Source organism: Motilimonas thetidivivens, assembly GCF_046452435.1.
In the GTDB taxonomy this organism is placed as follows: Bacteria; Pseudomonadota; Gammaproteobacteria; order Enterobacterales; family CBDFNC01; genus Motilimonas.
Genome location: NZ_JBKFDK010000013.1, coordinates 1 through 115343, shown reverse-complemented (window position 1 = coordinate 115343; position 115343 = coordinate 1). Strand labels below are relative to the sequence as shown.

Below are 115343 nucleotides of genomic sequence, written 5' to 3'. Positions count from 1 at the left end.
CTTGGTCAATGCCATTTTGCATTAAAAGGTTAACCAACTGTGTTAACAATGGCGACGTTAAATTTTCGCCCATTAACACAAGTTGCTTACTCGCTGAAGCTAACTCACCTTTAACCGCGTTGATTTCTTTAGCTTGAAATAACACCCCATCAAATGAACCTACTTGTTCAACCAACAGTGCCTTCCATTGGTTTAGGCTCTCTGGCAACTGAGTCACTTTGACTTCATGTAACTTTTGCACAATACTTCCCTGATTTTCAATTTTTAAAATTGCGCTCAAGATAGCTATTGCGTTTTCGCATTGCAAGCCCAAATCTGAGTCTATTTTTTGGTCTGGAGACTTGATACATGACACTCACAGCAAAATCATCCCGGATATTTATTTGGCGAGCAATGCAACTACTTGTTGCGATAGGGTTAATTGGCTACCTTGCATATTTAACAACAAATCTACAATTACTGGCTGATAAAAATCGCATAGAGCAAACCCAGCGCTTTGGTTATACCTTAACCAATCGCGCCGCCAATGATGCAGCTCGTTATTTACAAAACGATGAACAAGAAGAGTTGGCTCGCTTAGTTAGCGAGCTAGCCAAAGATCCGTTAGTTCGGGATGTAACGATTTATGATGCATTTGGCATGATGTTGCATCAAACGGACAATGCAATGCCCCTGGATCTGGTATTAGGCATTACACCTAAAACGACTTCAGCAGATGCCAGAGAAATCGCCCAAAACCGTATTCCCTATATTGCAGAGCTGTTTCAAGAGTCAACCAAAATTGGTTACTTACGCGTGACCTTAGAGCAAGGCAAAATATTAGCTGAAATGAATCACTTTCAACAAAAAGCCAATGAACTGCTCAAAACCATGCTTTTTGTTGCCTTACTTATCGGTTTTTTACTTACCCGCTCGCTGTCGAAAAAGCGCCAATGGTGGCAGCAACTTATGTACAAAGCTAAGTTGCAAAATGAACAAGCATAAGATTAAGTAAGCGCCATTAGCATAACAGGCAAATATTGAAAGCTGAATTGCAATGAGATTTGCTGGATTAATGGCTCCCTCATCATCCTAATGAGGGAGCCTAACTATTTACTCACATTGAAATGAGCTTGTAGTCCCGATTAAAGACCCAAACGTTTTGCCAACGATTTATATTGGTCAGCAACCGAACGACCAAACAGTGGATCATCTTGTGGATCGTGATGCCAATTTTGCTCTAGTTGACGCCAATCATCCGCCGTTAAGCTGGCTTTAATCGCTGGAAGAATTTCACTTTCTTCATAGTTTAAATGGGCTTTCTGTAAACTCACAAACTGCCCAAGCTTCTCGATGATTTCATCGCGTGACACGATAGCATCGAGCAAAATGCTATCTATCATCTCTTTAAGTTCACTACTGATTTGCTCAAGGTTATGATGCTCTTGTGCCAAACGGTTAGCAACACTGTCGTCCACCACTCGGTATTTTAAATAATACTCGTAAATACTGTCTTCCAGTGGGTGATGAAACTTACCTGAATATGTTTGTAAATAATTAACAATGTCTCGAACCAACCGATAATCGACACCTTCCTCTAATTTGATTCTAGCTAGCTTGTCGGTTAAAACATTAAGCAATTTGGCAATATTTTTATGATCGTTATGAATGATACTTAACACGGCTGCTTCCTTATCCTTGTCTTTAAGTGCACACTCTAACAAGGCCAAAAATGAAATAAATTGATATAGAGCATTACAACTGTTTGTTACCTAACAATTACAATTAACCTTTTGATATTAGTTGGCAATCTGGTTTTAGCCAAGGTATAACCTAGAACAAATCAGATCAAATTTGTGGCTGCCAATTAATTTCTTCTTTACCTAAGCTCGCTAAGATTTGGTTGGTTTTAGAAAAATGTCGGCATCCCAAAAACCCCCGATGGGCCGACAAAGGGGATGGATGTGGCGCGGTGAGGACATGATGACGCTGACTATCTACCATGGCTCCTTTTTTCTGAGCATGGGCGCCCCAAAGTAGAAAAACAACACCATCACAATGTTGATTCACCTGCTCTATTACCTTATCGGTAAACGTTTCCCAACCACATTTCGCGTGGCTATGCGCTTTACCCGCCTCAACCGTCAAAACCGTATTGAGCAACAACACGCCTTGTTCCGCCCAGCTTTGTAAAAAACCATGGTCAGGAGTAACAAAACCCGGGATATCGGTTTGCAGTTCTTTGTATATATTGACCAAAGAAGGAGGGACTTTCACACCGGGGCGAACAGAAAAACACAGCCCATGAGCTTGATTAGGACCATGATAGGGATCTTGCCCCAAGATAACGACTTTCACATCAGCCAATTCAGTTAGCTTAAATGCATTAAAAACCTCATTCTGCGCAGGATAAATCACTTTTCCCTGCCCGCGTTCCCCTTGAACATATGAAAGAATATTCTGAAAGTAAGCCTGTTGTTTTTCTACACCTATTACATCGGTCCATGTCCTAGCCGTTGTCATCCTACACCTCAATTGCAGTTCACCTTGCTGTAACAAAGTAATTGATCCATATATTTACTCAATATCAGCTTACCACCCCTGATGTAACGAAAGAAAGAAAACAAAATAATGTTGTAAAATTACGAAACTTTATTACAAAACATAGGTCTATCTCCATTTGCAGATTGTGGGAATAGAAAACAGCTAAAATTAGAATTACATTGATTTAGATCAATAAATTAATTGAATAAATACCCCTTTAGAGGTAGCAAATTGATTTACATCAATGGATTCACTGCCTATAATGGTTCACAGATTAACCAAGAGACGAAAGTTTTTAAATTTCATTTATGTACTTTTGTTTCAATATTTTTACTGCAAATGGAGCTAGATTATGACTGTTGGTGTGCAAATTACTAAAGCTGAAAACGCCTCTCTACTAAACTCTTTCTGGTTACTTGATGAAGCCAAGCAAGAAGCGCGCTGTCTATGTGTTAAAGACAATGCATATCAAGAAGACCAAGTGGTTTCACTAAACGAGCTAGGCGACATTGAGTATAAAGAGGTCCCTGTACAAGTAGCGCCGCTACAAGAAGGTGGTCAGCACTTAAACGTAAACGTACTTAAGCGTGAAACATTAGAAGACGCGATTGCTCATCCAGAGAAATACCCACAATTGACTATCCGTGTTTCTGGCTACGCTGTACGTTTCAACTCGCTAACACCAGAACAACAACGCGACGTTATCACGCGTACTTTTACTGAAAGCTTATAATCGAAACGCCAATTGATCTGTGATTAATTGGTTAGCGATGCAGAAATCTAAGGGCGCTCAAGCGCCCTTTTTTATTACACCGATACAGTTCTGTATTTCTAAACTAGGCCTCGCAACATCAGAGTTATAAGACAACGCGACGTTATCAGTGATGCTTTTACTGAAAGCTTGTAATCGAAACGCCAATTGAACTGAGATTAATTGGTTAGTGATGCAGAAATCTAAGGGCGCTCAAGCGCCCTTTTTTATTACACCGATACAGTTCTGTATTTCTAAACTAGGCCTCGCAACATCAGAAATATAAGACAACGCGACGTTACCAGTGATGCTTTTACTGAAAGCTTGTAATCGAATAGCCAATTGATTGATGATTGACCTGTAATTAATAGGTAATCGGTTGGTAAGTAATTGGTGATGCAGAGAAAACTAAGGGCGCCCGAGCGCCCTTTTTTATACCTATTTGGATTGATGTTTTTTTCTAATTAGCCCTTCTTGAATACTCGAAGCCACTAATAGGCCATCACGGTTATATATTTTTCCGCGCACTAAACCTGTGCCGCCGGCCGCAACAGGACTGTCAATTTCATACAGTAACCACTCATCAAACCGAAATTCATGATGAAACCACATTGAGTGATCTATGGTCACAACCTGCATATGCGGTGCTAAAAATGACTCACCATGAGGATAAAGTGCCGTAGGCAAAAAGTTAAAATCCGACGCATAAGCCAATAAATATTGATGCACACGAAGATCGTCTGGCATGGCACCGCTGGCTTTCATCCACACTGCACGCTTGGGCTCAGCAATAGCAGGGTTAAGCGGGTTAACCATTTCTACTGGCCGCATTTCAATCGGTCGATCGCAAATAAATTTCTCGCGAATATGCTCAGGTAACATATCACGATGCTGCAGTGCGTAATCTTGCTCTGATTCTAATTCTTCCGGTGGTGGAACATCTGGCATCGTATCTTGATGTTCAAACCCAACTTCAGGCACCTTAAAGGAAGCCGTCATGTAAAAAATCGCTTTACCGTTTTGAATCGCCTTAATACGGCGAGTGGAAATGGATCCACCATCACGAATGGCTTCAACATCATATACGATAGGTTGACTGACATCGCCTGCGAGTAAAAAGTAACAATGCAGTGAATGAGCTTTACGAGTTTCTTCTACCGTCTCTTTTGCAGCAGATAATGCTTGCCCCATCACTTGACCACCAAACACAGCACCAAAGCCAAGATCTTGACTTTGACCGCGATACAAGGTGTTTTCTATTCGTTCAAGTTGCAGTTGCGAGAGTAAATCAGTTAATACTTTACTCATAATTTGCCCTACTTAATGAAAATCCGCCCATCATAGTCATAAATACAAATGATTCCGAGGCTAAGATCAAAAAAGGGGCAAAAACCTGATGACTGAACCACTAGGGTAGCCTTGGTTTGCCCCTTTGCTCACCGCATAACCCATGTATTATGCGCAAAGCTTGTTACTAGGGTCTGTTGATCTTTTGAGCTGGTTTTTGCAGCGATTTGTTGGGTATTTATACAAAACGTTCGTTGTGGCCAGCACCTTTGTGGCATAGTGAACTACGCGAAAAGGCGCTAACGCAGTAGAAATGACCAACAAACGCAGTCCTACGGATTCGGCTAAAAGCGTTTTGCCCGTCGTTGAGCAGTATTTACTTAGAATGCTAAGCTACACACTGCTCGCCTTGCTCAAAACGCTTTTAGACAGGGTGTCCCCTCTCGAACAAAAATCAACCACCAAAGATCAACTGACCCTAGTTGTTTATAAGCAACTCACGTAATTGTGCAAAGTCAGCAGGAAGCTGTTTTGATAACAGTTCGAGATCGGCGCGATCAGCCAACTCTTTTGGCAAACCAATATCTTTGCCTAAGATTGACTCCACACTTTCCTTAAACTTAGCAGGGTGAGCTGTACACAAGAAAATACCTGTTTCACCCTCAGCGAGCTGTTTGGTTAGCTGATCATAGGCGATTGCGCCATGTGGTTCGCACAAATAACCCAGCTCATCAAGCTGCTTCAATGCAACTTCTGTCTCGGCATCCGTTAGCATCCCCTTGCCAAGCTCAGAAAGTTGCTTACCTTTAACTTTAAATAGCTCTTCAATACGAGGCCAGTTGTTAGGCTGACTCACGTCCATTGCATTAGATAAAGTGGCAACGGTTTTCTTCGGTGCCCAGTTGCCATCCGCTAAATAGCGCGGCACGGTATCGTTTTCGTTAGTGGCAGCAATAAAACGTTTGATAGGTAAACCTAGCGCTTGCGCCAATAGACCTGCCGTTAAGTTACCAAAGTTACCACTTGGAACCGACACAACCACGTCATCGCGCTTGTCAGCAGGTAGCTGAGCGAACGCTTCAAAGTAATAACAAATTTGCGCTAATAAACGGCTGATGTTAATTGAGTTTGCCGAGTTTAGACCGATCGCTTGTTTTAGCTCTTGGTCATCAAATGCCGCTTTTACCATGGCTTGACAAGCGTCAAAGTCATCTTCAATCGCGACCGTGGTAATGTTGCCACCTAAGGTACAAAATAATTTTTCTTGCAGCGGGCTGATCTTGCCTTTTGGATACAAGATAACCACTTTAATATTCTCTAAGCCATAGAAAGCATGAGCGACCGCGGCACCGGTATCACCCGATGTAGCCGTCAGGATCGTAATCGGCTGGTCGCCACCAAACTTGGCTAAACACTGGGCCATAAAACGACCGCCAAAATCTTTAAACGCCAAAGTTGGACCATGGAATAATTCAAGCGCATAAACATTGTCAGTCACTTGCTTAATCGGCGCACCGAATTGAAATGCCTTGCTAACCATGTCATTAACATCTTGCTCGCTCAGCTCGTCACCAATTAAGTGATGCAAAATTGCACTGCTTCGAGTCACTAGATCTTGGTTGAGTAACGCGTTAACGTCAGCTAGGGGCTCAATGGTATCAGGAAAAAATAAACCTTGGTTTTTACCTAAACCTTGTTTAACAGCTTGTTGAAAGCTCACCTGCTCACTGTGTTCTTTGATATTGTATAAGTTCATAACTGCGTTCCTACAACTCTTGCACCTTCTTCATCGAGGTGACAAATATGACAAAATCCGTCTTCATTTTGAATGAAGTTCTGCTCTAACCAGCCTTTTAAACGCTGGGCTTGTTCTTTTTCTTTCATGACCACAAATACGGTTGGGCCTGAGCCCGAAATTCCCGTGGCTAATGCACCGCTTTGGCTGGCGTACTTTCTAACTTCTTTAAAGCCTGGGATCAACTGCTGACGGTAAGGCTCGGCAATAACGTCTTTTAACATCCCCGCAGCCAATTCTGGCTGATTGGTGTAACTGGCGTGAACAAATCCCGCCAAATGACGGCCATAAGCTAACACATCACTGCGACGATATTGCGCAGGAAGAATAGCTCTTGCAGCAGAAGTTGAAACCGTAATACCAGGATAAGCAACCACCCAATACCACTCTTTAAAACTTGGAATAGCTTGGCTGATTAACTCACCTTGCTCGAGCATTAATTGCATGCCACCTAAATAACAAGGCGCAACGTTATCGTAATGCACACTGCCGCTGATTTCACCTTCAAGCTTGCCCATTAACGCCAGCATTTCCATTTTGGCTAATGGGTATTCATGAAACGCGTTTAATGCTTCCAGCGCGGCAACAATAGAGCTTGCACTTGAGCCTAAGCCACTGCCCACGGGCAAATTTTTCTCAAGCTCCATGGCCACGTTTTGACATTGAATGCCTTTGTCAGCCAGCGCAGCTTTAAAGCTTAAGTAACATTGATAAACAATATTGCTCTTACCGTCTGCCGGTAATTTATGTGAAAAACGACCACTGCAGGTAAGACTGTAATCTTCACTGCCTGATTCGATAAAAACGCGATCGCCCAGCAAGCTGCCATCAATTGGCGCTAGCGCGCCGCCGAGCACATCAAAACCAACGCTTACGTTTGCCGTAGAAGCCGGTGCGTATGCAACTAAACCCATGAACCTACTCTCCCCAATAATTGTCCAACAACAGGTATAAAGATCATACTTCCTGCTTCCAATTTAATGTTCTTAACACGTCTGCAAACACACCTGCAGCGGTTACCTCGGTGCCCGCACCGTAGCCGCGTAATACCATCGGGATAGGTTGATAGTATTGGCTGTAAAGTGCGAGGGCATTTTCCCCATCTTTTACTTTGTTTAGTGGGTCTGATTCGTCACATGCGATGATAGCCACGCGACATTTACCATCTTCAATGGTACCCGCATAACGCAGTACTTGGCCCTTATCGGCCGCGTCTTTAGCTCGTTTAGCAAAATACTCGTCGGCTTGCGGTAAACGTGCCATAAATTCTTCAATTGAACCGCTATCATCAAAACCTGGTGGTAGTGCCGCCTCGATCTCAACATCATCAAGCGACAGTTCCATCCCCGCTTCACGAGCAAGGATCAGCAGTTTACGCGCTACGTCCACGCCACTTAGATCATCACGAGGGTCGGGTTCGGTAAAGCCATTTTCACGTGCAATTTTAGTCACTTCAGAAAAAGCTAAGCCCTCATCTAATTTACCGAAGATGAATGACAACGAGCCCGACAATATGCCATTAAACTTCATCAATTGGTCACCGGCATTGAGTAAGTTTTGCAAATTTTCAATAACAGGTAAGCCCGCGCCCACGTTGGTTTCGTATAAGTATTTGCGACGCGTTGACAGTGCCGTTAAACGCAGCTGGCGGTAGTAATCCATGCTGCTGGTGTTGGCTTTCTTGTTAGCTGCCACCACATGAAAACCAGCACCTAAGAAATTCACGTATTGATCGGCTATCTTGTCATCGCTGGTACAGTCTACTAGCACAGGGTTAATAATATGTGATGCTTCAACAAGCTGATTGACACGCTCGAGTGAAAACGGCTCGGTGGCATCTTTCAGCTGGTCACGCCAATTGGTTAAGTCAATGCCATCAGGGTTGGTGATCATGGCGCTGCGATTAGCAATACCACAAACGCGCATGGTGATATTTTTACTCACCAGTTGCTCACTTTGACGGTGTATTTGATCAACAAAAGCACCACCAACACCACCACAGCCGACTAAAAATACGTCAATAAATTGCTGACTACCAAAGAAGTTCTGATGGCAGGATTTGATGGCTTCATTAACTTTATTTTCAGGGATAACCGCCGAGATAGATCGCTCTGAGGAGCCCTGTGCGATCGCAACGATATTCACCGAAGGCTCAGCTAGTGCATTAAAGAAACGCGCCGCCACGCCTAACGATGTTTTCATACCATCACCCACTAATGAGATAATGGCCAAATGTTGTTTTTGATCGATTGGCTCAATTAGCTTATTAGCCAGCTCTAACTCGAATTCTTGTTCAATTGCACTGACCGCGATATCCGCTTCATAACCATGCACACAAAAGCTAACACTGTATTCAGAAGATGATTGAGTAATCAGTACAATCGACACGCCAGCGCGAGAGACCGCAGAGAAAATACGACCCGCAATCCCAACCATGCCTTTCATACCAGGACCAGAAACGCTTAACATGGTCATGCCTTTAAGATCTGAGATGGCTTTTACTTCCATCTTAGTATCACCCGGCTCACCGCTGATTAAGGTACCTCTCGCCTGAGGGTTATTGGTATTTTTGATTAAGCAAGGTATATGATGCTGAGAAATAGGCGCGATGGTTTTTGGATGTAACACCTTAGCACCAAAATATGATAGCTCCATCGCTTCGGCATAACTGAGCGAATCAAGTAGTGTGGCATCTTTAACTAACCGGGGATCACAACTGTAGACACCATCTACATCGGTCCAAATCTCACAACATTCAGCTTCTAAACACGCCGCTAATACCGCTGCAGAATAATCTGAGCCATTACGCCCTAATACCAAGGTCTCGCCCGCTTCATTGCCGGCGGTAAAGCCCGGCATCAAATATATTGCTTCTGGCTTAATCGGCGATTGTGCAAAACGCGCTTTTGACGCTTTAATATCCACCATGGCTTCAAGGTAACCACCACGATAGGAGATAAGCTTCTCCTGCGGCACAATAATCTCAACCATTTCACCCTTGGCCTTGAGTAATTCGGCCATACAAGCAATGCTGAGAACTTCACCTTGTGACAAAATGCGCGCTTCAATGTTATCCGGGCATTGTTCTAATAAACTCACACCTTGAAGTAGCTTACTGACTTTAGCTAACACTTCTTCAGTCTGACTCAACAATGCATTATGACGAAAGCTTGGGTAAAGCTTAGAAAGGCCGATGATAAGGTCGGTAAAAATATTCTTTATTGCGATGACATGACTGTCGGCATTCTCACCTTTACTGGTTAGTTCAACCACTTCTACTAAATTGTTCGTCACGCCAGCAGGGGCAGATAAAACCAATGCGACCTGAGATTGCTGCTGATTACTGATGACAATATCTGCAGCGCGATTAAATCGCTCCGCGTTTGCTAATGATGTTCCGCCAAACTTAAGTACGCGCATCGTACCTCCCCCAGTTAAAAATGAAAAAGCCCGCTTCAGTGAGCGGGCTTATTGAATTTGGTTATTGCTTATCCATTAGCCCGCTCCAGCAATTGTGCCGGTGGTAATAATGGTGGTGGTTGTGACTAAACCGTACATAAAGCAACCTTTATTAAGTAATGCGGTATTTAATACCGGACTTTAGGGTGGTTGTCAATTTTGCTATCCCTGCAAACACAAAGCCAAGAAAAAACACCACACCAAAAAAAACAACCACAAAAGAACAATAACCCAATTAAAACATCAAGAATAGAAACAATCACCACAGAAAAACCAAAAAACAGCCCAAAAACAACCCATTCAACAACACCAAAACACCTTGGTATCCTATCACTTTTCAATTTCGCCAACTCGCGCTAGATCAATCAACAAAAAACAGCGCATTTTTTTAAAATTAGCGCCATACTAAATGAACGGACTAAAAACCATAGGTAGCACCATGCCAAGGATGTTTATTTGCATACTGATGTTGATCTTTAAAGCACCTTCAGTCTTTGCTGCAGACATCAAGGCAGTTAGCTGGCAAAGCAATTCAGAGCTATCTAATCAATGGTATGTCAGTCAACTCTCGGACTCTTTTCATTTATTACTTAATGAGCAAAACGTATCGGCAAAGCCTGAGCCTGAACACATAGTATCTGGCGTGAATGGTGGCTATAACTTACCCATCTCAAAAAATGTTAATTGGTTTATGGAAGCGGGGTTAGTTACCCCTAGTCAACATGTCGGCGACGCTTTCCCGGCAGAAAACCAATACCATATGTCCACCGGGTTAAATTACGTGTTTGCAGATAGGTTGGTACTAGAGAGCAAGATAACGCAAATGCATTTAAGCCTATCACCCCAAACACTGGGTCCCCACAACACCAGTTTGGGCTTTGCGACCTCTTACAAAATCATCCAAAACCTCAATGTTAAAGCCGCAATTGACATGCAGCTCGAGCATCAAATTATGCATTTGGGTTTAGATTATCGCTTTTAATTCTTACGATTTAGATAAGCAACGCGCACTGAATGAGCCAAGCGGTTGTGGCGGCATATCAAATAGCACACCATGTAAAACTAATTTATCTTTAGTCACCCAATAAATCGCATTTTGTTGAAATTGCTTAGCGATGGCGCGCCCCTGTGCTAAGGAGCAAGCCAGTGCCACACTGAGCTCTTGATGCCCACCATCGTGAGATTGACCGATAAGCTCGCGATAGGGGTATCCCATCATTTTTATTTGTTGAATAAGGCGCCGATGAGCCAGCTGATTCGCATAATGACTAAGACGTCTCCCCTTGGGATTATGCGCGGTTACAATAGCAAAATCGGCTTGGCTTAAAGCTGTCGACAACCAAACAAAGTAGGTGTGCTGATAAAGCCGCCATTGAAAATGTTGTAATTTTGACAAAATTCCTCAACCTTTTAACAACGATGAAAAACAAATGTTAAATGATTCTACCCTTAGAACACTCTTGATTTAAGTCAATCAGAATTGAAAAAAAAACTTCTTCCTTAGGATATCGGTTGTTATACATCTGTTAACTAACTAGAATTGGCAATCAATAAAATTCGCCGCAAAGCCTTTAAATGCCAGCAGTTCAGACTTAAGAGTGAGCGGTTTGCAGGCAGTATATCTATCCATAAAAAAGCTTAAAACATGCGAATTAGACTGTTTAGATAGGTAAACCGGGAGCTCCAGCTTGGGCTGCCACCACTAGAAAATATGATAAATGTTGCGCTCATTTTAAATTTCATACTCGGTTTACAATTGAAAGAATGTTAGATTTGTAATTAAAAAACTTAGGGCCTAATAATATGAACACTACCAATATTCTTATCGTTGAAGATGAATTGGTCACTCGAAATACCTTAAAGAGTATTTTTGAAGCCGAGGGCTACCATGTGCTTGAAGCCAATGATGGCAACGAAATGTATCAGGTATTAAAGTCCAACACCGTGAACCTAGTGATCATGGACATTAACTTACCGGGTAAAAATGGCTTATTGCTAGCCAGAGAGCTTCGCGACAAGCATAACATTGCCTTAATGTTTTTAACTGGGCGCGACAACGAAGTGGACAAGATCCTCGGCTTGGAAATCGGAGCTGACGATTATATAACCAAACCATTCAACCCACGAGAACTCACTATCCGCGCCAGAAACCTGCTAAATCGTAGCCAAACAGCGGTCGCGGTAGAAGAGCAAGTTAACCAAGTTGAGAAATATGAATTTAATGGCTGGCAGCTACAAATTAACAGTCGCTCTTTGGTCAGTCCTGCAGGCGTTGTATTCAAATTACCACGCAGTGAATTTCGTGCCATGTTGCATTTCGTTGAACACCCAGGACAAATCCAAACCCGAGCTGAGCTGTTAAAGAAAATGACAGGCCGCGAGCTTAAAGCGCACGATCGCACCGTTGATGTAACGATTCGTCGGATTAGAAAACACTTTGAAAGCCACGGTGAAACACCAGAAATTATTGCGACCATACATGGTGAAGGTTACCGTTTTTGCGGTGATATAGAGCCACAATAATGGCTTGTTAATTGCCCGTTAGCGCAAGCCTCTACTTAAAGATAAAAAGCCCTGAACCAAGTTCGGGGCTTTTTCATATGCAATGCAAATATCATAAAAAATGAGCAATAAAAAACCCTGCTAAAAAGCAGGGCTGATTCCTCAAACTGGGTGGAGCTGAATTATAGCTCGATACCTAGTTCTTTTAGGTCTTTCATCACTACTGCAGAAGGTAGTGGAATGTAACCATCTTTAGCAACGATTTCTTGACCTTGCTTAGAAAGTACCATTTTTAGGAATTCACGCTCTAGCGGTGCTAGTGGCTTGTTTGGGTGCTTGTTTACATAAACGTATAGGAAGCGAGAAAGCGGGTATGAACCGTTTACTGCGTTATCCATAGTTGCGTCTACATATTCGCCATCTTTCTTAGATAGAGCTACTGCACGTACGCCAGACGTTTTGTAACCGATACCTGAGTAACCGATTGCATTTAGAGAAGAAGATACTGATTGAACTACAGAAGCTGAGCCTGGTTGCTCGTTTACGCTGCTTTTGAAGTCACCTTTACAAAGGCTCTTATCTTTAAAATAACCGTAAGTACCAGATACTGAGTTACGACCAAACAACTGGATATCTTTATCAGCCCAAGAGCCGTCTAGACCTAAATCACCCCAGCGCTCTGCTTGCTTGTCACCACCACACTTAAGTGTGCTAGAGAAAATCGCATCAACTTGCTTGATTGATAAACCTTCAATTGGGTTATCTTTGTTTACAAATACAGCCAGTGCATCGATAGCAACACGAACTTCAGTCGGCTTGTAACCGTAACGCTTTTCAAATGCTTCAATTTCTTTTGCCTTCATCGCACGGCTCATAGGACCGAACTGAGAAGTACCTTCAGTTAGTGCCGGTGGAGCAGTAGAAGAGCCAGCTGCTTGAATTTGAATATTAACATTTGGGTATTGACGCTTAAACTCTTCAGCCCAGAAAGTCATCATGTTAGCTAGGGTATCTGAACCAACAGAAGAAAGGTTACCTGAGATGCCGCTTACTTTAGTGTAAGTCGGTAGGTTTGCATCAACATTACCAGCAACAGCTGAGCCAGCGAAAACGGTAGCGACACTGAAACCAATCGCTGTTACCAGATTTTTTACTTTCATTATCTTTACTCCAAGTGAATGTATTTTTCGATTCCGCGCCAGTATGTCTAGCGATGATGACAAATATAAGTAGCTAAGATGACAGTTTGATGACCGGTGTCATTTTTTATTCATGGAGTATTGGTTGGCGATTCTAACAGACCTAACCTGTGGGAGCTGCAGTAATGCAGCGATAACAATCAGCCAAATCATAAGCTAATATCGCCCCATGACAGGGGCTCCCACAAATCACAGGCGCCTACTAAACCTTAAATGCCGAAATATGCTGAGTAACTTCATCGGCCAATTGTTTAACTTTAGCGCTGTTGGCTAACGTCTCTTGGCTACCTTCACCGGTCTGAGCTGAAATCACACTGATGTTCACCATAGAGCGAGCCACATCCTCAGCGACCGCAGCTTGCTCTGTGGTTGATGACGCAATTTGATGGTTCATATCATTGACCCGCTCAACTTGTTTCACCACTAAGTTCAAGTTATCACCGGTTTTGCCAGCCGCAGCAACGCTCTCTCGAGCCGTCTCGCGCCCTTGTTCCATCGCTAACGCAGCACTCTTGGCCAGAGATTGGAGCTTCTCAATCATCTTTTGAATTTCGATGGTTGAATTCTTCGTGCTATGAGCCAGGCTGCGAACCTCATCGGCTACCACAGCAAAACCTCTGCCGGCTTCACCTGCACGCGCCGCTTCGATGGCTGCATTAAGCGCTAATAAATTGGTTTGCTCAGAGATCCCTGAAATAACATTTAGCACTTCGCCAATCTCGCTTGAGCCCGCTTCTAGCTCGTTAACCACTTTAACAGCATGCTCAACTTGGCTGGAAACTTGGTTAATCGAGTCTAGGGTTTCATTGATCAAGTAGCTTGCTTCACGCACGACATTATTGGTTTCGCTTGTGGCTTCAGATGCTTGTGCCGTGCTGGCTTCCACTTCTTTAACCGCCAAGGTCATCTGCTCAACAGCGCTGACCACACTCTCAACATCACACATCTGTTTTTGCACGCCAGTGTTAGTTTGATTCGCAATCACAGCTAAGCCATCGGCAGATACATTCAATGTGGTTAAACTCTGGCTCACGGCTTTTAACAAGGATTGGAAAGCATCAAGCATGGTATTAATTTCTTTAGCAAGAATACCCATTTCATCTTTGCTATCCACATCCACTCGGATTGTCACATCGCCTTTTGCCACTTCTGTCATCGCGCTAACAATTTGCTTAAGTGGTTTCACGATTGACATAATAATCAACCAAGAGATCGCAATCAGAGAAAGTAAGATAACAATGAAGGTAGTGCCTTTGCTCCAAAGACGCGCTTGGAATAACTTCTCAACATCATCTAAATACACACCAGTGCCAAGAATCACTTGCCAAGGTCGGTATTCGGCAGCAAACGACAATTTAGCATCAGGATTCCCCCCCGCTACTTTTGGAAAGTGATACTCCAAATAACCCGAGCCACCACCAGATCGTACGGCTTGCAAAATATCGCGATAAACATACACGCCGAAGCTATCTTGCACCGCACCCACATTAGAGCCAATCTTATTAGAGCCTTTTAAGCTCGCTTTTAGGATGAAATCGTCATTGAAAACAAAGAAATAACCATCACTGCCATAAGTCATATCGGCCAGCTGATTGAACGCTAACTGCTGCGCTTGCTCTAATTCAAGCTCACCTTTATCAACCTTAGCTTGATAATATTTGAATACCCCTAGGGATGCTTCCACCTGATACTGCAATTGCTGCTTGCGCTCATCTAGCATGCTGTCTTTAAGCTCAAGCGCGCCGAACCAGGCCATCGCCAAAATAGCCAGTGAAGCAAACGAGACCAGAAAGGTTATTTTACTTTTAACCGAAAGGTTCTTGATATAGTCCATTAATTTCATCCCAGTATTAAGCCATCTATCATTGACGAGAATAGTTCTCATCTAGAGACAGCGGCAAAATATATCAGAGATGATTAACACTGCAAACTTAGTGACCAATGAACTAACTCGCAAAATGAACAAAGGTGAGTAATTGTTGATTTTAATGGTCAAACTTAGAACTATAAATAATAAAAATATTTAAAGCTAAACCTAACAATAGAAGATCTGCAGCATTTTATGCTGAATAAGGCGATAGATCAGAAATTATCCAATACTTGATATAGATATCATTGACAGATAAATTTTGTCGGAATTTTAAAGCTAAATTGGCTGCCTTTGCCCACTTCGCTCATTATCTGCAACACACTGTCGTGATGGCTCAAGGCATGTTTAACGATAGACAAACCCAAGCCAGAACCACCGGTTTCACGTGAACGGGCTTTATCAACACGGTAAAAACGCTCCGTTAAACGCGAGATATGCTCAGGCGCAATACCATTACCTTTATCAATGACGCAAAAGTAAGCACCATCTGGATCTTTGCGCCAAATCACTGTTATTTCACGGTTTGCAGGCGTGTAATATACGGCATTGTAAACCAAATTAGAGATTGCACTGCGCAGCTGCTCGGCGTCGCCAAATACTTTTAAATCTGTATCAATGGTGAAGTTAAATTGATGGGATTTATCGCCACTAAGGGCTATCGCCTCTTTTTCAACCAGCGATAACATAGACGGTATATCTACCTTTTGGCTTAAATCCACTTCAGGAGCCGCTTCAATCCGCGATAGCGTTAGCAGCTGCTCCACCAAGGAATCCATCCGCGCCGTTTGCTCTGCCATCACATGATGGGCTTTAACCCACATCGCCGAGCTGGCATCCGGCGCATCCTCCATCATCTCCAAATAACCTTTTAATACGGTTAGCGGCGTGCGTAATTCATGTGAGACACTGGAAATAAAATTGCGTCGCATGGCTTCAAGTTGGCGGATCAAGGTGACATCACGCGCCACCAACATGTTTTGGCCAGAGGTATAGGGCATGATCCTAAACTCCAGCAACTTATCGCTATTCACTGGCGAAACCAGCTCTAATGGCTCGTCAAAATCCCTTCCTTTAAGGTAATCGACAAACGCGGGGGTGCGAATCAAATTACCTATGTGTTGGCCGGCATCTTCAGGCCAGCGAAAGCCCAAAATACCTTCAGCTAATCGGTTACACCAAATGATACTGCCATCGGTCTTAAATACCACTGCGGCATCGGGTAAGGCTTCGGCGCCCTCACGAAAGCGGCGGATCACACTGGCTAATTCTTTGCGGCGCAAGCGGTGGCGTTTTTGCAATTTGTAAATGCCATTAAACACCCCCTCCCAACTTCCTTTGCCCTCAGGCGGAATTAGGCTGCGATCATGCCAAAGCCAATCGGCTAGTTTTTTTTGATTATTGTAATGCCAAGATAAGTGGATCACCGTTGCGACTAGTAGGCAAGCTGTTATTTCTTCGAGAAAAAAGCCAACAACGATGAATGGAATATAGAAAAACAGTACACGCGTTGAAAGCACCATCCATGATAAAGGTTGTAACATAGAACTACCGTTTTCCTTAACTATCTAATGGCTAATCGCAAAAAAAAGCCTGTACTACATTCGGGTTGAGAAACGATACCCTGCTCCACGCACCGTTTGGATCAAACGATCATGGCCTTCTTCGGCAACCGCTTTACGTAAGCGACGAATATGCACATCAACCGTGCGATCTTCTACGTATACATTGGTGCCCCAAACATTATTAAGTAACTGTTCACGGCTATATACGCGCTCTGGGTGGGTCATAAAGAAATGCAGTAGCTTAAATTCTGTCGGTCCCATCTCCAATTGATTATCATTGGCGCTGACACGATGAGAAACAGGATCTAACTTAAGGCCTTGCACTTCAATCACATCATCTAGTGATGTTGGTGAAACACGGCGCATAACGGCTTTTAAACGCGCCATTAGCTCTTTTGGTGAAAATGGTTTAGTGATGTAATCATCGGCTCCCACTTCCAAACCACGGATCTTATCTTCTTCTTCACCACGTGCGGTCAACATCACCACAGGAATTTGTCGAGTGATCTCATCTTGCTTCAACTGCTTAATCAATTGAATGCCAGTACCGCCCGGTAACATCCAGTCTAATAAAATCAGATCAGGAAAGGGTTCAACTAATTTTTCTAATGCCATCTCAAAGTCAGAAGCCTCAATCGCTTCGTACCCTTTTTGCTCTAATACAAAGCAAAGCATCTCTCGAATGGGCGCTTCGTCCTCAACTACCAGTATTCTTCTAGACATCTTGAAACTCTATGTTTATTACGATTGTCTGCATTATTAGCTGTTTGTATGACACTTATATGACACATTAGAATGTTCAAGCAGCAAAAGTGATATTTTTATGACGTTTGCTTTATTAATGGAATAAACCAAAACAAAAATGCTCAAATAACCACCAGTTTCCGCACAAAAAACAGGTGAATTCGGTAATACCGCTATCAATAGCTCGAATATTACGATGTAACACTAAGGTAAAACAAGTGCTAATCGACTTCCCAAAGAGCTTTTAATGACATCAATGCGCATTCCCAACTGTTCTTTCATCTCAGAAACGTGAGAAATCACTCCCACCATACGGCCGCTATGTTGCAAATCCATCAAGGTGCGAATGGCTAAATCCAACGATTCTTGATCTAAGCTGCCAAAGCCTTCATCAATAAATAGCGTATCTAACTTAATACCACCGGCATAAGCTTGCACCACTTCAGATAAGCCCAGCGCCATGGCCAACGCCGCCATAAAACTCTCGCCGCCACTTAAGGTTGCCACCGAGCGAACTTTCCCTGTGTAGGCATCTTCTACTTCTAATTCTAGACCAGATGCTTTATTGCCTTTGGCTCTTTCTTCTTTACGTAATAAGCGATAGCGCCCTTTACTCATTAATTGTAGACGCGTGCTGGCATCCAGTAATACATCATCAAGCAGCACGCTCAATACAAAGCGTTGCAAGCTGATTTTATTGCCCGTTTGGCCGTTGGCTACCGCTGCAAGCGTGCCCACCACTTCATAGTCTTGATCTAACTTGGCCAGTTTTTCATCCAACGTGGCCAATTGAGTGGCGGTTTTGGTTAATTGATCTTGGCGCTGCTGTAATTGCTGCCAGTCTTGCTCGGCTTTATTCTTAGTGGCTAAACAAAGCTCAGCGTGAGCATTCAGTTGGTCTAAATCAGGCTTAATCAGCTCGGCCAACTTGGCTTTTAATTGCTCTCTCTGGGCTTGATTGCGCTGACACTGAGTTTGATATTGAGTAAGGTTATCGATTAATTGCGCGAGGGCTTCAGGCGTTAAACAAGCCTGGTTAAATTGCTCTATCGTAGCAAAGCCTGCCGCCTCACATTGCTGCTCAAATTGGCTTTGCGCTTGTTGCCACTGTGCCTTGGCACTTTGTTGTTGCTGCTCGGCGGCGTGCGCTGCACTTTGCGCCTTGGCCAATTGGGTTTGCGCCTGTTGGTAAGCTTCTCGGATCTGGTTTATCTGCGCCTCTAACCCAGCTACTTTTGTTTTAGCTTGTGCTATCGCCTTAGTCAGTGCGCTTAACTCGCGGTATTGCTCCGGTATTTGTTCATTCAGGCTAGCAAATTGCCCTTGTAACTGCGCAAGCTGGGCATGGGTGTCTCGCTCTTGGCCTTGCTGCTGCTCGATTTGTTGGCGCAATTGGCTCTCTTGTTGTTGCCATTGTCCAAGCTGCTGATTGAGCTGTTTCACTTGTGCCTGTGCTTGTTCAGCCTGTTGCCACTGGCTTTTTACGGCTTGTAAACGCTGCGCTAAGGCATCACTGCTTTGCTCGGTTAATTCACCTAAGCTTTGCGCTAACTGGTTAACCTGCTGCTGCTTTTCACTGTGCTTGCCCTTAAGGGCGGCGTACTCTTCTCGCGCCTTGGTTAAAGTTTCATTCGCTTGATTAAACGCAGCCGTTAAGGCTTCGATTTGCTCCTCACTCGGCAATTCGTTGTCGAGCTTAGCGGGTGCCGGATGTGACGTGCTACCACACACCAAACAAGGCGTATTGGGCGCTAATTGTTGCGCTAAAATGGCCGCTTGACCTAAATGGCGCTGGTATTCGGCGGTTAATTTAGCTTGCTCGGCCGTGTTGGCATATTGGCTTAACCGCTTACCCTTGATCACGGATTGATTTAATTGCTCACTCAATTGATTCAAGGCTTGCAGCCCTTGCTGCCACTGCTGATGGCTTTGCATCTGGGTTTCAAGCTGAGACAACTGCTGCTGATGCTGTAATAAGGTTTCCGCTAACTGACTTTGCTGCGCCAATTGTTGCTGCCAAACTTGCAGCTGCGCCACGCCTTGCTGTAATTGTTGCTTGGTGGCTTCAACCGTAGCTTGTTGCTGCTGATGAGTTCGACTCAGTGCATTAATTTGCAGGCTTAACTCGCTCAACTGACTGACCGGCGTTTGCCAAGCCGTTAACTGCTGTACACCTTGCTGCTGCTGTTGCAATTGCTCGGTCAGCTCGCCTAGTTTATTGTGCTCTAAGGTTTGCTGGCCTTGGTGCTGCTCGGCTTGGCGTAACAAGTCTGTTTGCTGCTCACAGGCCTTAACGCTGGCTTGGTATTCTTTTTCTCGGGCCAAAAACTGGTTATAACTAGGCTCAATTTTTTGTGCTTGCTCGGCCTGCGCTTGGCGCTGCTGCTCGGCCTTTATTGTCGGTAGCTGGGCATCAAGTTGCTGTTGCTCGGCTTCTAATTTGGTCAATAACTCAAAATCAGCGGCGATGCCCTTAGCACTGGCAAGGGCTTGATTGGCTTCGTCATAGGCCTTATTTGCGGCGAGTTTTTGGCTTAAGGCCTGCTCTAAGCGCGGACTAAGTTCGGCTTGCTCTTGGCTTAAAGTATTATCCCCCGTCAATTCAAGGGCATCCATAATACCTTGGCGCTGATTGGCGAGGCCTTCGCGATTTTTACGCAGTTTAGCCGCTTGATTTTTTAGGTTATCTTCAATCTGGCGATAGATTTGGGTTTGAAATAACTGGCTAAAGATCTTCTCGCGATCTTTAGAATCGGCCATCAACAGCTGGCGAAACTTACCCTGTGGCAACACCATGACTTGACGAAATTGATCCACATCTAAGCCGGTCAGTTGCTCGATAAGCTGGTTGGCCTCACTAACCTTGCTGGCAACAAGCAAGGTTTCCGTCTCGCCATCAAGACGATATAACTCGGCCTGAGGCTTTTGCTCGGTGACGCCATCGCCGCTTTTTTTCGGCCTTTGCTGCTCTGGAATGCGCGTAATTCGATAACGCTGCTCACCTAATTCAAACACCAACTCCACTTGGGTCAAAGTTTGTTCATCGGCATAATCACAACGCATTTGCGCCGCTTCACGCTCATCCCCCGTGGTTTTACCGTATAAGGCAAAACAGATGGCATCTAAAATCGAGGTTTTACCCGCGCCCGTGGGGCCATTTAATAAAAACAGCGGATTACGGCCCAGCTTTTCAAAATCAACCACTTGTTTATCGGCAAACGGGCCAAAGGCAGCCATGGTTAAATAAATCGGTCTCATGGCTGTGGCTCCTGCTCAACATCTTGATGTAATTGTTCAATCGCGTCTGCTAATACGGCTTGCTGCGCGCTGGTTAAGGCTTCACCTTGCACTTGCTGGTAAAAGTCGCGGCACATGGCTAATTCTGACTTTTTAATATGATCTTGGCGCCGCTCTAAGGTGGTGCTTGCGGCCATCAAGCCGCTGCGCTCTATGTGTAACACATTGGGATACACTTGGCGTATTTTGCCTATCACATCCAAAATGGCGGTTTTATCCAATAACCGCACCATCACATAGTCATCGCGATTGGGATCGTCTTTACCCTCTGCCAGCACCGTTTCTAACAAGCCTTCAATCACGCGCACATCGCGCAAGGGGGTCAGCGGCAACAAATCAAACTTGGCCTCGCCATCATCACTTAGCTCCACTAAGGTGACCGACTTATTTTGGTGCTGCTCGCTAAAGGAATATTTCAGCAGCGACCCACTGTAGCGCACATGGGGCGCGCCTTTATATTGCGGCCCGTGCAAATGCCCCAACGCCACATAATCAAAATCAGCAAACAAGCTAGGGGCAATTTTATCCGCGCCGCCAATGCTTAATGGTCGCTCCGATTCGCTTTCTTCACCGCCATCAAGAAAGCAATGGCTGACCACCACGCTTTTATGCTGTGGATGTAATGCATGTTGCGACTTTACTTGCTCAAGCAAACAGGTCATGGCTTGTTGATGGCCGCTCACCTCGACATCAAACACATGGCGCACGGTAGCAGGCTCGGCATAAGGCAATAAATAAAACGCCGCCGACACGCCCGAGCGCCCCGTCACCACCACGGGTGATAGTGTATTGTTTAGCGGCCCAGCAATATGTAGCCCCGCCGCCCCCATGGCTTCACTGGCAAAGCCAAGGCGCTCAGCGCCATCGTGATTGCCCGCGATGATCAGCACGGGAATGGCTAACTGATTGACTAGCTCGGTTAACACCTCATTTAACAAGGTCACCGCTTGCGCGGGCGGCACCGAGCGATCGTAGATGTCCCCAGCCACCACCACGGCATCCACCTGATGGGCTTTGGCATAGTCAATCATCTGCACCAACACATGGCGCTGATCGTCTAATAAAGATTGGTTATGAAGTTGGCGGCCTAAGTGCCAATCCGAAGTGTGGAGAAATTTCATAAAGCCTAGGTCACCTGAAAACGCGTTCAATTAAAAAGTGAGGTATCACCAAAAAAGCCCAAAGCAGCAAGCATAATCAGCGCAAAATAGTTTATCATGCCTACCTACGTGAATTTTTCCAACCCTTCTGACACTTTCTAGCCAATGACAAGGACATATTGAATTTGGCTGGCTGAGCAAAACGTGCAGATATTTTTATAAGTGAATCAAGACTATGTGGTTTAAGAACCTACAAATTTATCGTTTTACCCGTCCTTTTGAGCACAATATTGAAGCCTTGGAAAAAACCTTAGCCGACTTTGAATTTACCCCTTGTGGCTCACAAGATGTATCAAAATTTGGTTGGGTTAAGCCGCTGGGCAAATTTGGCCAAACCTTAACCCACGGTGCCGACGGCAACATCTTGTTATGTGTTAAAAAAGAAGAAAAAATGCTGCCGGGCCCAGTGATCAAAGACATGGTAGAAGAAAAGGCCCTTGCCCTTGAAGATGCCCAAGGCCGCCCGCTAAAGAAAAAAGAAAAAGACGCGCTCAAAGAAGACATCATTATGGAGCTGCTGCCACGCGCCTTTAGCCGCACCAGCCAAACCTTTGCTTGGATCAGCCCAAAGTCAGATTTATTAGTGGTCGATGCTTCAAGCAGTAAAAAAGCCGAAGAGCTCATTTCTCTGCTGCGTAAATGTCTCGGCAGCTTACCCGTGGTGCCACTTGGGCTCACCACCCCGCCTGAGCTGACCATGACCGATTGGCTAAACGAAGGCAATATTCCAGCTGGCTTTAACATCGAAGACGAAGCCGAGCTGCGCAGTGCCCTCGAGCACGGCGGCATTATTCGTTGTAAACAGCAAGATTTAACCGCCGAAGAAATCAAAGCCCACCTCGACGCCGACAAGCTAGTGACTAAGCTTGCGCTAAACTGGCAAGAAAACGTGTCGTTCATTTTAGGTGAAGACATGGCCATTAAACGGGTGAAATTCTCTGACGTGCTACGTGAAGAAAACGAAGACATCTCAGGCGACGACTTCGCCGCCCGCTTCGACGCCGACTTTGCCCTAATGACAGGCGAGCTAGAAAACTTTATCCCCGCGCTGGTAGAAGCGCTGGGAGGGGAAGATAAGAAGGCGTAATGTTGAATAACACGGCAGATAAGTTACCTTTTCTTTTACGGATCGCCGTGAAATCATCCTTAATGGCTTAACTGTCGCATCCGTGCGGCAGTTAAGGTCTAAGAAAGTGTCATGTTACGTTCTAAAAACTTAAGCTTTACTCCCTATGTAGCAATTTTTATGAGCAAACGTTTTTATAAGGGATTACCGAAATGAGTAGACAGCTTTCACATCATACCCGATGCTGTAGAATGTCTACCGTTTAACCAATTTTCTCTGAATTTCCATCCATCTTTTCTTTCATCGCATACGCCTTGGTACATTTTTCTGGTTACTCCCAAAATGTATGCATTTGATAATTGGCAATATTCATTATTACCATCTTGATAACCTCGCCGATAATCTAATACTTGCGAATCCGTTAAAGTGGATACTTTTACTAATTCATTAGCTGTTTTTTCTAAGTGCCCTAGCTGGCCATCAATCACACCAACTTTGTACCAGTCTTGAGTTGTAACGGCTGTTTGCTGCTCAGTACTCATGCAGGCTGATAGTAAAAGCACAAAAAATAATAGGCATACTCTTTTCATAACATTCTCCATCATAAGCCTTGTTAAGATAGCACCTCAAATGAAGTGTTAGATACTTTAAATTAATGTGTTCAGCTCAATACTAAAAATAAATACTCACTTTCATAGGGTATTACGCTCCCAGTTATAGTTTGGTTTACATAGGAAATAAGACCGGCACCCATTAGTCAATCAACCCTCGCCCAACGGTCTTGCTCAATTGAATGGAGCTAGAAATAGGTTAGACAAGCAACTAATAAAGAGAGTACGTTAGCCTAGGCTTCTCTGCCCTATATGACAGAGATATGTGCTACAAACTGAGTTTTAGCCTGTGCTAAGTTAAAGGCAGCAAGTAGGAGCAGCAGTCATGCTGCGATAAACGCCATCGCCCATGACTGGGGCTCCTACCTGATGTAGTGAAAAGTAACGCCCCCACCAATTTGCTCAAATAAGCAATTACCACTCACCTATTTTTTCTATCGATAGCACGCTTAGGGTTTTGCTCGGCGTGATATAAGGGCGATTAACAAACTCGATAATGATGTTGTCGCATGATGCGCCCAATGAACCGTCTACACGTTCGCACACTTCGATATTAAATTGGTTTGGCTTGCCTTCACTGACAATTTTGTAGCTGATCTTGGCTTCATCACCACCGGGGAAAGGAAAATTGGCAGCGATACAGCCTCGCAGTGTATTTCGATTAATGTAAATGGTCGCAACTGTGTTATCACCGTTTAAATCTGTTTTTAGTTGACCAAAGCAACCAGCGGGGATCACCCCTTGTGAGGTAACAAACTGACTTTGCTCGATGCGATAGTCAAGGGCGTTTGCGGGCACCTTTTTGCCGGAGTCGCTAAAGTCGGTAATAAAAATCATCGACGCACCGCTGCCCTTAGTGCTGACGGGGTAGGTTTTAGACTGGTAAACAATAGCCATGTTTTGGGCGTTTTTAACCTTGAGGACTTCCGAGTCATCCAACTGATTATCCATCACCTCACCGTCAACAATCAGCTGTACATCCTCGCCATCAACCAAGGCCATAACCCCTTTGGTATTAGAGTTCGCATTAAAGTCTAGTTGCAGACGACTGCCTTGCAATGCCACACTGGCTTGCTTTTCTACTACGCCGTTTCGCTGCTCTATCGCTGTCGCGGAGTAATCACCAAATTGTTTAAAAACCTGAGCTTGCGCGTTAGTGGCAAAGCAAGCCACTGTAAATGCAAGAAGCTTTAGTTTGCTATTCATATTCGACATCCAATCATCAAGTTAGGTTTTAAGAATACACCAATAAATAAAGCCATTTATCAGCATATAGACCTAGAAAAATTGGCCGGCCATCTTTTGCAACCATTAACCAATGATTTCATGCAGCTAAACTCGCGAGGCTTCTTTGTCATCAAACTCAAAATAATAAACCTCATCACTGGGGTATTTTCAGTTATCTCGAAACGAACAAGGGCTTTAGTTAAGTACGCCCATGTCTTCTCTTGCTGAGTTTTCATCTCAACACCTCTGTTTTATACAACACTAATCGCAAGACATATTACGTCACAGCCTTTCTTTGCTTTTAATTGACAAAACATCAAGGCTAATCACAGATCACGTCTAAACTATGGTGCTATGTGATTGCTTTGTCTATTCAAAGATCCTTGACTAAGCTAATAAAAAATAAAAATTAATTATCATATTAAGGGAATGTAATGATCCTTGCTCGACACGCTCTATTTGCCTTCTTTTGCTTAGGTTTAATTAGTTGCTCCGAGCCTGAGCCTAAGGTGCTGCGCATCGGCCTCAATGCTTGGCCGGGTTATGAATACTTGGCTCTGGCCCATGAGTTAGGCTATTACCAAGATGAAGGGCTTAAGGTGAAGATGATCCCATTTCAAACCTTAGCCGATGGCAGACGCGCATTTGAAAAGGGTCAATTTGATGTGATGGCTGGCACCTTGATGGAGTTTTATACCGCACGTGAAGTTGAGGGACTAGATCCGGTTATTTTTATGGTAGCCGATTTTTCAAATGGCGGCGATATGCTGCTTGCACGTAAAGAGATTACAAGCGTTGCCGAGTTAAAAGGTAAAAAATTAGGTTTTGAAGCAGGCTCGGTAGATGTGTTGACCGCAGCGAATGCGTTGGCCTCGGCAGGGCTAAGTTTTAATGATGTGACCCTAGTGCCTCTCCCCCAGCCCAGCAATATTGAAGCATTGCTAAAAGGTGAGATAGCTGCGGCGCAAACCTATCCACCTTTTGCGACCACGGCCTTAGCCGATCCCAATATTGTGCGTTTATTCGACACTAGCCAAACACCCGGTAATATCGTCGATGTGTTATTTACCTCAAGCAAAGTCATGCAAACGCGCCCTCAAGATTTAACTAAAATAGTTAACGCCTTTAATCGAGCTGTAGAGTATCAAACAACCCATCCTGAGGATGCTTATCGTCGTATGGCTAAACGTGAAGGATTAACCACAGAGGAATTTATCGATGCCCTGAGTGGCTTGGTTATCGTTAAACACCATCAACAAGCCGAGTATTTACAACAAGGGAAAATGCTCCAACTTCTCCAAAACACCCACTTAGCCCTGACTGATATTAACGTCATACAAGGCCCGCCTTGCGATAAAAGTTGCTTTACCGATTTAGCGATCACAGTCGAGTAGCAAAGCCATGGTATTTCGCTCACTGCGCAGCCGCTTATTAGGCCCCTTAATCGGTTTTGCCATTGCGGCAACCTTATTAGGCGCGCTCGGTGTCTATCAATTTGCTAAAAAGACCTTAGCCGACAACCTTGCTACTCAAGGCGAACTCATGGCTGCGACACTTGTTGTGACCGCCGAAACCAGCTCTTCGTTAAGTGATTTCCAGCGCACCGTGTTGGCCCTAGCAGCGGAGCCAAGCATTGAACGAATTTGGCTGTTAGACCAAAACTATCAACCCGTCTTTAACACCGACATGACGCCTGCTGTAACGCGTGAAAAAATGCTGAATAATCTTAGCCACCTGATATCCAAGGCCAAAAGTATCGGCGTCAGTGTCAGCGCGGTCGACCCTGAAAATAGTGATTATTTCCATGTAGTTACATTAGTGCACATCTCGGCACTGGAGCAAAACAACACCCTAAACCCAATTCCATCACTGCAAATTATTACCCTGAAAACGCAGCAAAATACCTCACAAGCAATACGTAGTGCCCTACTTTTAATCATGCTGTTTAGCAGTATAGGTACGGTGGCGTTTATCGCGATTTACTTTTTGATTAACCGATTAGTACTCAAGCCAAGCCAACGAATTGTTGCCGTAATGCAAGCCCAGCAACAAAGTGAAGCAATAACCACGAATTTTAAACCCATTCATGAACTTGGCTTAATTGGTGAAACCTTTGACCAACTCAGTCAAACCCTCAGATCAAGAGAAGAATCTCTGCAACTGGCTCTGCAAGAAGCCCAGCAAGCCAACATAGCAAAGAGCGAATTTTTAGCCAATATGAGTCACGAAATTCGCACCCCAATGAACGGAGTAATCGGCATGACCAGCCTATTACTTGAAACCAATTTGGACTCGCAACAAAAAAGCTACGCCAACACGGTGAAAAACAGCGCAGAATCACTACTTGCCATTATTAACGATATTCTTGATTACTCTAAAGTTGAAGCTGGCATGCTGGAATTAGATCGGTTGGAATTTGATCTCGGTGAGTTACTCCATGAAACAGCTAAAACGCTGCATATTAGAGCGCAAGATAAACAGCTACAGCTAATTTGCCCTGCGAGCCCGGTGCTTGATTACTGGTTTGTCGGCGATCCAGGGCGGATTAGACAAATTCTCACCAACCTAATAGGTAATGCCATTAAGTTTACCGAGCATGGTGAAATTGCGGTCTATTTCTCCACGGTTGAAACAAGGTCTGCGCAGACCAAGATAAAGATTGAAGTTACTGACACCGGAATTGGACTCGCGCCGCATCAAATAGAAGGTTTGTTTGATCGCTTTACTCAAGCCGATCTCTCAACTACACGTCAATATGGTGGCACTGGCTTAGGGCTAGCCATTTGCAGGCAACTTGTCACCATGATGGGGGGAGAAATTGGCGTAACCAGTGAGTTAGGCCAAGGCTCTAAATTTTGGTTTACGCTCTGTTTAGAGCGTTGCCAACAGCCTAAAATGCCCCTCAATATGGCCGATATTCGCCGCCTTAATATTCTCGTCATCGATGATATGCCCACTCAACTCGCATTGTTCCAACAACTTATGGATGAGTGGCAAATCGCCTACACGCCAAAACTCTACCAAAAGGAACAGCAAGATGACGACCGGCTTCTGGATGAGATAGCGCATGCCAATCCGCCCTTTGATGTCGTGCTCATTGGCTTTCAGCATTTCGAACAAAGTAAGCTACGCTTATGTCAACAAATCCAGCAAACGCTCAGCAGCAGTAAGCTCATCATTATCTCCAATCGCAGAGCATTACAACAGCTCAACAAACAATCACCACAGCAGGGGGCATTTGTCCCAACGGCTCAACTCGAACAGCCCATCAATCAATCTTATTTGTTTGACGCCTTAGTTGATATCGCAACCCCAGCGCCTGCATTGGCGTCGACCCTTGATGAAGGCCAACCACAGGATTTTCCTCAATTTAAGGCTAACGTGTTAGTCGTTGAAGATAACATCACGAATCAAATGGTCGCGAAAGGCTTCTTGCAACAGTTTGGTATTGATGCAACCTTAGCCGCTCATGGTCAAGAAGCATTAGATCTTTTAGCCATGATGCCGTTTGATCTTGTCTTTATGGATTGTCAAATGCCTGTGATGGACGGCTATCAAGCAACCCAAGCTATTCGTTCATCAGAATCAAATGTGTTGGATCACCAAGTTCCCGTGGTGGCCATGACGGCGAATGCCATGGCCGGCGATCGGGAAAAATGCCTCGCGGTGGGAATGAATGACTTTATCTCTAAACCTATTGATATCAATAAGCTAGAGCAAGCCTTACGACAATGGCTCAGCATAAAACCAAGCCCAGCTAGTACCTAGGCGTGATCTTGTATTAATACCCTAATTGCCGTTTAACAAGGGCCATCTCGCTATCATCTAACTGACGCCACTGTCCTGGCAGTAAATATGCTAACGTCAGATCTAAGATAGCGACTCGCTGTAAATCCACCACACGATAACCCAATACCTGAGCCATCTTACGAATTTGCCGATTTAAGCCTTGGGTTAAGGTAATGGCAAATTGATCCTTAGCCAATCGCTTAACTTGGCAGGGCCGAGTTAGCCCTTCTTTTATTTCAACGCCCGCCGCCATCGCGGTGATAAAAGCGTCATCAAAAACAGGCACAACGCGCACATGGTAGGTTTTAGGGTGATAATAATCCGGATGAATTAAGCGCTGACAAAGCTCACCATCATCGGTGAGCAGTAACAAACCGTGCGAGTCTTTATCTAACCGCCCTACTGGGTAAATGCGCCCTGCATCAGGCGGTAACAAGTGCAATAAACTGGCGCTGTGATGCGCCCTTAAATTACAGTCAACGCCAACGGGTTTGTTAAACAGCCAGTAACTAAACTCCGTGGTTAACGTCAGAGTTTGCCCCGTCAATTGCACCACATCCCCCGCTTTTACATGATCGACATGCTGCGCAATCCGCCCATTGATACTCACGTCACCGGCATCAATATGACGCGAGGCTTGGCGACGCGAGCAATAGCCAGATAATGCAATATATCGAGCCAAACGCATATTTAGTGGGGCATCTGTGACCGTTTGCTTAAGGTTGCTCACTTGTCAATGTCATTCCAAGTGAAGTACTCGGGAGTCTGTGGCAAATCTAACAAGCCTTGCTTTAAAAAAGTGGGATATAGGTTCACCTTGGCTATTTCGCTGAGCTTACACCAACGAAAACGCAGTCTTCCTCCACGTTCAATGCAGACTAAATTGTCATTAATATCGAAAGGGATGTCTGGCTTAAGCTGGGTTAAAAAATAGTGACCTAATTCATGATATTTTAACTCACCGTCAACAAAAAAATTCTCAACTAACCACAAGGGTCGGATCACCTCGCTGACAATGCCAAGCTCTTCCATCAGCTCACGGGTAACTGTCTCTTGAGCAGATTCTAAAAATTCAACTCGACCACCGGGTAAGGTCCAAAAATCATCATTGATGCCTTGGTGAATTAACACATGACCTTGCTCAATAATGACAGCGGCACTGCGAAAATTAAAGCAATGACCATCACGAGTAAAATTTAGCATCTATTAAAATCTCAAGGTTGTTCTTAACATTTGTACGAGTGAGCCATGCTCATTTAACAAAGAGGCCACTGGCTAAAAAAGCACTAATGGCGGTTAACACGCGTCGATTAGTCATCAAAAAGGTATGGGTCACCGGCAGGGTTAAGTGATCTTTCATTCCCTTGATCTTAGTGCTGGTAACACTGACCTTACCATCGTTAGGTCTGGGCATTAACGTCGACAAGATCAAGTTGATGCTGCGCGTCCCCGCAATCACGCCCACTTCATAGTCCACTGCGCCAAGCCGCTTAGGCATGCTCATGTCATCTGTGCCTAATTGTAAACCCGCCTCGCCATTGATCCATTTAAATAGTCGTAAGTGGCCGAGCTTGTCGACAATTTCACTGCCTTGATTGGGCGGTGCTAACATCACCACTTTGCCTAATCGCTGGATTTTATGTTGGGATAAATACGCCCGCACTAAAATACCGCCCAATGAGTGGGTAACAAAGTGAATGGTGTGGCCCGCTTGGCACTGCGCTAGGGCTTGTGGGATCACCTGATTGGCTAAGGTCATCACATCATAATGACGTGACGGATAACCAAGGTTAACCACTTGATAGCCTTCGCGGCGTAAGTGCTTGGCGATGGTATTCATTGAACGCGGCGTTCTGACGAGGCCATGTAGCAAGATCACGGTTTCATTTTTAGCCACAGAGAGTTGGCTCATTGCTGCTCAATCCATTCATATAAGCGTTCAACATTAGCTGGGTATTCGCGTTTTAGCTTCTCAACCCAATCATCAATATTATCCCACCATGCGGGTAAATCCGGTGATTGCGCTTTTTGGGCTAACTCACGCAGCCGCTTTAAACCAACCGAGCCTGCGGCACCTTTGATTTTGTGGGCTTCACTGACGATGCCCGCTTGATCCCTTGCGATTAAATTGGATTCCAGCACGGATAAGTATTCTGGCATTAATTTTTCAAACAACTGAACGCTGCTGATCAAGGTTTCTTTATTCACCGCACCAAGAAAATCACTCAGCATTTCAATGTCCAGCAAAGCCTCGGTGGTGAAAGCCGGTTTTACCTCTCGGGGCGCCATTACAGGCAAAGGCTCGGTGGCAAATAGCTCACTCACCATGTTGACCACCGCTTCCACACTAAGCGGCTTACTGATGGCGTCATCCATGCCCCGCTCTATATATTCACTTGGATCGCTGATGACATTGGCGGTTAGCGCCACCACTGGGCACAAGTCATCTTGATAAGTATCGCGCAGCTTAGCTACCACATCAAAACCACTAAAGTCAGGCAGTTGAATATCTAATAAGATAAGTTGATAACGGTGGCTGGCAACCTTATCTAATGCCGCTTGTCCGGTCATGGCAACAGCGACGCTATGGCCCATTTTTTCCAGCAATGCTTTGGCGACGGTGACATTTAGCTCGACATCTTCCACCAGCAAAATATCTAACTTAGGCAAGGCTTTCACCCGCTCACTGAGTGCATTGACTTGTTTGGGTACGTCGACAATCAACTCAACGGTAAAGGTAGAGCCTTGACCGAGCTCACTTTCCACCTTGATCTCACCGCCCATGGCATGAATAAGCTTAGACGATACCGCTAAACCGATACCCGAGCCCGTTGCTTGCTTGGTTCCCTGTACTTGATAATACATGGAGAAGATTTTTTTCAGCTGATCGCTGGGGATCCCCATTCCGGTATCTTGCACCGCCATGACTAGCTTGGCTTTATCGCCTTCAAGAGGCTGCGCACTGACGCGAATATCCACCCGGCCGTGATCGGTGAACTTGACCGCGTTAGTGATCAAATTCCACATTACTTGGCGCAGACGTGTACCATCGGCTTCAATAAAGTCGGGTAATGTCGTGAGATTTTGACAACTCAAATAAAGGTTTTTTTGCTGCGCTTGAATGTGCGCCAAGCTTTCTAAATCGGACACAAAATCATGGAAATTTAACGGCTGCGGGGCGATTTCTAGCCGCTTCCGGTCAAGCTTATCTAAATCTATGATATCGTTAAATATATTACCTAATGTCGTGGCACTAACATGAATGGTTTTAAGGTATTTCTGCTGCTGTTTGGTCAAGTCACTGTCTAGCAGCATGCGACTTAATCCCACGATCCCATTTAGGGGAGTACGCAGTTCATGGCTAATGGTAGAGATAAAGGTGGTTTTATCTCGGCTCGCCTTTTCCAACTTCTCTTCGTATTTCTTGCGCTCGGTAATATCACGGCCAAATCCGAGTAAGCCTAATCGTTTCCCTTTTTGGTCAAAAAACGGCACCTTACTTAATTCAAAATAGGCTTTTCGACCGGACGGAAATTCCAACCACTGTTCGTAAGTTAATGGTTCGTTGGATTCAAACACGGCAGCATCGGTTTCGATGACGATATCAGCAATATCAGAGCGATATACATCACGTGGCGTTAAGCCAATGAGTTCAGACTCCTTTTTACCAATCAGAGCTTCCATCGCCTTGTTGCAGCCAGAAAAGCTGCCTTTTTCATTGCGGTAGTAAACCAAATCCGGGGAGCTATCGATAAATGAACGCAGTAACGCCGTTTTATCTTCTAGGGTTTGCTGCGCTTCTTCCCGTTGTTTTATTTCATTTTCTAACTCGGTCATGGCTGCACTGCGGGCGCGCTCAGCCTTTTGTCGCTGCTCAAATTCTTGGTGCATTTGCTCTATGGTGGCGGTGAGCTCTTGGGCTCGCTCTAGATCGCGCTCACGCATTTCTTGCAGTTTTTTGACCATCAGACTTGATTTTTTGCGAGCCAGCTCCAATTGATCCACTACGGCAGAAAAAAAGTAAATTGCCCAGGGAGTAATTAATAAGCCGAAAAAAACGGAACGAACTAGGTCTATCTGTTTAATCTCGCCTGACAAAAATAATGTCACCGCGATTTGCACAAATAGCGCCAACAGAATAACGCAGGTCGCCATTAAAAAGCTGAACTTGAAAATCCCCAAACGGGTTAGATAGGAAACATAGAACTGCGACCAAAGTTTCATTTTTTTCATATAATTGCCCTCGTTTATCGCCTCCATAATAAACGACATTGTTGGAAAAACCTTGGTTTTTTATGGTTTTTAATCTCTGCTAAGGGGGGTATAATGCGCCCCTTTAATAAAATTTGAGCTAATTATCCTCGCTCAAATGATAGAATTGCCTATCAATCAGGTAAGCCGCCCTTAGCAGTGCGTATTAGTAGTTATCAGGAGTATCGCCTTAATGTCATCATCTATGCCGGACATCGCAAATAGTGCCTTCGCCCAAAAAGAAGGGCTATTGGACTGGGTTGGCATGAGCCAAATCGAACTACCTTTGATGGTGTCGAGTGACAATCAAGCGGCTCGCCAAGTCAGCGCCAAGGCCGAAGCCTTTGTAAATCTCGCCGACGCCAAAGCCAAAGGCATTCATATGTCGCGGTTATACCTGTTATTAGATCAACTCTCCGTTGAAGGTGAAGTGACCCTAGCGAGCCTAAAGCAATTATTAAACGACTTTTTGGTTAGCCATGATGATTTAAGCAATCAAGCGCACTTAAAACTCAGCTTTGATTATCACTTACGCCGTAAATCACTGATCAGTGGTAAGCAAGGTTGGAAAGCGTATCCTGTGGTACTGACCGCGCGCCAAGAAGATGCAAATTTTAGCCTAGAGCTTGAGCTAAATGTGCCTTACTCTTCAACTTGTCCTTGTTCGGCGGCGCTAGCACGACAGCTGATCCAGCAAGCATTCAGTGACAATTTCAATGGCGATAGCATTAGCAAAGAAGAAGTACATGCTTGGCTAGGCACCACCCAAGGTATAGTGGCCACGCCGCACAGCCAGCGCAGTAATGCACAAGTTAAGATAAAATTAACCGAGCAAAGCCAATACTTACCTATCATTGAACTTATCGATTTAGTTGAGCAAGCACTGCAGACACCAGTTCAAGCGGCAGTTAAACGCGAAGATGAACAAGAATTTGCTCGCCTAAATGGCCAAAACCTGATGTTTTGTGAAGATGCAGCTCGTCGCTTGCAACATGCTCTGACCCCTCGTGACGATTTTGCCGATTTCTGGGTGCGGGTAAATCATTATGAAAGTTTGCATGCTCACGATGCGGTAGCGGTCACCACTAAGGGTGTACCAGGTGGCTTTAAGCCTTAGACTAATACTTAGCGTTACCCCAAAAGCAAATGCCATAAAAGCCCAACGCCATGTTGGGCTTTTATTTTTCCTGCGCTAAATATTGATAATGAAGCACTTGGTTACGGCCATTAGATTTAGCCTGATACAAGGCTAAATCAGCTTGCTCAATCAGGCTTTCACATTCTAATTGCGGCGCTGGGGTTAGCGTGGCGACGCCTAAACTGACGGTAATATGCTGAGCGACTTTTGAATATTGATGTGGAATGTTTTTGTCGGCGACCGCATTGCATATCACCTGCGCGATATAACATGCCCCTTGCGCATCGGTATCGGGTAATAGAATAGCGAATTCCTCACCGCCATAACGCGCCACTATATCTGTAGTGCGTTTAGATGTTTTCGCTAGAGTATCTGCAACCAAACGTAACGCATCATCGCCTTGTTGATGGCCATAGTTGTCGTTGTAAGGTTTAAAGTAATCTATGTCCAATAATATAAGCGACATATTTTGCTCTTGATTAATACAACTGCGCCAGTAGTAGCGCAGCCTTTCATCAAAACTTCGTCGGTTAGCGACTTGGGTTAAGCCATCAATAAAACTTAATTCCTCTAGCTTGCCAATAGCTGTCGCCAGTTGTTGTTCGGTGCCCTTTCGGTCAGTGATATCATGAGTCACCATAAGTATGGCTGGCGCGCTAGTAGACGAAAAACGAAATGGGCTTTTTACCACTTCTAACCATTTTTGCTGGCCATTGGCTAAAAAGACCAATTCTTCGTATTTCACGTGGTCATTTTGAGCAAAGATTTCTTGGTGTTGGCGTTTATTCCAATCAACTTTGTCTTTGGGCAACATGCTGGCTACGGGCTGGTTAATGATTTCTTCTAAGGGCTTTTGAACCAAGGATTGGGCAAACGCTGGATTGGCCATCAAGCAAATCCCCCCTTGATCCACCACGGCAACGGGATCGGGATGATTCACAAACATATTTTGTAAGCCTTGTTTGAGGTGTTGCTGCTTCTCTTGCTCACAATCAGCGCGACTGATGGTTTGTGATTGATTCAAGATAACTAACAAAGCATAGATCTGCTCTTGTTCGTTACGCATCGGGGAAACCATTACGTCTTCTTCTTGTTGCAGTTGCCCTTGCCAAGCAAGTGCTTCAAGAGGCCGCTGACGAGCCAGCTCAACTTTAGATAAAATATCCCTATCGCGTTTGCCTATTACGTCCTCAACCTTGAGCCCGACCAAATCAGACCAAAGGCTATTACAGCTCAACATCACCCCTTGCTTGTCTTTAATACATGCAGGGCTAGTGATCACAGATAACAAGTCTTTTAGTAAGGCTTGTTGCTCAGGTAGCGGTCTAAAGTCAGGTTGCGCGGTAAGCCGACATAACTGGCATAACCACACTTGCTGCTCCCCCCGTTTGATCACTTTGCCGTTAAGGGTAAATAAGTGCCATTGCTGAGTTTGATTATTGAGGCCAACTTGCTGATTAACAATCATTCCTTCAGACAAACTGGTGTTAACTAAGTTGACCAAGGGTTGTAGCCAGCTCGGCGTAGGGGTTTTAAATTGACTATCAGGGGCGCACAAGTCCAATTCATAGGCCATTTTATTGGCATTGAGCAAGTACTTACCATCTAAGCTAAGGAGCAAAGTAGCAAAGGGAATATCATTGATATAGTAGCTTTCTTTACGTCTCAAGCGCTTAACAGCGCGCCAGATAAACAGGATAAAAGCAATGCTGACGACCACAGGTAACAACAGCCACCACCATAACCCAGATAGGGATAGCCAAGTTAAATTAATTTTTTGCAGCTCAGAAGAGCTGATCAGATTGGCGCCCCAGCTGATCCAGTCAATCAACTCACCTTGTAAGGGAGCCACATGAGCCAGAATATCTAACTCAATCAAGGTGTATGAATGCATAAACAAGGTGAGTAGATCATCACTCTGGCCACCGCCCGTATCTAAGCTAAGTGAGGTGATGGCGTCGATTTCGCCCTTCAACAAGGCAAAACTAAGCGACCAAATGGATTGAAAGGGCTTGGCATCGTAATTTATCCGCTGCGCTATGTTCTCGGGTAAAAAGCCCTTATCTTGAATATACCCCAGCACTAATGTATGGCGTTTATCCTGCAAGGCAAGGCTGACTTTGCTTTGCTGCTCAGGAAAGTAATAAAGCTTAATTTTTAGACCAACCAAAGGAATGGCAAGCTGTTCAGGTGCTCTTAGCTCGCTAGATAGACCTACGTAAATATTGCGATTATCCGCCTCTGTTGCCTTAGACAAAGGCACCATATTGACCATAATGCCGGTATGGTGTTGCCATCGCAGCCAATAATCCGTCAACACTCCCATCACCAGATTATCTTGATAAAACCCTAAATATTGGTGCTTATCAGCCACAACCACATTAACCAATTGAGGCTTTTCGGTATCTAAAAGGAGGTTATTGGCAACAGCACATGGCACCAAAGAGGTTAATAACAACCAACAGAGAAATAGCTTGGATCTGATTAGTGACAAAAAACAACCTAAGCGGCGACGCAATAAGTTAACAAAGAAAAGCATTACCACTTGCTACACCAAGTTGGTAAAAATTCACAATTGAAACGCAAAGTAAACATGACATCAGGCCTTTTTAATTTGCTTTTATCTATTATGAATGACTCTCGTTAATTAACCAATGTTTCACCGTTATGAATCAAAAAGTTCCGTGATAGGTCACAAAAATTTTCTAAGAATTAAAGACATATGGATTAGTTGTTTGTGTCCCTTGAGCGCCATTGGCAGCTAAACCTTGCGCCACCCCTATGATGCCTTGCCAGCGATCTTCACACCAAAGCGGAGCAATTAAGGTGGGTTTTCGCGCCGTCGCTGACACACGATGGAAAACGACCTCAGCTGGAGTGCGTTGGATCATCATCACCGCAGCTTGTACATACTCTTCCTTGGTCAAGGCGGTTATTTTTCCCGCCTGATAAGCTTTAGCCATGGTAGAGCCCGCCACTATATGTAAGGGGTGCAGTTTGATCCCATCAACGCCTAAGGCAACCACCGCATCTATAGTGTTTTGATAATCTTGCCGAGTTTCTTCCGGCAGTCCAACGATTAAATGGGTACACACCTTAATGCCTAATGCTCTGGCTTTAAGGCACACCGCTTTATACTCAGCCCAACCATGGCCTCGGTTAACTCGCTTTAAGGTTCTATCATTGCTGGTTTGCAGCCCCAGCTCTAGCCAAATTTCAAAACCTCGTTGCTTATAGCCGGATAACAAATCAAGAACGGCATCAGACACACAATCAGGTCTAGTACCGACACACAAGCCGACAATATTGCGATAGGTTAACGCCTCTTGATAAAGCCGATCGAGAGTCATCACCTCACCATAAGTGCTGGTATAAGCCTGAAAATAAGCCAAATATTTATCACTTTTTCCAGCTAGCTCCTGCGCTTTGACATTCAGCTGTTCGGCAATGGGGGCGGCGGCGATTTGCTCATCAGCAAATGAAGCCACATTACAAAATGTACAGCCTCCTCTACCTAAGGTGCCATCGCGATTTGGACAGGTAAAGTTAGCGTGAATGGTTAATTTTCTTACTGTTTCGCCGTAACGTGACTTTAAATCTTGGCCTAGGGTGTTAACCCAATGGTGTAATTGCATAGCGCCCCCAATCATGAAGCCGACATGCTAAATCAAGCTGGAACAAGGCGATCGGAAGCTAAATCAAAATTAGTGATCTTAGGTAAAAAAAATTTTTTAACATTGATTTAAACTTTTTGCACAAAAAACGACCTAAACTTAAGCTGTAATCACCAAGCTAATTTCGGGTTATAGATTTAACCGCTAAAGATATCTTGATAGACAGCTGAAAGTTATGAAAAAATGCAAATGTTATCAAAGTTAGTTAAATGTAAACAGAATTTGACTCAGCTCATTTTTCTGGTTAGTTTCTCGCCAACGTTAAGTATAAATATCATTGCCAAGCACCCAAACAATTAAAAATAAATACTAAGCAATGATAATCATGGAGCAAACTGATGTCTCTTTATCATCCCTCATTCGAACGCGACAACTGTGGTTTTGGCCTTATCGCGCACACCCAAGGTGAAGCGAGCCATAAACTAGTACGAGTAGCTATATCGGCATTAGATCGCATGAAACATCGCGGCGGTATTTCGGCCGATGGCAAAACCGGTGATGGTTGTGGCCTATTAATGCAAAAGCCCGATAGCTTCTTTCGCGCCATCGCCAAGGAAAACGATTGGCATCTTGGCCGAAATTACGCGGTCGGGACGCTGTTTTTAAGCCAAGATGACAAACTCGCTGATCAAGCCAAGCAAATTATCAGTGAAGAGTTAGCGCGCGAAACCTTAACCTTAGTCGGTTGGCGCGAGGTGCCTGTCGATCAAACTGTGTTAGGCGATATTGCCAAAGCCAGTTTGCCTAATATTCAACAGCTGTTTATCAATGCACCGACCGGTTGGCGCGCGGCAGATTTACAGCGCCGCCTCTATTTAGTGCGCAGACGGATTGAAAAACGCATCGACAACGATGACGTCTGTTACATTGCCAGCTTGTCGAATCAGGTCGTGATCTACAAAGGCTTAGTGATGCCAGAAGATCTGCCCACCTTCTACCTTGATTTGGCCGACATTCGCATGGAAAGCAGTATTTGCTTATTCCACCAGCGCTTTTCCACCAATACCTCACCCCGTTGGCCGCTAGCACAACCGTTTCGTTTGCTGGCTCATAACGGGGAAATAAATACCATAGAAGGTAACCGCCAGTGGGCGAAGGCGCGCTCGTATAAATTTAGCTCGCCCTTATTACCCGATATGCAAGAAGCGGCGCCCTTTGTTAATACCTCGGGCTCGGACTCTTCATCCCTTGATAATATGGTTGAGCTGTTTCTTGCTGGTGGCATGGATCTGTTTCGCGCCTTTCGTTTGGTGGTGCCACCGGCGTGGCAAAAACACCCGTCGATGGATGATGACCTCAAAGCCTTTTACGATTTTAACTCCATGCACATGGAGCCATGGGATGGGCCGGCGGGCATAGTCATGACAGATGGACGCTTTGCCGGCTGTGGCCTGGATCGCAACGGCCTTCGCCCTGCTCGCTATGTGATCACCAAAGACAATTTCATTACCTTGGCTTCCGAGGTGGGTATTTGGGATTATCAACCCGATGAAGTGTTAGAGAAAGGCCGCGTGGGCCCGGGTGAACTTTTTGTTATTGATACCAAAACCGGCAAACTTTGGACCTCATTTGCCATCGACCAAGATCTCAAATGCCGCCACCCCTATCGTCAGTGGTTAAGTGAAAACAGCCAGCGTTTAGTTCCATTTAGTAAAATAGCCGATAACCAAATTGGCGCACGGCAAATGGACGAGCTGACCCTAAAGAGCTATCACAAAACCTTTGCCTATTCGGCCGAAGAAATCGAGCAAGTGATCCGAGTTCTCGGCGAAATCGGCCAAGAGGCCACCGGCTCCATGGGCGATGACACGCCAATGGCGGTATTGTCTCAACGCCCACGCAGCTTATACGATTATTTTCGCCAAAAATTTGCCCAAGTGACCAACCCCCCTATCGATCCTTTGAGGGAAAATCACGTGATGAGTTTGGCCACTTGCATCGGCCAAGAACAAAACGTGTTTAATGAAACCACGGGCCACGCTAATCGCGTGATGTTTGACTCGCCTATCCTGCTTTACAGTGATATTCAGCAGCTATTAGCGCTCGATCAGCAACATTATCAACACGGTGAAATAGACATCACCTTTAGTTCAGCCGAAGGCTTGAGTGCCGCCATCGATAGAGTCACTAAGCAAGCCGTGTCGCTAGCTCAAAGTGGCACTGTGCTGCTTATTTTGTCCGATAAAAATATCTCCCCAGAGCAACTGCCGATCCCAGCGGCGATGGCTCTTGGCGCGGTGCAGCAAGCGTTAGTGAATAATAACTTACGCTGTGACACTAACATCATAGTAAAAACCGCCAGCTGTCGTGACCCGCATCAGTTTGCAGTCTTACTTGGTTTTGGCGCGACCGCCATCTACCCTTATCTGGCCTACGAAACCTTGGCCAAGCTCGTTGATAATGGCACGTTGAATCTCAATCTACGCGATGCCCTTGAAAACTATCGCAACGGCATCAACAAGGGCTTATACAAGATCATGTCGAAAATGGGCATTTCGACCGTGGCCAGCTATCGTTGCTCACAGCTATTTGAAGCCATCGGCATAGACCAAGAGGTGATAGAGCGCTGCTTTAAAGGGGTTAGCTCGCGCATCGCAGGCGCTGGCTTTGTTGACTTTGAGCAAGATGCCTTAAGACTCAATAAACTCGCCTATATTCACCGCAAACCACTTGAGCAAGGCGGTTTGCTCAAATACGTCCATGACGGTGAATATCACGCCTATAACCCAGATGTCGTCAGCAGCTTACAGGTCGCGGTTAAATCGGGTAACTACAGCGATTATCAAGTGTTTGCTAAGCATGTGAATGATCGCCCCGTGTCGAGTTTACGCGATTTAATGACGCTTACGGGACAGCATCAACCCATTCCACTTGAGCAAGTTGAAGCGCCCGAGTCCTTGTATCAGCGCTTTGACTCGGCGGCCATGTCGATTGGTGCCTTGGGGCCAGAAGCGCACGAGGCGCTCGCCATAGCCATGAACACCTTGGGCGGTCGCTCAAACTCGGGGGAAGGCGGTGAAGATCCTGCGCGTTTCAGTGATTTGCGCTTATCGAAAATCAAGCAAGTTGCCTCGGGTCGCTTTGGGGTTACCCCGCACTATCTGATGCATGCAGAAGTGATCCAAATAAAAATAGCGCAAGGAGCAAAACCGGGCGAAGGCGGTCAATTACCCGGCCATAAGGTCACCACCCAAATTGCTAAACTGCGTTATTCAAATCCGGGCGTGGCACTGATTTCGCCGCCGCCTCATCACGATATTTACTCGATTGAGGATTTAGCTCAGCTCATTTTTGATATCAAAGAGGTTAACCCCACTTGTTTGGTGTCGGTTAAGTTGGTTTCCGAGCCGGGCGTAGGCACTATCGCCACCGGTGTGGCCAAGGCTTATGCCGACCTGATTACTATTTCGGGTTACGATGGTGGCACCGGTGCCAGCCCACTCACCTCGGTTAAATATGCGGGCAGCCCTTGGGAGCTAGGCCTAGCCGAAACCCATCAAGCCTTGGTGGCCAATAATCTGCGCCATAAGGTAAGACTGCAAGTGGATGGTGGCCTAAAAACCGGCATGGATGTGATCAAAGCGGCGATCTTAGGGGCAGAAAGCTTTGGCTTTGGTACTGGGCCTATGGTGGCATTAGGCTGTAAATACCTGCGCATTTGTCATCTTAATAACTGTGCAACGGGGGTCGCTACGCAAGATGAAAAACTGCGCCGCGACCATTATCACGGCCTGCCTGAAATGGCGATGAATTACTTTAAGTTCATCACCCAAGAGGCGCGTGAAATCATGGCCGAGTTAGGCATTAAACAGCTGACGGACTTGATTGGTCGCACGGATTTACTGAGCGTTAAACCAGGTGAGAGCCAAAAACAAGCTAAGCTCGACCTGTCGGCCATTCTTTATGCGCCAAAAAATGAGGCGGGTCATGCGCTCCATTGCACTCAAGACAATCCGCCTTTTGATAAGGGCGAGCTTAATCGCAAACTCGCGAAGCAACTTGGCGAAGCCATAGCAACGAAATCGGGCGGCATCTATCGCCACCCGATACGCAATACCGATCGCTCGGTGGGCGCACTGATTTCCGGCATGATCGCCAAACAGCATGGTAACCAAGGCATGGCGGGCGATCCGATTAAAGTCATGTTCAATGGCACCGCGGGACAAAGCTTTGGCGTTTGGAATGCTGGCGGCCTTGAACTTTATCTCACAGGGGATGCCAATGACTACGTCGGTAAAGGCATGGCGGGCGGTAAAATCGTGATCCACCCCCATTCAGGGGTTGCGTTTGCTTCTCATCAAGCATCCATCATAGGCAATACCTGTTTGTATGGTGCAACCGGTGGCCAGCTGTTTGCAGCAGGCTGCGCCGGTGAGCGTTTTGCGGTGCGAAACTCTGGCGCCCACGCCATTGTTGAAGGCATAGGCGATAACGGCTGTGAATACATGACAGGCGGTATCGTGACTGTATTAGGCGAAGTGGGTGTTAACTTTGCTGCGGGGATGACGGGCGGCTTTGCCTATGTACTCGATGAAGCCGGAGACTTTAGCGAGAAGCTTAACAGCGAATTGGTGGAAGCCATCGAGTTAGAGGATTTAATTATTCACCAAGAGCATTTGCGCGGTTTAATCAACCTACATCTTGATGAAACAGGCAGCAGCAGAGCCGAATACATTTTGGCGCATTTTAATGAGTTTTTACCTTTATTTAGACTCGTTAAACCTAAATCAGCTGAACTGTCTTCACTGCTAGGTCATCGCAGCCGTTCAACCGCAGAGCTTAGGGTTGATGCCCAGTAAGGAATTGTTATGAGTCAAAATGTGTTTCAATTTATCGATGTACAACGCATTGATCCGCCGAAAAAGCCAATTCAGGTGCGTAAAGAAGAGTTTGTCGAAATCTACAAACCCTTCAATGACAATCAAGCGCAAATGCAATCGGATCGCTGCTTAGAGTGCGGTAATCCTTATTGTCAGTGGAAATGTCCCGTTCATAACTACATTCCCAACTGGTTAAAGCTGGCCACCGAGGGCAAGATTTTAGAAGCGGTGGAATTATGTCATCAAACCAATAGCTTGCCTGAAGTATGCGGCCGAGTCTGCCCACAAGATAGACTGTGTGAAGGGGCATGTACCCTCAATGATGACTTTGGCGCGGTGACCATAGGTAATGTAGAAAAATACATTACCGAAAAAGCCTTTGAAATGGGCTGGCGCCCCGATATGTCGCAAGTGGTTGCCACCGATAAAAAAGTTGCCATAGTCGGTGCTGGCCCTGCGGGCTTAGCCTGCGCCGACATTCTTGCGCGTGGCGGCGTGAAAGCCGTGGTATTTGATCGCTACCCAGAAATTGGCGGTTTACTGACCTTTGGCATTCCACCGTTTAAGCTGGAAAAATCCGTGATGATCCGCCGCCGTGAAGTGTTCAGTGCCATGGGCATTGAATTTAAACTTAACACCGAAGTGGGTAAAGACGTGGCTTTTGAAGATTTACTCAACCAATACGACGCCGTGTTTGTCGCTACGGGTACTTATACTAACATGCGTGCGGGTTTGGCCAACGAAACCGCGCCGGGCGTTTATGATGCCCTGCCCTTTTTAATTTCCAATGTAAATCGCTTGATGGGCTTTGAAAACTCCCCTGCTGAATTTATCGATATGAAAGATAAAAAAGTGGTGGTACTCGGCGGTGGTGATACCGCCATGGACTGCGTTCGTACCTCGATTCGCCAGCAGGCTGCCAGTGTTGCCTGTGCCTATCGCCGCGATGAAGCCAATATGCCCGGCTCTAAACGTGAGGTGCAAAACGCGCGTGAAGAAGGCGTTGAGTTTATCTTTAACGTGCAGCCGACCGCCATTGAGCTAAACGAACAAGGCGCGGTATGCGGCGTCAAAATAATCAAAACCCAACTGGGTGAGCCTGATGAAAATGGCCGTCGTCGCCCCGAGCCCATTGTTGGCTCAGATGAAGTATTACCAGCCGATGCTATTATCATGGCCTTTGGTTTTCAGCCCAGTCCTGCCCCTTGGTTGGCCCAGCACGGGGTTGAATTGGATCAATGGCAACGCATAAAAGCGCCAGAAAAAGGTGCTTTCGCTTTTCAAACCAGCAACGAAAAAATCTTTGCCGGCGGGGATGCAGTGCGCGGCTCAGATCTGGTTGTCACGGCCATAGACGAAGGCCGTAGAGCCGCCGATGGAATAATGACTTACCTTGGCGTGTAGCTTTTTATCGCAACGACTTGGGCTTAACAACTTGATTTTACAAGTCGTTGCGATGATATTAAGAACACAATTAGCCAAAGTGAGAAAACTCATGCAACCCAATCAATCTATTTATTGCAAAGCCTTGGCCATTGCAGCCATCTCCCTTTCCGGCTTATTTCCAGTTCAGGTATTCGCCGTTGGCTCAAACCCGATCATAGAGTGTAACTTCACCCGCTCCAGTGATCAGTTTGGCATTAACCAAGAAACGTTAACGCTCAAATTTGAACTTGATCCGCTCGGGCCCACGGGCTATTTAATTGAGCCTTCAGGAGCCAGTAAGGAAGTCAAACTTATCTACAAAGGAAATGGCGCTGCTTTTGTTGATCAAAGTAGTACGGGCGAGGTATTTGTCACTTCAATCGACCGCCATTTAAATGCGGTGCATTCAAGTCACCGAGTGAGCTTACAGGGCTCGTTGTTTGCCAAGCAGTACTATGGTCGCTGCATCAGTAATAAACCTTGGTCGTAGCTTAACTGTTCACTTACGCACCTTGTGCTTCTGCTAAAGACTAGGGCTAGGGAGCTGCAAGGTGAAAGGCACACTAAAAAAGCTGTCTTAATCAACAAACTCAATAAAGCTCTGCTGACAATCCGACATGGCTCAAGGGTATTCGTTCCACAGTAGAGTAGCTTAGCGGCCCCGGCTCGGTTCACGCTAAATTTGCTTAAACCTCTACGAATGTTGCATCGGGGCAGGCACTCGCGAGCCGTCCTATAACAGCGCTTGCTAAGTATGCAGGCACACCAAAATCTAGTGCACCATCTGAGCTATTAAAGAGTGATAAACAAGTACCACTCATCGGATCGGTTGCAAGCTGAATACGGGCGATAGAAGAGGCTTTTATCACCGTCCCTCGTGTTCTAAACAAGCGCTCTACATAAAACTTGCGAATGGTTATTTCGTCTCCATCTATCTCGATAATTGCCTCGAGGCTTGAGCACCTTTGTTCGAAAAGTCCGTTCAACAAGGGAAAGACAAAGGCGATACATAGGACAAAAACAATAATAAAAATAATAATCATAGCATTAACACCTTTGAGTTAACTCCAGTCTGCCGCAGCTGTGCTTTTAGGGGCTATTATCTGCAGCCAGTAACCTAATTGTACTTATTGCCAATACAAAGTTGCTGTTATTTATGCCTATCCACCTTGACCATTTATATCCAATGCGCAACGAAACTTTTATCCCACAGCGAAATGATGGCCTTGTCAATCCAGAGAGGTGAAGAGCGAAAACACGAACAGCAACAAAAAATAACAAATACATCATCGACAGCCAACTATCCTCTGTGAATAATAGTGGCTTTTCTTAACATGGAACCACTATGAAAATACTTATCTTAATCATGGCCACGTTTTTATTTTTAAGTGGCTGTCGTGTTGGTGATGAGATAGAAACAGCTAGCAAAAATGTCAGCACCGAGCGCGTCTGGGTGTTTGCTCAATTTAATGTGCCCGAAGAAAATGACGGACTTGAAAGCTATTATTACTATGGTCACGTTGCCAAACCCATCTTTGATGCGATAAGCGAAAACCAGATCAGCGATGGTTTTATTATGCTAAGAAAGGTGCGTTATTGGGGTGATGATGATCGAGTGCATGAATATCAAGATAGTCAAGACAGCGGCAATTTGGTGTTTCGCATTGCCGATATCCGCCGCATTAAGCAAATCAATCAAGATCCCCTACTTGATCCTGAAAATAAACAAGAAGTCATTGAATTTCAGCAGTAGTTTGCTTCTTTAAACGATGGCCTGTTCATTCTGCAACAGGCCATTGCGCACTAGACCGCGACGCACGTTGCGACACAGCTTAATAAAGCGTTCAAGGTCGGCAAAATTGGGCTTTTGGCCTTGAGCGATACTTGTTTTCCAACCAATGATTTCCATTTCCACCAGCTCTAACAGCTTTTTAGTACAAACCTCGCAATGATCGCTGCAAATGCTCGACTCCGGCGCTTGAAACGGAAATTCGGCCTCAACCTTTGCCATTAAGGCCAACATCACTTGTTCGCAACTGGGTTTTGTCATGCGCTATCGCCGAAACGAAAAAGGGAAGCTCAGCTCCCCTTTTTGTTATGCATTTTTATATGTAGGCTTATTGCCAAACATATAGGTTAAATAGTTTTTTACCACGCTTGATCAGGGTAAATTTACCGAACAGGGCGTCGGCCTTACTGATAACAGCTTCGGTCTCTGCCACTTTTTCACCATTTACCGCAACCGCGCCGTTACCGATAAACTCACGCGCCATCTTGTTTGATTTGGCTAACTCAGATGCGGTTAACAGTTCAACTAATGCTTTCTCATCACCTTCCACTTGGGTGGTAGGCAAACCATCTAAGGCTAGCTGGGCTAAATCTGATTCACTTAAAGAAGTTAAATCACCCGAGAATAACGCATTGGTGATGCGCTCAGCCGAAGCCAAGCCTTCTTCGCCGCGTACTAAACGCGTCACTTCGCGCGCAAGTACTTGCTGACCTTCAGGGCGACCTTGAATGGTTTTGTCTTTTTCCTCGATTGCTTCAATCTCTTCAACAGATAAGAAAGTGAAGTAACGTAGGAACTTGTACACGTCAGCATCAGCAGTACCCAACCAGAACTGGTAAAAGGCGTAAGATGAGGTTTTGTTCTCATCCAACCAAATGGTACCCGACTCGGTTTTACCAAACTTAGTGCCGTCAGCCTTGGTTACGAGCGGCAGCGTTAAACCAAATACTTGATTTTTATTCATACGACGAGTTAACTCGGTACCACCGGTGATGTTACCCCATTGATCTGAGCCACCGATTTGTAAGGTACAGTTTTTATCGCGGTTAAGCGCCGCAAAGTCGTATGATTGTAATAACATGTAGCTGAATTCGGTGTAAGAAATACCTGAGCCTTCACGCTCGATACGTTGTTTCACCGATTCTTTTTGGATCATGGCATTAACGCTGAAGTATTTACCGACATCGCGTAAAAACGAAATGGCGTCAATTTGGCCAATCCAGTCTAAGTTATTCACCACTTCGGCGCCATTTTCAGCGTCATTGAAGTCAACAAACGCACTCACTTGCGCCTTAATCTTTTCAACCCAGCCTTCTACCACATCTGTGGTATTTAGCTGACGCTCAGCGGCTTTAAAGCTAGGGTCGCCGATTAAACCGGTAGCACCACCCACCAGCGCTAGGGGCTTATGGCCGTATTGTTGAAAACGCTTAAGCACCAATAGCGGCACTAGGCTACCAATGTGAAGACTGTCGGCGGTAGGGTCGAAGCCACAATACAGGGTGCGACAACCTGTTGAAAGGTGCTCAGCTAATTCTTCATCAGCGGTACACTGTGCAATCAGCCCACGGGCTTGTAAGTCTTTCAAAAGTTCATTTGTTGCTGTCATCGCGAAACCTGTTTCGTTATTAATATAAATCTAAAATGGGGCTCGATTTTACACATTTGCTATAGCAAAAAACAGGCTCATCCCAGTTTGTTTATGGTTTTTAGGCGCTTTTTTAGCGATAGAGGGTGTTTTAACCGTGCAACCAAGCACTCTAGGAATATGTCTATCAAATTCGATTGTGCTAAGATTCCACTAATCTTTTTTATAGAGTGAAATCATTAACATGAAAATTGGCATTATCGGTGCAATGGAGCAAGAAGTTGAACTACTTCGTGCTCAACTAGAGCAAGCTGAAACCAAGGTTATCGCAGGTTGTGAGTTTTATCATGGGCAACTCAATGGCGTTGAAGTCATTTTAACCAAATCGGGGATCGGCAAGGTCGCAGCGGCTGTGGCGACGACCCTACTGCTTGAGTTGTACCAACCTGATACGGTGATTAACACGGGCTCTGCGGGCGGTTACGACCAGAATTTAAAAGTGGGTGACGTGGTGATTTCTTCACAAGTGCGTTATCACGATGTTGATGTCACTGCTTTTGGTTATGAAATCGGCCAAGTGCCACAACTGCCAGCGGCATTTTTACCCGATGCAAATCTAGTGCAAGTGGCTAAAGATTCGGTAGCTGCGGTTGATCAAACGGTACAAGTTATCGAAGGCCTTATTTGCACTGGCGATACCTTTATGGCCGACCCAGTGAAAGTGGAATATGCCCGTAATAACTTCCCGACCATGGCGGCGGTTGAAATGGAAGCCGCTGCGATTGCGCAGGTCTGTCATCAATTCAAGGTGCCATTTGTGATTATTCGTTCTCTGTCTGATATCGCGGGCAAAGAATCGAGCCAGTCATTTGACGAGTACCTAGTGGTTGCGGCAAAACATTCAAGCCTGATGATAGCCGAAATGGTGAAGCGTCTTGGCTAGTTTAACGCCTTGGCGACAAGCTAATCGGTTAGCTCAAACGAATGCCTAGCCTGCTCGAGCTATATCACCTGATACCCAACCAGCTAATGTTATTATTAGCTGCGTTGGTATCATTTTATTTTCCACTTCCCTTGCAATATCACCCCGCTACGGCCCTTGGTCACTTACTGCAAATCATCGGCAACAAGGTCGCCAATCCCAGTAATAGTATTTCACAACAGCAGCTTGCTGGCGTATTGGGTTTAGCTGTGGTGTTACTGCCCAGTGTGGCCTTAGTGATCGCCCTTAAACAAGTGCTATTTTTTGAAGACGCATTTGATTTTCTGCTATTGCTTTTCTTGTTTGAATGGCGCGCCTATAGCAGCCACTTTCATGAATGCCGTCAAGCCTTGCTCGTCACGGATAAACAAAGTGCGCGTGATAGCCTAAGCCGCATTACCTTGCGCGATGTTGATAGTTTGTCGCTACTGGGACTGCAAAAAGCCGCCGGCGAAAGTCTGGCGTTACATTTAACCCACCGCTGGTTTGTGGTGTTTTTTTGGTTTGCTGTTGGCGGTATTTATGGCGCCGTGATATGTCGCCTATTGCAGTTGTGCAGTTTTTATTGGAATCGTAAAAAGGCCCGCTATCGTCACTTTGGTATTGCTGTGCAGCAAACCTATCAGTTGTTTGCCTTCATCCCCTGCTGGCTTTTATCTTGTACCTTAAGTTGTTATGGCAATACCCTTTACACCCTTAAAAACTGTTTTCGCCAAGGAGCAAGTTGGCCTGCACTCAGTTCGGGATTAGTATTAAGCGCATTGGCGAGCAGCTTAAAAATACAATTAGGTGGGCCGCGAATATATGACACCATCAAGATGCGCTTTGCCCTTTTAGGGACGGGCGATAGCCTAAATCAAGGCCATTTAGCCCCCTTATATTCCCGCCTAAATCAAGCAGCTTGGCTGTGGATAGTGACTTATATACTGATAAACGTGGTTATTTGGCTAATTCAAACATCTTAGGCAAGAACCAATAAACTTGGCTTAGCTTACTCGGAGTTATAATGGATCCAATGAAACTTATTCTCACTTTAGTTCTCTGCTTTTTTACCTCATTGGCCTTTGCCAACAACCCTGTGCCCATAGTGAGCCAGCAAGAATTAATCACTTGGCAGCAAGCGAACAAAGACATGCAAATTATTGATGTGCGCAGCCCCAGCGAATTTGCTCAAGGCCATGTCCAAGGTGCCATCAATATTCCCTATGATCAGATAGGTCAGCAGCTGTCGCGGTTAAGCCAAACAAAAGACATAGTGGTTTATTGTCGTTCAGGTCGCCGCGCGGCTATTGCAGAGCAAACCTTACTAAAGCAAGGCTTTAACCGCGTCTTTCATCTAGAGGGAGATATACTGGGTTGGCAAGCTAACGGTTTACCTTTAACGCAGCCTTAATTCAGCTTTAGCGCAGCTTTAGTTCAGATTTAGCACAGCTTTAGCTAAAAACACTCAAGGTTTACCTTTAATAGGGACTAGCGTGCACCACGCACGCTAAAACTTAATTAGCCAGCCGCAGCCACAAACGCCATTTCAACTAAGTAATCAGGGTCGGCCAGTTCCACTTTAACGCAAGCACGAGTAGGCGCAGTGCCCGGGGCAAACCAAGCGTCCCACACTTCATTCAACGCAGCTAAATTGGCAAAATCCGTGATGTAAATCGTTACCGATAAGATACGGGTTTTATCGCTGCCAACACTGGCTAACATGGCTTCGGCTTGACTAAACACTTGTTTTACTTGTTCGCTTATACCTAAAGATAGATCGCCTTCTGGCACCTCAACAAAGTGAGCAATACCGTTATATACGGTCACATCAGACCAACGCGTGGTTGGGTTAATACGTTGAATATCCATAAATTTCCTAGCTAACATTTACCATCAAAGCCAATATACTTTAATACTGGCTAACACTGCCCATGTTGAAGCAGAAAGGCGAGTTTAACATAATTGTTACGGTACTAGCCCTTTGCTTTACAAGCTAGATCATAGCTTTGTGTTTAAGTGAGCTAACTTCAGCTTTGATTAAAGGTATTTCAAATAGACACTGTATGAATAAGCAGCAAAACTTCGTTTTCAGGGATGAAAACGCAGAGCGTATAGGGACATATTCACCGCGTTTTTGCGGATTATTCATACGATATAGCTTATCCAAAGCTCAGGTTAGTTAAGCTCATTTAACTCTTGCTCTAGCTCTTGCGGCAAGATTTCATCAAATTCAACCAGCAGCACCTGCTCTGTGATCAGCTTACCATCAGCATGAACCTTAGCTTGTGCCTGTTTCAGCAATTCAGCTTGCGCTTGTTGCTGTAACTTGAGGGCTTGTGCCTCGGCCTGCTGTTTGAGGTACTCAGGATCGGTATATTGAACGAGCTCCGTAGGCCAAGTCGGCACCACTTGCTCCATTTGCTGATTTAATACTTGCTCGGCAAACACCGTGGGCGAGCCACCGGTTATCAACATGACCGCCATCTGATTCGTGTCAGCGTTCCAAACAAGACCGGCTTTGTCTGCTAACTCAGGTACGGGGGTGTAATTTGATATCAGGTAATACAAGGGGCCTTGCTGCTGGATCTCATTGGCCGTGTCCAACAAAGCAATTGCCGTATTGTAATGCTCACCCAATAGCGGCGCCATACGACTCTCGATAATAGGCTGTTTGAGTAAGTTGACCTCTTTAGGGTCTAAACCCACCAAAGGTTTGAGCAGAGCCCACATAAGTTGTCCCTGAGGAGACATTAACAGTAACGGCGCTGCACAGGCATTTAGAAATAAAACCCACCACAACAAGTGAATAGGTTTACAAGGTATGAGTATCCATTTACCCAAGATAGGTTTGCTCCAATCATCGCCGGCACGTCGCCGGCGGCGGATTATAGCGAGCAGATTTTAAACAAGCGAGAAAATTTAAGGCTGTTCAAGCATGGTGTTAGAGGCCACCACAAACAGCCAAAAAAGGTTTAAAAAGAATTAAAATCAATCACTTAAAAGCAAGCATTAAACGATTCTGTGAGTTTAATGCAGCCATCAATGGCGCTGAATATGCGATGAAGCTCGCCTTCTCGGCGCCAGCTAAGGATTCAGCTTGTGGCAATTTCACTGTTTTGGGATTGGTGTGGACACCATTGACTAAGAACTCATAATGCAAATGCGGCCCCGTAACGCGACCAGTCGCACCTACGGTACCGATTTTATCACCTTGCTTAACGCGTTGGTTTTGTTTAACAAAGCGCTTATTTAAGTGTAAGTATTTGGTGATATAGCTAGAGCTGTGTTTGATCACCACATAATTACCATTAAATTTGTTATAACCAGAGGTGATCACTTTACCATCACCCGCAGAGACCACTGGCGTGCCAGTTCTTGCTGCGTAATCAATACCGCGATGAGCTCGTACCTTACCTGTCACGGGGTGACGGCGTTTAGGATTAAAGTTTGAGCTGATATATTTAAAGTTAACCGGCGCGCGTAAAAATGCTTTGCGCATGGCCTTGCCTTCCGGCGTATAAAAGCTACCGTCTTCACTTCGCACTGCTTGAAAAACGTCACCTTGGTTAATAAATTCTGCTGCCAAGATTTTGCCAGTTTTAACAAACTCACCATGCGAATATAAGGTTTCATAAAGCACAGCAAAACTGTCACCTTGGCGAATATCCAAAGCAAAATCCACATCCCAGCCAAAAATATTGGCCAGCTCCATGATCACTCCCGCTTCTAAGCCACTGTTCATCCCCGCATTCCAGAAATTGGAAACGATATCGGCACGGGTAAAGGCCGTGCGGGTTTCTAGCTCAAGTGTTTCTACCTCAACGTTAAAGCCAGAAGCAGCCTTAGTGACAACGAGGGTTTCGGTACTATTATAGGGATAACGTAATTGTTGGAATTTGCCGCTTTCGGTCAAACTAAAATGCAGCGTGTCTCCGGGGTGGATACGTCTTAGCTTATGTGCATCTCCCCCTAAATTATCAATTCGGTGTAAGGTTTTAGCACTTAACCCAGCACGGGCAAAAATACGCGCTAAACTATCACCCGACTCCACAGTAATGTCTTTTTTTACTAGCTCGGGCAGGTTGTTTAAGGTGTTGTTTTTTGCGTTTTGACGACGTTCAAGCGATAAATCTAATGAATACTTCTCACCGACCTTGTATTTTTGCTGACCGGGCTCAAGCATTTCATCTAAGGGCTGCCGATTAATTAACGACGTTGTAGTGGTAGAAGCAAGGGTCACGGTTTCAGCCCCTGCGGCTGGCAAATCGCGACTGAATAACATGCTCAAACAAAGTAAAACACACAGGAGCACAACATTATATTTATTATAAATACTGGCAATAAATGACATTTAAACCACACCAATTTCAAACTTTCGACTGACAAAACCCTTGAAGTTTATCTATTGACGCTAGATTTAGCTACGCCAGCTCAGAAATTAACCTCGTTTGAGTTCTCAGTTTTACAACTTAATCAATTACTCTGGGCTTTAATTGTGCGTAATCGAATAAGTCTTGGTGAGCGGTGATGCGTTGCTCTTTGACATCGATAGTGAGGACAGTGATGGCGGGTAAACTAAACTCAATGGTTTGACCTGGAAAGCCGTAAAGAGTGCCTTCGCCGCGATAATGAAAGGTACCAATAAATACAGCGACTTTGTTGGACACAAAAAACTGTGCTTGCTCGAAACTGGCTTGCTGCATACCTTGGCTAGAGCGGCGCCAAAATTCTAAGATTTGACGTCGCCCTTTGTAGCTTTTACCCGCGGTGGTATCGCTCAGTGTGGAATTTTCAGTTAAGTAATTGCTCAGCTCGCCATATTTTCCCGCCATTAGCAGCTGCATATAATGCTGAGCAAGGGCTTGGCGTGACATAGCAGGCAATGCTTTTGCTTGCGAAGACACAACGCAGAGCAATAAAGCCATAGCACTAACACAACGCAACAAACCCGCAGACATGGGTTATCTTCTCAGGTTAAAGACAGGTAAAGACAGATGCCAACGCAACGCCGCTAAACGTAAACCTAAGGTACCTGTCATTGCGATACCTAATGCCCACCCATCATCAATGCCAAGGTACAAGCTGGTGGTATACAATACACCGCCGAGTATGGAAGCGGTTGCATAAATTTCTTTTTGCAGTACGAAAGGAATTTGTCCTGCTAATACATCGCGGATCATGCCGCCGGCAACCCCAGTAATCACCCCCATCACCACCGCAACCACGGCTGGTAATTCATAAGAAAGTGCTTTTTCCGCGCCGATGACGGTAAATAACGCCAAACCAAATGCGTCTAAAACCGGCAATAAAAAGCTAGGTAAATGATGCGCCTTGCGCGCGGTGAGCATACTAATCAAAGCCGTGGCAAAAATGACATATAAGTAAATCGTTTCGTTGATCCAAAATACCGGCGTTGCGCCTATTGCCATATCTCGAATGGTTCCGCCACCGATAGCGGTTACCGATGCAAGTACCACCACACCGATAGGATCCATTTTTAGCCGCCCAGCCACCAGTACCCCGGAAATGGCAAAGACAATACAACCTAAAAGATCAGAGAAAAAAACAAATTGAGCAAGCATGGATTTGGTGGCTATTAGTAAAATTTGGCGCGATTTTACCCTAACAAAATCTAAAATATTATCCTTCTGGCAAAAAAAAACGATGCTTAGGCTAATTACCTGAAATAGGGCCTAGGCATCGTCAGTTTGTTTGTCTTATTTATACTTGTTCGGCAGTCGACTCGGGATAAGCTTGGGCTTTTTTCGCTTTACGACGCTGGAAAAATTCTGACACATTTATACCGAGTTTAAGTAAACAAGGCGTAAGCACTAGGGTCAGTACGGTGGCAAATGCCAAGCCGCCAGCAATGGCAGTGGCCAGTTGCGACCACATTTGCGTACTCGGTGCGCCAAACTCAACCAAACGGTTAACTATATCCACATTGGTTTCTAGCACCATTGGCATTAAACCCAATACGGTCGTCACCGTCGTCATTAAAACGGGGCGTAGGCGCTGTGCTCCGGTACGTAAAATAGCCTCTACCGACGTCATTCCTTTGCTGCGTAAAAAATTAAACGTATCGATCAAGACGATATTGTTGTTAACCACAATCCCCGCCAGGGCAATGACGCCTATCCCCGACATCACAATACCAAAGGGTTTTTGCGTTAGATAAAGGGCAAAGAACACCCCCACGGTTGAGAACAGCACCGCACTCAAGATTAACCCAGCTTGGTAGAAGGAATTAAACTGAGTCACCAAAATAATCGCCATCACAAATAATGCCACGATAAAGGCTTGACTTAAAAAGGCTGATGATTCGGCTTCGTCCTCATTTTGACCGCGGATCTTAATGCTCAATCTCGGATCGATATCCATTTCCGCCAGCTCAGCTTCAACCCCAGCTAAGATATCATGAAGTTGATAACCCGGTGCTAAATCAGCACTGATGGTAATAGACTTGCGCCCATCTACCTTGTGAATTGTGGCCTGCTTATGGGCTGCCGATAACTCAACAAAGTTGGTGATCGGCACCTGACCATGACTGGTTTTGATGCGCAGCTCATCAAGGCGAGCTAAGCTGCGCTTATCTTCTGGAAAACGCACACGGATGTCTAACTCATCATCCACGTCATCAGGGCGATATTCGCCAAGCTTTACACCTGAGGTAATAAATTGCACCGTGCTGCCCACTAATGCGGCATCAGCACCGTAACGCGCAGCATCGGCGCGATTAACATTAAGCTGCCATTCAATCCCCGGCTTATCACCATTGTCTTCAATGTTGACAAAGTAACCCGAATTGACCATTTTCTCGCGCATCAGCTTGGCCGCTGGCTCAAGCAGCTCTGAAAAGCGTGAATTAAGCTCAATGGCCACATCTTTCTCTGATGGCGGCCCACCCTCGTCTTTTTTGATCACTATGGTGATACCAGCAAGATCTGCGGTGCGTTGATAGATATCCTCAATTACTTGATCAGCAGGGCGCCGGACCTGCCAATCAAACAAGTTAACGCGCATTGTGCCGATTAAGTCATCTTCGTTATTACCTGAACTGCCGGTTTTCACAACTAAGGTGTCGATGTCTTCCATGCCTAAGATTTTGTTTTCAACTTCGGCCATTAAGGCATCTTTTTCATATATTGAAAGATCGCCATAAGAGCGTACTTTGATGTTAAAGCCAGCTGGCTCCATATCTGGAAAAAAGGTCACACCAAGATTAGAGCTGCCGTATAAAAACATCACCAAAACCGCAGTAAGCAAGGCGGAAACTAATGCTAAGAAGGGATACTTAATGGCGCGATTTAACAAGCGTACATAAAAGCCTGTGAACCCTGGCAAGGTCAAAATATTACCGGTTTCAGCTTGTAACAAAGCTTGCTTATTCTTCTCTGATACCGGTCTGGCCTTGCCGAAAATACCTCCTAAGGCGGGGACAAACACTAACGCCATCAACAAAGAAGCCAACAAGGTACAGATCAAGGTCAAAGGCAGATACTGCATAAACTCGCCCATGATCCCCGGCCAAAAAAGTAATGGTGCAAAGGCGGCTAAGGTGGTGGCGGTTGAAGCTGTAATCGGCCAAGCCATGCGCTTAGCTGCAAGACGGTAAGCTTGCTTTTTCGGGACCCCCTCTGACATTTCTCGATCGGCATATTCGGTCACGACGATGGCTCCATCCACCAGCATCCCCACGGCCATGATCAAAGAGAACATCACCACGATATTGATGGTCATGCCAAAAATAGCCAAGATCAGAATACCGGTTAAAAACGACCCCGGAATTGAAATACCAACCAAGGCGGCACTGCGCACACCGAGAATGGCGACAATGACAATCACTACCAGAATAATGGCTGAGCTGACGTTAGCCTGTAGCTCACCCAACATGTTCTTCACGTCTTTGGACTGATCGCCTGCAAAGTCAACTTTAACATTACTCGGCCAAGCCTTGCTCTCTTCCGCCACAAGGGCGCGCACTTTTTCAACCGTTGAGATCATATTTTCGCCAGGGCGCTTAACCACCTCCAGTGCCAAGGTGGTTTTACCGTTAACACGGGCAAACGTTTCTGGATCTTTAAAGGTGCGGCGTATGGTTGCCACATCGGCGAAATAGACCACAGTATCACCATCTACCTTGATAGGCAGGCTCATGATGTCTTGTAGATTACTGAACACTGAGGGCACTTTTATGGGAAAGCGGCCCTGTCCCGTATCCATATTTCCCGCGGCCACGATTTGGTTATTGCGCGATATCAGTTGATAAATATCGGCGGTATCTAGGTTATAACTTTCAAGTAATAAGGGATCGACTAAGATCTCCATCATATCTTCTCGATCACCTTGCAACTTGACCTCGAGTACCTCGCGCATACCCTCAATTTCATCTTGCAGCTCACGGCTAATCGCGACCAAGGCTCGCTCGGGGGCTGAGCCCGAGATCAATACCGTTAATGCTGGATTCATGCTGGCGAAGGTGATCTCATGAATGGTTGGCTCATCTGTGCCATCGGGTAATTTGGCTTTAGCCAAACTGACCTTTTCACGCACATCGGCTAAGGCGTCTTTAACGTCTATGCCAACATTAAATTCCAAGGTCACCGAGCCATGGCTGGCCAAGGCGACCGAGGTCATTTCTTTGATGCCTTCAATGCCTTTGAGCTCTTGCTCTAGTGGCCTTAACAACAGTCGCTCGGCATCTTCGGGAGAAATACCTTCATGATGTACAGAGACATAAAGAAACGGGATCTGAATATCGGGATTGGATTCTTTAGGAATATTGCTATAGGTGACCGAGCCCGCAATCAACAGCAGCAATAACATCATGACGACGGTGCGCGCACGTCCGAGTGCGGCATCAATCATACTAACCATTATTCGCCTCCGCACTCACTGCAATAACTTTATCACCGGGATTAACAAATCCTTGACCAACAGTGATCACATCAACAGAGCCAGAAAAACCGGATAACCACACACCGTCATCTTCTGCTTTAACCACCTTAATCGGGGTAAACACAACATGCTCATCCACCACGGTTTTAATGCCAAGCGCACCATCATCATCTAGGGCTAAAACGGCCGGAGTCACCTTGATTGCAGTGGTCTCTTGCAGTGGAATACTTAACTCGGCGCTCAATCCAGCCAGATAAGTCAAATCCGGATTGTCGATAGCCACTTCAATGCGAAAGGTATTCGTAGCAGGATTTGAAACCGAGGAAACGTATTTAATTTTACCTTCAACATTGTCATAGTTAACCAACCTGGCACGAGCGGGCTGACCTAACTTAATTTGGTTTATGTCTTTTTCGGTAACATCACCAACGACAATAATTGGATTGATATCAGCAACTTGTGCTATGGGATCGCCAATACCCAAAAAGTCACCTTGCTCAACCATACGTTGATTCAAAATGCCGGTAAACGGCGCCTTGATTAAGGTTTTCTCTATTTGCAATGATAGGCTCGCGACAGACACACGAGCATCGACTAAGGCCGCTTCAGCTTCGGCTAACCTTGCCTTGCCTTGAAAGCCTTGGGTGCTTAACTTTTTAGCGCCGTTATATTCGATTTCTCTTTGTCTGAGTAACGCCTGAGCACGAGCAAGTTGCTCTTTTCTATCATTCATCTCTAACCGCACAATAGGCTCACCTTGCTTCACCATGGCTCCACGCTTAGCAAACACTTCAACCACTTTGCCACTGACCTCGGCACTTAGTGTGGCTTGACGGTTCGGCTCACTGCGCCCGTATAGGGTTAGATCTTTAACCACTGATTGGGCAACGAATTGTGCTACTCGTACCTTAGGTAAAACCTGCTCCGCTTCGGCTTGTTTGGTTTCGTGTAAACTCGATTGATCTTGAGCTTGGCCTGACAACATCCATAAAAATAACAGCACAGTAAGAAAAATGGCGATGATGTACGGTCGCGTTGCGAGCCAGTTAGAAACAACAGCTGGGCCAGACATGATTTCTCCTTAAATAAATGACGTTTCGTCACCATTGGCGAACTTTTTCACCGATTAGATTACAACACCTGATAGCAAAATGATATTTAGATGATATAAAATGCAGTTTGATTTTTCGTTATCCTAATAGATAACGCACACCGTTTTCTGACTGAAAGTGCGGTTTAGTCACTAGTACGACTAACTTATGATTGGCGATCACTCTAAATAAGCGATTGAATATTAGACAATATAATCTAATGGAGAGGTTTCTTGCTGGAACTAAAAAGCCACTTACCGACATCGACAAGTGGCTTTGAACAATACTCGTTTAGCTATGAATTAAATGCTAAAACTAGAGCCACAACCACAAGTCGATGTCGCGTTTGGATTGTTTACCAAAAAGCGTGAGCCTTCTAGTCCTTCGGTATAATCAACAGTTCCGCCAACGAGGTACTGTAAACTCATAGAGTCAACCACCATGGAAACGCCGTCATTACTGACTACGGTATCACCTTCATTTACTTTTTCATCAAAAGTAAAGCCATATGAAAAGCCAGAGCAGCCGCCACCTGTCACATAAACACGCAAATTTAAATTGGGATTTTCTTCCTCGGCAATAAGGTTTTTCACTTTATTTGCCGCGGCATCACTAAAATTAATAGGTAATGCTGTTTCTACACCTGTCGACATCTGTCACCTCTGAAGTCACTATCTACCCCGATTATCTAATACCTGACTAAACAGTTCAAGTATTCATCTTTGTAGGACGAAACTTGTTGCTTCAAATCTATTCAATTTGAGTTGAGCCATCATTTGCTTCAACCTCAGGTTCATCACTAGGCAAAGGTTCAACTTGCCCATCAGCAGTGCTATTGGTATTTTCTTGCCCCGCTAACACCTCGACCGCTGCCTCGGCACCAGAAACCTTATCCTCAGCAATAAGCTCTGCAGCTAAGTCTGGTGTTGTTTCCACAGAAGGCGCTAAGGTAGGTTCAAGTGTAGGTTCAGCCGAAGGCTCAGGAGTTGGAGCAGGCACATATACTTGCGACCAAGGATATTCAGCAGACCAAGATTGGGCTTGTTGATTCCCCACTTTTTCAAGTTCAATCGAGAGCTTCACATCCGCAGCAACCATGCCTTCAGGGAGACGGATATCACCCTCGAGTACTTGGAAATACGTAAAGTCCAATGCCATTTCCAGTTGATTGTTTAATGCCAGAGTCGCTAGGTCTGCCATGATGGTTTGCTGCTGTGAATCTTGACCAGTAATAGTAAAAGTCGCTTTACCTTTAATATGCTCACGCTCTTTAGCTAACTGCACAAGCACTAAACGATAACGAAGAAGACCGCTTTCGATCTCGCTAAAGGTTAAGGAGTCAATAGCAACGCCACCAATCATTAGTTCTGGCGCGAGTATTTTTTGATAAAACGCCAGCTCCTTACGTAAATCAAAAATTTCATTTTGCGCCTGACTCAAGGTTTGATTGATTGAAGCTAAGGCGGCTTGCTCGGTTTCGAGTTCGGTATTTTTTAAGGCTAACTGCTGGTCTAACTGACCATTTTTTTCATTTAGTTGCCCTATTGTCTGCTGTAACGGAGCTATCATGGCAATGGTATCTTGATAACCTTTTTGTCCAGTTAAATACCCTATGCTTAGCCCAGCGCCAATCAAGATGGCCCACCAAGTGATCCTAATTAACTTTTTCAACCTTTTAACCTCTTGTTATGGAGAGTGAGAGTGTGCTTTAGGTGCGATTGGTTTGACGGGTATTATACAATTTAGTCTATTTTTTCACCCGATGGCTGGCATGTTATCAAAACTCCCATAAGCGCGCTGTAAAAAAAACATCTGTTATTGATAGCAGAAAGGAAGAGGTGAATTGCTATATCGCTGCACTTAACGAGGGATTTTGCTATATTGCGTAAAAATATCTTTTACCTTGAATAGGACGACCATGAGTCAATCTTCACAACTCTTCGAACAAGCTAAACACGTTATACCTGGCGGGGTTAACTCACCCGTGCGCGCTTTCAATGGCGTTGGCGGCGCACCATTGTTTATCGAACGAGCCGATGGTGCTTACATTTATGATGTCGATAATAAAGCTTACATAGATTATGTGGGCTCTTGGGGACCTATGGTGCTTGGCCATAATGACGCTCGCATTAAATCAGCCGTATTAGCGGCGGTAGAAAATGGCTTAAGCTTTGGTGCACCAACCGCGATTGAAGTTGAAATGGCTGAAAAAGTGCGTGAGCTGGTCCCCTCAATGGAACAAGTTCGCATGGTAAGCTCTGGTACTGAAGCAACCATGAGCGCAATTCGATTAGCGCGAGGCTACACCAATCGCAATAAAATAGTTAAGTTTGAAGGCTGTTATCACGGCCATGCCGATTCATTACTGGTAAAAGCAGGCTCTGGCGCACTAACCTTAGGCCAGCCAAGTTCACCCGGCATTCCCGCTGACTTTGCAAAACACACATTGACCGCAGACTTCAACGATTTAGCTTCGGTTGAAGCGCTGTTTGATCAATATGGTGACGACATTGCTTGTATTATTGTAGAGCCCGTCGCTGGCAATATGAACTGTATTCCCCCCAACGCTGACTTTTTACCGGGTCTTCGCACCATATGTGATAACACTGGCGCTCTGTTAATTATCGATGAAGTAATGACAGGATTTCGTGTCGCCCTTGGCGGCGCGCAAGCACACTATGATGTCGTTCCTGATATCACTACCCTAGGCAAAGTTATTGGCGGCGGTATGCCGGTAGGCGCTTTTGGTGGTAAGAAAGAAATAATGGAATATATTGCGCCAACCGGCCCAGTCTATCAAGCTGGTACCTTATCAGGTAATCCGGTCGCCATGAGCGCTGGCTTAGCAGCACTCAATGCCCTTTGTGAGCCTGGGGTATATCAAACCTTGGCAGAGAAGACCGAGTATTTAGCCAAGGGATTAAAACAAGCTGCGGATGATGCTGGTATCCCTTTAGCGATTAACTATGTTGGCGGAATGTTTGGTTTCTTTTTCACCGAAGAACCACACATTACTCGCTATAGCCAAGTAACCCAATGTGATATTGAACGCTTCAAACGCTTCTATCATTTAATGCTTGAGCAAGGAGTTTATCTTGCACCATCTGCTTATGAAGCAGGTTTTCTTTCTCTGGCTCACAGTAAAGAAGATTTAGACAAAACCATCGCCGCTGCTGCGCTTTGCTTTAAAGCGCTTTAATTTGGTAACTAGCAGCTAGCAACTAGAGTTATAGTGACCACGTCGCTATAACTCTTTTAAAGCAACTAATCTCCTCTCAACCTACTCTTCACATCTATGAAAACCCCTATATCTAACCCTATTTACCTTACTTGATTAAATCTTCCTAATACCACACACTATTTCCATAAAAACGCTCTTATTATGCTAATTTTATATTTAGCAACATAAACTTATGCCTCGTTCGGCTAAGCATAATAAGATCAGATTTAAGCTCAAACTAACCGATACTCTCACCTCGTCGTCCATTAGCAGGGGAACGCAATGAATCAAACTCTCGACCTTTCTGGAATTTGGCAACTTAGTAGCAATTCTGAGCACAAGATTAACTGTGACATCCCGATTCCAGGAGATATTCATAGTGCGCTAATCACCGCTGAAGTCATACCCGATCCCTATGTAGGAATGAATGAAACTCAAGTGCAATGGGTAGCGCAAACTCAGTGGACAATTAGCCACCAGTTTAATTTAGATCCAGAACAGTTTTCAGTCGCGGCAATTGAATTATGGTTAGAAGAGCTCGACACAATGGCGAGCATCAGCATAAATGACCAGCTTGTTTATCAAGCAAGTAACCAATTTAAGCGTCATATTGTCGACATTAAGCCAGCAGCCAAAATTGGGGGCAATCACATTTCAATTACCTTTGATCCGGTCGCCCCGATAGCCGCAGAGCGTGCAGCTAAGCTCCCCTTCCCCGTACCTTGGGCCGTGGGTAATAACCAAGTTCCTCATATGAATACCATTCGTAAGGCGCAATGTCATGCCGGTTGGGACTGGGGTATTTGTTTGTTGGTTGCGGGGATTTATCAGGCGCCAAAGTTAAAACTGATTAAAGATGTCAGCTTACGCTACCTAGAGCATAAGCAAGCATTTAACGGCAACGGCTGTGAAGTTTCCGTCACCCTTGAACTCTTTTCTTACTTGAGTCAAAAGCAAAACTTCAAAGCCCAACTTGGCGAACAAGTCACCGAGCGAACCCAACACATTAACCCGGGTTTGAATCAGGTTGAGTTTAGTTTTCTGGTTGAGCAACCTCAGCTTTGGTGGCCAGCAGGTTATGGTGCACAACCTTTGTACGATCTTAGCGTAAAAGTACAGCAACAAAGCATTAAGCAACAGATCGGCTTACGTCAGTTAGAGTTAATCACCGAAGCGGATGATATTGGCTCAACCATGATGTTTCGAGTTAATGGCCGAAATATCGTATCTAAAGGCGCCAACTGGATCCCCGCTGATGCCTTACCAAGCCGCGCAACCCATGACAAGGTTGACAAATTGTTGTCTGACGCAGTAGCAGCAAACATGAATATGATCCGTGTTTGGGGTGGCGGCGTTTATGAATCCGATGCCTTTTATCAAATGTGTGACCAAAAAGGGCTATTAATATGGCAAGATCTCATGTTTGCCTGCGCTCAATATCCATCAACACCCGAGTTTATTGCTGATGTTGAAGGCGAGCTAAATCATCAACTAAAGCGTTTACAACATCACGCTTGTATTGCTCTTTGGTGCGGCGATAACGAAGTCATCGGCTCCATCGGTTGGTACCCCGAATCACGTGAAAATAAGCGCAAATATACGGTGAACTATGATCGACTAAACCGCGCTCTAGATCTTAATGTCGCCCAGCTCGATCCCAGCCGCCGCTTCTGGCCAAGCTCTCCTTGTAACGGCGAGTTAGATTTTGGTGATGCTTGGCACGATGATAACAAGGGCGACATGCATTATTGGGATGTTTGGCATAGCGGAAAATCTTTTAGTGCTTATCGCGACGTCAATCCACGTTTTTGCTCTGAGTTTGGCTATCAATCATTTCCATCATTTAATAGCGTAAAAGCTTATGCCGGTGAGCAAGATTGGAACATCACCTCGCCTGTGATGGAATGGCATCAACGCAATAATGGGGGTAATTCAAAAATAGTTGAGATGTTTACAAGGCTATTTAGATTCCCGGTTGGTTTTGAGAACTTCCTGTATTTAAGCCAGGTCCAACAAGCTCTTGCCATTAAAACTGCCACAGAATATTGGCGCTCTACTAAACCTATTTGTATGGGCATTCTTTATTGGCAACTTAATGATGTTTGGCCTGTTGCCTCTTGGTCTAGTATTGAATACAACGGTCAATGGAAACAATTGCACTACCATGCGAAGCGATTTTTTGCTCCTTCGCTCGTCACCTTCGTCCCTAATGAACAAGGTGTTGATATTAAGCTAATCAGTGATCATGACAGAGATATTCACTTTAACGGTGAACTGACCCAATACAACTTTAATGGTGAAGTGATCGCAAGCTTACCGTTAAATGTCATCAGCCCTGCCGATCAAAGCGTCACCATTCACAGCTTAAATATTGAGCATGATAGCCCTACCTTTTGGCATATCAAGCTCACCAGTGAAGACGGTCATATTGAAGTAGAAAACGACTACAACCCCAATGATTGGAAAAAGTCAGAGTTAGCTCAGCCAAATATAAAATGGGATATTAGCCAACAGCATGATGATTTCATCATTACCTTGAGTTCTGATGTGCCCGCTTTTTATGTGACGCTTAGCTTTGATAACTTAGGCACCTTTAGTGACAATAGCTTTATACTCTTGCCTGGCCAAGAGCGAACAATTCATTACCAACTACAGCAAAAAGTCAGTATTGACGAGCTAAAACAACAACTTAAAATCAATCACTTAAGATCAAGTTATTGATTCAGTGAGTTGAAATAGCAAAAAATTGGGCAAAAAAAAGGGAGCATTTATGCTCCCTACTCAAAAAAACCATTACAAAGGAAAGGAAATGGCTCTTTGTAAAATATCCACGTTTTAATTCCCTTGATAGGGCTACCACTGCGCTCCTTGCTGTGGGAATTTTTGTAAAGTGAGGTGCAGTCACCTTACATCCACTCAATACACAATAGTCAAAACTAATAACGCTTCAAAAGACTGCTTGTAGAAAATACCAAAAAATCGCCCAAAAAACCTACTCTTGTTTGCGTAAAAATCGTTAACTGCCCACCCATTTTCTGCAAAAACGTTAAAACACACACGTCAAAATCGTAATAAAAAATCACAAGCCACTGTTTTAAAATGATTTATTAAATAACCATGATAGCGCTATCTTAATAAGATTAAAAATGCTTTTTTTGTTGTTCTGTCATCATTACGTCTCGAAACATAGTTGTTTCCCAGCCAAATATCGCTAAATGACACCAACCAGCCATATACTTTGAATAAATAACAAAGCGGTGATACCTGACGCGGATGAAAACACGCTACGGAAACGCCAGGTGAGCTAGCTGAATTCCAGAGTTAGATTAGGCAGTGTGAACTGAGTGACTGGGGTTGATAATGCTCTAAGAGCAGGAAATGTACATTGTTGACAGCTGTTGGAAGAGGACAATATAAGCAGAAAACACAAGAGGTATAAAAACGCCCATTTGAGCGTTTTTATACCGAATATAGCAGAAGATTACTTCATTACGAAGTCAACGCGACGATTGTCAGCCATGCCTTCTGAAGTACTGTTACTTGAAGCAGGATTGCTTTCACCTAAACTGACCGTCGATAGAGCAGAGGCATCAACACCGATTGATGTCATGTAGTTGTATGCTGACTCAGCACGCTTACCACCTAACCACATGTTGTATTTTTCAGTACCCGAGCTATCTGTATTCCCTTGTAACTCAACAGTTAACCCGTTTAATTTAATTGCATCAGCGACACAGCTCATGTGATGCTTCATACCACGGCTTAATTCATAGTTGTCAAACGCAAACTTCATTGGCGTTAAACCCACTACACGTCCGTCGATAGCTTGCACGTAGTTTTTACATTGTGACGGTACAAAGAAGGCAACTTCTTCAACCACTTCAATTTCAACTTCTTCTTTTATGCTACAACCAGCTTCATCAACCACATCACCTGCGGGTGTATCTGGACACTGATCTTTGCTGTTAGGAACACCATCTAAATCAGTATCAGGGTCGTAACAAAGGCCAGCAGCAATAGCACCAGTTAAAACTGTTGCCATCCCCATCGCTCCAGCGGCATCGGCACCAGAAGCAAAAACAGCAGCAATACCACCGCCAACTAAAGCACAAATAGCGGGATGAAATGCTTCACTATTTTCGCTATGTCGCTCATTTGGACTGGTTGAACATCCAGAAACGATTAACGCCGAGCTAACAGCGGTAGCCAAAATCAAATTCTTATTCATTGTATATCCTTTTATTATTTTATTTTGTCCAGTAGCCGACCATAAATTATAAAGGTATTAGCCAAAAATTCTACTCAACCAACTTTCATTTTTATTTATAATTTTTTTAGCACAGCTTTTTTGTGACCCTAGTTGCGTTTTTTTAACGGGTAAGACTATGGCATCACTACACGATTTATCAACTAATGCTCCTGTACTAGGCACAAACCGCCCCATCACAACCTCTTCAGGCATGCTCAGTTGATTGCTTTTCGCTTGACGTCGCTTCATATATTCTGCAAATACAGGTACTGCACCACCCGATCCTGTTAGTCCTGCAGGTTGATTGTCATCACGTCCAACCCAAACCGAAACCAGATCGCGCTGATCCCAACCAACAAACCAGCTATCACGGAGTTCATCGGTTGTACCTGTTTTCCCGCCAAGCGCAACGCCAGGTAAGCGCCAAGAAAGGCTCTTAGCAGTTCCTGTCTTAGTCACCTCTTCGAGGTTATATAAGGTTAGATAACTCGCCGCTTTATCCAGTACCCTAGTGGCTCGTTCCGCTTTTTCATAAATCAATCGCCCTTGAGCATCGGTCACCGCACGAACCGTGGCTAAAGGTTGATATAAACCTTGGCTTACTAAAGTTTGATAAATTTGGTTAACCCCCATCGGAGACATAGAAACACTGCCTAATACTAATGAAGGATATGGCTTAATGGGTTTTTCAACGCCCATATCATTGAGGGTTTTAACTACCTTATCTAACCCGATGTCGATACCTAAATTAACTGTAGGTATATTTAATGAGTCACTTAGAGAAGTATGAAGTGCCACGCTACCCCGATATTTTTTATCGTAGTTTTTCGGTGTCCAAGTTTTGCCCGATTTATTCTTTAATTTAATCGGTTTATCTTGTAGTAGTGATGCTAGCTGATAGTCGCCTTCTAGCGCAGTCACATACACAGCAGGCTTGACTAATGAGCCAATAGGTCGAACTGCATCTAGCGCTCGATTAAAGCCTGCGTATTTAACATCGCGTCCTCCCACTACAGCGATCAACTCGGCTTTGCGCTTGTCTGAAACGACGATAGCCCCCTCAAGCCCCCTAAGTTTGCGTTCTTTCTCTATATTGGCAAGCCCCTCAGCTAAAGCGGCTTCGGCGCTTTGCTGAGCAACCGGATCCAAAGAAGTAAACACGCGTACACCAGCTTGGATCACATCTGCCCCACCGACTTTTTCTTCTAATTCACGCCGGACTAAAGACAAAAATGCTGGCGCAGTTTGTTTACCCATTGCACCTCGAGTAATCACTCCAATATCCAATGTAGAAGCAACGTCATAAGTGTGGCGCTCTATCAGCTCATGCTCCATCATCATCTTCAACACCAGATTACGTCTTGCAATGGAACGCTCTACAGAGCGCCAAGGATCGTAATATGAAGGCCCTTTGACAAGGGCAACAAGGTGGGCGATTTGGCTAACCGACAGCTCAGCAACAGGACGACCAAAATAAAAATGGCTGGCTAAGCCAAAGCCATAAATACCATCAGCACCATTTTGACCTAGATAAACCTCATTCAGATACGCTTCCAATATCTGCTCTTTGGAATATCTAAAATCAAGAATCATAGCCATATAAGCTTCTTGCGCTTTACGCAACAAGGTTCTCTGACGGGTTAAGAAAATATTTTTGGCCAATTGCTGTGTTAATGTACTACCACCTTGAACTGTTTGACCGGCTTGTAAATTGGTAATAATTGCACGCAATATAGCAGTAGGTGACACTCCGTTATGCTGGTAAAAATCTCGGTCTTCCACTAACAACAAGGTATCTATCAATAACTGAGGCATTTGATTTAATGTAACCATCATACGGTCTTCAGCATTGGTGGTGCCAATCCGATCGATGAGCAGAGGTTCAAGGCGGGCATACCCCAGCTTTTGCCCTGTATCAACCAAGGTTATGCTGTTCACCACCTTGTCGCCAAAATCAATCAGGATACGCTTTTCAGGCTCAACACCATCATGAAATGCAAATCCCCTTCGAACCACCTCAATGCGTGTCTTAGATTGAGCAAATTCACCCGCTCTTCTTGGCGCAGGATCATAACGATAATTGAGCATTTTAAGCTCGCTAATGACCTCGCTTTTTTCGATCGGCATGCCAGGGTATAACGTCAAGGGTCTGGCAAACACTTGCGCTGGAAGTTGCCAAATAGGCCCATCCATCTTGCTGCGAATTTTGCTATCAAGATAGATCCCATAGAGCAACACTCCCGCAACAAGAACCAAGCCCAGTTTTAATGATGTAGATAGCAGCCATAGACCGGTTTTTTTCGTGCTGAAACGACGCGTTTTTTTAGTCGTCTTACGCCTTGGCTTGGCACGAGAGGTACGAGAAGGGGTTTTCTTGCTAGTAGTCATCTTAACTTAAATACTCAAACCGCAGTTAGCCCAATAAAAGAGGCAACATAGCATTAGGCCAGTATGAATGGAACCAAGTTTATCAACCTAATTCAAAATGATGGCTAATCGGTATTAACAATTAGCCATCGAAGGGAAACAAATTTGCGGTTATTGGTATTGATATTTACCTTGAATGGTCTCAGCAACCATAGTCACAACTCTAAAAATAAGTAAGAAGAAGAACAAGCACAACAACATCATCAATGTCGACGTAAAGTCATAAACGGGGGTCAAATTGGTTGCATTAGTCGTCATAAGAATCAACATAAAGGAACCAAAAAGTCGATGAACGGCATGCTCAGGCTTAGCAAATACGGACCAAATAACATACAAGTTTATAAAGTAGAAGCACCATAGCTGCCAGCCCTGCGATAACTGCGGCAATAAAAATAAGTATTGCAGTATCGGTAAGACACACCAAATAGCCATGCCAAACATCACCTTACTGATCATCTGACTAGGATAACTTGCCACACTGACTACCATAGATGCGGCTAACAGCGGGAAAACAAACCCCATAGGAATAGGCAAGTAATGCCACAAACCAAAACAAATAATAAGCGTCACGGCCGTGATAGCACAGGCTGGGTAAGCTTGTTTATAATCCTGCTTCGGTGCATATGCTTGCCACTGGGGAAGCGGCTTCAGTTTACGCGACATCCTACCAGAAAAGTTATGCTTTAGTTCATCATAGGATTTAACGAAACGAGACTGTAAATCATAAATCGATGTTAATAACGCAGAGGTCTTATCAGGTTTTGCATTAGCACCTTCACACAAGGATTGAAAAGCATCTAAATCAGAATCAACCAGGCCTTGTTTTAACGCAGATAAACGAGTTGCGATATCTGTTAAAGCATTAACCGCATGCTCTCTCTCCGCCATCGATAGCTCTGTAGTGGAATACTGCTGCAGTATTTTGTTGTATTGGTTACTCGTTTCAATCAACTCATAAATAAAAGCCTGCCAATAGGTTACCTTAAACCTCAAGCGGTAACTTTCAACCAGAGGCAAGGTAAGCAGTCCCATTAATTCTTCAAGTCGTTTAACATCTAACTGGAAGTCTTCCCAGCCATGTTTCACCTCGGTTTGCTCATCACGGCTTAGCTGCTTACACAAAAGTTGAATTCGTTCTATGCTGTCGTCTAGGCTGTTTTCAAAACGATTGAAAAAATCGGACTCCGTTGTTACCGGATAGATAAACGTATATACCGCACTGTAGCACGCCACACCGAGCAACGTTTCCTGCAACCGCAAAATAGAAAATTGGAAAGATGCATCTACATCCAAACCCCCACTAAAACAAATGACAGCACTAACAGATGTGGCCACATTAAAGATGTATCCGTAGCGAAGACTAAAAGATAAAAAACAGCAAATCGTTGTTAGGACGATAAAACAGGCCATGAAAATAAATGGCGCTTGGGCAAACATAGCGATTAGAAACCAAGCTGCACCTACGCCAAGAATTGTTCCAAACACTCGGTGTTGGGCTTTTCTTATTGAATGACCAAAGGTTTCATTGCCACACAAAACAATAACGGTGATACCTGCCCAATATGGTTTATCCCAGCCAAACCAAAGAGCCAAAAAGATGGAGGAAGCGATGGCAATCGCAACTTTAGCAGCCTCAATATGAACTCGCCCACTCATGGCTTACTTATCCGACGCTTGATGAATTAAAATTGAAGCAGTGGTGCCCACTCGCAAGGTTACATCTTGTGGCAGATTGTCCACCTTAATTTTTACAGGTAAGCGTTGAGCAAGGCGGATCCACTGAAAGTTAGGGCTCACGTTTGGTAATTGATAGTTACCTATACTGCCGTCACTTTGAGCAATACCATAACCGACATTAAGCACTTCTCCAGGAAATGACTGATCCGGATACGCCATCAATGTCACCCAAGCGGCATCGCCTTTATTTATGTGCTTGATATCTGTTTCTTTGAAATAACCTTCTATCCAAAAGCTATTCTGATCGATCAAGGCAAAAACGGGTTGATTGGCTACAACTTGAGAACCAAGTGCGAGGCGCAAGTTTGTTATATAGCCAGAAACCGGAGCATAAACTTGAGTAAAACTGACATTCAACTCAGCATTCTTAACTGCGGCTTGTGCCGCTTTCACGTTAGCTCTAGCAGATTCAACGGCGTTACTTAGATTATTCAAATTAAGCTTAGATACACTACCAGGCGTACGTTTTTCTAAACCTAAACTACGGTTATTTTCGTTGATGGCTCTAGCTAACACTGTTTCCATCTGAGCTAAATTAGCTTGAGCCCGCTCTAAATCAGCTTGATAGGTTTGAGGGTCAATTTCAAACAATAAGTCCCCCTCATTAACCACCTGATTATCTTGAATATGTACCTTGATGATAGGGCCTGTTACCCGCGGCGTCACTTCAACAATATTCGCTCGCACGTAGCCATCTCTGGTCCAAGGGTTATTCATGTAATGTTCAAATTTAATCACCACTAGCACAACGGCAATGGCAATGATGGCAAATGTTAATATTTTACGTTTCATCAAGTTAACCCACTCTAACTAGGAATAACAAAAAAGCTAAGTAAGACGGTATAAATAACGGCAAAACTAAGTTCCACAATCGCTGGCCAAGCCAAGTATCTCAGTAAATTAAACTTTGATATTAAGCTCATCGTCATCGACGCTAATATAAACGCTAGCACTACCGAGATAAGTAATGGAGGTAAATATATTTCACCTAGCAAAAATTCTTTAGGGATAAAGTCGTTCAACATATCTGTTCACATTGTGTTATTTCACATACTGATTTCAGCAAATATCGCATAAACCAACACCCACCTTCATTCGTGTTAGAACATTGTATCATCTTGACTACATTATTATTACTAACCAGTTCAAATTAAATATTATTTGGCTCTGGTGACGACTCAGTCGTCATTCATTGCAAAGGATAAATCCGGCAAGTCAGTCGCTAAGGTTTTGCTGGCTGACTGACAAATGCAACAAGCATCGCGGATTCACGCCGAGTTACACGAACCATTTCACTCTGAGCAAGATGTTATAGTAACTCAAGGGCAAATCAATATTGGGCTTATACCTAATAATTTATTGGTTTACCCTTAGGTTTACTCCTAGGTTTACTCTTAGGTTGACCCTTTTATCCGCTCTTAGAAAAGTGGCAAAGAAACTATATTGCACAAATTATTCTGGCAGTTCCCAGTTGTGTTTGGGATATCGCCCTTTCATCTCTTTTTTTACTTGTTGATAGCTGCCTTGCCAAAAACCGGCAAGATCTCGGGTCATTTGCAGCGGCCTTGCGGCGGGAGACAATAAGACAACGGTGATCGGCACTCGGCCATTTGCGATAGTTGGAGTTTGTTTTACACCAAACATATGCTGAAGTTTGACTTCAAAAAATGGCGCATGCTCGCCGTGATAGTGGATCTTCACTTTGCGCCCGTGCGGTGGCTGATAATACTTAGGGAAATGTTGTTCTATGGCTTGCTGCATCGGCCAGCTAAGAATTTGCTTCACCAGAGTTAAAGTATCTAACTTTAAAACCTCATCTAAACGCCTGCAATTTATGATATAAGGCGCCAACCAATCAGAAATAGTTGCGCGTAAATTTTCTTGAGATAAATCGGGTAATGCCAACTCAGGCATTAATCCTCGCGCATATTCAACCAAAGCTATGTATTCAAGTGCTGCTGGGGATAGTGGTAACGCAGGTAGCGCTAAAATCCCATCGATAAGGGCTTGTGATATTAAGTCTGAGTCAATTTTTTGCATCGGTTGACTTGATAACACAATCTCCCCTAAACAAACTTGCTCCCTCCCTTTCACTTTTTTGCTGCTGGCATCCCAATAGACTTTCGCCTGTCGCACGATCAAATGCGGCAAATACGCTTCGACATGTTCCAGATCTAGCGGGGCACCATTAAAGGCCATGACATCTTTTTGTTCACTTTGACCGCCCAGCTCCGCGGCCACCAGCATGTTGCAATGATAAAGAGCATGTTCAGGATAAAGCATCATGCCCACGCCACAAGAAAGTAACCAACTGTCTCCCTGTTGCCGCTTCATGGCGATACGATCGGGGTAAGCAAGTGCTAACACTAATCCGGTGAAATGAGACGGTAAGGCGTTTGGTGCCTTCAGGCCTATTTTTTTTAGGGTTTGCAAATAGAGCTGTTGCCCCTCTTTATTAAGTGCCCTCTCTACTAGATAAGACAGATCCGCTTGCTGCCCGTTTGCCCCTCCGGATAAGGAAGCGGTTTGACTCAATAACACCATAAGCTTAGCGGCTAAAGCAGTGACTCCCGTTAAACCATGAACTTGCTCAAGCCATTTAGCTTTGAGTAGCATATGAGAGCCGCGCACCCCACTTGAAAACTGCAACATGGCTTGGCCATGAGCCGTCAACTTACCTTGTTCATTAACGGCTTCAAGTCTTTGTAACAAGTGTACCGCCTGACGCCAGCTCACCGCAGGTGGCGCAGTAACCCAAGTAAGTTGATTGGGCTCTTGGATCCCCCACCCCGCAAGCTCTAACACTAAATCAGTTAAATCAACTTCATTAATCTGTGGCTGACTATGTGACTCTAAGCCACTGTAACCTTCTTGATTTATCAAGCGATAACAACGTCCTGCTTGAACTCGACCAGCGCGTCCCATGCGCTGCATGGCTGATGCTTGGCTTATCAACTTGGTGGTTAAACGGGTACTGCCTGTGCGACTGTCTAATTTAACCCGCCGCTCGCGCATAGAGTCAATCACCACACTGATCCCCGCGATGGTCAAACTGGTTTCTGCAATATTAGTGGCAAGTACAATTTTACGCTCATTCGCCCTAGGTGCTGCGATGGCTTTGCGCTGCTCGGCTAATGGCAAGCCACCAAATAAGGGACAAACGATAATATCGCGCCAAGCTTGCTCTTGCAGACGTTGGTACAGTTGCACTATTTCCTTTTTACCCGGCAAAAACACCAAAATATTACCATCATCCGCCATCACGGCTTGTTTAACTTGTTCGGCTAAGGCATCAATCAAATACCGTGTTTGAATAGCCCCACAATAAACCACGTCGACGGCAAACATACGCCCTTCACAGCTTAACACCTTGGCATCGGGCATCACTTTTTGCAGCGACAAATTATCTAAGGTGGCTGACATGACCATAAGTTTAAGATCATCACGCAGAGCAGTTTGGACATCCAAGCAAAGCGCAAGCCCCAGATCGGCATGTAAATTCCGCTCATGAAATTCATCAAATATAATTAAATCTATGCCCGTTAATTCAGGATCCGATTGCAACATTCGGGTTAAAACCCCTTCAGTGACAATTTCGAGCCGAGTTTGATGAGATACCTGTGTCTCCCCGCGCATACGATAGCCAACAGACTCGCCAACCGATTCCCCAAGTTGCTCAGCAAGATAATAAGCGATGTTTTTTGCCGCTAATCGCCTTGGCTCAAGCAGAATAATTTTGCCTGTGATTAGCTCCCTCTGCTGCAATAAAAACAAAGGCAAGGCCGTTGATTTACCCGCTCCGGTAGGCGCTTGCAAAATAATCTGGTTATATTGGCTAATACTGGCCGTTATGGCTGAAAATAACGATTCGATGGGCAGCACGACGTTTTACCTTATCTACTAAATCCGGCGCCATCTTAACCTAAGGCCAAAGCCTTAACCAACAGCGGGCCCACATTAAAGCGAGATTTGACTCACTGCTTTTTGCCAAATAAGGTAACCCATTTTCCTCACAATAGAAGAGGCTCAAGTGCAATTTGATTCCGCGCTGCAAGCGGCTACCTTAGTTCGCCGATACAAACGTTTTTTGGCCGATGTCATTTTAGCCGATGGCAGCGAGATCACCGTCCATGTCGCCAATACCGGAGCCATGACTCACTGCGGAGAGCCGGGTGATACCGTCTGGTTAAGCGACTCCAACAACAGCAAACGTAAGTACCGATACAGCTGGGAATACACCCAAAACGCGGCAGGCGATTTAATCTGTGTTAACACCCAAAGAGCAAATCAAGTTGTTAAAGAAGGACTCATAAAGCAACAAATTGCCCCACTATCGAGCTATCAGCAAATCACCAGTGAAGTCAAATATGGTAGCGAAAATAGCCGTATCGACTTTCTCTTACGCCAACCCGCACTGCCTGATTGCTATGTCGAGGTAAAAAGTGTCACTTTACTTGAGCAGGGGTTGGGATGGTTTCCCGACACCCAAACCGTGCGCGGGCAAAAACATTTACGCGAGCTAATAGAAGTAAAACAAACAGGGGCAAGAGCCGTGTTGTTATTTGCGGTTATGCACAGCGGAATAAAGCAGGTGAGAGCGGCAAAACACCTTGATCCCATCTATACTGAATTGATAGGTCAGGCGGTTGCCAGTGGGGTTGAAATATATGCCTATGGTGCTGCCATGGATATTGAACAAATCAGCTTAGAATATGTACTAAGTTGGATAAATAATCCTTAACCCAAATTATTACGTACTGGTTAAGATAGAAGCAAAAACATCGGATTAATTGTAGCTTGAGCAAAAAAAGATAAATTGCAATTGATCCACGTCAGCTATTTTGCTATAGATAGCCGCCTTATTTTTGCTTCCATCACTAGTTAAGTGTGTAAAAGGAGAAACGTCATGCCAGAAGGCAAGGCTAAAAAGACACTGGGCGTATTGTCAATTGCTGGACTTGACCCATACCAAGAGAAGCCTGGTGAAGAGTTCATGAATGACGCTCAACTTGAGCACTTTAAAACCATTCTAGAAGCTTGGCGCAACCAGTTACGACAAGAAGTTGACCGTACCGTCGGCCATATGAAAGACGAAGCGGCTAACTTTCCAGATCCCGTTGACCGTGCAGCACAAGAAGAAGAGTTCAGCCTTGAGTTACGCGCCCGAGATCGTGAACGTAAATTGATCAAAAAGATCGAGAAAACGTTACAAAAAATTGAAGATGGCGACTTCGGCTACTGTGATAGCTGTGGTATCGAAATCGGCATTCGACGTTTAGAAGCAAGACCAACCGCCGATTTATGTATCGATTGTAAAACCCTTGCTGAAATAAAAGAGCGTCAGTTAGCCGGTTAATCCGCATTCAATACAGACACTTTACTAAAGGGGCATTAGCCCCTTTTTGCTTTAACTAGATAAACATAACCATGACCCTTGTCCCTGCATCCCCTATCGCTCGCTCAGATACAGACGCATTATTAAGCAAGCCTTATATAGGCCGATTTGCCCCCAGCCCTTCTGGGCCGTTGCATTTTGGCTCACTGATTGCAGCTTTGGGCAGTTACTTACAAGCCAAAGCCAATCAAGGCAAATGGCTAGTGCGCATTGAAGACATAGATCCGCCCAGAGAAGTAGCAGGAGCTGATAAAGCCATTTTGGCCTCCTTGGAGCAATATGGCCTAACTTGGGATGGCCCAGTTCGCTACCAAAGCCAGCAAACAGAGCACTACGAATATGTGCTGACACAACTCAGGCAGCAAGCGTTAACTTATGCATGTCAATGCACTCGCGCCATGATCAAGCAGCAAGGTGGGTTATACTTAGGCACTTGCCGTCATCTGGGTTTAACCGACAAAAATAACGCTATTCGTTTGCATGTTAAGCAAGGCATCACCGAGTTTACGGACAAGTTACAAGGTAGGGTCAAAATCAACCCCGCGATGGCAAATGAAGATTTCATTATAAAGCGTAAAGATGGGTTGTACGCCTATAATCTAGCCGTCACCTTGGACGACATAGATCAAGGGATCACCGAAGTCGTTAGAGGCGCGGATTTACTTGAGCCTACCGCGCGTCAAATTGGCTTAATGCAATTGCTCAATGCCCCAGTGCCTGATTATGTGCATTTACCTTTAGCGGTCACCAAGCCCGGCTTTAAACTATCAAAGCAAAACCATGCCCCAGCAATATCAGACCAAGATATCCGCCAAACCACGTGGCGCGCGCTCGCTTTTTTAGGTCAACAACCACCCAAAGCTCTGATGGAAGAGCCACAGGAAAACATACTTAATTGGGCTATTTCAAACTGGCAATTGGATAAAGTCGCTCATCAAACCGAGCAATTACTTACAACAGAGCCGACAACCTAGGGTATGAATAAACGCAAAATTGCAAACTAACACCTTTAACCTGAACTTAAGGTAACTAAACCCTATATCTGGATATGCTTGATTTTTTGCAAGTATTTACAGGCAGTGATAGAGGAAATGGCTTTCACCTTATCATAATCAATAACGCAGCATTAGCGTGCCTAAGATTGAAAACGCGGCGGCGCTTTGAAACAGGCCTTAGCAAATTGATTAGGTAAAAGTACACAGAGTCGCGAGGGAACAATAGCATAGCAAACACAGCAATTAAGGGTATCAGTTGTGTTTAGCGCCACCCTTGCATATTATATGCGCCTAAAATATCGGCGCGTTTCAGAGGATATAGACCATTAAGCGTATAAAAGAATTTTGCAAAAAAGTGTTGGGGAAAAAGTCTCAGCCGCGAACGGCTCCCGTTGCCGCGCCTGCAAACACAGCAACCGCAAAGCCTACTCGAAGAAAAAAGGCAAAGCCTGCTACATCAACCAAAACACCACAAACAGCTGACAGCGGCACCAGCATCAGCCGCAGCGAGCACAGCATTTCTCGAAATGACATTAGTGAAAATGCACTTAAAGTACTATACCGATTACATAAGTCAGGCCATAAAGCCTATTTAGTTGGCGGTGGTGTACGCGATTTATTACTTGGCCTAAAACCCAAAGACTTTGACATCGCTACCGATGCAACCCCAGAGCAAGTTAAAAAACTGTTTCGTAATTGTCGTTTGGTTGGCCGCCGCTTTCGTCTGGCTCATATTCTATTCGGCCGTGACATTATTGAAGTTGCGACCTTACGAGGCCATCACAGCGAAGGTGACGACGAAAAACACGTTTCCGCTCAATCACAGCAAGGCATGCTGCTGCGTGATAATGTCTACGGCTCAATAGAAGAAGACGCCGAGCGCCGCGATTTCACCGTCAATGCCTTATATTATGATATTGCAGACTTTTCTTTGCGTGATTTTTGTAATGGCTTATCGGATTTAGAGCGTCGCAAAATTGAACTGATTGGCGATCCCGAAACCCGTTATCGCGAAGATCCGGTGAGAATGCTGCGTGCGGTCAGGTTTGCCGTTAAACTGGATATGGACATCAGTGAGCGAACCCGCGCCCCCATTCGAGAACTGGCGCCGCTGTTAAAAGAGATCCCACCAGCTCGTTTATTTGAAGAGAGCCTTAAGTTATTACTTTCAGGCCAAGGCTTAGCGACATATAAACTGCTACAGCAATATAATTTACTGCAACAGCTTTATCCTGTGTCCTTTGTTAACGGTGAAGATCCTAAATCTGAAGCCTTGATCCACGCCGCATTAGCGAGCACCGACGAGCGTATCAAGGCTGATTTACGCGTGACGCCTGCGTTTCTCTATGCTGCCATCTTATGGTATCCGGTAGAGCAAAAAACCCAAGAGATCATTGCCGAAAGTGGGTTACCTTTTAACGACGCCTTTTTAATGGCGATGAACGAAATACTTGACTTTCAAGTTAAAAGCATTGCTATCCCGAAACGCTTTAGCACCACCATGCGCGATATTTGGGTATTACAAACTCGCATGCCTAAGCGATACGGTAAACATGCTTATCGCATCTTCCATCATCCAAAATTTCGTGCTGCTTATGATTTTCTACAGTTACGTGCGGATATTGAGGGCGGTGAGCTGATTGAACTTTGTGAATGGTGGACCGACTTCCAAGAGCAAGACGAAGACGGTAAACGTGCCATGGTAGCTAAACTCAATAAACCTGCGAGTAAAAAACGTCGCTATTCGAAAAAGAAACCGAGACCGGCCACCTCATGATCCCCACTTTATGTTATATCGCCTTAGGCAGTAACCAAGGCGATCCCGTGGCAAAAGCTAATTCTGCGATCTCGGTGCTATCGGCTCATCCCGATTTAACCGTCACATCAGTATCAAGTTTGTATCGCAGTGCCCCTATGGGGCCGCAAGATCAGCCCGATTACATCAACGCAGTGTTAGCTATCGAAACTCACCTCGATGCCATTGAATTGCTCGACGCGCTTCAGCAAATTGAACTAGAGCATGGCCGCGAGCGTAAAGATGAACGTTGGGGCCCGCGCACACTAGACTTAGATATTTTGTTGTTTGGTCAAGAAACCATTAACAATCCACGTTTAACTGTGCCCCACTATGGCATGAAAGTGCGAGAGTTTGTAATATACCCCCTTTTAGAGATAGCACCGCAGCTTGTCCTGCCTTGTGGTACAAGTTTAATCAGCCTTGCTGATAATTGCGATAGAAATGGCTTAGAAGTCTATAACCTATAACGATTTCTCAACGCCACATTGGAGAACAAATGAGTAAAATATCCGCATCCCGCTTATTAAAAATGAAGCAAGAGCAGCAAAAAATCACTTGTATTACTGCTTATGATGCCAGTTTTGCTAGCTTATTCGACCAAGCTGGTATTCAAGTATTATTAGTCGGCGATTCACTCGGTATGGTACTCCAAGGCCACGACTCAACTCTCCCTGTTACCTTAGATGATATCAGCTATCACACCCGTGCTGTAAAAGCAGGCAGTGACAAAGCACTGATCATAGCTGACTTACCATTTATGACCTATTCCAGCCCAGAGCAGACCTATGAAAGTGCCGCGCAGTTAATGCGTGCTGGTGCGCATATGGTGAAACTGGAAGGCGGCTTGTGGTTAGCGGATACCATTACCGGATTAACACAACGCGGCGTGCCTGTGTGTGGTCATTTAGGACTAACGCCCCAATCGGTTAACGTATTTGGCGGCTATAAAGTACAAGGCCGCGGCGATGAGCAAGCGCAGCAGCTCAAACAAGATGCGCTAGCGCTTGAAGCCGCCGGAATACAACTATTGGTATTGGAATGTGTTCCCGTACCTGTTGCCGAGGCCATCACTCAAGCCCTAACCATTCCGGTTATCGGCATTGGTGCAGGTAATGTCACCGATGGCCAAATTTTGGTCATGCATGATGCTTTTGGTATTTCTGCTGGTTTTTGCCCTAAGTTTTCTAAAAACTTTCTGACCGAGACAGGTGATATCAGAAAAGCCGTCGCGCTTTACAAAAGCCAAGTTGAAAGCGGCGAATTCCCCGCACCTGAGCACAGTTTTTACTAGGTAGATCATGGATATAACTCAAAACATTGATGAGATCCGCGCCACCGTTAAAGGCTGGCGCCAACAAGGCTTGCGGGTGGCTTTTGTCCCCACTATGGGTAACTTACATCAAGGTCACCTGACCTTAGTAGAGGTAGCCAAACAACATGCTGACAAAGTGGTGGTGAGCATTTTTGTCAATCCGATGCAGTTTGATCGCGCCGAAGATTTACAAGCCTATCCGCGCACCTTAGATCAAGACGCACAATTGTTGATAGCCCATGACGCCGATCTGCTGTTTACACCCACGCCAGAGATCATTTACCCCCAAGGTGTTGCTAGCCATACCTATGTTGATGTGCCGGGAATTTCAGAAGTGCTAGAAGGCGCGCTGCGCCCAGGCCATTTTAAAGGCGTTAGCACGGTTGTCACTAAGCTGTTCAACATTGTTCAACCTGATGTCGCTTGCTTTGGTGAAAAAGACTTTCAGCAACTTGCTTTGATCCGCAAAATGACTACCGATCTTGCTCTACCGATAGAAATAATTGGCGTTCCCACGGTCAGAGCTGAATCCGGATTAGCCTTAAGCTCCCGCAATGGCTATCTGACCCAGACCGAACTAGAGCTGGCACCCAAACTGAACCAAGTAATGAGAGAGTTAGCAGGGCAAATTGCTCAAGGCGAACGAGATATCCAAGCCTTGATACAGCAAGCCACGACACAGCTCAACAGCAATGGATTTAATACCGACCAGATTGATATAGTCGACGCTGTGACTCTGTCTCCTTTAACCGAACAAAGCCAAGATGCAGTGATCTTAATGGCCGCTTACTTAGGCAAAGCCAGACTGATTGATAACTGCACAGTAAATTTGCACCCTTAATCAATTTAATTTATATTGCACCGCTCAAATAGCCCTAACCATTTGAGTGAAACTCGGAGAAAACATTGCCATGCAAAAGGTACTCTTAACAGGCAAACTGCACCAAGCGCGTGTAACTCACGCAGAGCTTAACTATGAGGGCTCATGTGCGATCGACCAAGACTTTATGGACGCAGCTGGTATTTTAGAATACGAGCAAATCGAAATTTATAACATCGACAACGGCGAGCGTTTCTCAACTTACGCTATCGTTGGCGAGCGTGGCTCAAAGATCATTTCTGTTAATGGTGCTGCGGCACGTAAAGCAGCGGTAGGTGATCGTGTGATTATTTGTACCTACGCATCAATGAACGAAGCAGAAATTAAAAGCCACAAGCCAAGCTTGGTTTACCTTGATGCGAATAACAATATTGTTCGCACCAGCAAGGATGTACCAGTACAAGTAGCCTAATTACTGTATTGCGATACAAAAAAAGGACGAATTATCGTCCTTTTTTTGTCTCTGCTTGTCAAACCATCATGCTAAAGCGCAACCGCTAAACGCCATGAATCTTGACCACTTGCCCAATATTTTCGTTCAAACGGGGTGATGGCGATATCACTTTGATACTGCTCAACTTGAGTCTCAATCCCAGCTATCGCTAATGCAGCTGCAAACTCATCAACATAGGTTTTCCAGTTACTGCGCACTTCTAACTTACCACCCAGTTGTAAGATAAATGGAAAAACCGCGCTACCGTGCCAACGACGTTGGAAATGCTTTGCCTTTGGCCAAGGGTTGGGATAAAGCAAATAATGATGGCTAAGCTGCCAACCCGCATCCACAGCTAAGCGCCAAAAGTCGTTTAAATCCACCTGTAATAAGACCGCATTATCGGGTAATTCCAATGGGGTTTTAGCCAAGCGGTGAGCAGATTTATCTAATCCAATCACCATCGCCTCAGGATGCATTTGCGCAATTTTAACCGTACTTTCACCCACACCGCAGCAAGAATCAAAGATCAAAGGGCGGCTATCCCCCTTAAGTTGCTCCGCCAATTGGTTAAAAGCAGACAAAGTATGCGCTTGGTACGGCTTTTTAAAGTCGGTACTTAAGTGCTTACGTACCACCTCGTCTAATTGCTCATTTAACCCATCTTGATTAGACTCAACTCGACGAGAATTTCCTAATTCATTCAACTTCTTAACCCTATTCCTTTATTCACTAAATAGTAGGCAACGCTGTAAAAAGCAGCAATAAACGTGATAATAACCAATAATGACACCCACACCGAAACATCGGACACACCTAAAAAGCCATAGCGAAAGGCATTGATCATGTACACCACTGGATTAAGCTGCGATACCCCTTGCCAAAAGTCAGGTAACATACTGATGGAGTAAAATACACCGCCAAGGTAGGTTAACGGCGTTAACACAAAGGTCGGAATAATACTGATATCATCAAAGCTTTTGGCAAAGATGGCATTAATAAAACCCGCCAGCGCAAAGGTGATAGAGGTCAGCAGCACAGTGAGCGCTAAAATAAATAAGTGGTGGATGGCCAGCGGAACAAACAACAACGAGATACAAGTAACAATGAATCCTACCAATAAACCGCGTGCGACCCCACCGCCAACATAACCTAAGATCATAATATGGTTAGGTACCGGCGCCACCAGCAGCTCTTCAACATTGCGCTGAAATTTAGCACTGTAAAATGAAGAGGCAACATTTGAGTAAGAGTTGGTGATAACCGACATCATGATAAGGCCAGGTACAATAAACTCCATGTAGCTAACCCCGCCCATCTCACCGATGCGCGAGCCGATTAAATTGCCAAAAATAACAAAATACAAACTCATGGTGATCGCTGGCGGTACTAAAGTTTGCACCCAAATACGGGTAAAACGGTGTATTTCTTTAATTAGAATGCTTTTAAAAGCTGTAAAGTAGAGTTGAGCGTGCATTATTTCGCTCCTTGTTGAACTAACTGAACGAAAAGCTCTTCTAAGCGGTTGCTTTTATTACGCATGCTTAACACCTGCACTCCCAGCTCGCTTAACACATTAAACGCGTGATTAAGCCCTTCCCCCTTAGATACTTCTAACTCAAGCGTATGATCATCAAGTAGCGTAAAAGGGGGAGAAATGGTCACTTTTGAAGATATCGGCGTCGTATCTAAAATAAAGGTTTCACGTGCAATGCGTGCCAATAGCGACTTCATGCTGGTGTTTTCAATCAACTCACCCTTATTGATGATGCCAATGTTGCGGCATAAGGTTTCAGCCTCTTCAAGGTAATGCGTGGTCAATACGATAGTGATACCTTGCTGGTTTAATTGGCGTAAAAAAGTCCACATCGAGCGACGTAACTCAATATCAACCCCAGCCGTCGGCTCATCCAAAATCAACAATTTAGGTTGATGCATTAACGCTCTCGCTATCATCAAACGCCGTTTCATGCCGCCCGATAAGGTGCGACTTTGTTGTTTTCGCTTATCCCATAAATCCAATTGCTTTAAGCAAATTTCAGCCCGTTGCCAAGCTTGTTTACGTGGCATTCCGTAATAGCCTGCTTGATTAACTAGAATTTGCTCTACGGGTTCGAACTGATTGAAATTAAATTCTTGAGGTACCAAACCAATATGGCGTTTTGCCGCTTCAAGATCCGTGTCTATATCATCACCAAATATTTTTACTTGGCCTGAAGTTTTATTCACGAGTGAACTTAAGATCCCGATTGTAGTTGATTTACCCGCCCCGTTTGGCCCTAATAAAGCATAAAAATCGCCTTGCTTAACTGATAAGCTAATTCCCTTTAGGGCAGTATTACCGCCTTTGTATACTTTTGTTAAATTATTAATTTCAATCGCGTTCAAACAAGCCACCTTAATATATTGACCAGCAAAAACAAAACTCGTTTTAATCGGTTTTGTTTTTGCTAAGTTTTATTCTGGTACGACTTTACCTATGTAAGGTAAATTTCTATATTTTTGTGCGTAGTCAATACCATAGCCTACCACAAATTCATCCGGAATAGAGAAGCCCACCCAATCAACAGGCACATTTACTTCACGACGTGAAGGCTTGTCCAGTAAGGTACAGATGGTTAAGGAAGCGGGATCACGCATCAACAGCATTTCTCGGATTTTGTTCAGGGTAAAGCCGGTGTCTATGATGTCTTCTACTATCAACACGTCCTTGCCGCGGATTTCATCATCTAGGTCCTTTTTGATTTTTACTTCACGTGAACTTTCCATTTTATCGCCATAGCTCGACGCGGTCATGAAATCGAGTTGCACCGGAAGATCTACTTTTCGGCTTAAATCAGCCAGCAAAATACATGAACCGCGCAATAAGCCAATCATGACTAAGCATTCAGTATTTTTAAATTTTAATTCTATTTCTTTTGCTATTTCACTAATACGTTGCTGTACTTCTTGTTCAGAGATTAAAACCTCTACTGAATGTTTCATAATGTATTCCTAGTGTGGGTTAATTCGTGGTTATTAAATAATGTCACTAATAATAAAGCACTAGCTAACAAAATTCGATAAATCCGGACTCATAAAGCGAATAATTCTGAGTTATGCCATTTTAATATACATAAAATGTAATTTGACAGTCTATTGATTGTACTAATATGAGCGTAAATGATAATCTGCCACGGTATAATTTAATATTATATTTTCATAATTATAACAGCAGTAGACAGTAGACAATATCATGGAACCACGCGCAGAATTTAGACGCCGAACAAGATTGGCACCGGAAGCCCGCCGCAAACAACTGATGGAATGTGCACTGGAAGTTTTCTCTAAACGAGGAATCGGCCGTGCCGGACATGCAGAAATTGCTGAGTTAGCTCAAGTGTCTGTCGCCACGGTTTTTAATTACTTTAACACCCGAGAAGACTTGGTTAATGCCGTTCTTACCGAAGTAGAACTTTACTTCCGCGGTATCGCCTCAGCCGCTTTTGTACAAAGCAAAGATCCTATGGAAACTATCCATGATTACATTGCTTTTGTCGTTGAAGCCGCTTACACCAAACCAGATTACACTCACATTTGGTTAGAGTGGAGCTCTTCGGTTCGAGAAGAAATTTGGCCTCGTTACCTAAAATTACTCGCCCATAACACCGACCTAATGAAGAAAGTTATCAAGCCGGGCTTTGATGACAAAACCTTCGAATGTACGTTAACAGTGGATGAGTTTTGCCGAGCGCTAACCGGTTGCGGCTATATGATTATTCAAATGATCAATCAGCCAAGCAATCCTTCGCAAGATAAAGTAATTGAATTTGTTTATAACTATATTACGGCTATCCTAAGACCAGCCAGTAAGTAGTTTGAATGCAAGTATCGACTAAAGCTGCCATGCATTCGCTGGCAGCTTTTTTAATGGTTTTTTACCAACAATACTGGCTCAATCATCGATTCCCCAGCGCTGACTGGCCTTGTTCTCTATACCAAGATGGTCCAAGATCCGCGCGACCATAAAATCATACAGTTCTTCTATCGTGGTCGGTTGATGATAAAAGCCCGGCGCGGCAGGCATGATGGTTACGCCCATTTGCGATAAGCTCAGCATGTTTTGTAGATGCAAGGTAGACAGTGGGGTTTCTCTGGGCACCAAGATCAAACGCCCTCTTTCTTTCAAAATTACATCCGCAGCTCGCTCAACCAAATTGTCAGATAGGCCATGAGCAATTGCCGCTAAGGTACCGCCGCTGCAAGGACAAATTACCATGGTTTTCGGCGCACCAGAGCCCGATGCAACAGGAGAAAACCAGTCCTTTCCTGCCCATACCTTAATTTGCTCGGGCTGAGCTTGGTACTCCTTGGTTAAATGCTCAGCTAATTGTGCTGGCAGCTCTGGCCAATCTAGATCTAACTCGGTTTTGACCACAATTTTAGCCGCATCAGACATTAGAAAATGCACCTGATATTGGGCTTGAACTAAAGCGTTAAGCAAACGCAGGCCGTAGGCTGCGCCAGAAGCGCCAGTTAACGCTAGGGTCAAACTGCCTTTAAAGGGTTGTTTCACAAGTTACCTCATTGCTACCAAGACGAGCCAATAGCTTTTGGTGAATACCACCAAAACCGCCATTACTCATCACTAAAATACTATCACCGGATTGGGCTCGCGAGATAATATGGTCAATTAAACGGTTTAGATCAGATTCGATAATGGCAGGGGTATCACTATTACTAAAACAAGCCGGTAATGACCAAGTTAATCCCTCGGGCTCAAGGCAATATATAAAATCGGCGGCTTGCAATGAGGTCACCAATTGATCTTGGTGGGTACCCATTTTCATGGTGTTCGAACGAGGCTCTAATACCGCTAAAATGCGCCCATTGCCGACCTTAGCCCGTAGCCCCGCTAAGGTTGTCTGGATCGCGGTTGGATGGTGGGCAAAATCATCATAGAGTGCAATTTGATTCACCGTGCCTTTTAACTCCATACGCCGCTTGGCATTTTTAAAACTAGCCAGCGCCTCAATACTGTGCTCAGCTAGCACCCCAACGTGTTTAGCCGCTGCAATGGTTGCCAGCGCATTGGCCATATTATGCTCGCCCAATAATGACCAACTCACTCGCCCTTGTAATTTTTGCTGATAATAGACATCAAATACGCTGCCATCGGCTTCAATAGCAGTAGCCGACCAATCGTCGTTTAAGGTTTGTTGCTCGCTCCAACACCCCATCGCTAATACTTGCTCAATGCTTGCCGTTTGCGCTGGATATATAATCTGTCCCTGTTGTGGCACTAATCGAACCAAGTGATGGAACTGCTTTTGAATCGCAGCCAGATCAGTAAAAATATCGGCGTGATCGAACTCTAAGTTATTAATGATCAGTGTGCGGGGTTTGTAATGTACGAATTTTGACCGTTTATCAAAAAAGGCGCTATCGTATTCATCCGCTTCAATAACGAAAAAAGGGGTTCCTCCCAAGCGGGCCGACACGCCAAAGCTCTCAGGCACTCCGCCAATCAAAAAGCCAGGCGACATACCCGCATGCTCTAATACCCAAGCCAACATACTTGAAGTCGAGGTTTTACCGTGAGTCCCTGACGCTGCCAGTACCCATTTGTCTTGTAGCACAAAATCATGTAGCCACTGGGGACCAGATATATAAGGTAAATTACGGTTTAGCATGGCTTCCACACATGGATTACCACGACTCATGGCATTACCTACAACAATCAAATCAGGAGCAGGCTCAAGTTGCGCAGGATCATAGCCTTGAATTAGCTCAATACCTTGCTCTTCAAGCTGAGTGCTCATGGGCGGATAAACATTCGCATCAGAGCCCGTCACGCGATGCCCAAGTTGTTTGGCTAAAATGGCAAGGCCACCCATGAAGGTACCGCAAATACCTAAAATATGAATATGCATTATTTTTCTCTTAATTCTGTGCTTATTTGGCTATCGCTATGTTAACTGATGCCATCAACTAAGGCTACAACCCCTATTGAAGCGCTAACAACCGCGCCAATCCAATCAATTAAGGTTTGTTGCTGCCTTTTTCCCTGTTTTGTGAAGCTTCTTTATCGGGCATAACATAGGGGGAGGCTTCAGATTGTGACGTCTCAGGAGGGGTAACTTCGACAAAAACGTCTTGGTTTCGCCATGAGTATGGTCGATAGAAACGGCCAAAACAGTTGTAAACAGGGAAGCTAAAATGTCGGGGTTGAGGCCCATTTAATACTGCGCAGCCAATCGGTAGCTGATAAAGCAAGTTAATGCCTTGCTCGGTTTTAATCCATTCACGCCACTGATTTTCGAGTAAAATTTGCTGCTTAATTTGCCAAGGATCTGGGCTATCCGGTGAAACTTCGCTGCTTTTAACTATGGTTATTGAGCCGGCCAAGCTGGCAAATATCCAGCCACTGCAACAACAGGCGATGATTTTCGCTAGGTATCTGTGCTTCATTATATTTCTCACTTTAAAGCCATCATGTTTGAGGCAACTCGAAGGTAAGTAGCCCAAGCTCGGCAATGGTTTAGGTATAACAAACCCGTTGCAGCATCTATACCGGGATGAGAAATAAATCAAAAAAAATTTGATCTAGATCGAGTTTTTAGCCTATTTGTTAAGTAAGGCACAATGATTCGGGTGGCTAATATGAAACAGATCATTTCACTATTTTTGCTTTTGGCATCCATGGACGTCTTTGCGGTATTGCCCCAAGAGGATAGCGAACCAAGCATCAAGTTGGATTGGTTCTGGCAAGATGAATATGGCCAAGAGCAGGTTGTCAATGCTCAGTTCACCCGTACTCAGCTTAAACTCGGTTTGCAACAGCAGCATCGGATTAATTTCACCTTGAATTCTCCCGTACGCGCATTACACGGCTACATTGGGCCGCGCCTAATGCATGTGCTTGACAGCATTAACGCCGTTTCTCCCGATGATGCAACCAAATTTGTTAGCATTGAACATGCTTTTTCCGTTCGTGACGCTAGCCCCGAATCCACTTTATTTTGGCAAGCTTATTACCAGTACCAAGATGATGCTTTTAATTTCTTAGCTGTCAGCCCTTGTTATGCTCAAGCTGCTGAGCAAGGCCCATGTATTAGGCCAAACTACTCACAAGTGTTTTACCATTCCAGAAGCACCTTTAACGCCCTCGCCGAGCAATTAAAATCCCGAGAAAGCGAAGCCACCTCGATTCAAAATGCGCAAAACTGGGTATTAAATATTCCTGACAGTCAGGAGCGACTCGACACATTTTCACCTCCTCTGGCTGTGTTACTTGAAAATGCCGCAGACAGTGATGAGCGAGCTATTTTGTTAGCCACCTTAATCAGTCAAATAGCACCAAATTACCATATGTTCTTAGTCTATCCGGCGGGTAGCAAAGGTAGCGTGTCACCAGCTTGGTTAACGATAGAAGCGCGCAGTGGCGCAAATGGCGTCCCTGTGGTCATCGATAATCATCAACATACCTTATTAAGTGGCTCTTCAGCCCTACTCAAAGAAATGATGATATCGAATACCCCGATGATCAGTGAGCCACTCTATTAAGGCAAGTACATGATCGTATTAAAAGATAAGTGTCGTTTGGGTTAATAAAATACATTTTCACAGTAAAATGTGTTGGCCTTGGCTGCGCATAAACAATCTTTCATTTAATTGGTCGAAAAAACACTAAACAGATAAAACGAGTTGATATAACATAACACTTGTCTTTAACTAACCTTATACTTGACCAAGTGCAGTATCTACGACACCGATTTAGTATCCTTGTCTTACTTTGTTGGCTTTTTAGCCAAGGCATCCTAGTGCTTCATTGGCATCATGTGCAACAAGAGCCATTTAATCACTCCGACTGCATTTATTGCGTACACTTCAAGCAACCCCTAACACTCGCTACGCCAGCAATCATCCTCGTAGGGATTTTCGTTAGCTGGCTTATTGGTCCTGTATTAAGTCAAACTGCTGTAGAGATTAACATCCCCTATGGCTACCAAACTCGCGCCCCCCCTCATTCATTTGCACCGAGATAAACCATATTTTTAGCCAATTTTGAATGAAGGATTAACATGAAATTTCAACCACAACTACTCAGCGCGAGTCTCATTGCTTTAAGCACCTTATCAACCAACGCACTTAGCCAAGAGCATGAGCATCGCGCCCATGGTAGCCACGAGCATGGTGCAGCTAAACTGGACATCATTTTAGCGGGTAATGAACTTGCTTTTGAATGGGTTACACCCGCTGCAAATTTATTGGGTTTCGAGCACCAAGCAAAAACGGATGAACAAAAACAGAAAGTGAATGAAGTGGCGGCGTTATTGACCGACCCTAGCAATATCGTTGATTTGCCTGAAAGTGCAGGTTGCAGCCTCGGATCTAGCCAGATTAATAGCGATTTATTAATGGCCGAAAAAGAGCATCACGATGAGCATGAGCACGAAGACGAGCATGACCATGAGCATGCCGACGAACATGAGCATGAACATGAAAATGAGCACGAACATGAGGAAAATCATGCCGGTGAACATGAGCACGAAGAAAACCATAGCGCTCATGCCGATATTGCAGTGAGTTATCTCTTTAACTGCAGTAACCCTAGCGCAATCACTCAGTTACCTGTTACTCTATTTGAGCATTTTCCATTAACGGAAAAGGTTCAAGTACAGGGAATTATCAATGATAAACAACTGGCAACGAGCCTTTCCCCAGACAATAACAGCATTACTTGGTGAGGTAACCGGCGCGGATTATTATGAATACGTCATCCATATTAACCATAAAGGATCTCAAGTTTGGTTGGCTGAAAAGCCAACCTCTCACAATTGAGATAGAAGCGCTCAACATCAATAAAGGTGATCGGGTATTTCTAAAAGGACCAAGTGGCAGTGGCAAATCCACTCTGCTTGGTTTAATTACTGGGATCAATCAACCCAGCAGTGGCTCCATCAATATCCTTGGCAAGGAGCTCACCTCACTCAAAGGCAGCGCTAGAGATCATTTTCGCGCCGATCACTTAGGCTACATCTTTCAACAATTTAATTTGCTTCCGTATCTTAGTGTTACGGAGAATGTCACGCTTCCTTGTTTTTTTTCAGCGCAACGAAAACAAAAAGCCCTAGCCAGTAGTGCTTCATTAGAACAAGAAGCCAAACGATTATTAGACCACTTAGAAATTCCCTCTCGCTTAGTTAACCGAAAAGTAACTGAATTGAGTATTGGACAGCAACAGCGAGTAGCCGCGGCAAGAGCATTGATCGGTAAGCCTGAATTTATCATTGCTGATGAGCCAACATCCTCATTGGATAGCGATGCGCGCGAGTCATTTATTAAATTGCTGTTCAATGAATGTGTCGAGACGGATATCAGCTTACTCTTTGTCAGTCACGATGCAGGCCTACAGCGTTTGTTTGATCATCACTTGGATTTACCAAGCATCAACCTTGCCAGTCAGGGAGGTGACTAATGGCCATTGCTAAACTTGCCTTAAAGAGCCTATATAATCGCCGCGCAACAGCCTTACTGACCGTATTTGCCATTGCGCTTAGCGTCACCTTGTTGCTTGGAGTTGAACGGGTTAGAACTCAGACCAAAGAGAATTTTGCCAATACACTTTCGGGCACAGATCTCATTGTGGGCGCTCGAACCGGACAAGTTCAATTACTCCTTTATTCCGTGTTTCGAATTGGTAATGCCACCAACAATGTCTCGTGGCAAACTTACCAAGAATTCGCCAATGATAAAGCGGTAAAATGGACAGTTCCCTTTTCCTTAGGGGATTCTCATCGTGGCTTTCGTGTCTTAGGTACAACCCAAGATTATTTTAAGTATTATCAATTTGGCCAAAAACAGTCACTATCCTTCGCTCAAGGGGACGTTTTTAATAGCCCGATTGAAGCCGTCATTGGCGCAGACGTCGCAAAAAAACTCAATTACGCGCTGGGCCAAGAAATAGTCATAGCCCATGGCAGTAGCGATGTTTCTTTTACCAAGCATGATAACTTGCCGTTTAAGATTGTCGGTATCTTAGCTCCAACGGGGACGCCAGTAGACAGAACCGTCCATGTATCCCTTGCTGGCATAGAAGCGATTCATTATGGCTGGCAAGATGGGGCGCCTCGAGCTGGAAAACTGCAACAAAGTCAGCTTGATCTCGTTGAGCTAGAGCCCCAAGTCATTACCGCATTTTTAGTTGGCCTCAATTCAAAAATGCATACCTTTGCCCTACAACGCAAAATCAATGAATATCGCTCCGAAGCGATAATGGCAGTGTTACCTGGCGTGGCCCTGCAAGAGCTTTGGAGCACCATGAACATGGCGGAGCAAGCTCTGCTAGTTGTTTCAGGGTTTGTTGTTATTTCTGGCTTGCTCGGCATGTTAACCACCTTGTTAACCAGCCTGAATGAACGACGCCGAGAAATGGCTATTTTACGTTCAGTTGGTGCTCGTCCTGCTCATATATTCACTTTGTTGATTTCAGAAGCAGGGTTACTTGCCTTATCGGGAGCCTTATTAGGGGTTGTATTGCTCTATAGTTTGATTCTTATTATCAAGCCATGGGCGATGGATCTTTATGGCATCTACATACGCTTCTCTGCTTTAACAGCTTATGAGCTTACTTTATTGGCAATCGTGGTATTATCGGGCTTTATTATTGGATTAATACCTGCGTGGCGGGCATACCGTCTTTCGCTTGCTGATGGCATGACAATTAGGATTTAACGATGAAGATGATCAAGTACCTCTGGGTGGTGCTATTTACCCTCCCCTGTTTAGTTAATGCTAACGTACTCACCCTAGAATGGGAGGAGCTGCTTCCTGAAGCAGAGCGATTAGCGCAAGCGCAAGCTCCCGAATTAAACCATGATCTTAGTATGGCTAATCAACCACAAAACACCGATGTTAAAGTCCGCGAAGATCTTAACGGTAAAACGGTACGTTTACCTGGTTTTGTGGTGCCATTGGAAGGGGATGAAAATACCATTACCGAGTTCTTTCTCGTGCCTTACTTTGGTGCCTGTATCCATGTTCCACCGCCGCCACCTAACCAAATTATCTATGTGAAATACCCTAAAGGCGCACCAATAGATGATGTATGGGGAGCGGTTTGGATAGAAGGAAAAATTAAAGCGGAAACCATGAGTAATGATCTAGCAACCGTTGGCTATGTCATGGAAGGTATTAAAGTCGAAGTTTATCAAGAATAGCTTTATCTAGCTGGCTTTTATATTGTGTAAAAGCCAGCTGGAATCTCAGCACATATCAATGAATATCAGTAAATATAGATTGCTAAGGCAACTAAGCCCACGAAGTAGCCAACACCCAGCAGAATATTCCATACTTTATTTTTTAAAATAATCATGCCATTCTCCAATTAGCTGCCGCCGTTGATGACATTAACATTTTAGCAACATTGAATACTCAATGTCCATCATTCAGCATTAACATTGGATTAACAAGCCAAGGAGCGGTTATGGACGAGTCAAAACCACCGATTGAGATAAATCAGGTTAAAAAAGACAATCATTTATTTAGCAGCAAGCAAAAGACATTAAGTTTGGCTCGTCAATATGCCATCGAGCATGAAATCCAAGCGAGCCAAGACACTAATGTTCTCAGTCGCGCTAAAAAAAGAATGGCCATTGAGTTAGGCCAAAAGCAGCATAACCTAGAGAAAATTTTGGGGCAGGCTTACGCTAATTGCGGGGAAGATGATGCCGCCAGCGAAATAGATCCCGATTGGATGAATGCTTATCTTAGCCTAGCTGAGACAATCAGCAGTAAAAACATGCAATCCTTGTGGGGTAAAATTCTGGCTCAAGAGATTTCAAATCCCGCTAGTTACTCGGTCAAAGCCCTTAACACCTTAAAAAAAATGACTCAGCGCGAAGCGATTATTTTTCAACGCTTGTGCCAACTCAGCTCCACCTTTAGCGGTGATTCATCTCATAAAATTATTACCGGGTATTCTCGAGTTGCCAATTCATTTCAGATTTTTAGTCAAACTCAGAGCCAAAAAATTTCCCTGGGTCAATTTAGATTTCCCTACTCAAACATTTTATTAATGGTGGATTTGGGCTTACTTTATCAAGGCGAGCTAGAATCCGGAGAAATGGCGGCCGGGCAGCCCTTAGCTATCGATTACCACGGCCACACCATTACCTTGGTCCCCAATGGAAAGCGCATTAAACTCTACTATTACAAGTTCACCCAAGCGGGTGATGAGCTAAGTAAACTCATTAGTTGCGACGCCCTAAATGATTATATTCAGGTCTTAACCAATTTGTTAGAAAGTGATTTTCAAGTAAATCAGAATATAAAAACAAAAGCCTAGCCACTCATCATGAGCGACTAGGCTAGTTAGTAATTATTTGCTGCTTGCAAGTAACTTATTCTATTGCTACTGACGGCTTATGCTGAAAGGTAAAACTCACCACGCGATTTCGCCCTTTAGACTTAGCCTTGTACAAGGCTTCATCTGCCCTTGCAATAAATTCACCCGTGCTTTCTTGGCCCATCTGGGTAACACCAAAACTCGATGTTACTTTCATTCCTTCAGGCCAGTTGTGCTGCTCCATGGCAACCCGAATATTCTCTGCTAATATTGAGGCATTATCGATTTCAGTATTCGGACAAACCAGCAGGAATTCTTCTCCCCCCCAACGAACTAAACTGTCGCCTTGTCGGGTTTTACTTGTGACTAAACCGGCAAACTCTTTAAGCACCTCGTCACCCACATCATGGCCGAAGGTATCATTAATTTGTTTAAAGTGGTCAATATCCATAAAGATGATAGACAGCGGTGTTTTCTGTAAATAAACCAGTTGGACTTGTTCAAAAAGCGAGTCTCTTATCCCCGCTCGGTTACGCGCTCCAGTTAAAGGATCACGTTTAGCCATGGTTTCAAACTTTTTACTTTCTAGTTTGAGCGCTTCGGTTAAGGACTCAAGCTCCAATGCTTTTTGTTTAGTCTGTGACAAATCACCTTTTAATCGTCTTAAGTCAAAGACTAAATAAACCACAGCACACACCACCCAAACAGCAATGATGATTGTTAGAAAAACGTTTTCAGGGATCAATTTACCGTCGAAGCGGATCTCTTCGATGATGATCTTTATTGGCCCTTCGCTGACTAAGCCGCCCGTAGCAACTTCAATAACAGAGACATTGCTAAAATCAGGGGCGAAATGCTCTAGAGGAATATTGTTTTCTGAGATCCACCATGACGCAACGCTAAAGTTTTTCAAAGGAATGACGACTTCAGAGGCATACTTATTAGGCTCATACTCCACTTCATTCACTTTCATGGTCGCATCATTATGAACATCTGTATAGGAAGGGTGATAATTTCGAATATAAAAACGGATGCGCTGAGAGCCTTCACCTTCAAACCGCGCATTGACCGCCACTGTATTGTATTTGGCGATATCCACCCCTTCGCCAATATCTGCCAATTTTATTGCTAACTCACAAAATGGCCATTGATAGGCTTTGACAATATTACATTCCAGCTCTAAGGCTTGAGGTGTGCGAGAAAGCGTTGCTGTCGTTTGACCGCCTTGAGATTGGTCAGTAATTGCCTTAACTTGAAAGTCGGTAGTTGAATCTATCACTAGACTTTTATTAAAGCTGTGTTGGTAAGCTAAGAGTGCACTCACCGTTAGTAACACTAAGCATAATAATCCTGTACTGATGGATTTTGACTGCATCAAGCTCTCCTAAAGGGGTAAAAAGCATCACTTCATTTATCTACACCTAGCATAATCCTTCTTTTGTTGCACTAGAGTCAAATAAATAAAAAAACACCTAACTAACAAAAACATCTATAGCAATTCAAATAGAAAGCGAATAGAGGCGATAATCCAGGGGTAAGCTCAAGGCGGGCTCTCACTTGTTCACATAATAATCAAGTTTGCCTTAGACAAAAAGGAGCCAAACCGGCCCCTTTATGAATGACAAGACAAATACCACTAACCCAAGGAAATGAGATTATTATTCTTCTTCCTCTTCAATCATTTCTTGGTAATCATCTACATCCATTAGATCATCTAACTCACTGATATCGTCTGGGCGAAGTTGAACAATCCAGCCATCATCATAAGGATCGGCATTGATTAAGGTCGGTGAATCAACTAAATCCTCATTAATTTCAACAATTTCACCTGAGATGGGGGAAAACATTTCAAGGTTGGTTTGCTCTGCTTCAACCGCAATACACTCTTCACCCACATCTAAATGCTCGCCAACCGTAGGCGCTTCGACGCTGTAAATAGTCCCTAATTGCAGCTGAACATGATCAGTCAATCCTATTGTCACCGTCCCATCATCTTCTGCTCGAACCCATAAATGGGCGTCTGTGTATTTCAAATCACTCGGCAAGTAACTCATTTATCTCTCCAGATAAGCAAAACAATCTCAGCTCTGTTTCTAAAGAGAGTAGCCAAACAAGCATTATCTGCAAGAATAAATTCTGCTGCTTAGATCTCAATCTAAGCAGCTATTTGCCATGACGTTAAAACCGGCACCATAACCTCAATTCTGGTTAATGGAGACAGCCAGTGAATATCGTATGAATAAGTAGCAAAACTTCGTTTTCAGGGATGAAAACGCAGCGCGTATAGAGACATATTCACCGCGTTTTGCGGATGATTCAGGCGATATAGCTCAGGTTACATAGGAATCAATCGAGACTGAGCCGAGTATTACCTCGCCAGTTGCGGCAGCTCGCCAACCAAGCCGGTCGCATGAGCCAGCAAACGCTGCTTAAGTGGAGGGGTGTTATCGACCAACTTAAGGCCGATATCACGCACTAATTTTTGCAACGGATGTTTGCCGTTAAAGCCTTGTTTAAGCGCTTCCATTGCCACAATCATTTCCACGGCTTGGGTTTTACGCCAACGTTCATAAGCCCTTAAGTGCGGATATAAACCAATATCTATTCCCAACTCGATATTTTCATTGATCGTTTGCGCCAATGCCGCCGCGTCCATCAAGCCAAGGTTAACGCCCTGCCCCGCCAATGGATGTATGGTATGGGCCGCATCTCCCACTAAGGCGACGCGGTGTTTAGCAAAGTCACGCGCAAAACGCATACATAAAGGCACGCAGGCTCTTTTTCCCAATACCTGGGTTAACCCTAATTTATTATCAAATGCCATGGTTAACTGACGATTAAACTGCTCATCATTAAGAGCCATCAGTAACTTAGCTTGCTCAGGCGAAGTTGACCAAACAATGGAGCTATGATGGCGATTAAACAAGGGCAAAAAAGCAAGAGGACCATCGGGTTTGAAAATTTGCCAAGCCGTGTCTTGGTGAGACTCTTGGGTTTCGACCGTTGCGACAATGGCATGATGTTGATAATCCCGAGAAGTTAATGGGATCCCAACCTGAGAGCGTAACCATGATTGGGCACCATCAGCCCCAACCACCAACTTAGCCGTAATAGCCTGACCATTATCTAAGGTTAACCAGGCTTCCCCTTCTCCCATGGCAAGCTGAGCAACCTGTCGTGGGCACAATAAAGTCAGATTTGCTTGCTGCTCAACGGCATGATGCAAGGCCAGTTGAATATTACGATTCTCAATAATATGACCCAGTTCAGCAAGTTGACTTTGCTGAGCACTGAACTGTAATTGACCAAAACTGTCCTGATCCCATACCTGCATGTGCTGGTAAGGCTGGACGCGCGATAATGCTAAATGTGGCCAAACGCCGATATTGGTTAAAAAGTTTTGGCTGGCTCGGTTTATTGCACTGACACGATTATCGGCGAGCTCGTTTAACTGAGGATCTAGTTCGCGACTTTCAATAACGGCAATACTAATAGGGGCATTATACAGCGCTCGCGCTAACGCTAGCCCAACCATGCCGCCACCTAAAATAACTAAATCAAAAGAACGCATCATTTTGTTTTCACCGAAAAAAGTTCGAAATTGCCTAAAGCTTGCTCAGATAAAGGCTGTTTGAAGAGGCGACAAGTATCCATCATATGCAGTATGCCATTGCGGGCCCATACTAAGGGCTCATACTGATTGGCAAAAGTACGGGCTAATAAATCCGTCATGGTTATTGTACGTTGGTGATCTTGCTCTCGATTTTGCCAATATTCATCTAAGCAAGCAAAGCTACCTATATCATGGTGACTTGCGATGACCTTGGCGAGGACAAACAGATCTCTTAATCCTAAGTTATATCCTTGACCCGCCACCGGATGTAAGGTGTGGGCGGCATTGCCAATCAATACGGCTCTGTGGCTGACGGGCTCGGGGGATTGAGTCAAGGTAAGAGGATATGCCATTCGTTGACCCACCCGCACTATCGCCCCTAAACGAAAACCAAAGGCCTGCTGTAACGCATGGCTAAAAGCATCATCGTCTAAGGCCATATAGCCTGCTAAATCAGCATTTGCGACCGACCAAACCATGGCGCAGCGATTATCAGACATGGGCAATAACGCCAATGGTCCGGTCTCGGTAAAACGCTCAAATGCTCGCCCTTGATGCAATTCGCTTGTCACCACATTGGCAATAATGGCACTGGTGCCATAATCATCACTTTGCTGGCGTAAATTTAATAGCTGTCGACAAGGGCTAAAGCCACCATCGGCGGCGACCAAGAGTTGCGCGCTAAGACACTGACCAGAAGTTAACTCTAGGGTCACCTTGGTGGCCTGCTGAGTAATACTTTTTACGCTATCGGGTTGATAAATCTTTAATTGTGTTAAATTTTGTAACTGTTGTTGTAACTCTCTACCGGCATGCTCTAACTCAATCACATAGCCTAGGGCTGCAATCTTTTCTTCGGCAGCACTTAAATGAGTGAGACCACTATGGCCACGATCAGACACATGAATATGTTCTATTGCGGTTGTGTAAGGAGACAGTGTCGACCATAAGCCTATCTGCTTTAACAGCTGCGCTGAGCCATAAGATAACGCAATAGCGCGACTGTCAAAACTGGGGTGAGCAACAAGGGGATTGGCAGCATCAATGAGCACCATGTTTAGGTGCGGTGCAAACTTAGCCACCGCACAGGCAAAGGTGGCTCCCACCATACCGCCGCCAACAATGATTAAGTCTACATCTTCGGTTGCGGTTGTGTTTGCCATGCTTTTCTTCACTTAGTTGTTAGTTTTAGCCATCAAAGCTTCAATATCGGCGATGGTTTTAGGGACCGCGGCAGTTAGATTTTCGATTCCTTCAGTGGTGATCACCACATCGTCTTCGATACGCACACCGATACCCTGCCATTTGGCGTCCACCTCGGCCGATTTACTAATGTATAGACCTGGTTCAACCGTGATCGCCATCCCCGGCTCAAGTGTTCTTGAACGATCGCTTGATTTGTAATCGCCTACATCATGCACATCCAAACCAATCCAATGAGAAAGACCATGCATGTAAAAAGCTTTATAAGCTTGTTGCTCTATCAGCTCAGCGACGTCGCCTTGCATTATACCTAACTTAACTAAACCCGAAACCATGATTTGTAAAACAATATCATTGGCTTGCTTAATTGATTTGCCCGGCCCTAATGCAGCTAATGCGGCATCGTGAGCATCCAGTACCAGTTGATAGATAGCCGCTTGCTCGGGTGTAAACTTACCATTCACCGGAAAGGTTCGGGTAATATCGCCAGCATAGCCAGCAAACTCAGCGCCCGCATCAATTAACACCAGCTCACCATCACGTAATGGGCTCTCATTTTCGGTGTAGTGCAAAATACAAGCATTGTCACCACCGCCGACGATAGTGCTGTACGCTGCGTCGCGCGCGCCTTGCATTGCAAACTCGTGCAAGATCTCCGCTTCCAATTGGTATTCCCACATACCAGGGCGACATTGTTGCATCGCACGGATATGGCCATCCACGGAAATTTGAGCTGCTTTGCGCATTAACTCAATTTCTTGGCTTGATTTAAATAAGCGCATTTCATGTAGCATCGGACGCCAATCGATGATTTGATTGGGCGCTTGCCAACCGTGTCTGCTGCCTTGGCGTAAAGTTGCTAACGCTTGATGAAGCTGTTGTTCGGCTTGCGGGTCTTGTTGCAATACAAAGTAAACTGCAGCGCCGTGATTTAACAGTTTAGGTAATTCTTCATCTAACTCGGATAATTCAAATGCTTGATCTATCGCCAAACGCTCAACCGCCGCTGTTGCCCCTAAACGACGGCCATGCCAAATTTCTGCCAGTTCATCTTTAGGACGACAAAACAAGGTAGAACTGACTTGGTTCTCGTGTTTTTTAATCACTAACCACGCATCTGGCTCGGTAAAGCCAGTAAGGTAAAAGAAGTCACTGTCTTGGCGAAAACGGTATTCGGTATCGCGACTACGTGTTTGCTCATGAGCGGCAGTAAAGATGGCAACGCTATTATCTAGCATCAAATCACCGAATGCTAACTGGCGTTGATGAAATTCAGATTGCATTTAAATAACCTTAAAAATGAGTAGAAAACGTCACGTAACACTTAACATCAGTGCAAAGTGGGCTTGTCTTTAATAGGAGTTAGAGGCTGACCAAACTCGTTAAAACAAAGTAGTGCGCCGATTCTTAAATACTCACTCACTTCGCTAAAGGCAATTTCACTTTCTTCATCTTCTTGTTCAAAGTCTAAAGAAACCTGTGAAATGTCACGAATGTCGGTGATCAACTCTTGAATGTTCTCTGGGGCTTGATTGAGCTTTGACTGCATCATACCAAATCCCACCAAAAAGCTCTGCGCCCACTGAGCCATCGCTTCTGCTCTTTCATCAAGAGGCTGTTCATCATCGGGCAGCAATAGCGTAAACGCCATATTGCCGTCGGTTAGCTGTACACAAATCGTTGAGTAAAGCTCAGTAGCCAGCTTTTTTACTTCAGCAGGTAAGCCAAAGCCTTCATTCACTAAGTCGTTAAACGGGGCTTCCCAGCTGGTTGCATCTAGCTTAACACCAGCACAAATCAGTCCAGCTAACACCCCATGAAATTCAGCGGCGCCAACCATTAATGAAGCTGATTCAAGCACTCGGGTTACTTCATTAAAATCCGGCATTGTATTTTTCGTCATGGCTTACCTAAACTCACTATTAACAAGAATATATTACCTTAAATCCTAACATTGCCTTAGTGTTGGCGCTAGCTAGTACTTGAAAGTTCACCCATTGGCCTTTATAGTCGCAGCAAAAGACACCTACTTTGGTGTTGGGTACTTCTCATGTTTGGAGTTCAGTCATGAGCCAATCGGCTGTCGAAATCAATATTCTAGGAAAAGCTTATAAAATGGCCTGTCCGCAAGGGCAAGAAAGCGCATTGCTTGAGGCTGCAGAAATATTGAATGAGAAAATTTCCGAGCTGAAACAACGCACCAAGATAGCCAAAAGTGAACAACTTGCGGTGATGGCTGCCCTAAATTTTTGCCATGAGTTAAAACTCGAACAAGCAAAAAATAATGAATACGCAGACACCATGGCACAGCGCATTCAGTTGCTGCAAAGTACCATTGAAAATGCTTTAGTTGAAAAAGGCATTGAAAAAAAAGAGCTATAGCTCGACAATAAGTTTGAAATTCCTGGGGTGTTTGTCAATATGGTGACGTCCCTGAGCCGATAATTACAACACCGGGGATTTTGCTGACTACTATTGCGCAGGCTCAGCATGTACTGAGAAGCCTACGGTAGTGACAAAATCACCACCTTGAGCCGTCGGGTTCAAGGGCTAAAACCGTGTAACGGCACCCTGGGTTCCCTGCTTTCACCAAGCGCTAATGGCACAGACATGCATAACAATCGTCATAAAATACGCCAACAAGTTCGCGCCCGAAGACAACAGTTGCCGCCGCAGCAACAACTCGACTACAGCCGTAAGCTTCCTAAATTAGCCGAGCAACACCCAACAATTAACCAAGCAAAAAAAGTCGCGCTCTATTTGGCCAATGATGGCGAGCTATGCACTCAACCTTTAATAGAATGGTGTTGGCAACAAGGCATCAAAACCTACCTGCCCGTGTTAGATCCCGTCAATGAAGGCCACTTGCTGTTTTTGCATTATCACGCGCAAAGCCCCATGCAAACCAATAAGTTTGGTATCGCCGAACCTTGTATTCATCAAAACCCTATCGAGCCAGCCGATAATCTCGACATTATTTTCACCCCACTGGTAGCTTTTGATCAGTTAGGTAATCGCTTGGGCATGGGAGGCGGCTTTTACGACCGTACCTTAGCTCACCTAGAAAACCAGAAAAAAAAGCCCTATACCATAGGCTTAGCACACGATATTCAATGTGTTCCTAAGTTGCCTATTGAAGCATGGGATGTCCCCCTGCCAGAAGTGATTACGCCGACTAAAATCTGGTCATGGGGTAGTGCTTTTAAGCCCAAGGATACGCTATAATCCGCGCTTCTTTTATCGTACTCTCGGAGCATAAGCATGACACAGGATGAAATGAAAAAAGCCGCTGGATGGGCAGCGCTTAAATACGTTGAAGAAGGCAGTATCGTAGGCGTAGGCACGGGCTCAACAGTAAATCATTTTATCGATGCCTTAGGCACGATGAAGTACGACATCAAAGGCGCGGTATCTAGTTCAGTTGCATCGACCGAGCGTTTAAAAGCGCTTGGCATTGAAGTGTTTGACTTAAACAATGTCAGCGAATTGAGTGTTTATGTCGATGGCGCGGATGAAATCAATGGCCACAATCATATGATTAAAGGCGGTGGCGCCGCGTTAACACGTGAGAAAATTGTTGCTGCGGTTGCAGATAAGTTCATTTGTATCGTTGATGACACTAAGCATGTAGACATTTTAGGGGACTTTCCACTGCCGGTAGAAGTGATCCCAATGGCGCGCAGCTATGTGGCAAGAGAACTCGTTAAACTGGGCGGCGATCCAGTATATCGAGAAGGCGTTATCACAGACAACGGCAATGTCATTTTGGATGTGCATAACCTAAAAATCATGGATCCTGTCAAGTTAGAAAAACAAATCAACAACATCGTTGGTGTTGTCACTAACGGCTTATTTGCCGACCGTGGCGCCGATGTTGTGCTTGTAGGAACGCCAGAAGGCGTAAAAACGTTATAACTTGATCAAAAAATAACGCCAAAAAACGCTTGAAACCGCTTTTTTGTAGTAAATTTTCTAAATTAATTGTATCTTGTCAACTGACATTATTTGAGCAATTGACACATTTGGGTTCGAGGGAAGTAGCATGACCACCTTTTCACTAGGTAAGGAAAAAATCAAAATCCTTCTTTTAGAAGGCCTTCATAGCAGCGCTGAAGAAACATTTCGTGCCGCTGGTTACACCAACATTGAGTCGTTAAAAACTTCATTAGGCGAAGAAGAGCTTAAAGAGAAGATCAAAGACGTTCATTTTGTTGGTATTCGTTCTCGCTCTAACTTAACCGCAGAAGTTATCGAAGCGGCTGACAAGTTAGTGGCTATCGGTTGTTTCTGTATTGGTACCAACCAAGTTGACCTTAAAGCGGCGCAAATTAAAGGTATCCCAGTATTTAATGCTCCTTTCTCTAACACCCGCAGTGTTGCTGAAATGGTATTGGGTCAAATTCTGATGTTACTACGTGGCATTCCGGAAAAGAATGCCAAGGCACATCGTGGTGTTTGGCTCAAATCAGCTGATAACTCTTACGAAGCGCGTGGTAAGAAACTCGGTATCATAGGCTACGGCCACATAGGTACACAATTAAGCATTCTTGCTGAAAACTTAGGCTTTAAAGTGTACTACTACGACATCGAGAACAAGCTTTCTCTGGGTAATGCCACTCAAGTTGCTAGCTTACCTGAGCTACTAGCTATGTCGGACATCGTTAGCCTACACGTACCAGAAACGCCATCGACTAAGCTGATGTTTGGCGCTAATGAACTGGCTCAAATGAAACAAGGCTCTATCTTAATCAACGCGTCACGCGGCACTGTGGTAGATATCGATGCGCTAGTTGAAACCTTGAAAACAGACAAGCTATACGGCGCAGCCATTGACGTATTCCCTGTTGAACCAAAATCAAATAGCGATGAGTTCGTTTCACCATTGCGTGGTATCGACAATGTGATCCTAACACCACACATTGGTGGCAGTACTCAAGAAGCACAAGAAAACATTGGCTACGAAGTAGCAGGTAAACTGGTGAAATATTCAGATAACGGTTCAACCCTCTCTGCAGTTAACTTCCCTGAAGTATCACTGCCTGAACATGTGAATACTAGCCGTCTACTGCACATTCATGAAAACATCCCAGGTATCATGATCCAAATTAACCAAGCGTTCTCTGATGAAGGCATTAATATCGTTGGTCAGTACTTACAAACTAACGAAAACATTGGTTATGTGGTGATTGACGTAGCAAGTGATGATCGTGAAGGCGCACTGGCTAAGTTGAAAAACATTAAAGGTACGTTACGCGCACGTGTACTTCACTAAGCGTAACCCTATCTAGTAAAAAAGCGGCTGATCAAGCCGCTTTTTTTATTGCACAAAAATGGACTCATTAAACAGTCCGATTAACCTACTGCTTTACTTTCAGTGTAAACACCACTTCAATTTCATCACGAACCGTTAACTCATCTCTTAAATAACCACCGTTTGGCGCACTTTCCATCATCATGGCGGATTTAGCTCTAAGCACAGGTACGGCATTGCGTTGTTGATAATTGATTTTATAGATAGAGCCCAGCTCCGCATCAAACGATTTCGCTAACATCTCTGCTTTTGCTTTAGCATCTTCAATCGCAAGCTTTCGCGCTTTCAGTTGTAAATCTGCACTGTCTTGAATTTCAAAACGTATGTTATTTACCTGCTGTAATTGATTAGCCAAAATTAAATCGAGTAACTGGCTTAATTTATCTAAATCAAGCAATGAGATGGTTAACTGGCGAGACGCTTTATAGCCAACCAACAATGGCTTATCGTCTTTACGGTATTCATATTCAGGATGAGTATAAAGGGTTTGAGCCACGATTTGAGGCTGCTTGATTTGCAGCTCATCAATGGCCACTTTAATAAAGTCATTAACCCGTTTATCTAGCTCTTGCTTGGCTTTTAATACATCTTTATCAACAACTTCAGCACTGACCTCAATAACGGCCATGTCGGGTTTTACCTTCACTTCAGCAAAACCAGAGGTGATCACATGAGGGGCATCTGGCGTGGCAGCGGCAAACACGGAGTAAGTAAACAACAAACAAGATAAAATAACTAAACGCATTTTGTTAATCCTACAAAACTAAACAAGTAAGCTTGTAAACCGCAAAGCACGTCAAAAGGGTTAGGTTATTTTCCTCGTTTTGGCAATATTTTTCGGAGGCGAAATAAAGCCTTGATAAGCATCGATATGCAAACGAGCTAAACGCTCAAGCTGAACTTGGCTCTCAACGCGTGTCGCCACGGTCGTAATGCCTAACTTAAGCGCCGCTTGGCACACCGCATCTAAAAACTCGCTGTCACCCGTGATTTCTTCAACTTGATTAGTGTAACTATAATCGACTTTTACATAAGCAGGGCAAAGCTGCTCTAAGTAAGTTAATGATTGAAAATGGCGGCCAAACTGGTCTATGCCAAAACTTAACCCCGCTTGTTTAATGATTTGTATCAGAGGCATTATTTGCTGCTGATGAGCAAAACAAGCGGTTTCGGGTAACTCGATAACTAACTGATTTGATAACTCGGGATGCTGCTGTAAAAACCGTGCTAGCCACAAATGGAAATCTTCGTCTAAACACGAGGTCATGGTTAAGTTTACCGCCACACTGGTAAAATTATCTAAAGCGAGCTGCTGGGGGATCTTTTTCAATACATACTGGTCAAATAAACAGCCGAGTTTAAATTGCTCTACCGCCGCCATAAACTGACTAGCAAAGTAATTATGACCGTCTTTTTGAATGTAACTAAATAGCTCACCATGAAGCATTTGCTGAGAATCGCGCATCAACACAGGCTGCGCTTTAAAGGCAAACAAATCTTGATGTATCGCGTCTTGAACTAAATGCTTCCAACCTGCTCGACCTAAATTAAAGCGATCGCTGCATTTGATTAAGTGGATCGGATTTAAACGTTGGGTTCGAGAAATTTGCAGGGCATTATCAGCGCGGCACAGTAACTCGGTAATGCTTTCTTCTTGCTGGCGTAATACTAAGCCGATATAGGAGATAGGTGATGCTTCTTCAAGTGGACTAACCACCAACTCAGCAAGGGCATCTTGGATCCGCTCAGCAAAATTAAGCAGCTGATCAGCTTCAAGTCCGGGCAAGATCACCACAAATTCATTAATCGAAAGTCTTGCTAATAACACCTGATCATAGTGCATTACCGCTGATTTAAGTGTCGAAGCGGATGCTTGAGCCAAATGATCTCGAGCCGCTTCCCCTTGCTCAAGGTAGACCTCTTCCAACATATCTAAGGCAATCAGTGCAAGGCCGCCAGTGCCTGACTCAGCAATCCACGTTTTTGCCTGACCCATGAAATAGGCTCGATTGCCAAGGCCGGTTACTTCATCGCGATAAATTTTATCGCGTAACGATTCGGCCACCTCGGCTTGATGCTTAAATTGCTGATTAATGGTGGAGTGCATTTCATTTAAGGTTTTAACCACTTCTTGTAACTCTTGGGTCTGTGGCAACTCCAGTTGCTTATCTGAGCCAGTCCCGCGTAAGGCTTGCGCATCATGACTGACTTTCATCAAGGGCAGTAATAAACGCTTGATAAGCACTAAAGCCAACACGACGGCAACAATGTAAATCAGCAATAAGCCACTAAATAGTTTCGTTGCTTGTTGCCATAACGCGGCTAACTGCCCTTCTACATCGGCTTGGAATAAAACTTGATAAGCGGCTTGCTCTTGCTGTGGTAAAGGCTCAGTAACCTGCAAAGGAATAACAGCCATAAGCTGGGTAAACCAAGCTGGGGCGTTGACAGGGGTTGACGCTCCTGCAAGTTCAATCATCACTTCACCTTGACCATTTTTAATCAGGATCTGACTAAAATTATGCTGCTGTTCGGCCAGTAACGATGTGGCTGCATCCCAATTGGACTCAAATGCCAAGGGACGAATTTCACTACTCAGTTTGTCTGCCACTTGCAAAAATCGCTCGGATTGAGCGTTGAGATATTGCTCTTTAGCTGCTGAAAAAACCGTATAAAACGCGACACCAAACACCATAGTAAAAATGACAAAAACGGTTGTGCCTAACTGTTTGTAAAGCGTCATAGCGGCCCTCAATCAAAACTCATTTTCGGCTTATTCATGCGGTTATTTTTAAAGCCACCGCGTAGCTCATTCCAACTTTGTAAGCGTGATGCCTTGCCCGCGATTTGACCTCGGCCCTTCGCTTTCATTAACCAAAGGTTAGTACCGTTAAAGCTATAAACGGGCGCTAAATCTTTACGTTGGCTGGCAGGTTTAATATCCGCATCTAAGTTATCTAAAATCAATGGCATCGCATCTGGTGTAGGGTAATAAGCCACGACCATATGAAACTGATCTAAGGTTAATGCCTTAACATAAACCAAACGCAATTTTTCTTCTGCCACACCTAACTCGATTAAAGAAAAGTATTTCGCGATACTAAAATCTTCACAATCCCCTGCAGCCACGGCTAAAAACTCAACCGGCGTCGCCCAATAGTCATTTTGGCCCCACAGCTTAGCGTCATTAACAAATGCCATTTGATTAAAGAAGGCATTGACTTCAGCGAGCTTTCGCTGTTCACTGCTGCCTTGCTCTTGAGCAATAAGCTTACGCCAAGCCGTGACTCTTTTTACCGCACGCTCACTGTTATAGACCCGCATGACTTTGCTATATAGCGCCTGCTCATCGATGCTTTGGCCAGCAAAGACAACAACCCCTGACCATATCAGAAGCCAAAAAACCAACAAAAAAGGCGTATTTACCCTAATGAATTTAGGTGTAAAAACGCCTTTAAGCCAATTCATGTGCGGCTTTACTGAATGTCGCGTAATTGCTGACGCCAATCTTCTGGTGGCGCAACACGTAAAGAGCCGAGTAAGCTACCCATCGAGTTTAGAATACGGAAATTAGCTTCCATTACTTCATAACGTGTTGAAACCAGATCTTTCTTAGCTTCAAACAATTCCGTTTCTGTGTTTAGTACATCTAATAAGGTGCGCTTACCCAAATTAAATTGCTTGCCGTAGGCATTACGAGTCTGCTCACTGGCCTCAACATGGCGCTCAAGGAAAGCTTGCTGCTGCTCTAAATAACGTTTCGCATCCCAAGAAAGACGAGCGCCTTGGTGAATATCCCTTAACGTGCCTTCGCTGATAAACTTAGCTTCGTTAACTTGAAAGGCAGTTTCTTCGACATAAGCTTGATCGCGCCCACCGTTAAACAAGTTATAACGCATTCTTACCATGCCCAGTAACTCATCATTATTTCCTTTGGTGCCATCAGCGTCGTCTAAAAAGTTATTTTCAACTTCAATGGCCACTTCAGGGTAATAACGCGATTTAGCGACTTCATGTTGTGCATTTGCGGCATAGATATCCTGACGAGAAGACTTTAGGCGAGGATGGTTATCCATGGCTCGTTGCACGACATCAGCAAAAGTACTAGGTACACCTGAAAAGTCAGGCTGAGGCACTTCTAAGTTCTCAGGGTATTCATTTACTAAGCGTAAATATTGCGTTTCTGCATCGGACAGGTTGTTTTCCGCATTGACCACGTTCGCGCTTGAGCGAGCTAAACGCGCCTCAATTTGTGATAAATCAGAGGTAGAGCCGATACCTGAGTCAGTGCGTTTTTTGATATCACGATAAATCTTTTCGTGGATTTCAAGGTTTTGCTCTGCTAACGCGAGGGTTTCGCTACTTTTAAGTACATTTAAGTAAGCCGAGATGGTTTTAAGGGAGACATCTTCAGCATCAGCAAGCAAAGCATATTGTTCTGCATTCGCCTCGAACGCGGTACGGTCATATTCAGCACCTGTCGCGAAACCATTAAATAGAATTTGACGCAAACTAAACCCAAGCTCTTTACGGGTATAAGTAGTCGTTTCAAAGTTATCTCTGTCGGTTCTTTCTCTACCGATACCGGCATTAATATCTATGGTTGGTAAATAACCGGCAAACGCCCCATCATTGGCTTTTTGAAATGCGCCAACTCGGCTCAGCACCCGATTAATCTCTGGGTTTGAAACCAATGTTTTTGCCACACTACTCTCAAGGGTCTCAGCATAACTAGAGGTTGAGAAGATGAACCCAGCAGCCAATACAGAGCTGATAATCTTTTTTTTCATCGTAAAATTTATCCCTTAACTTATGATTATTGTTATCTTTCTCTTAGTGCTGTTTGCTGTGCTCTAAGAATTGGTTTAAGTAAATAATCTAGTACACTTTTCTTACCCGTCATCACATCCACGCTGGCTAGCATACCCGGAATGATAGGCAATTGACGTTCGCCGCTACCGATTGAGCTTTGCTCTGTTCTTACCCTAATTAAATAAAAACTATTACCTTCTTCATCCATGATGGTATCAGCACTGATGTGTTCAAGAGTACCTGACAAACCACCATAAATCGCAAAGTCATAAGCGGTTAATTTAACTACAGCACTCAGGCCGGGCCTCAAAAAAGCGATATCTTTAGGTAATATCTTCGCTTCAACTAATAATGTATCTTCCACTGGCACGATCTCAACGAGATCCATCCCCGGCTTAATAACACCCCCTAAGGTGTTAATATTGATGGTTTTAACGTTACCCTTGACCGGGGAAACGACATTAGTTCGAGAAACCCTGTCTTTCAACCCTACCTGAACTTCATTTAGGGAGGCCATTTTACCTTCGGCTTCATCTAATTGCTCTAAGACTTTACGCCGAAACTCAAGCGCCGTCTCACGCCGCTTACTAATGGTCTCTTTAATCGATGCTTCAATTTTAGGTATACTTAAACGCGCACTTTCTAGCTCAGAAGCGGTGCCATTCAAGTCGCGCTCCAATTTTATCAGCTCAACCTCAGACACGACGCCTTCTTTGGCCAACGGGCGGGTTAAGCTTAATTCCTTGCGTACTAACCCATAAGCGCGTTGCAGGTGCTTCACCTTAGACTGAATTTCAACCAGCTCTTGCTCTTTTTGCTGGATCTGTTGCGCCATGATCAATAGTTGGTTGTTAATACCAGCTATCGCTTGGCGATAACGCGCCTTCTCGGCAGAAATTTGCAATGCGTGTTGCTTCTCAAATTCTTCACTATATTCTAGCTCAACCATATTAATGATTATCTGGTCTTGCCAAGGCACCGTGTTGTCCTTGTTTACCTGGACACTACGTTGTTCAGCATTGAGGCGTATTATATCGCTGGTTAAGGTAAACGCATTTTGCTCTTTTTCTCGAAAGTCACTGCGAAACTTAGTGTCATCAATGCGCATCAGCGGTTGGCCTTTTTCAACCAAATCACCTTCTTTGATATAAATTTCACGTAAGATACCGCCTTCCAAGTTTTGTACTATTTGTACTTGTGAAGAAGGTATGATCTTACCGGTGCCAACCGTGACTTCATCTAACTCAGCAAAATAAGCCCAAATAAGTGCACAGACAAAAAACAGAAACATGCACCACAATAACAAACGAGCGCGAAATGCAGTGTTAAGTAGGCTGGCAGCGCTGGTCTCATTGATGTACTCAAGCTCATCTTTGCTCGGCAACTTACCGGTATTATGAAGATTATCCATTACTCGCCTCTCGTACCGCTCGTCCAGCAATGGTCACGCGCCCTTCTTTGAGCGCCGTTAGTACGGCATCTTTGGGTCCATCTGCCACTATTTTTCCCGAATCCATCACGATCAAACGATCAACAATATCCAGCATACTGGTTTTATGCGTTATCAGGATCAAGGTTTGATGCTTATCCAGGCTAGCCAGTTGCTTCTTGATATGCAACTCAGAACGGTTATCCATGGCGCTGGTTGGCTCATCCATGATCAGTACATTTGGATTAAGCAGTAGCGAGCGCGCGATAACAACCGACTGGCGCTGTCCGCCGGATAAAAGCCTGCCCCCTTCACCCACTTGGCGATCTAATCCATTGGGATCTCGGTCGGTAAATGATGAGACCCCAGCACGATGAGCCGCTTTTAGCACCATATCATCCGATGTAAAAGGCACCCCTAAACAAATGTTTTCTCTAATTGAGCCGTAATAAAGCGGTGAGTCTTGTAACACACAACCTATGGTACGCCTTAAATCCGCCGGATGGATCTGGTTTTGTTCAATTCCATCTAGGTGAATACTGCCTTCACTTGGCCGATATAGGCCCATCAGCAGTTTTTGCAATGTTGTCTTACCTGAGCCAATACGGCCAATAATGGCGACCTTTTCACCTGGGCGAATACGTAAATTAAGATCCGTGATGACATTATTTTCTTGCTCAGGGTATTTAAAGCTTACCGACTGAAATTCAATGTCGCCAACCATACTTGCGCGGTGAATATAGCGCTTACCATCTTCGGTTTCGTCAGGCATGGCCATGATGTTTTCCAAAATTGCCAAGCCCGATTTGGTTTGAGTATAACGCGTAATCAAGAGTGAAAGCTGGCTCAAAGGCCCTAAAGCGCGGCTGCTTAACATCACAGCCGCGATTAAGCCCCCCATGCTTAGCTCGCCATCTTTAATCAAATAAACGCCATAAACAATTAAACAGACACTCAGCATCTGTTGTAAGAACGAAGATAAGCTAGAAACAGAGTTACTTAATTTGCGAGTTTTAATGCTCCAGTTGGACATATGAGCAACGGCTTCTTCCCAGCGGTGTTGATAAATACCTTCCGCTCCCGTTACCTTGATGCCTTCAATACCATTAAGCCCTTCAACCAAGTTGGCGTATTTTTGTGCGGCTAAACGAGAGCCTTCATCGATACTGCGACGCAGTGGCAATTGAATAGCAAAGCTGTAAGCCAATAATAAAAACAAACATAAAGCCGGAATAAACACCATAGGGCCAGCCACTAACCAAATCACGGTCAGCGTTAATAGCGCAAAAGGCACATCTACCAATGCCGCGACGGTTGCGCTAGTAAAAAAATCCCGGACGGATTCAAACTCTTGTAAATGGCGAGCAAAAGCACCCGTGGATGCGGGACGCGCTTCTAAACGCATCCCCATTACTTTGGAAAAAATTTTGGAGGACAATAGAATGTCTGATTTTTTTCCTGCAACATCAATAAAATAACTTCGCATTTGCCGCATGATAAAATCAAACACAAAGACAATAGAGACCCCTATCGCTAACACCCACAACGAATCAAACGCTAAGTTGGGCACAATGCGGTCATACACATTCATCACAAATAAGGGACTGACAACGGCAAAAATATTGATCAGTAAGGAAGCTATCAGTACATCACGATAAATCGGTAAAGAGCCCCGTATGGTGCTCCAAAACCAATGGCCATGACCAGAGTCAATTAACTGCGGGGTGCGTTTATCAAAACGGTGCTGTGGCTTAACAAAAAAGACTTTGTTTTGGTACAAAGCTTTAAGCTCGGCTAACTCAATTTGAGTTTCACCTTCTCCGGCTAAAGGAAAAATCACCTTAGCGCTGCTGGTTTCTTTGTCGACCGACAATAAAACACATGCTTGGTTTTCGTCTAAAACCAAAATACAAGGTAACAACAAGGCGGATATGTCTTTTAAAGGCATATTGCTAAGGCGTGCTTGCAAGCCTCCCTTTTCCGCCGCTCGACCAACTAAGCGTAGTGACAAACGACCGTCAATCATAGGTAAACCAGCCGTCAGCACCTGTGATGAGTGCGGCTCACCATAATGCTTAGTTAAAAAAACTAAACACTCCAACAGCGGGTCAACAAGCGGATCTCCACCTACTTTGTCACCATCATTCAACACGAAATATGTATCCTTACTTAGGCAAAATAACACAATATGCCTCAAAGCGAGGCATATTGAAATTATAACTCAACTTTTCAATTACTTATCTATGATTAGATTACCATCTTGAATAAGCTTTTGAATAAAGTCTTCACCGGTTGCAGCTCCGGCATCACTATAACGAACGCCATCTAGGGTGATCGTCATGGTGTCACCGCCCGCGATGCCATCAGCATCGACAATAATGTCTATGCCACCATTGGCATTTTCTGTTGCTTGTAAGAATTGATCTATGCTGTTTTCTGATTCGCCTTGCAGCAAATCACGTAAATCCAACTTATCCTCTGCAAGATTAAAGTCGATGATGGTATCTCTGTTACCTACATCTTGTTGCTTGACGTTGTCAGTTTCAAGCACAATATCTTCAGCGAAGAAGCGGAACGTATCACGGCCCTCACCACCGATTAAAATGTCATTACCTGAGTTACCCGCAAGATCATCATCACCTAGGCCACCTATGATGGTGTCATTACCTGAGCCACCGCGTAACACGTCATAACCCAAGCCACCATCAATCATGTCATTACCTTCGTCGCCGTAGATAAAGTCATAATGTGATACCTCTCGGTTCAAGCCATCTCTGACCACATTCGGATCATCTTCAGCTTGTGAGCCGCCATAAATAACATCATCACCTGCCCCACCACTGGCAATATCAACAATAGGATCAGACACGGAGCCAACATGGAAAGCATCCAATTCGTCCTGATCTTTAAGGGCATAGCTAGCCATCGACTCTAATGTTCTAGATTCACTGCCTTCCTCCAAATAGCCATCACCCAAATAAATCGTATCGCTACCTAAAGAGCCCTTAACATAGTCATTACCACCTGAGGAGTCGATCAATTGATCTTCAGATACCGTCACCGCATCAATGAATTTAGAACCAACATTGACATATTCATCGGTTACAACTCCGTCAACAACGCGATAACCGTTATAGGCACCTAATTGTAAAGTGAATACTTTAGAGTCAGTATCCGTTCCTGATTTAGTCGTTATTTGGTCATTACCACTATCACCATTAACAATTGAACCGGTGAAGTCTCGCTGTGAAACGTTAATCGTGACCACTGCGGTATCTGTTTCACCTTTACTGTTAGTGATTGAATACTCAATCTCTGCAGTCTCTTGATTCTTTCCAGGGATATAAACCAACTCTCCATTAACGATGTACGCTTCACCACTACCGGCAACCACATTAATACCCGTGATAGTTATTTCAGAATCAGAGTCATTTGGGTTGGAGTCCGAAGGATTAACATCATTCTTCAGTACATCAATGTAAACGGGCTGTCCGACAAATGTATCTGCCGAGTCATCAACGGCATCCAGCATAGGATCTGTTAATCCTCGAACGGTAATAATAAGACTCGCCGACGATAAATCGCCATTATCATCGCTGATGGTATAGGTAAATTTATCTTGTAAGGTTTGATTATTGTTTAGAGCCTGAACATCCGCGTTCTTATTGTCTAAGGTGTAACTGTAGGTACCATCAGCATTTAACGTTAAACTACCGTAATTACCAACTAATACCTGGCCGACACCACCACTGACGTTACCTACTGCTTCGCCTACTGCCGCGCCAACCACGGGAGCGACAATATCCGAACCATACATATCGTTAATTAACACATCACCAGTGATGGTGGCACTTGCTGCATTATCAGGCTGACCATCTGCTTCACGTACCGAATCGGTATCTAAATTTGCAACTGGCTTAGTATCAATTACAGGGAAAGTCACACTGATATCAAAATCAGATTGTGCTCTATCACCATCATTATCAACCACATTAACAATAATATTGTCAGCAAAGGTATTGCTATTAGCTGGTTTATCACCCATGGTCACTACATAGGTATATTCACCAGTGTCAAAGTCAAATACCAGCTCACCGCCATTTTGGGTATCAATTTTAACCTTAAAATCGGGGCCAGCAGGACGAGCATAGGTCACGCCATCCACTTCAATGGATTCAATGAAGCCACCATCGGCACCATAATCAATGCCCGTAGCAACCGAGCCGGTCACCTGAGTATCAACATCCCCCGTTACCACGGCTTTCACTGAGTCAAGTAGTACGGTTAATAGACCATTAGCTGTGGTGACAATTTGCGTCGGCTCAGAGCCATCGGCTTTAGTCGGATGGGCGACCATATCAAGGTATTCAGAACTCACATTACTGCCTATCCCGATGGCCTCGGCTTCTATGTTGTTATCTTCAACAAAGGTTTGCCAAGTAGACTCATAATCGCGAATTTCTTGTTTGTCATTGCTGTCATTTGGCACACCATCAGACAAGAAATATACCTTGGTAAGATCGGCTGCAGAGCCATCAGCTTTAGTAGGTGGATTAAAGCCATCTACCAATGCACGTAAGGCATCATCATAATCTGTACCATTATTCGCATTTAGTGCATCGAGGAAGGTTTTAGCCTGATCTAACGTTAACCAGCCAGACTCGCCACCTGCATCCACTTGGTGTCTAAACGCGATAATTTTGATATTTACATCACCCAAGTTACTGTATGCATCGATCAGTTTCTCTAAACTTTGTTTCGCAATGGTTAGACGGTCCGTCCCTCCCCAATTGGCATTACTTGAATTGTCACCTTCCATATCCCACCCCATCGAGCCAGAAACATCGAGCACGAAGATAAGGTTGGTGGTTTGCTGCGTAAAATCGATAGGATCTGGAGACACGATATTCGCAGTTGGAATGTCATCAATAATATCCACATTAAGGGTTAGATTTGTCGTTACGCCATTGTGACCAGAAACCGTAATGTCGAATGAATTAGCGTTGTCCGCCTTGTTGGTTCCATTACCGGTTTCATGAGCAAAGGTATCATTCAATTGATACTGGTACTGCCCCGCATTAGCCCCGGTTGTTTGCACTGTCAACACGCCTTCGGCAGTGGTCACCGTAATGATGCCTGTATTAGCATCTAATACGCCGCCAGCAATGCCAGTGATTGAAAGGCTCGCATCACCGCCTAATAAATTGCCAGAAACCACATGACCAACACCCGGATTACTGCCATCGGCTAATCCAGCTTCGTTAACCTCCACATCAACTGGGCTCAAGGTAGGCTGATCATTGTTGAGAATAGTCGTTTCAACGCTGCCACTCACAGTTCCAACAGAAGCAGATTCAAGTGAAACAGTGAAACGCTCATTTGCTTCATAAAGGTCGTCATTTACCGTATTAGCATTAAGTGTTGCAACCACTGAATTAGGGGCTAAAGGACCTGATATCGTGACTAAATATACGCCTTTCGCAGAATCAAAAGTAATGTCCTGCAATCCAGTAAAGTCTTCTGGATTTAAAGCGGTTCCTTCCGTCATTTTTAGCTCAAGGGTTACATTAACGCCAGCAGCAATCCCCTTATCTCCAAGGGTAATTTGATAACCTGCAGCATCCCCTTCATTCACTGCATTAGCAGCTGAGCCGTCAAGAGCAGTTAGGGTAAAAATAGGAAGATCGTTGTCTTTGATGGTCGCGGTGCCGCTGCTCGTCA

General features: G+C 44.6%; 96 protein-coding genes and 1 other RNA gene (1 of these 97 running past the window's edge). 37 read left to right on the top strand and 60 right to left on the bottom strand.

From position 1 onward, the window contains the following. A protein-coding gene (gene serB, locus ACK8OT_RS11585) for a phosphoserine phosphatase SerB (RefSeq protein WP_410196675.1) crosses the window boundary here: on the bottom strand, positions 1 to 241 show its 5' portion. 803 nt of this gene lie to the left of the window's left edge; only the first 241 of its 1044 coding nucleotides appear in the window; it begins with the start codon at positions 239 to 241; its stop codon lies beyond the left edge, outside the window. Between the two features lie 152 nt (positions 242 to 393). Here serB and ACK8OT_RS11580 point away from each other — a divergent pair, with 152 nt between their 5' ends. Beyond that, positions 394 to 984 carry an AhpA/YtjB family protein gene (locus ACK8OT_RS11580; protein ID WP_410196674.1) on the top strand — a complete coding sequence of 197 codons (591 nt, stop codon included), beginning with the start codon at positions 394 to 396 and terminating at the stop codon, positions 982 to 984. A gap of 140 nt (positions 985 to 1124) precedes the next feature. On the opposite strand, the gene ACK8OT_RS11575 is transcribed toward ACK8OT_RS11580, so the two are convergent. Next, complete coding sequence (locus ACK8OT_RS11575; protein WP_410196673.1) at positions 1125 to 1661, bottom strand: hemerythrin domain-containing protein; 537 nt, start codon at positions 1659 to 1661, stop codon at positions 1125 to 1127. A gap of 166 nt (positions 1662 to 1827) precedes the next feature. Then, on the bottom strand, positions 1828 to 2502 hold the full coding sequence (gene ung / locus ACK8OT_RS11570; RefSeq protein WP_410196672.1) for a uracil-DNA glycosylase: 675 nt from the start codon (positions 2500 to 2502) through the stop codon (positions 1828 to 1830). 373 nt (positions 2503 to 2875) lie between these two features. Here ung and grcA point away from each other — a divergent pair, with 373 nt between their 5' ends. Continuing rightward, a complete protein-coding gene (gene grcA, locus ACK8OT_RS11565) occupies positions 2876 to 3256 on the top strand; it encodes an autonomous glycyl radical cofactor GrcA (protein WP_410196671.1) in 381 nt (126 codons plus the stop codon). Positions 3257 to 3712: 456 nt separating this feature from the next. Here grcA and tesB read toward each other — a convergent pair whose 3' ends face one another. The 4 genes from tesB to thrA form a co-directional block, all read right to left on the bottom strand. Further along, a complete protein-coding gene (gene tesB / locus ACK8OT_RS11560) occupies positions 3713 to 4582 on the bottom strand; it encodes an acyl-CoA thioesterase II (RefSeq protein WP_410196670.1) in 870 nt (289 codons plus the stop codon). A gap of 457 nt (positions 4583 to 5039) precedes the next feature. After that, positions 5040 to 6317 (bottom strand): threonine synthase, encoded by a 1278-nt coding sequence (gene thrC, locus ACK8OT_RS11555; protein ID WP_410196669.1) that lies wholly within the window; start codon positions 6315 to 6317, stop codon positions 5040 to 5042. Next, positions 6314 to 7270, bottom strand: coding sequence for a homoserine kinase (gene thrB / locus ACK8OT_RS11550; protein WP_410196668.1), 957 nt, complete (start codon positions 7268 to 7270; stop codon positions 6314 to 6316). The genes thrC and thrB overlap by 4 nt, the downstream gene beginning before the upstream one ends. Before the next feature lie 43 nt (positions 7271 to 7313). Continuing rightward, positions 7314 to 9776, bottom strand: coding sequence for a bifunctional aspartate kinase/homoserine dehydrogenase I (gene thrA, locus ACK8OT_RS11545; protein WP_410196667.1), 2463 nt, complete (start codon positions 9774 to 9776; stop codon positions 7314 to 7316). Between the two features lie 478 nt (positions 9777 to 10254). Here thrA and ACK8OT_RS11540 point away from each other — a divergent pair, with 478 nt between their 5' ends. After that, complete coding sequence (locus ACK8OT_RS11540) at positions 10255 to 10797, top strand: hypothetical protein (RefSeq protein WP_410196666.1); 543 nt, start codon at positions 10255 to 10257, stop codon at positions 10795 to 10797. Between the two features lie 3 nt (positions 10798 to 10800). Here ACK8OT_RS11540 and ACK8OT_RS11535 read toward each other — a convergent pair whose 3' ends face one another. Continuing rightward, the gene (locus ACK8OT_RS11535) at positions 10801 to 11211 is read right to left on the bottom strand and encodes a DUF3293 domain-containing protein (protein WP_410196665.1); all 411 of its coding nucleotides are present in this window, start codon (positions 11209 to 11211) and stop codon (positions 10801 to 10803) included. 407 nt (positions 11212 to 11618) lie between these two features. Here ACK8OT_RS11535 and arcA point away from each other — a divergent pair, with 407 nt between their 5' ends. Further along, positions 11619 to 12338, top strand: a complete 720-nt coding sequence (arcA, locus tag ACK8OT_RS11530) for a two-component system response regulator ArcA (RefSeq protein WP_410196664.1) — start codon at positions 11619 to 11621, stop codon at positions 12336 to 12338. A 161-nt stretch (positions 12339 to 12499) separates the two neighbouring features. On the opposite strand, the gene ACK8OT_RS11525 is transcribed toward arcA, so the two are convergent. The 6 genes from ACK8OT_RS11525 to ACK8OT_RS11500 all read right to left on the bottom strand — a co-directional run bounded on the left by ACK8OT_RS11525 (position 12500) and on the right by ACK8OT_RS11500 (position 22110). Beyond that, entirely contained in the window at positions 12500 to 13477 is a 978-nt protein-coding gene (locus ACK8OT_RS11525) for a PstS family phosphate ABC transporter substrate-binding protein (protein ID WP_410196663.1), read from the bottom strand. A gap of 241 nt (positions 13478 to 13718) precedes the next feature. Beyond that, the gene (locus tag ACK8OT_RS11520) at positions 13719 to 15350 is read right to left on the bottom strand and encodes a methyl-accepting chemotaxis protein (protein WP_410196662.1); all 1632 of its coding nucleotides are present in this window, start codon (positions 15348 to 15350) and stop codon (positions 13719 to 13721) included. A gap of 278 nt (positions 15351 to 15628) precedes the next feature. Beyond that, positions 15629 to 16927, bottom strand: a complete 1299-nt coding sequence (gene phoR / locus ACK8OT_RS11515; RefSeq protein WP_410196661.1) for a phosphate regulon sensor histidine kinase PhoR — start codon at positions 16925 to 16927, stop codon at positions 15629 to 15631. 54 nt (positions 16928 to 16981) lie between these two features. Continuing rightward, on the bottom strand, positions 16982 to 17671 hold the full coding sequence (gene phoB / locus ACK8OT_RS11510) for a phosphate regulon transcriptional regulator PhoB (protein WP_410196660.1): 690 nt from the start codon (positions 17669 to 17671) through the stop codon (positions 16982 to 16984). A 225-nt stretch (positions 17672 to 17896) separates the two neighbouring features. Then, positions 17897 to 20950 carry an AAA family ATPase gene (locus tag ACK8OT_RS11505; protein WP_410196659.1) on the bottom strand — a complete coding sequence of 1018 codons (3054 nt, stop codon included), beginning with the start codon at positions 20948 to 20950 and terminating at the stop codon, positions 17897 to 17899. Then, positions 20947 to 22110 (bottom strand): exonuclease SbcCD subunit D, encoded by a 1164-nt coding sequence (locus ACK8OT_RS11500; RefSeq protein WP_410196658.1) that lies wholly within the window; start codon positions 22108 to 22110, stop codon positions 20947 to 20949. The genes ACK8OT_RS11505 and ACK8OT_RS11500 overlap by 4 nt, the downstream gene beginning before the upstream one ends. 214 nt (positions 22111 to 22324) lie before the next feature. Here ACK8OT_RS11500 and rdgC point away from each other — a divergent pair, with 214 nt between their 5' ends. Next, positions 22325 to 23236: a recombination-associated protein RdgC gene (gene rdgC / locus ACK8OT_RS11495; RefSeq protein ID WP_410196657.1), complete on the top strand. Its 912-nt coding sequence runs from the start codon at positions 22325 to 22327 to the stop codon at positions 23234 to 23236. Between the two features lie 206 nt (positions 23237 to 23442). Here rdgC and ACK8OT_RS11490 read toward each other — a convergent pair whose 3' ends face one another. Beyond that, entirely contained in the window at positions 23443 to 23805 is a 363-nt protein-coding gene (locus tag ACK8OT_RS11490) for a DUF2799 domain-containing protein (RefSeq protein WP_410196656.1), read from the bottom strand. 435 nt (positions 23806 to 24240) lie between these two features. Beyond that, entirely contained in the window at positions 24241 to 25032 is a 792-nt protein-coding gene (locus ACK8OT_RS11485; RefSeq protein WP_410196655.1) for a hypothetical protein, read from the bottom strand. Between the two features lie 455 nt (positions 25033 to 25487). Here ACK8OT_RS11485 and ACK8OT_RS11480 point away from each other — a divergent pair, with 455 nt between their 5' ends. Next, positions 25488 to 26447 (top strand): ABC transporter substrate-binding protein, encoded by a 960-nt coding sequence (locus ACK8OT_RS11480; protein ID WP_410196654.1) that lies wholly within the window; start codon positions 25488 to 25490, stop codon positions 26445 to 26447. Positions 26448 to 26454: 7 nt separating this feature from the next. Continuing rightward, entirely contained in the window at positions 26455 to 28821 is a 2367-nt protein-coding gene (locus tag ACK8OT_RS11475) for a response regulator (protein ID WP_410196653.1), read from the top strand. 13 nt (positions 28822 to 28834) lie between these two features. Here ACK8OT_RS11475 and ACK8OT_RS11470 read toward each other — a convergent pair whose 3' ends face one another. The 4 genes from ACK8OT_RS11470 to arcB are packed head-to-tail and all read right to left on the bottom strand — an operon-like array spanning position 28835 to position 33075. Beyond that, positions 28835 to 29530, bottom strand: a complete 696-nt coding sequence (locus ACK8OT_RS11470) for a pseudouridine synthase (protein WP_410196682.1) — start codon at positions 29528 to 29530, stop codon at positions 28835 to 28837. 38 nt (positions 29531 to 29568) lie between these two features. Continuing rightward, complete coding sequence (locus ACK8OT_RS11465) at positions 29569 to 30045, bottom strand: NUDIX hydrolase (protein WP_410196652.1); 477 nt, start codon at positions 30043 to 30045, stop codon at positions 29569 to 29571. A gap of 49 nt (positions 30046 to 30094) precedes the next feature. Beyond that, the gene (locus ACK8OT_RS11460; protein ID WP_410196651.1) at positions 30095 to 30754 is read right to left on the bottom strand and encodes an esterase/lipase family protein; all 660 of its coding nucleotides are present in this window, start codon (positions 30752 to 30754) and stop codon (positions 30095 to 30097) included. Then, positions 30751 to 33075 carry an aerobic respiration two-component sensor histidine kinase ArcB gene (gene arcB / locus ACK8OT_RS11455; protein ID WP_410196650.1) on the bottom strand — a complete coding sequence of 775 codons (2325 nt, stop codon included), beginning with the start codon at positions 33073 to 33075 and terminating at the stop codon, positions 30751 to 30753. The genes ACK8OT_RS11460 and arcB overlap by 4 nt, the downstream gene beginning before the upstream one ends. Before the next feature lie 211 nt (positions 33076 to 33286). On the opposite strand from arcB, the gene folE2 reads away from it, so the two are divergent. After that, positions 33287 to 34210 carry a GTP cyclohydrolase FolE2 gene (folE2, locus tag ACK8OT_RS11450; RefSeq protein ID WP_410196649.1) on the top strand — a complete coding sequence of 308 codons (924 nt, stop codon included), beginning with the start codon at positions 33287 to 33289 and terminating at the stop codon, positions 34208 to 34210. Positions 34211 to 34271: 61 nt separating this feature from the next. Here the strand turns inward: folE2 and ACK8OT_RS11445 are convergent, their stop codons facing one another. Next, a complete protein-coding gene (locus ACK8OT_RS11445) occupies positions 34272 to 36725 on the bottom strand; it encodes a transporter substrate-binding domain-containing diguanylate cyclase (protein ID WP_410196648.1) in 2454 nt (817 codons plus the stop codon). A gap of 211 nt (positions 36726 to 36936) precedes the next feature. Beyond that, the gene (mnmL, locus tag ACK8OT_RS11440; protein ID WP_410196647.1) at positions 36937 to 37866 is read right to left on the bottom strand and encodes a tRNA modification radical SAM protein MnmL/YtqA; all 930 of its coding nucleotides are present in this window, start codon (positions 37864 to 37866) and stop codon (positions 36937 to 36939) included. Positions 37867 to 38243: 377 nt separating this feature from the next. On the opposite strand from mnmL, the gene gltB reads away from it, so the two are divergent. The 3 genes from gltB (at position 38244) to ACK8OT_RS11425 (ending at position 44640) form a co-directional block, all read left to right on the top strand. After that, on the top strand, positions 38244 to 42704 hold the full coding sequence (gene gltB / locus ACK8OT_RS11435) for a glutamate synthase large subunit (protein WP_410196646.1): 4461 nt from the start codon (positions 38244 to 38246) through the stop codon (positions 42702 to 42704). Positions 42705 to 42713: 9 nt separating this feature from the next. Further along, entirely contained in the window at positions 42714 to 44129 is a 1416-nt protein-coding gene (locus ACK8OT_RS11430; RefSeq protein ID WP_410196645.1) for an FAD-dependent oxidoreductase, read from the top strand. Between the two features lie 91 nt (positions 44130 to 44220). Continuing rightward, a complete protein-coding gene (locus ACK8OT_RS11425) occupies positions 44221 to 44640 on the top strand; it encodes a hypothetical protein (protein WP_410196644.1) in 420 nt (139 codons plus the stop codon). Between the two features lie 196 nt (positions 44641 to 44836). Here ACK8OT_RS11425 and ACK8OT_RS11420 read toward each other — a convergent pair whose 3' ends face one another. Further along, on the bottom strand, positions 44837 to 45193 hold the full coding sequence (locus tag ACK8OT_RS11420; protein ID WP_410196643.1) for a hypothetical protein: 357 nt from the start codon (positions 45191 to 45193) through the stop codon (positions 44837 to 44839). Between the two features lie 302 nt (positions 45194 to 45495). On the opposite strand from ACK8OT_RS11420, the gene ACK8OT_RS11415 reads away from it, so the two are divergent. Beyond that, a complete protein-coding gene (locus tag ACK8OT_RS11415; protein ID WP_410196642.1) occupies positions 45496 to 45903 on the top strand; it encodes a hypothetical protein in 408 nt (135 codons plus the stop codon). 9 nt (positions 45904 to 45912) lie between these two features. Here ACK8OT_RS11415 and ACK8OT_RS11410 read toward each other — a convergent pair whose 3' ends face one another. Beyond that, positions 45913 to 46200 carry a hypothetical protein gene (locus ACK8OT_RS11410; protein ID WP_410196641.1) on the bottom strand — a complete coding sequence of 96 codons (288 nt, stop codon included), beginning with the start codon at positions 46198 to 46200 and terminating at the stop codon, positions 45913 to 45915. A gap of 67 nt (positions 46201 to 46267) precedes the next feature. Next, entirely contained in the window at positions 46268 to 47548 is a 1281-nt protein-coding gene (gene tyrS, locus ACK8OT_RS11405; RefSeq protein WP_410196640.1) for a tyrosine--tRNA ligase, read from the bottom strand. Positions 47549 to 47771: 223 nt separating this feature from the next. Here tyrS and mtnN point away from each other — a divergent pair, with 223 nt between their 5' ends. The 3 genes from mtnN to ACK8OT_RS11390 are packed head-to-tail and all read left to right on the top strand — an operon-like array spanning position 47772 to position 49902. After that, entirely contained in the window at positions 47772 to 48470 is a 699-nt protein-coding gene (gene mtnN / locus ACK8OT_RS11400; RefSeq protein WP_410196639.1) for a 5'-methylthioadenosine/S-adenosylhomocysteine nucleosidase, read from the top strand. 41 nt (positions 48471 to 48511) lie between these two features. Further along, on the top strand, positions 48512 to 49474 hold the full coding sequence (locus tag ACK8OT_RS11395; RefSeq protein ID WP_410196638.1) for a cobalamin biosynthesis protein CobD/CbiB: 963 nt from the start codon (positions 48512 to 48514) through the stop codon (positions 49472 to 49474). 41 nt (positions 49475 to 49515) lie between these two features. After that, positions 49516 to 49902 carry a rhodanese-like domain-containing protein gene (locus ACK8OT_RS11390; protein ID WP_410196637.1) on the top strand — a complete coding sequence of 129 codons (387 nt, stop codon included), beginning with the start codon at positions 49516 to 49518 and terminating at the stop codon, positions 49900 to 49902. A gap of 107 nt (positions 49903 to 50009) precedes the next feature. Here the strand turns inward: ACK8OT_RS11390 and ACK8OT_RS11385 are convergent, their stop codons facing one another. From ACK8OT_RS11385 to ACK8OT_RS11345, 9 genes are all read right to left on the bottom strand, one after another. Beyond that, positions 50010 to 50360 carry a RidA family protein gene (locus ACK8OT_RS11385; RefSeq protein ID WP_410196636.1) on the bottom strand — a complete coding sequence of 117 codons (351 nt, stop codon included), beginning with the start codon at positions 50358 to 50360 and terminating at the stop codon, positions 50010 to 50012. Positions 50361 to 50666: 306 nt separating this feature from the next. After that, complete coding sequence (locus ACK8OT_RS11380) at positions 50667 to 51242, bottom strand: hypothetical protein (RefSeq protein WP_410196681.1); 576 nt, start codon at positions 51240 to 51242, stop codon at positions 50667 to 50669. Between the two features lie 241 nt (positions 51243 to 51483). Further along, a complete protein-coding gene (locus tag ACK8OT_RS11375; RefSeq protein ID WP_410196635.1) occupies positions 51484 to 52773 on the bottom strand; it encodes a peptidoglycan DD-metalloendopeptidase family protein in 1290 nt (429 codons plus the stop codon). Between the two features lie 187 nt (positions 52774 to 52960). After that, positions 52961 to 53449, bottom strand: coding sequence for a nuclear transport factor 2 family protein (locus tag ACK8OT_RS11370; RefSeq protein WP_410196634.1), 489 nt, complete (start codon positions 53447 to 53449; stop codon positions 52961 to 52963). Positions 53450 to 53452: 3 nt separating this feature from the next. Next, complete coding sequence (locus ACK8OT_RS11365; RefSeq protein WP_410196633.1) at positions 53453 to 54073, bottom strand: trimeric intracellular cation channel family protein; 621 nt, start codon at positions 54071 to 54073, stop codon at positions 53453 to 53455. A 139-nt stretch (positions 54074 to 54212) separates the two neighbouring features. Next, positions 54213 to 57368, bottom strand: coding sequence for an efflux RND transporter permease subunit (locus tag ACK8OT_RS11360; RefSeq protein ID WP_410196632.1), 3156 nt, complete (start codon positions 57366 to 57368; stop codon positions 54213 to 54215). Further along, entirely contained in the window at positions 57361 to 58461 is a 1101-nt protein-coding gene (locus ACK8OT_RS11355) for an efflux RND transporter periplasmic adaptor subunit (RefSeq protein WP_410196631.1), read from the bottom strand. The genes ACK8OT_RS11360 and ACK8OT_RS11355 overlap by 8 nt, the downstream gene beginning before the upstream one ends. Before the next feature lie 321 nt (positions 58462 to 58782). Next, positions 58783 to 59133, bottom strand: coding sequence for an iron-sulfur cluster insertion protein ErpA (gene erpA / locus ACK8OT_RS11350; protein WP_410196630.1), 351 nt, complete (start codon positions 59131 to 59133; stop codon positions 58783 to 58785). Between the two features lie 97 nt (positions 59134 to 59230). Next, positions 59231 to 60151 carry a DUF6776 family protein gene (locus tag ACK8OT_RS11345; protein WP_410196629.1) on the bottom strand — a complete coding sequence of 307 codons (921 nt, stop codon included), beginning with the start codon at positions 60149 to 60151 and terminating at the stop codon, positions 59231 to 59233. A 247-nt stretch (positions 60152 to 60398) separates the two neighbouring features. On the opposite strand from ACK8OT_RS11345, the gene hemL reads away from it, so the two are divergent. Together hemL and ACK8OT_RS11335 are read left to right on the top strand one after the other, a co-directional pair. After that, the gene (gene hemL / locus ACK8OT_RS11340) at positions 60399 to 61679 is read left to right on the top strand and encodes a glutamate-1-semialdehyde 2,1-aminomutase (protein ID WP_410196628.1); all 1281 of its coding nucleotides are present in this window, start codon (positions 60399 to 60401) and stop codon (positions 61677 to 61679) included. A 303-nt stretch (positions 61680 to 61982) separates the two neighbouring features. Beyond that, positions 61983 to 64421: a beta-mannosidase gene (locus ACK8OT_RS11335; protein WP_410196627.1), complete on the top strand. Its 2439-nt coding sequence runs from the start codon at positions 61983 to 61985 to the stop codon at positions 64419 to 64421. A gap of 760 nt (positions 64422 to 65181) precedes the next feature. On the opposite strand, the gene ACK8OT_RS11330 is transcribed toward ACK8OT_RS11335, so the two are convergent. The 6 genes from ACK8OT_RS11330 to hrpB all read right to left on the bottom strand — a co-directional run bounded on the left by ACK8OT_RS11330 (position 65182) and on the right by hrpB (position 73995). Then, positions 65182 to 65928 carry an OmpA family protein gene (locus ACK8OT_RS11330; protein WP_410196626.1) on the bottom strand — a complete coding sequence of 249 codons (747 nt, stop codon included), beginning with the start codon at positions 65926 to 65928 and terminating at the stop codon, positions 65182 to 65184. A gap of 57 nt (positions 65929 to 65985) precedes the next feature. Continuing rightward, positions 65986 to 68337: a penicillin-binding protein 1B gene (gene mrcB, locus ACK8OT_RS11325; protein WP_410196625.1), complete on the bottom strand. Its 2352-nt coding sequence runs from the start codon at positions 68335 to 68337 to the stop codon at positions 65986 to 65988. A gap of 150 nt (positions 68338 to 68487) precedes the next feature. After that, positions 68488 to 70032, bottom strand: a complete 1545-nt coding sequence (locus tag ACK8OT_RS11320) for an FUSC family protein (RefSeq protein ID WP_410196624.1) — start codon at positions 70030 to 70032, stop codon at positions 68488 to 68490. Between the two features lie 3 nt (positions 70033 to 70035). Then, on the bottom strand, positions 70036 to 70905 hold the full coding sequence (locus tag ACK8OT_RS11315) for an HlyD family secretion protein (RefSeq protein WP_410196623.1): 870 nt from the start codon (positions 70903 to 70905) through the stop codon (positions 70036 to 70038). A gap of 14 nt (positions 70906 to 70919) precedes the next feature. Then, positions 70920 to 71138, bottom strand: a complete 219-nt coding sequence (locus tag ACK8OT_RS11310) for a DUF1656 domain-containing protein (protein ID WP_410196622.1) — start codon at positions 71136 to 71138, stop codon at positions 70920 to 70922. A 427-nt stretch (positions 71139 to 71565) separates the two neighbouring features. Beyond that, positions 71566 to 73995, bottom strand: coding sequence for an ATP-dependent helicase HrpB (hrpB, locus tag ACK8OT_RS11305; protein ID WP_410196621.1), 2430 nt, complete (start codon positions 73993 to 73995; stop codon positions 71566 to 71568). 148 nt (positions 73996 to 74143) lie between these two features. On the opposite strand from hrpB, the gene sfsA reads away from it, so the two are divergent. The 8 genes from sfsA to panD all read left to right on the top strand — a co-directional run bounded on the left by sfsA (position 74144) and on the right by panD (position 80905). Next, on the top strand, positions 74144 to 74854 hold the full coding sequence (gene sfsA / locus ACK8OT_RS11300) for a DNA/RNA nuclease SfsA (RefSeq protein ID WP_410196620.1): 711 nt from the start codon (positions 74144 to 74146) through the stop codon (positions 74852 to 74854). Between the two features lie 165 nt (positions 74855 to 75019). Continuing rightward, on the top strand, positions 75020 to 75469 hold the full coding sequence (dksA, locus tag ACK8OT_RS11295; protein WP_233070833.1) for an RNA polymerase-binding protein DksA: 450 nt from the start codon (positions 75020 to 75022) through the stop codon (positions 75467 to 75469). Positions 75470 to 75540: 71 nt separating this feature from the next. Beyond that, positions 75541 to 76482 carry a tRNA glutamyl-Q(34) synthetase GluQRS gene (gluQRS, locus tag ACK8OT_RS11290; protein WP_410196619.1) on the top strand — a complete coding sequence of 314 codons (942 nt, stop codon included), beginning with the start codon at positions 75541 to 75543 and terminating at the stop codon, positions 76480 to 76482. 517 nt (positions 76483 to 76999) lie between these two features. After that, positions 77000 to 78280, top strand: a complete 1281-nt coding sequence (pcnB, locus tag ACK8OT_RS11285; protein WP_410196680.1) for a polynucleotide adenylyltransferase PcnB — start codon at positions 77000 to 77002, stop codon at positions 78278 to 78280. Further along, positions 78277 to 78768 (top strand): 2-amino-4-hydroxy-6-hydroxymethyldihydropteridine diphosphokinase, encoded by a 492-nt coding sequence (folK, locus tag ACK8OT_RS11280; RefSeq protein WP_410196618.1) that lies wholly within the window; start codon positions 78277 to 78279, stop codon positions 78766 to 78768. Before pcnB ends, folK begins: the two co-directional genes overlap by 4 nt. Before the next feature lie 29 nt (positions 78769 to 78797). Then, positions 78798 to 79592 (top strand): 3-methyl-2-oxobutanoate hydroxymethyltransferase, encoded by a 795-nt coding sequence (gene panB, locus ACK8OT_RS11275; RefSeq protein ID WP_410196617.1) that lies wholly within the window; start codon positions 78798 to 78800, stop codon positions 79590 to 79592. Positions 79593 to 79599: 7 nt separating this feature from the next. After that, on the top strand, positions 79600 to 80454 hold the full coding sequence (gene panC, locus ACK8OT_RS11270; RefSeq protein ID WP_410196616.1) for a pantoate--beta-alanine ligase: 855 nt from the start codon (positions 79600 to 79602) through the stop codon (positions 80452 to 80454). 70 nt (positions 80455 to 80524) lie between these two features. Then, positions 80525 to 80905 (top strand): aspartate 1-decarboxylase, encoded by a 381-nt coding sequence (gene panD / locus ACK8OT_RS11265; RefSeq protein WP_410196615.1) that lies wholly within the window; start codon positions 80525 to 80527, stop codon positions 80903 to 80905. 71 nt (positions 80906 to 80976) lie between these two features. Here panD and trmB read toward each other — a convergent pair whose 3' ends face one another. The 4 genes from trmB to hpt form a co-directional block, all read right to left on the bottom strand. Continuing rightward, entirely contained in the window at positions 80977 to 81633 is a 657-nt protein-coding gene (gene trmB / locus ACK8OT_RS11260) for a tRNA (guanine(46)-N(7))-methyltransferase TrmB (RefSeq protein WP_410196614.1), read from the bottom strand. Next, a complete protein-coding gene (locus tag ACK8OT_RS11255) occupies positions 81630 to 82403 on the bottom strand; it encodes an ABC transporter permease (RefSeq protein ID WP_410196613.1) in 774 nt (257 codons plus the stop codon). The genes trmB and ACK8OT_RS11255 overlap by 4 nt, the downstream gene beginning before the upstream one ends. After that, positions 82403 to 83314 (bottom strand): ABC transporter ATP-binding protein, encoded by a 912-nt coding sequence (locus ACK8OT_RS11250; protein ID WP_410196612.1) that lies wholly within the window; start codon positions 83312 to 83314, stop codon positions 82403 to 82405. Before ACK8OT_RS11250 ends, ACK8OT_RS11255 begins: the two co-directional genes overlap by 1 nt. A 69-nt stretch (positions 83315 to 83383) precedes the next feature. Next, positions 83384 to 83911 (bottom strand): hypoxanthine phosphoribosyltransferase, encoded by a 528-nt coding sequence (hpt, locus tag ACK8OT_RS11245; RefSeq protein WP_410196611.1) that lies wholly within the window; start codon positions 83909 to 83911, stop codon positions 83384 to 83386. A 250-nt stretch (positions 83912 to 84161) separates the two neighbouring features. Between hpt and ACK8OT_RS11240 the strand changes: the two genes are divergently transcribed. Then, positions 84162 to 84782, top strand: coding sequence for a TetR/AcrR family transcriptional regulator (locus tag ACK8OT_RS11240; protein WP_410196610.1), 621 nt, complete (start codon positions 84162 to 84164; stop codon positions 84780 to 84782). A gap of 78 nt (positions 84783 to 84860) precedes the next feature. On the opposite strand, the gene ACK8OT_RS11235 is transcribed toward ACK8OT_RS11240, so the two are convergent. From ACK8OT_RS11235 to ACK8OT_RS11225, 3 genes are all read right to left on the bottom strand, one after another. After that, positions 84861 to 85481, bottom strand: a complete 621-nt coding sequence (locus tag ACK8OT_RS11235; protein WP_410196609.1) for a UbiX family flavin prenyltransferase — start codon at positions 85479 to 85481, stop codon at positions 84861 to 84863. Further along, the gene (mpl, locus tag ACK8OT_RS11230; protein ID WP_410196608.1) at positions 85465 to 86838 is read right to left on the bottom strand and encodes a UDP-N-acetylmuramate:L-alanyl-gamma-D-glutamyl-meso-diaminopimelate ligase; all 1374 of its coding nucleotides are present in this window, start codon (positions 86836 to 86838) and stop codon (positions 85465 to 85467) included. Before mpl ends, ACK8OT_RS11235 begins: the two co-directional genes overlap by 17 nt. Positions 86839 to 86947: 109 nt before the next feature. Beyond that, a complete protein-coding gene (locus ACK8OT_RS11225; RefSeq protein ID WP_410196607.1) occupies positions 86948 to 87376 on the bottom strand; it encodes a hypothetical protein in 429 nt (142 codons plus the stop codon). Between the two features lie 192 nt (positions 87377 to 87568). Here ACK8OT_RS11225 and ACK8OT_RS11220 point away from each other — a divergent pair, with 192 nt between their 5' ends. The 6 genes from ACK8OT_RS11220 (at position 87569) to ACK8OT_RS11195 (ending at position 93254) form a co-directional block, all read left to right on the top strand. Further along, a complete protein-coding gene (locus tag ACK8OT_RS11220) occupies positions 87569 to 88471 on the top strand; it encodes a hypothetical protein (RefSeq protein ID WP_410196606.1) in 903 nt (300 codons plus the stop codon). 518 nt (positions 88472 to 88989) lie between these two features. Continuing rightward, a complete protein-coding gene (locus ACK8OT_RS11215; protein ID WP_410196605.1) occupies positions 88990 to 89655 on the top strand; it encodes a DUF2796 domain-containing protein in 666 nt (221 codons plus the stop codon). Between the two features lie 20 nt (positions 89656 to 89675). Continuing rightward, complete coding sequence (locus tag ACK8OT_RS11210; protein WP_410196604.1) at positions 89676 to 90386, top strand: ABC transporter ATP-binding protein; 711 nt, start codon at positions 89676 to 89678, stop codon at positions 90384 to 90386. Further along, positions 90386 to 91642 (top strand): ABC transporter permease, encoded by a 1257-nt coding sequence (locus ACK8OT_RS11205; protein ID WP_410196603.1) that lies wholly within the window; start codon positions 90386 to 90388, stop codon positions 91640 to 91642. Before ACK8OT_RS11210 ends, ACK8OT_RS11205 begins: the two co-directional genes overlap by 1 nt. Positions 91643 to 91644: 2 nt before the next feature. Next, complete coding sequence (locus ACK8OT_RS11200) at positions 91645 to 92127, top strand: DUF3299 domain-containing protein (RefSeq protein WP_410196602.1); 483 nt, start codon at positions 91645 to 91647, stop codon at positions 92125 to 92127. Between the two features lie 266 nt (positions 92128 to 92393). Continuing rightward, a complete protein-coding gene (locus ACK8OT_RS11195) occupies positions 92394 to 93254 on the top strand; it encodes a TIGR03899 family protein (RefSeq protein WP_410196601.1) in 861 nt (286 codons plus the stop codon). Positions 93255 to 93309: 55 nt separating this feature from the next. On the opposite strand, the gene ACK8OT_RS11190 is transcribed toward ACK8OT_RS11195, so the two are convergent. The 6 genes from ACK8OT_RS11190 to ACK8OT_RS11165 all read right to left on the bottom strand — a co-directional run bounded on the left by ACK8OT_RS11190 (position 93310) and on the right by ACK8OT_RS11165 (position 99973). Next, complete coding sequence (locus ACK8OT_RS11190; protein WP_410196600.1) at positions 93310 to 94629, bottom strand: GGDEF domain-containing protein; 1320 nt, start codon at positions 94627 to 94629, stop codon at positions 93310 to 93312. A 283-nt stretch (positions 94630 to 94912) separates the two neighbouring features. Then, a complete protein-coding gene (gcvH, locus tag ACK8OT_RS11185; RefSeq protein WP_410196599.1) occupies positions 94913 to 95308 on the bottom strand; it encodes a glycine cleavage system protein GcvH in 396 nt (131 codons plus the stop codon). Positions 95309 to 95622: 314 nt separating this feature from the next. Continuing rightward, positions 95623 to 96828, bottom strand: coding sequence for an FAD-dependent monooxygenase (locus tag ACK8OT_RS11180; protein ID WP_410196598.1), 1206 nt, complete (start codon positions 96826 to 96828; stop codon positions 95623 to 95625). After that, on the bottom strand, positions 96825 to 98030 hold the full coding sequence (gene ubiH, locus ACK8OT_RS11175) for a 2-octaprenyl-6-methoxyphenyl hydroxylase (protein WP_410196597.1): 1206 nt from the start codon (positions 98028 to 98030) through the stop codon (positions 96825 to 96827). The genes ACK8OT_RS11180 and ubiH overlap by 4 nt, the downstream gene beginning before the upstream one ends. A gap of 12 nt (positions 98031 to 98042) precedes the next feature. Beyond that, a complete protein-coding gene (gene pepP, locus ACK8OT_RS11170; RefSeq protein ID WP_410196596.1) occupies positions 98043 to 99353 on the bottom strand; it encodes a Xaa-Pro aminopeptidase in 1311 nt (436 codons plus the stop codon). A 47-nt stretch (positions 99354 to 99400) separates the two neighbouring features. After that, positions 99401 to 99973, bottom strand: a complete 573-nt coding sequence (locus tag ACK8OT_RS11165) for a UPF0149 family protein (protein WP_410196595.1) — start codon at positions 99971 to 99973, stop codon at positions 99401 to 99403. Positions 99974 to 100137: 164 nt separating this feature from the next. Between ACK8OT_RS11165 and zapA the strand changes: the two genes are divergently transcribed. From zapA to serA, 5 genes are all read left to right on the top strand, one after another. Continuing rightward, the gene (zapA, locus tag ACK8OT_RS11160; protein ID WP_410196594.1) at positions 100138 to 100452 is read left to right on the top strand and encodes a cell division protein ZapA; all 315 of its coding nucleotides are present in this window, start codon (positions 100138 to 100140) and stop codon (positions 100450 to 100452) included. A 16-nt stretch (positions 100453 to 100468) separates the two neighbouring features. Continuing rightward, positions 100469 to 100652: non-coding RNA, 6S RNA (gene ssrS / locus ACK8OT_RS11155), on the top strand. 28 nt (positions 100653 to 100680) lie between these two features. Next, positions 100681 to 101295 (top strand): 5-formyltetrahydrofolate cyclo-ligase, encoded by a 615-nt coding sequence (locus tag ACK8OT_RS11150; protein WP_410196593.1) that lies wholly within the window; start codon positions 100681 to 100683, stop codon positions 101293 to 101295. A 36-nt stretch (positions 101296 to 101331) separates the two neighbouring features. Beyond that, a complete protein-coding gene (gene rpiA / locus ACK8OT_RS11145; protein WP_410196592.1) occupies positions 101332 to 101985 on the top strand; it encodes a ribose-5-phosphate isomerase RpiA in 654 nt (217 codons plus the stop codon). Between the two features lie 127 nt (positions 101986 to 102112). Continuing rightward, entirely contained in the window at positions 102113 to 103342 is a 1230-nt protein-coding gene (serA, locus tag ACK8OT_RS11140; RefSeq protein ID WP_410196591.1) for a phosphoglycerate dehydrogenase, read from the top strand. Positions 103343 to 103427: 85 nt separating this feature from the next. Here serA and ACK8OT_RS11135 read toward each other — a convergent pair whose 3' ends face one another. From ACK8OT_RS11135 to ACK8OT_RS11105, 7 genes are all read right to left on the bottom strand, one after another. Then, on the bottom strand, positions 103428 to 104126 hold the full coding sequence (locus ACK8OT_RS11135) for an SIMPL domain-containing protein (RefSeq protein WP_410196590.1): 699 nt from the start codon (positions 104124 to 104126) through the stop codon (positions 103428 to 103430). A 60-nt stretch (positions 104127 to 104186) separates the two neighbouring features. Continuing rightward, entirely contained in the window at positions 104187 to 106124 is a 1938-nt protein-coding gene (locus ACK8OT_RS11130; RefSeq protein ID WP_410196589.1) for an EAL domain-containing protein, read from the bottom strand. Between the two features lie 8 nt (positions 106125 to 106132). Further along, on the bottom strand, positions 106133 to 106849 hold the full coding sequence (locus ACK8OT_RS11125; protein WP_410196588.1) for a transglutaminase-like cysteine peptidase: 717 nt from the start codon (positions 106847 to 106849) through the stop codon (positions 106133 to 106135). An 8-nt stretch (positions 106850 to 106857) separates the two neighbouring features. After that, a complete protein-coding gene (locus ACK8OT_RS11120; RefSeq protein WP_410196587.1) occupies positions 106858 to 108171 on the bottom strand; it encodes a TolC family outer membrane protein in 1314 nt (437 codons plus the stop codon). Positions 108172 to 108203: 32 nt separating this feature from the next. Next, on the bottom strand, positions 108204 to 109604 hold the full coding sequence (locus tag ACK8OT_RS11115) for an HlyD family type I secretion periplasmic adaptor subunit (RefSeq protein ID WP_410196586.1): 1401 nt from the start codon (positions 109602 to 109604) through the stop codon (positions 108204 to 108206). Next, positions 109597 to 111774, bottom strand: a complete 2178-nt coding sequence (locus ACK8OT_RS11110) for a type I secretion system permease/ATPase (RefSeq protein ID WP_410196585.1) — start codon at positions 111772 to 111774, stop codon at positions 109597 to 109599. The genes ACK8OT_RS11115 and ACK8OT_RS11110 overlap by 8 nt, the downstream gene beginning before the upstream one ends. Before the next feature lie 81 nt (positions 111775 to 111855). Further along, the coding region (locus tag ACK8OT_RS11105; RefSeq protein ID WP_410196584.1) for a type I secretion C-terminal target domain-containing protein at positions 111856 to 115343 on the bottom strand (3488 nt) is incomplete at its 5' end.

Bases quoted from the DNA above. Each gene is read 5' to 3' on its own strand.
- mtnN (WP_410196639.1), top strand. From the start codon at position 47,772: ATGAAAATTGGCATTATCGGTGCAATGGAGCAAGAAGTTGAACTACTT.
- ACK8OT_RS11330 (WP_410196626.1), bottom strand. From the start codon at position 65,928: ATGAATAAGAATTTGATTTTGGCTACCGCTGTTAGCTCGGCGTTAATC.
- ACK8OT_RS11210 (WP_410196604.1), top strand. From the start codon at position 89,676: ATGAATACGTCATCCATATTAACCATAAAGGATCTCAAGTTTGGTTGG.
- tesB (WP_410196670.1), bottom strand. From the start codon at position 4,582: ATGAGTAAAGTATTAACTGATTTACTCTCGCAACTGCAACTTGAACGA.
- panC (WP_410196616.1), top strand. From the start codon at position 79,600: ATGGATATAACTCAAAACATTGATGAGATCCGCGCCACCGTTAAAGGC.
- ACK8OT_RS11135 (WP_410196590.1), bottom strand. From the start codon at position 104,126: ATGCGTTTAGTTATTTTATCTTGTTTGTTGTTTACTTACTCCGTGTTT.
- thrB (WP_410196668.1), bottom strand. From the start codon at position 7,270: ATGGGTTTAGTTGCATACGCACCGGCTTCTACGGCAAACGTAAGCGTT.
- ACK8OT_RS11165 (WP_410196595.1), bottom strand. From the start codon at position 99,973: ATGACGAAAAATACAATGCCGGATTTTAATGAAGTAACCCGAGTGCTT.
- ACK8OT_RS11315 (WP_410196623.1), bottom strand. From the start codon at position 70,905: ATGAAACGTAAAATATTAACATTTGCCATCATTGCCATTGCCGTTGTG.
- gluQRS (WP_410196619.1), top strand. From the start codon at position 75,541: ATGACCCTTGTCCCTGCATCCCCTATCGCTCGCTCAGATACAGACGCA.
- ung (WP_410196672.1), bottom strand. From the start codon at position 2,502: ATGACAACGGCTAGGACATGGACCGATGTAATAGGTGTAGAAAAACAA.
- erpA (WP_410196630.1), bottom strand. From the start codon at position 59,133: ATGTCGACAGGTGTAGAAACAGCATTACCTATTAATTTTAGTGATGCC.
- ACK8OT_RS11115 (WP_410196586.1), bottom strand. From the start codon at position 109,604: ATGGATAATCTTCATAATACCGGTAAGTTGCCGAGCAAAGATGAGCTT.
- ACK8OT_RS11390 (WP_410196637.1), top strand. From the start codon at position 49,516: ATGGATCCAATGAAACTTATTCTCACTTTAGTTCTCTGCTTTTTTACC.
- ACK8OT_RS11220 (WP_410196606.1), top strand. From the start codon at position 87,569: ATGAAACAGATCATTTCACTATTTTTGCTTTTGGCATCCATGGACGTC.
- ACK8OT_RS11415 (WP_410196642.1), top strand. From the start codon at position 45,496: ATGAAAATACTTATCTTAATCATGGCCACGTTTTTATTTTTAAGTGGC.
- ACK8OT_RS11360 (WP_410196632.1), bottom strand. From the start codon at position 57,368: ATGGTTAGTATGATTGATGCCGCACTCGGACGTGCGCGCACCGTCGTC.
- hemL (WP_410196628.1), top strand. From the start codon at position 60,399: ATGAGTCAATCTTCACAACTCTTCGAACAAGCTAAACACGTTATACCT.
- grcA (WP_410196671.1), top strand. From the start codon at position 2,876: ATGACTGTTGGTGTGCAAATTACTAAAGCTGAAAACGCCTCTCTACTA.
- ACK8OT_RS11385 (WP_410196636.1), bottom strand. From the start codon at position 50,360: ATGGATATTCAACGTATTAACCCAACCACGCGTTGGTCTGATGTGACC.
- serA (WP_410196591.1), top strand. From the start codon at position 102,113: ATGACCACCTTTTCACTAGGTAAGGAAAAAATCAAAATCCTTCTTTTA.
- ACK8OT_RS11355 (WP_410196631.1), bottom strand. From the start codon at position 58,461: ATGTCTGGCCCAGCTGTTGTTTCTAACTGGCTCGCAACGCGACCGTAC.
- ACK8OT_RS11430 (WP_410196645.1), top strand. From the start codon at position 42,714: ATGAGTCAAAATGTGTTTCAATTTATCGATGTACAACGCATTGATCCG.
- ACK8OT_RS11125 (WP_410196588.1), bottom strand. From the start codon at position 106,849: ATGAATTGGCTTAAAGGCGTTTTTACACCTAAATTCATTAGGGTAAAT.
- ACK8OT_RS11370 (WP_410196634.1), bottom strand. From the start codon at position 53,449: ATGTCTGCGGGTTTGTTGCGTTGTGTTAGTGCTATGGCTTTATTGCTC.
- ACK8OT_RS11205 (WP_410196603.1), top strand. From the start codon at position 90,386: ATGGCCATTGCTAAACTTGCCTTAAAGAGCCTATATAATCGCCGCGCA.
- ACK8OT_RS11195 (WP_410196601.1), top strand. From the start codon at position 92,394: ATGGACGAGTCAAAACCACCGATTGAGATAAATCAGGTTAAAAAAGAC.
- ACK8OT_RS11410 (WP_410196641.1), bottom strand. From the start codon at position 46,200: ATGACAAAACCCAGTTGCGAACAAGTGATGTTGGCCTTAATGGCAAAG.
- rpiA (WP_410196592.1), top strand. From the start codon at position 101,332: ATGACACAGGATGAAATGAAAAAAGCCGCTGGATGGGCAGCGCTTAAA.
- ACK8OT_RS11420 (WP_410196643.1), bottom strand. From the start codon at position 45,193: ATGATTATTATTTTTATTATTGTTTTTGTCCTATGTATCGCCTTTGTC.
- ACK8OT_RS11180 (WP_410196598.1), bottom strand. From the start codon at position 96,828: ATGATGCGTTCTTTTGATTTAGTTATTTTAGGTGGCGGCATGGTTGGG.
- ACK8OT_RS11540 (WP_410196666.1), top strand. From the start codon at position 10,255: ATGCCAAGGATGTTTATTTGCATACTGATGTTGATCTTTAAAGCACCT.
- ACK8OT_RS11505 (WP_410196659.1), bottom strand. From the start codon at position 20,950: ATGAGACCGATTTATTTAACCATGGCTGCCTTTGGCCCGTTTGCCGAT.
- mrcB (WP_410196625.1), bottom strand. From the start codon at position 68,337: ATGACTACTAGCAAGAAAACCCCTTCTCGTACCTCTCGTGCCAAGCCA.
- dksA (WP_233070833.1), top strand. From the start codon at position 75,020: ATGCCAGAAGGCAAGGCTAAAAAGACACTGGGCGTATTGTCAATTGCT.
- ACK8OT_RS11310 (WP_410196622.1), bottom strand. From the start codon at position 71,138: ATGTTGAACGACTTTATCCCTAAAGAATTTTTGCTAGGTGAAATATAT.
- panD (WP_410196615.1), top strand. From the start codon at position 80,525: ATGCAAAAGGTACTCTTAACAGGCAAACTGCACCAAGCGCGTGTAACT.
- ACK8OT_RS11365 (WP_410196633.1), bottom strand. From the start codon at position 54,073: ATGCTTGCTCAATTTGTTTTTTTCTCTGATCTTTTAGGTTGTATTGTC.
- hpt (WP_410196611.1), bottom strand. From the start codon at position 83,911: ATGAAACATTCAGTAGAGGTTTTAATCTCTGAACAAGAAGTACAGCAA.
- thrC (WP_410196669.1), bottom strand. From the start codon at position 6,317: ATGAACTTATACAATATCAAAGAACACAGTGAGCAGGTGAGCTTTCAA.
- ACK8OT_RS11470 (WP_410196682.1), bottom strand. From the start codon at position 29,530: ATGCGTTTGGCTCGATATATTGCATTATCTGGCTATTGCTCGCGTCGC.
- ACK8OT_RS11460 (WP_410196651.1), bottom strand. From the start codon at position 30,754: ATGAGCCAACTCTCTGTGGCTAAAAATGAAACCGTGATCTTGCTACAT.
- ACK8OT_RS11490 (WP_410196656.1), bottom strand. From the start codon at position 23,805: ATGAAAAGAGTATGCCTATTATTTTTTGTGCTTTTACTATCAGCCTGC.
- ACK8OT_RS11225 (WP_410196607.1), bottom strand. From the start codon at position 87,376: ATGAAGCACAGATACCTAGCGAAAATCATCGCCTGTTGTTGCAGTGGC.
- ACK8OT_RS11475 (WP_410196653.1), top strand. From the start codon at position 26,455: ATGGTATTTCGCTCACTGCGCAGCCGCTTATTAGGCCCCTTAATCGGT.
- ubiH (WP_410196597.1), bottom strand. From the start codon at position 98,030: ATGGCAAACACAACCGCAACCGAAGATGTAGACTTAATCATTGTTGGC.
- ACK8OT_RS11200 (WP_410196602.1), top strand. From the start codon at position 91,645: ATGAAGATGATCAAGTACCTCTGGGTGGTGCTATTTACCCTCCCCTGT.
- ACK8OT_RS11520 (WP_410196662.1), bottom strand. From the start codon at position 15,350: ATGGACTATATCAAGAACCTTTCGGTTAAAAGTAAAATAACCTTTCTG.
- gcvH (WP_410196599.1), bottom strand. From the start codon at position 95,308: ATGAGTTACTTGCCGAGTGATTTGAAATACACAGACGCCCATTTATGG.
- ACK8OT_RS11580 (WP_410196674.1), top strand. From the start codon at position 394: ATGCAACTACTTGTTGCGATAGGGTTAATTGGCTACCTTGCATATTTA.
- folK (WP_410196618.1), top strand. From the start codon at position 78,277: ATGATCCCCACTTTATGTTATATCGCCTTAGGCAGTAACCAAGGCGAT.
- ACK8OT_RS11190 (WP_410196600.1), bottom strand. From the start codon at position 94,629: ATGCAGTCAAAATCCATCAGTACAGGATTATTATGCTTAGTGTTACTA.
- ACK8OT_RS11215 (WP_410196605.1), top strand. From the start codon at position 88,990: ATGAAATTTCAACCACAACTACTCAGCGCGAGTCTCATTGCTTTAAGC.
- phoB (WP_410196660.1), bottom strand. From the start codon at position 17,671: ATGTCTAGAAGAATACTGGTAGTTGAGGACGAAGCGCCCATTCGAGAG.
- rdgC (WP_410196657.1), top strand. From the start codon at position 22,325: ATGTGGTTTAAGAACCTACAAATTTATCGTTTTACCCGTCCTTTTGAG.
- ACK8OT_RS11335 (WP_410196627.1), top strand. From the start codon at position 61,983: ATGAATCAAACTCTCGACCTTTCTGGAATTTGGCAACTTAGTAGCAAT.
- ACK8OT_RS11150 (WP_410196593.1), top strand. From the start codon at position 100,681: ATGCATAACAATCGTCATAAAATACGCCAACAAGTTCGCGCCCGAAGA.
- ACK8OT_RS11425 (WP_410196644.1), top strand. From the start codon at position 44,221: ATGCAACCCAATCAATCTATTTATTGCAAAGCCTTGGCCATTGCAGCC.
- folE2 (WP_410196649.1), top strand. From the start codon at position 33,287: ATGTCATCATCTATGCCGGACATCGCAAATAGTGCCTTCGCCCAAAAA.
- ACK8OT_RS11240 (WP_410196610.1), top strand. From the start codon at position 84,162: ATGGAACCACGCGCAGAATTTAGACGCCGAACAAGATTGGCACCGGAA.
- ACK8OT_RS11525 (WP_410196663.1), bottom strand. From the start codon at position 13,477: ATGAAAGTAAAAAATCTGGTAACAGCGATTGGTTTCAGTGTCGCTACC.
- ACK8OT_RS11375 (WP_410196635.1), bottom strand. From the start codon at position 52,773: ATGTTATTCAGTCGCGATTTGCCAGCCGCAGGGGCTGAAACCGTGACC.
- ACK8OT_RS11130 (WP_410196589.1), bottom strand. From the start codon at position 106,124: ATGACGCTTTACAAACAGTTAGGCACAACCGTTTTTGTCATTTTTACT.
- arcB (WP_410196650.1), bottom strand. From the start codon at position 33,075: ATGAAAAAAATGAAACTTTGGTCGCAGTTCTATGTTTCCTATCTAACC.
- ACK8OT_RS11255 (WP_410196613.1), bottom strand. From the start codon at position 82,403: ATGCACGCTCAACTCTACTTTACAGCTTTTAAAAGCATTCTAATTAAA.
- mpl (WP_410196608.1), bottom strand. From the start codon at position 86,838: ATGCATATTCATATTTTAGGTATTTGCGGTACCTTCATGGGTGGCCTT.
- panB (WP_410196617.1), top strand. From the start codon at position 78,798: ATGAGTAAAATATCCGCATCCCGCTTATTAAAAATGAAGCAAGAGCAG.
- phoR (WP_410196661.1), bottom strand. From the start codon at position 16,927: ATGTTACAACCTTTATCATGGATGGTGCTTTCAACGCGTGTACTGTTT.
- gltB (WP_410196646.1), top strand. From the start codon at position 38,244: ATGTCTCTTTATCATCCCTCATTCGAACGCGACAACTGTGGTTTTGGC.
- ACK8OT_RS11380 (WP_410196681.1), bottom strand. From the start codon at position 51,242: ATGTCTCCTCAGGGACAACTTATGTGGGCTCTGCTCAAACCTTTGGTG.
- ACK8OT_RS11480 (WP_410196654.1), top strand. From the start codon at position 25,488: ATGATCCTTGCTCGACACGCTCTATTTGCCTTCTTTTGCTTAGGTTTA.
- ACK8OT_RS11465 (WP_410196652.1), bottom strand. From the start codon at position 30,045: ATGCTAAATTTTACTCGTGATGGTCATTGCTTTAATTTTCGCAGTGCC.
- ACK8OT_RS11500 (WP_410196658.1), bottom strand. From the start codon at position 22,110: ATGAAATTTCTCCACACTTCGGATTGGCACTTAGGCCGCCAACTTCAT.
- arcA (WP_410196664.1), top strand. From the start codon at position 11,619: ATGAACACTACCAATATTCTTATCGTTGAAGATGAATTGGTCACTCGA.
- ACK8OT_RS11395 (WP_410196638.1), top strand. From the start codon at position 48,512: ATGCCTAGCCTGCTCGAGCTATATCACCTGATACCCAACCAGCTAATG.
- pepP (WP_410196596.1), bottom strand. From the start codon at position 99,353: ATGCAATCTGAATTTCATCAACGCCAGTTAGCATTCGGTGATTTGATG.
- ACK8OT_RS11120 (WP_410196587.1), bottom strand. From the start codon at position 108,171: ATGAAAAAAAAGATTATCAGCTCTGTATTGGCTGCTGGGTTCATCTTC.
- thrA (WP_410196667.1), bottom strand. From the start codon at position 9,776: ATGCGCGTACTTAAGTTTGGCGGAACATCATTAGCAAACGCGGAGCGA.
- ACK8OT_RS11320 (WP_410196624.1), bottom strand. From the start codon at position 70,032: ATGAGTGGGCGAGTTCATATTGAGGCTGCTAAAGTTGCGATTGCCATC.
- mnmL (WP_410196647.1), bottom strand. From the start codon at position 37,866: ATGCAATTACACCATTGGGTTAACACCCTAGGCCAAGATTTAAAGTCA.
- zapA (WP_410196594.1), top strand. From the start codon at position 100,138: ATGAGCCAATCGGCTGTCGAAATCAATATTCTAGGAAAAGCTTATAAA.
- ACK8OT_RS11485 (WP_410196655.1), bottom strand. From the start codon at position 25,032: ATGAATAGCAAACTAAAGCTTCTTGCATTTACAGTGGCTTGCTTTGCC.
- tyrS (WP_410196640.1), bottom strand. From the start codon at position 47,548: ATGACAGCAACAAATGAACTTTTGAAAGACTTACAAGCCCGTGGGCTG.